The sequence below is a fragment of the Rhodopseudomonas parapalustris genome (assembly GCF_053772255.1).
In genome coordinates this window covers 56,732-144,868 of record NZ_JAMKBZ010000013.1, presented here as the reverse complement: position 1 = coordinate 144,868, position 88,137 = coordinate 56,732, and the positions used below count along the sequence as shown (strand labels likewise).

At 64.7% G+C, this 88,137-nt stretch carries 97 protein-coding genes, 1 tRNA gene and 1 pseudogene (1 of these 99 running past the window's edge); 32 read left to right on the top strand and 67 right to left on the bottom strand.

The features are described 5' to 3' along the window. Positions 1-85: 85 nt before the first annotated feature. Positions 86-1,027: a septal ring lytic transglycosylase RlpA family protein gene (locus tag M9H71_RS13815; protein WP_455405546.1), complete on the bottom strand. Its 942-nt coding sequence runs from the start codon at positions 1,025-1,027 to the stop codon at positions 86-88. A 240-nt stretch (positions 1,028-1,267) separates the two neighbouring features. Here M9H71_RS13815 and M9H71_RS13810 point away from each other — a divergent pair, with 240 nt between their 5' ends. Further along, on the top strand, positions 1,268-2,425 hold the full coding sequence (locus tag M9H71_RS13810) for an AI-2E family transporter (RefSeq protein WP_455405545.1): 1,158 nt from the start codon (positions 1,268-1,270) through the stop codon (positions 2,423-2,425). Here the strand turns inward: M9H71_RS13810 and M9H71_RS13805 are convergent. The 5 genes from M9H71_RS13805 to M9H71_RS13785 form a co-directional block, all read right to left on the bottom strand. Continuing rightward, on the bottom strand, positions 2,409-2,711 hold the full coding sequence (locus M9H71_RS13805; protein ID WP_455405544.1) for an antibiotic biosynthesis monooxygenase family protein: 303 nt from the start codon (positions 2,709-2,711) through the stop codon (positions 2,409-2,411). The genes M9H71_RS13810 and M9H71_RS13805 overlap by 17 nt on opposite strands. Positions 2,712-2,789: 78 nt before the next feature. Continuing rightward, positions 2,790-4,025, bottom strand: coding sequence for a GGDEF domain-containing protein (locus tag M9H71_RS13800; protein WP_455405543.1), 1,236 nt, complete (start codon positions 4,023-4,025; stop codon positions 2,790-2,792). Between the two features lie 290 nt (positions 4,026-4,315). After that, positions 4,316-4,798, bottom strand: coding sequence for a 30S ribosomal protein S9 (gene rpsI, locus M9H71_RS13795; RefSeq protein WP_455405542.1), 483 nt, complete (start codon positions 4,796-4,798; stop codon positions 4,316-4,318). Between the two features lies 1 nt (position 4,799). After that, positions 4,800-5,264, bottom strand: coding sequence for a 50S ribosomal protein L13 (gene rplM, locus M9H71_RS13790; protein WP_110786018.1), 465 nt, complete (start codon positions 5,262-5,264; stop codon positions 4,800-4,802). Between the two features lie 155 nt (positions 5,265-5,419). Then, on the bottom strand, positions 5,420-5,848 hold the full coding sequence (locus M9H71_RS13785; protein WP_455405541.1) for a PaaI family thioesterase: 429 nt from the start codon (positions 5,846-5,848) through the stop codon (positions 5,420-5,422). 90 nt (positions 5,849-5,938) lie between these two features. On the opposite strand from M9H71_RS13785, the gene M9H71_RS13780 reads away from it, so the two are divergent. The 4 genes from M9H71_RS13780 to M9H71_RS13765 all read left to right on the top strand — a co-directional run bounded on the left by M9H71_RS13780 (position 5,939) and on the right by M9H71_RS13765 (position 9,493). Then, positions 5,939-6,766, top strand: coding sequence for an enoyl-CoA hydratase (locus M9H71_RS13780; protein WP_455405540.1), 828 nt, complete (start codon positions 5,939-5,941; stop codon positions 6,764-6,766). Positions 6,767-6,915: 149 nt separating this feature from the next. Continuing rightward, positions 6,916-7,500, top strand: a complete 585-nt coding sequence (locus M9H71_RS13775) for a CoA-binding protein (RefSeq protein WP_455405539.1) — start codon at positions 6,916-6,918, stop codon at positions 7,498-7,500. A 98-nt stretch (positions 7,501-7,598) separates the two neighbouring features. Next, positions 7,599-8,879 (top strand): O-acetylhomoserine aminocarboxypropyltransferase, encoded by a 1,281-nt coding sequence (locus M9H71_RS13770; protein WP_455405538.1) that lies wholly within the window; start codon positions 7,599-7,601, stop codon positions 8,877-8,879. A gap of 38 nt (positions 8,880-8,917) precedes the next feature. Then, positions 8,918-9,493, top strand: a complete 576-nt coding sequence (locus M9H71_RS13765) for a TMEM175 family protein (protein ID WP_455405537.1) — start codon at positions 8,918-8,920, stop codon at positions 9,491-9,493. Positions 9,494-9,626: 133 nt separating this feature from the next. Here M9H71_RS13765 and M9H71_RS13760 read toward each other — a convergent pair whose 3' ends face one another. Together M9H71_RS13760 and M9H71_RS13755 are read right to left on the bottom strand one after the other, a co-directional pair. Beyond that, positions 9,627-10,706, bottom strand: coding sequence for a zinc-binding dehydrogenase (locus tag M9H71_RS13760; protein ID WP_455405536.1), 1,080 nt, complete (start codon positions 10,704-10,706; stop codon positions 9,627-9,629). Next, entirely contained in the window at positions 10,703-11,512 is an 810-nt protein-coding gene (locus M9H71_RS13755; RefSeq protein WP_455405535.1) for an SDR family NAD(P)-dependent oxidoreductase, read from the bottom strand. The genes M9H71_RS13760 and M9H71_RS13755 overlap by 4 nt, the downstream gene beginning before the upstream one ends. An 83-nt stretch (positions 11,513-11,595) precedes the next feature. Here M9H71_RS13755 and M9H71_RS13750 point away from each other — a divergent pair, with 83 nt between their 5' ends. Both M9H71_RS13750 and M9H71_RS13745 read left to right on the top strand, forming a co-directional pair. Beyond that, on the top strand, positions 11,596-13,335 hold the full coding sequence (locus M9H71_RS13750) for a thiamine pyrophosphate-binding protein (protein ID WP_455405534.1): 1,740 nt from the start codon (positions 11,596-11,598) through the stop codon (positions 13,333-13,335). A 97-nt stretch (positions 13,336-13,432) separates the two neighbouring features. Then, positions 13,433-14,014, top strand: coding sequence for a TetR/AcrR family transcriptional regulator (locus M9H71_RS13745; protein WP_455405533.1), 582 nt, complete (start codon positions 13,433-13,435; stop codon positions 14,012-14,014). Between the two features lie 13 nt (positions 14,015-14,027). Here the strand turns inward: M9H71_RS13745 and M9H71_RS13740 are convergent, their stop codons facing one another. Then, positions 14,028-15,131 carry a COX15/CtaA family protein gene (locus M9H71_RS13740; protein WP_455405532.1) on the bottom strand — a complete coding sequence of 368 codons (1,104 nt, stop codon included), beginning with the start codon at positions 15,129-15,131 and terminating at the stop codon, positions 14,028-14,030. Positions 15,132-15,227: 96 nt separating this feature from the next. Here M9H71_RS13740 and M9H71_RS13735 point away from each other — a divergent pair, with 96 nt between their 5' ends. Next, complete coding sequence (locus M9H71_RS13735) at positions 15,228-15,440, top strand: DUF2842 domain-containing protein (RefSeq protein ID WP_110785468.1); 213 nt, start codon at positions 15,228-15,230, stop codon at positions 15,438-15,440. A gap of 79 nt (positions 15,441-15,519) precedes the next feature. On the opposite strand, the gene M9H71_RS13730 is transcribed toward M9H71_RS13735, so the two are convergent. After that, positions 15,520-16,476: a hypothetical protein gene (locus tag M9H71_RS13730; protein ID WP_455405531.1), complete on the bottom strand. Its 957-nt coding sequence runs from the start codon at positions 16,474-16,476 to the stop codon at positions 15,520-15,522. A gap of 322 nt (positions 16,477-16,798) precedes the next feature. On the opposite strand from M9H71_RS13730, the gene M9H71_RS13725 reads away from it, so the two are divergent. After that, positions 16,799-17,281 carry a Dps family protein gene (locus M9H71_RS13725; RefSeq protein ID WP_455405530.1) on the top strand — a complete coding sequence of 161 codons (483 nt, stop codon included), beginning with the start codon at positions 16,799-16,801 and terminating at the stop codon, positions 17,279-17,281. 69 nt (positions 17,282-17,350) lie between these two features. Here the strand turns inward: M9H71_RS13725 and M9H71_RS13720 are convergent, their stop codons facing one another. After that, positions 17,351-18,400: a polysaccharide deacetylase family protein gene (locus tag M9H71_RS13720; RefSeq protein ID WP_455405529.1), complete on the bottom strand. Its 1,050-nt coding sequence runs from the start codon at positions 18,398-18,400 to the stop codon at positions 17,351-17,353. Positions 18,401-18,537: 137 nt separating this feature from the next. On the opposite strand from M9H71_RS13720, the gene M9H71_RS13715 reads away from it, so the two are divergent. Then, a complete protein-coding gene (locus M9H71_RS13715; RefSeq protein WP_455405528.1) occupies positions 18,538-19,722 on the top strand; it encodes a GNAT family N-acetyltransferase in 1,185 nt (394 codons plus the stop codon). Between the two features lie 76 nt (positions 19,723-19,798). Here the strand turns inward: M9H71_RS13715 and M9H71_RS13710 are convergent, their stop codons facing one another. Then, the gene (locus M9H71_RS13710) at positions 19,799-22,180 is read right to left on the bottom strand and encodes a GumC family protein (RefSeq protein ID WP_455405527.1); all 2,382 of its coding nucleotides are present in this window, start codon (positions 22,178-22,180) and stop codon (positions 19,799-19,801) included. A gap of 273 nt (positions 22,181-22,453) precedes the next feature. Here M9H71_RS13710 and M9H71_RS13705 point away from each other — a divergent pair, with 273 nt between their 5' ends. Both M9H71_RS13705 and M9H71_RS13700 read left to right on the top strand, forming a co-directional pair. After that, positions 22,454-23,593: a glycosyltransferase family 4 protein gene (locus tag M9H71_RS13705; protein ID WP_455405526.1), complete on the top strand. Its 1,140-nt coding sequence runs from the start codon at positions 22,454-22,456 to the stop codon at positions 23,591-23,593. A 112-nt stretch (positions 23,594-23,705) separates the two neighbouring features. Next, a complete protein-coding gene (locus M9H71_RS13700) occupies positions 23,706-25,262 on the top strand; it encodes an undecaprenyl-phosphate glucose phosphotransferase (protein WP_455405525.1) in 1,557 nt (518 codons plus the stop codon). Positions 25,263-25,426: 164 nt separating this feature from the next. Here M9H71_RS13700 and M9H71_RS13695 read toward each other — a convergent pair whose 3' ends face one another. Then, complete coding sequence (locus M9H71_RS13695) at positions 25,427-26,212, bottom strand: DUF169 domain-containing protein (RefSeq protein WP_455405524.1); 786 nt, start codon at positions 26,210-26,212, stop codon at positions 25,427-25,429. Between the two features lie 39 nt (positions 26,213-26,251). Then, complete coding sequence (locus tag M9H71_RS13690; protein WP_455405523.1) at positions 26,252-27,220, bottom strand: SDR family NAD(P)-dependent oxidoreductase; 969 nt, start codon at positions 27,218-27,220, stop codon at positions 26,252-26,254. 221 nt (positions 27,221-27,441) lie between these two features. Between M9H71_RS13690 and M9H71_RS13685 the strand changes: the two genes are divergently transcribed. Continuing rightward, complete coding sequence (locus tag M9H71_RS13685; protein WP_455405522.1) at positions 27,442-27,759, top strand: hypothetical protein; 318 nt, start codon at positions 27,442-27,444, stop codon at positions 27,757-27,759. Positions 27,760-27,872: 113 nt separating this feature from the next. Here the strand turns inward: M9H71_RS13685 and M9H71_RS13680 are convergent, their stop codons facing one another. The 8 genes from M9H71_RS13680 to M9H71_RS13645 form a co-directional block, all read right to left on the bottom strand. Beyond that, positions 27,873-28,310, bottom strand: coding sequence for a hypothetical protein (locus M9H71_RS13680; RefSeq protein ID WP_455405521.1), 438 nt, complete (start codon positions 28,308-28,310; stop codon positions 27,873-27,875). A gap of 428 nt (positions 28,311-28,738) precedes the next feature. Continuing rightward, positions 28,739-28,816 (bottom strand) — tRNA-Pro (locus M9H71_RS13675). Positions 28,817-29,163: 347 nt separating this feature from the next. Then, positions 29,164-29,874 (bottom strand): MerR family transcriptional regulator, encoded by a 711-nt coding sequence (locus M9H71_RS13670; RefSeq protein ID WP_455405520.1) that lies wholly within the window; start codon positions 29,872-29,874, stop codon positions 29,164-29,166. A 14-nt stretch (positions 29,875-29,888) separates the two neighbouring features. After that, positions 29,889-30,245 carry an integration host factor subunit alpha gene (locus tag M9H71_RS13665; RefSeq protein WP_455405519.1) on the bottom strand — a complete coding sequence of 119 codons (357 nt, stop codon included), beginning with the start codon at positions 30,243-30,245 and terminating at the stop codon, positions 29,889-29,891. 142 nt (positions 30,246-30,387) lie between these two features. Next, positions 30,388-31,365, bottom strand: coding sequence for a beta-ketoacyl-ACP synthase III (locus tag M9H71_RS13660; protein ID WP_455405518.1), 978 nt, complete (start codon positions 31,363-31,365; stop codon positions 30,388-30,390). Further along, entirely contained in the window at positions 31,362-32,423 is a 1,062-nt protein-coding gene (gene plsX, locus M9H71_RS13655) for a phosphate acyltransferase PlsX (RefSeq protein WP_455405517.1), read from the bottom strand. The genes M9H71_RS13660 and plsX overlap by 4 nt, the downstream gene beginning before the upstream one ends. Positions 32,424-32,664: 241 nt before the next feature. After that, positions 32,665-33,231 carry a YceD family protein gene (locus M9H71_RS13650; protein ID WP_455405516.1) on the bottom strand — a complete coding sequence of 189 codons (567 nt, stop codon included), beginning with the start codon at positions 33,229-33,231 and terminating at the stop codon, positions 32,665-32,667. Positions 33,232-33,248: 17 nt separating this feature from the next. Then, a complete protein-coding gene (locus M9H71_RS13645; protein WP_455405515.1) occupies positions 33,249-33,785 on the bottom strand; it encodes a ubiquinol-cytochrome C chaperone family protein in 537 nt (178 codons plus the stop codon). Between the two features lie 108 nt (positions 33,786-33,893). On the opposite strand from M9H71_RS13645, the gene M9H71_RS13640 reads away from it, so the two are divergent. Then, complete coding sequence (locus M9H71_RS13640; protein WP_455405514.1) at positions 33,894-34,379, top strand: outer membrane protein assembly factor BamE; 486 nt, start codon at positions 33,894-33,896, stop codon at positions 34,377-34,379. Between the two features lie 127 nt (positions 34,380-34,506). Here the strand turns inward: M9H71_RS13640 and M9H71_RS13635 are convergent, their stop codons facing one another. The 11 genes from M9H71_RS13635 to glyA all read right to left on the bottom strand — a co-directional run bounded on the left by M9H71_RS13635 (position 34,507) and on the right by glyA (position 44,917). Continuing rightward, positions 34,507-35,370 (bottom strand): alpha/beta fold hydrolase, encoded by an 864-nt coding sequence (locus M9H71_RS13635; protein ID WP_455405513.1) that lies wholly within the window; start codon positions 35,368-35,370, stop codon positions 34,507-34,509. A gap of 39 nt (positions 35,371-35,409) precedes the next feature. Then, the gene (locus tag M9H71_RS13630) at positions 35,410-35,568 is read right to left on the bottom strand and encodes a hypothetical protein (protein WP_165858132.1); all 159 of its coding nucleotides are present in this window, start codon (positions 35,566-35,568) and stop codon (positions 35,410-35,412) included. Between the two features lie 103 nt (positions 35,569-35,671). Further along, positions 35,672-36,205 (bottom strand): REP-associated tyrosine transposase, encoded by a 534-nt coding sequence (locus M9H71_RS13625; RefSeq protein WP_455405512.1) that lies wholly within the window; start codon positions 36,203-36,205, stop codon positions 35,672-35,674. Positions 36,206-36,422: 217 nt separating this feature from the next. Next, positions 36,423-38,543, bottom strand: a complete 2,121-nt coding sequence (locus tag M9H71_RS13620; protein ID WP_455405511.1) for a sodium-translocating pyrophosphatase — start codon at positions 38,541-38,543, stop codon at positions 36,423-36,425. Between the two features lie 230 nt (positions 38,544-38,773). Further along, positions 38,774-39,745 carry a thiamine-phosphate kinase gene (gene thiL / locus M9H71_RS13615; RefSeq protein WP_455405510.1) on the bottom strand — a complete coding sequence of 324 codons (972 nt, stop codon included), beginning with the start codon at positions 39,743-39,745 and terminating at the stop codon, positions 38,774-38,776. 224 nt (positions 39,746-39,969) lie between these two features. Further along, positions 39,970-40,491 (bottom strand): transcription antitermination factor NusB, encoded by a 522-nt coding sequence (nusB, locus tag M9H71_RS13610; RefSeq protein ID WP_455405509.1) that lies wholly within the window; start codon positions 40,489-40,491, stop codon positions 39,970-39,972. Positions 40,492-40,496: 5 nt separating this feature from the next. Continuing rightward, positions 40,497-40,988 carry a 6,7-dimethyl-8-ribityllumazine synthase gene (ribH, locus tag M9H71_RS13605; protein WP_455405508.1) on the bottom strand — a complete coding sequence of 164 codons (492 nt, stop codon included), beginning with the start codon at positions 40,986-40,988 and terminating at the stop codon, positions 40,497-40,499. A 215-nt stretch (positions 40,989-41,203) separates the two neighbouring features. Continuing rightward, positions 41,204-41,812, bottom strand: a complete 609-nt coding sequence (locus M9H71_RS13600) for a riboflavin synthase (protein ID WP_455405507.1) — start codon at positions 41,810-41,812, stop codon at positions 41,204-41,206. 10 nt (positions 41,813-41,822) lie between these two features. Continuing rightward, the gene (ribD, locus tag M9H71_RS13595) at positions 41,823-42,992 is read right to left on the bottom strand and encodes a bifunctional diaminohydroxyphosphoribosylaminopyrimidine deaminase/5-amino-6-(5-phosphoribosylamino)uracil reductase RibD (RefSeq protein ID WP_455405506.1); all 1,170 of its coding nucleotides are present in this window, start codon (positions 42,990-42,992) and stop codon (positions 41,823-41,825) included. Next, a complete protein-coding gene (gene nrdR / locus M9H71_RS13590) occupies positions 42,989-43,471 on the bottom strand; it encodes a transcriptional regulator NrdR (RefSeq protein WP_455405505.1) in 483 nt (160 codons plus the stop codon). Before nrdR ends, ribD begins: the two co-directional genes overlap by 4 nt. A 147-nt stretch (positions 43,472-43,618) precedes the next feature. Then, positions 43,619-44,917 (bottom strand): serine hydroxymethyltransferase, encoded by a 1,299-nt coding sequence (glyA, locus tag M9H71_RS13585; RefSeq protein WP_455405504.1) that lies wholly within the window; start codon positions 44,915-44,917, stop codon positions 43,619-43,621. Positions 44,918-45,176: 259 nt separating this feature from the next. Between glyA and vapB the strand changes: the two genes are divergently transcribed. From vapB to M9H71_RS13560, 5 genes are all read left to right on the top strand, one after another. Further along, positions 45,177-45,410: a type II toxin-antitoxin system VapB family antitoxin gene (vapB, locus tag M9H71_RS13580; protein ID WP_455405503.1), complete on the top strand. Its 234-nt coding sequence runs from the start codon at positions 45,177-45,179 to the stop codon at positions 45,408-45,410. Continuing rightward, positions 45,410-45,808 (top strand): type II toxin-antitoxin system tRNA(fMet)-specific endonuclease VapC, encoded by a 399-nt coding sequence (gene vapC / locus M9H71_RS13575; protein ID WP_455405502.1) that lies wholly within the window; start codon positions 45,410-45,412, stop codon positions 45,806-45,808. The genes vapB and vapC overlap by 1 nt, the downstream gene beginning before the upstream one ends. Positions 45,809-45,835: 27 nt before the next feature. After that, positions 45,836-45,967, top strand: coding sequence for a type II toxin-antitoxin system VapC family toxin (locus M9H71_RS13570; protein ID WP_455405501.1), 132 nt, complete (start codon positions 45,836-45,838; stop codon positions 45,965-45,967). A 285-nt stretch (positions 45,968-46,252) separates the two neighbouring features. Further along, entirely contained in the window at positions 46,253-46,699 is a 447-nt protein-coding gene (locus M9H71_RS13565; protein ID WP_455405500.1) for a hypothetical protein, read from the top strand. 269 nt (positions 46,700-46,968) lie between these two features. Continuing rightward, positions 46,969-47,334 (top strand): cupin domain-containing protein, encoded by a 366-nt coding sequence (locus tag M9H71_RS13560; RefSeq protein WP_455405499.1) that lies wholly within the window; start codon positions 46,969-46,971, stop codon positions 47,332-47,334. 121 nt (positions 47,335-47,455) lie between these two features. Here the strand turns inward: M9H71_RS13560 and M9H71_RS13555 are convergent, their stop codons facing one another. Then, positions 47,456-47,662 (bottom strand): hypothetical protein, encoded by a 207-nt coding sequence (locus M9H71_RS13555; RefSeq protein ID WP_012496141.1) that lies wholly within the window; start codon positions 47,660-47,662, stop codon positions 47,456-47,458. Between the two features lie 274 nt (positions 47,663-47,936). On the opposite strand from M9H71_RS13555, the gene yghU reads away from it, so the two are divergent. Then, a complete protein-coding gene (yghU, locus tag M9H71_RS13550) occupies positions 47,937-48,815 on the top strand; it encodes a glutathione-dependent disulfide-bond oxidoreductase (RefSeq protein ID WP_455405498.1) in 879 nt (292 codons plus the stop codon). Between the two features lie 194 nt (positions 48,816-49,009). On the opposite strand, the gene M9H71_RS13545 is transcribed toward yghU, so the two are convergent. The 7 genes from M9H71_RS13545 to M9H71_RS13515 all read right to left on the bottom strand — a co-directional run bounded on the left by M9H71_RS13545 (position 49,010) and on the right by M9H71_RS13515 (position 53,681). Continuing rightward, complete coding sequence (locus M9H71_RS13545; RefSeq protein ID WP_455405552.1) at positions 49,010-49,411, bottom strand: group III truncated hemoglobin; 402 nt, start codon at positions 49,409-49,411, stop codon at positions 49,010-49,012. 45 nt (positions 49,412-49,456) lie between these two features. Further along, positions 49,457-50,020, bottom strand: a complete 564-nt coding sequence (locus M9H71_RS13540) for a DUF4142 domain-containing protein (RefSeq protein ID WP_455405497.1) — start codon at positions 50,018-50,020, stop codon at positions 49,457-49,459. 18 nt (positions 50,021-50,038) lie between these two features. Further along, entirely contained in the window at positions 50,039-50,254 is a 216-nt protein-coding gene (locus tag M9H71_RS13535) for a hypothetical protein (RefSeq protein WP_455405496.1), read from the bottom strand. Positions 50,255-50,269: 15 nt separating this feature from the next. After that, entirely contained in the window at positions 50,270-50,497 is a 228-nt protein-coding gene (locus tag M9H71_RS13530) for a hypothetical protein (RefSeq protein WP_455405495.1), read from the bottom strand. Positions 50,498-50,708: 211 nt separating this feature from the next. Further along, positions 50,709-51,224 (bottom strand): transcriptional regulator LdtR, encoded by a 516-nt coding sequence (ldtR, locus tag M9H71_RS13525; protein WP_164601360.1) that lies wholly within the window; start codon positions 51,222-51,224, stop codon positions 50,709-50,711. Between the two features lie 353 nt (positions 51,225-51,577). After that, positions 51,578-53,143 (bottom strand): AMP-binding protein, encoded by a 1,566-nt coding sequence (locus M9H71_RS13520; protein ID WP_455405494.1) that lies wholly within the window; start codon positions 53,141-53,143, stop codon positions 51,578-51,580. A 73-nt stretch (positions 53,144-53,216) separates the two neighbouring features. Beyond that, entirely contained in the window at positions 53,217-53,681 is a 465-nt protein-coding gene (locus tag M9H71_RS13515; RefSeq protein ID WP_455405493.1) for a DUF6163 family protein, read from the bottom strand. A 194-nt stretch (positions 53,682-53,875) separates the two neighbouring features. Between M9H71_RS13515 and hemB the strand changes: the two genes are divergently transcribed. From hemB to M9H71_RS13500, 3 genes are all read left to right on the top strand, one after another. Continuing rightward, positions 53,876-54,928 carry a porphobilinogen synthase gene (hemB, locus tag M9H71_RS13510; protein ID WP_455405492.1) on the top strand — a complete coding sequence of 351 codons (1,053 nt, stop codon included), beginning with the start codon at positions 53,876-53,878 and terminating at the stop codon, positions 54,926-54,928. Positions 54,929-55,095: 167 nt separating this feature from the next. Further along, a complete protein-coding gene (locus M9H71_RS13505; protein ID WP_455405491.1) occupies positions 55,096-55,626 on the top strand; it encodes an RDD family protein in 531 nt (176 codons plus the stop codon). Between the two features lie 68 nt (positions 55,627-55,694). Then, positions 55,695-56,471 (top strand): arginyltransferase, encoded by a 777-nt coding sequence (locus M9H71_RS13500; RefSeq protein WP_455405490.1) that lies wholly within the window; start codon positions 55,695-55,697, stop codon positions 56,469-56,471. Positions 56,472-56,562: 91 nt separating this feature from the next. Here M9H71_RS13500 and M9H71_RS13495 read toward each other — a convergent pair whose 3' ends face one another. From M9H71_RS13495 to M9H71_RS13485, 3 genes are all read right to left on the bottom strand, one after another. Then, entirely contained in the window at positions 56,563-57,327 is a 765-nt protein-coding gene (locus tag M9H71_RS13495; RefSeq protein WP_455405489.1) for an efflux RND transporter periplasmic adaptor subunit, read from the bottom strand. A gap of 134 nt (positions 57,328-57,461) precedes the next feature. After that, positions 57,462-57,677 (bottom strand): DUF1656 domain-containing protein, encoded by a 216-nt coding sequence (locus M9H71_RS13490; RefSeq protein ID WP_455405488.1) that lies wholly within the window; start codon positions 57,675-57,677, stop codon positions 57,462-57,464. Next, the gene (locus tag M9H71_RS13485; RefSeq protein ID WP_455405487.1) at positions 57,667-59,784 is read right to left on the bottom strand and encodes an FUSC family protein; all 2,118 of its coding nucleotides are present in this window, start codon (positions 59,782-59,784) and stop codon (positions 57,667-57,669) included. The genes M9H71_RS13490 and M9H71_RS13485 overlap by 11 nt, the downstream gene beginning before the upstream one ends. Before the next feature lie 77 nt (positions 59,785-59,861). On the opposite strand from M9H71_RS13485, the gene M9H71_RS13480 reads away from it, so the two are divergent. Next, a complete protein-coding gene (locus tag M9H71_RS13480) occupies positions 59,862-60,683 on the top strand; it encodes an AraC family transcriptional regulator (RefSeq protein ID WP_455405551.1) in 822 nt (273 codons plus the stop codon). Positions 60,684-60,740: 57 nt separating this feature from the next. Here the strand turns inward: M9H71_RS13480 and M9H71_RS13475 are convergent, their stop codons facing one another. Next, on the bottom strand, positions 60,741-62,114 hold the full coding sequence (locus M9H71_RS13475) for an Nramp family divalent metal transporter (RefSeq protein WP_455405486.1): 1,374 nt from the start codon (positions 62,112-62,114) through the stop codon (positions 60,741-60,743). A 255-nt stretch (positions 62,115-62,369) separates the two neighbouring features. On the opposite strand from M9H71_RS13475, the gene M9H71_RS13470 reads away from it, so the two are divergent. Continuing rightward, a complete protein-coding gene (locus M9H71_RS13470) occupies positions 62,370-62,567 on the top strand; it encodes a hypothetical protein (RefSeq protein WP_455405550.1) in 198 nt (65 codons plus the stop codon). An 11-nt stretch (positions 62,568-62,578) separates the two neighbouring features. On the opposite strand, the gene M9H71_RS13465 is transcribed toward M9H71_RS13470, so the two are convergent. The 3 genes from M9H71_RS13465 to M9H71_RS13455 form a co-directional block, all read right to left on the bottom strand. Then, positions 62,579-64,009 carry a sodium:proton antiporter gene (locus tag M9H71_RS13465; RefSeq protein WP_455405485.1) on the bottom strand — a complete coding sequence of 477 codons (1,431 nt, stop codon included), beginning with the start codon at positions 64,007-64,009 and terminating at the stop codon, positions 62,579-62,581. 87 nt (positions 64,010-64,096) lie between these two features. Continuing rightward, complete coding sequence (gene parC, locus M9H71_RS13460; protein WP_455405484.1) at positions 64,097-66,358, bottom strand: DNA topoisomerase IV subunit A; 2,262 nt, start codon at positions 66,356-66,358, stop codon at positions 64,097-64,099. Between the two features lie 9 nt (positions 66,359-66,367). Continuing rightward, a complete protein-coding gene (locus M9H71_RS13455) occupies positions 66,368-66,772 on the bottom strand; it encodes a winged helix-turn-helix transcriptional regulator (protein ID WP_455405483.1) in 405 nt (134 codons plus the stop codon). A gap of 191 nt (positions 66,773-66,963) precedes the next feature. Here M9H71_RS13455 and M9H71_RS13450 point away from each other — a divergent pair, with 191 nt between their 5' ends. Continuing rightward, positions 66,964-67,833, top strand: coding sequence for an SDR family oxidoreductase (locus tag M9H71_RS13450; protein ID WP_455405482.1), 870 nt, complete (start codon positions 66,964-66,966; stop codon positions 67,831-67,833). 34 nt (positions 67,834-67,867) lie between these two features. Here M9H71_RS13450 and recO read toward each other — a convergent pair whose 3' ends face one another. The 9 genes from recO to rpoZ all read right to left on the bottom strand — a co-directional run bounded on the left by recO (position 67,868) and on the right by rpoZ (position 76,083). Continuing rightward, on the bottom strand, positions 67,868-68,617 hold the full coding sequence (recO, locus tag M9H71_RS13445; protein WP_455405481.1) for a DNA repair protein RecO: 750 nt from the start codon (positions 68,615-68,617) through the stop codon (positions 67,868-67,870). A gap of 44 nt (positions 68,618-68,661) precedes the next feature. Next, complete coding sequence (locus M9H71_RS13440; protein WP_455405480.1) at positions 68,662-69,063, bottom strand: hypothetical protein; 402 nt, start codon at positions 69,061-69,063, stop codon at positions 68,662-68,664. Further along, entirely contained in the window at positions 69,060-69,983 is a 924-nt protein-coding gene (era, locus tag M9H71_RS13435) for a GTPase Era (protein ID WP_455405479.1), read from the bottom strand. Before era ends, M9H71_RS13440 begins: the two co-directional genes overlap by 4 nt. Then, a complete protein-coding gene (rnc, locus tag M9H71_RS13430) occupies positions 69,976-70,794 on the bottom strand; it encodes a ribonuclease III (RefSeq protein ID WP_455405478.1) in 819 nt (272 codons plus the stop codon). The genes era and rnc overlap by 8 nt, the downstream gene beginning before the upstream one ends. Then, positions 70,791-71,549 (bottom strand): signal peptidase I, encoded by a 759-nt coding sequence (gene lepB / locus M9H71_RS13425; protein WP_455405477.1) that lies wholly within the window; start codon positions 71,547-71,549, stop codon positions 70,791-70,793. The genes rnc and lepB overlap by 4 nt, the downstream gene beginning before the upstream one ends. A gap of 242 nt (positions 71,550-71,791) precedes the next feature. After that, positions 71,792-72,232, bottom strand: a complete 441-nt coding sequence (gene acpS / locus M9H71_RS13420) for a holo-ACP synthase (RefSeq protein ID WP_455405476.1) — start codon at positions 72,230-72,232, stop codon at positions 71,792-71,794. Next, the gene (locus tag M9H71_RS13415) at positions 72,229-72,993 is read right to left on the bottom strand and encodes a pyridoxine 5'-phosphate synthase (protein WP_455405475.1); all 765 of its coding nucleotides are present in this window, start codon (positions 72,991-72,993) and stop codon (positions 72,229-72,231) included. Before M9H71_RS13415 ends, acpS begins: the two co-directional genes overlap by 4 nt. A gap of 147 nt (positions 72,994-73,140) precedes the next feature. Then, positions 73,141-75,423, bottom strand: coding sequence for a RelA/SpoT family protein (locus M9H71_RS13410; RefSeq protein ID WP_455405474.1), 2,283 nt, complete (start codon positions 75,421-75,423; stop codon positions 73,141-73,143). A gap of 267 nt (positions 75,424-75,690) precedes the next feature. Then, the gene (gene rpoZ, locus M9H71_RS13405; protein ID WP_455405473.1) at positions 75,691-76,083 is read right to left on the bottom strand and encodes a DNA-directed RNA polymerase subunit omega; all 393 of its coding nucleotides are present in this window, start codon (positions 76,081-76,083) and stop codon (positions 75,691-75,693) included. A gap of 344 nt (positions 76,084-76,427) precedes the next feature. Between rpoZ and M9H71_RS13400 the strand changes: the two genes are divergently transcribed. Together M9H71_RS13400 and M9H71_RS13395 are read left to right on the top strand one after the other, a co-directional pair. Beyond that, the gene (locus M9H71_RS13400) at positions 76,428-77,069 is read left to right on the top strand and encodes a LabA-like NYN domain-containing protein (RefSeq protein WP_455405472.1); all 642 of its coding nucleotides are present in this window, start codon (positions 76,428-76,430) and stop codon (positions 77,067-77,069) included. 4 nt (positions 77,070-77,073) lie between these two features. Then, complete coding sequence (locus M9H71_RS13395) at positions 77,074-77,748, top strand: uracil-DNA glycosylase (protein WP_455405471.1); 675 nt, start codon at positions 77,074-77,076, stop codon at positions 77,746-77,748. Between the two features lie 104 nt (positions 77,749-77,852). Here the strand turns inward: M9H71_RS13395 and M9H71_RS13390 are convergent, their stop codons facing one another. The 6 genes from M9H71_RS13390 to M9H71_RS13365 form a co-directional block, all read right to left on the bottom strand. Further along, complete coding sequence (locus M9H71_RS13390) at positions 77,853-78,431, bottom strand: peroxiredoxin (protein WP_455405470.1); 579 nt, start codon at positions 78,429-78,431, stop codon at positions 77,853-77,855. Positions 78,432-78,454: 23 nt separating this feature from the next. Beyond that, positions 78,455-78,928 carry an SsrA-binding protein SmpB gene (gene smpB / locus M9H71_RS13385; RefSeq protein WP_164601410.1) on the bottom strand — a complete coding sequence of 158 codons (474 nt, stop codon included), beginning with the start codon at positions 78,926-78,928 and terminating at the stop codon, positions 78,455-78,457. A gap of 34 nt (positions 78,929-78,962) precedes the next feature. Further along, positions 78,963-79,442 carry a large conductance mechanosensitive channel protein MscL gene (mscL, locus tag M9H71_RS13380; protein WP_455405469.1) on the bottom strand — a complete coding sequence of 160 codons (480 nt, stop codon included), beginning with the start codon at positions 79,440-79,442 and terminating at the stop codon, positions 78,963-78,965. A gap of 9 nt (positions 79,443-79,451) precedes the next feature. Beyond that, positions 79,452-80,342: a 4-hydroxy-tetrahydrodipicolinate synthase gene (gene dapA, locus M9H71_RS13375; protein WP_455405468.1), complete on the bottom strand. Its 891-nt coding sequence runs from the start codon at positions 80,340-80,342 to the stop codon at positions 79,452-79,454. A 131-nt stretch (positions 80,343-80,473) separates the two neighbouring features. Beyond that, positions 80,474-80,881 (bottom strand): (R)-mandelonitrile lyase, encoded by a 408-nt coding sequence (locus tag M9H71_RS13370; protein ID WP_455405467.1) that lies wholly within the window; start codon positions 80,879-80,881, stop codon positions 80,474-80,476. Between the two features lie 11 nt (positions 80,882-80,892). Continuing rightward, complete coding sequence (locus tag M9H71_RS13365) at positions 80,893-81,606, bottom strand: ribonuclease activity regulator RraA (protein WP_455405466.1); 714 nt, start codon at positions 81,604-81,606, stop codon at positions 80,893-80,895. A 221-nt stretch (positions 81,607-81,827) separates the two neighbouring features. Between M9H71_RS13365 and pxpB the strand changes: the two genes are divergently transcribed. The 3 genes and pseudogenes from pxpB to M9H71_RS13350 form a co-directional block, all read left to right on the top strand. Continuing rightward, positions 81,828-82,556: a 5-oxoprolinase subunit PxpB gene (pxpB, locus tag M9H71_RS13360; protein WP_455405465.1), complete on the top strand. Its 729-nt coding sequence runs from the start codon at positions 81,828-81,830 to the stop codon at positions 82,554-82,556. Continuing rightward, positions 82,553-83,563, top strand: a complete 1,011-nt coding sequence (locus M9H71_RS13355) for a 5-oxoprolinase subunit C family protein (protein WP_455405464.1) — start codon at positions 82,553-82,555, stop codon at positions 83,561-83,563. Before pxpB ends, M9H71_RS13355 begins: the two co-directional genes overlap by 4 nt. A 27-nt stretch (positions 83,564-83,590) precedes the next feature. After that, positions 83,591-84,349, top strand: a pseudogene (locus M9H71_RS13350) (LamB/YcsF family protein); the annotation flags it as partial. Between the two features lie 20 nt (positions 84,350-84,369). Here the strand turns inward: M9H71_RS13350 and M9H71_RS13345 are convergent. Genes M9H71_RS13345 through M9H71_RS13330 form a run of 4 tightly spaced genes read right to left on the bottom strand, consistent with a single transcriptional unit; the run spans position 84,370 to position 87,885 of the window. Further along, positions 84,370-85,221 (bottom strand): alpha/beta hydrolase, encoded by an 852-nt coding sequence (locus M9H71_RS13345; RefSeq protein WP_455405463.1) that lies wholly within the window; start codon positions 85,219-85,221, stop codon positions 84,370-84,372. A gap of 1 nt (position 85,222) precedes the next feature. Next, positions 85,223-86,041, bottom strand: coding sequence for an ABC transporter ATP-binding protein (locus M9H71_RS13340; RefSeq protein WP_455405462.1), 819 nt, complete (start codon positions 86,039-86,041; stop codon positions 85,223-85,225). After that, the gene (locus M9H71_RS13335) at positions 86,034-86,921 is read right to left on the bottom strand and encodes an ABC transporter permease (RefSeq protein WP_455405461.1); all 888 of its coding nucleotides are present in this window, start codon (positions 86,919-86,921) and stop codon (positions 86,034-86,036) included. Before M9H71_RS13335 ends, M9H71_RS13340 begins: the two co-directional genes overlap by 8 nt. Before the next feature lie 7 nt (positions 86,922-86,928). Continuing rightward, a complete protein-coding gene (locus M9H71_RS13330; RefSeq protein WP_455405460.1) occupies positions 86,929-87,885 on the bottom strand; it encodes an ABC transporter substrate-binding protein in 957 nt (318 codons plus the stop codon). Between the two features lie 103 nt (positions 87,886-87,988). On the opposite strand from M9H71_RS13330, the gene M9H71_RS13325 reads away from it, so the two are divergent. After that, positions 87,989-88,137, top strand: the beginning of a protein-coding gene (locus M9H71_RS13325) for a LysR substrate-binding domain-containing protein (RefSeq protein ID WP_455405459.1). The gene runs 766 nt beyond the window's last position; only the first 149 of its 915 coding nucleotides appear in the window; it begins with the start codon at positions 87,989-87,991; its stop codon lies off the right edge, out of view.

Here is an 88,137-nt window from a genome sequence, read left to right as displayed (position 1 = left end):
AAACTTCACGGACGACTAACTATTGAGAGAGCAGCAGCTCGGCCGGGCCGCTCAGGACTCCCTGCCGATCGGTCGAACTCGGCGGTCAGTAGAGCCCGCGGGCCGACAGCAGGTTGCCGATTTCGTCGTTGCCGCGCGACGGCGCGGTGCTGACCGGCCGGTACTCTGCCCGCGCCTCTCGGGGATCGGCGTCGTAGGACACCGCGCGCGGATTGGGCGCAAGCGTGTGGCGGTTCGATCGGGTGCTGCGCGAAGCCGAAACCTCCGAGGTCGCCGCGACCGAGGCGACGTCCACCGAGGTGTTGCCGAGCGAATACGGGCGCCCTTCCGGCAGAGGAACATCGCCGCGAATCCGGCCACCGCCGGCACCGAAGTCCGGAACGAACGGTTTGGCGGAAGCGATCCGCACGCCGGTCGGCGCCGGTGCGGGTTCGCCCTGACGCAGCGTCGCCATCAACTGGCGGTCGTCGGAGCCTTCGAGCGGGGCTCGGCCGACATACTCGACCCGCACCCGCGCGGTGCCCCTGTGTTTGAATTCAAGAAGTTCGGCGGCTTTGTTCGAAACGTCGATGAGCCGGTTACCGTGATACGGGCCGCGGTCGTTGATGCGCACGATCAGCGAACGGCCGTTGGCCAGGTTGGTCACTCGGGCATAGCTCGGGATCGGCAAGGTCGGATGCGCCGCCGACAGCGACGCCATGTCGAACACCTCACCGTTGGCGGTGAGCCGGCCGTGGAAATCGTTGCCATACCAGGACGCGAGTCCTTCCGCGCGGTAGTGGGGATTCTCTTCCGGAACATAGGTGCGGCCGGCTACCACATAGGGTTTGCCGACCCGGTAGGTGCCTCCGCCCTTCGGCACCGGCTCTCCGAAAGCGACCACCCGCGGGCTCGACGACACGCCGTATTTCGGATCGACCCGGCTGAACGTGCCGTTCTGGGCGCAATTGGCGAGGGCAAGGCAGGCGCTAGCGGCGAAAGCCACCCGCGCGGCGCGGCCCAACGAATCTCGCTCGCGAATCCCCATAAGTCCCCAAATACCATTCTCGCGACATCGGCCCAAGATGGGACCTTCCCCGGTCGCGACTTCGACGCACGCCCACTTCCGCATCGAACCATGACCATATCGCAGAGCGAACAAGGCGAAAATGGGACGAACCAGGCTTTGGCGAAAGTATGGTTACCAAGCTCTGATACCGGATTCGGGCGCTTGCTCTGCCATGGCGATTCGCGAAACACTGAGTGCCGACAGCCGAAAGGACCGCATGTGACCGCCCCCCTTCCCGATCGCGTTCCGTCCCGCACCGACCTTGCCTGGGCGATCGCCCTCGGCGGCATCGCCACCGTATCGTTCGCGGCGCTGCTGTACGGCGCCTGGCAATTCGCCGGCACGCTGTTCCTGATCTTCGCCGGGGTGCTGTTCGGCGTGTTTCTCAACGCCCTCACCGAGCTGACCGGCAAACTGGTAGGCGGTCCGCACGGCCTCCGGTTGGCGCTGGTCTGCGTGGTCCTGAGCGGCCTGTTCTTCGGCATTGCCGTGCTCGGCGGCAACACCATCAGCCAGCAGGCCAAGGCGCTGTCCGGCACGATCAAGACCCAGATCGTCAATGTAAAGGCTCTGCTCGAGCGGAACGGCGTCGACACCAGCTTCCTGGAACTGGGTGGCGGCAACGGCGGCGGCGCGCATTCGGAGACGGCTCCTGTGCAGCCGCGTAACCTGCCGAGCGCAGGCGAGATCGCCTCCGGCGGCGGCGCCATCGTCAGCCAGACGTTGAAGCTGATCCTCGGCACCATCGGGGCTGTCGGCAACTTCTTCATCGTGCTGTTTCTCGGCCTCGCCTTCGCGGCGCAGCCGGAGGTGTACCGCAACGGGCTGGTCAGGATGGTTCCCCGGCGCCACCGGAGCCAGGCCGAGGTCATCGTCAGCGACACCGGCGAGATGCTCAAGCGCTGGCTGCTGGCTCAGCTCATCACCATGATCGCGGTGTTCGCGGTCACCGCAATCGGCCTATCGCTGATCGGGATTCCCGGCGCGTTCATCCTGGGAATCCAGGCCGGCCTGCTCGCCTTCATTCCGACCGTCGGCGCAATTCTCGGCGGGCTGGTCATCGTGCTCGCCGCGATCGGCTCCGGCTGGATCGCCGTCTTCAGCGCCTTCGTGCTGTTCCTCGGCGTCCATGCGCTCGAGAGCTACATCCTGACGCCGCTGATTCAGCGCCAGGCGATCGACATCCCACCGGCGACTCTGTTCGCCACCCAGATCCTGCTCGGCATTGTGTTCGGGCTGTGGGGACTGGCGCTGGCGCTGCCGCTGATGGCGATCGGCCGGGTGGTGATCGACCATCTGCGCGGCGAGGAGCCGGGCGAGACCGCCGCACCGGCCGCCCCCGCGCCGATGACGCTCGCGGTTACGCCTGAGACGTGAGCACCGTTTCAGTGTGCTCGACATCGGGCGGCGCTGCGAAGAAGCCGCCGACGAGACCACGCCATTCGGTGAAGTTCTCCGAACCGCGGAAGTCGACCGTGTGGTTTTCCAGCGTCTGCCACTTCACCATCAGGCGATAGCGCTGCGGCTTCTCGATCGACCGATGGAGTTCGAAGCCGCAAAACCCCTTGGAGCGGCCGAACGCCTCGCGGGCCTTGGCGACCGCGGCTTCGAACTCCGCTTCGCTGCCGGGTTTGACGTCGATCTGTGCGATTTCGGTAATCATGCGTCTGCGCCTCGTCGGTGATGGGACGGGCGTCTTATCGCACCGGGCGGCGCAATTGAAGCGGATCGGAGGTCAGGTTCAGGCGACCGCCTGCCCGACCGAGCCGCCGCGCGCCACCACTTGATGTTCGCGCGTCTGTGCCGCCTTGCGCCGGCTGTCCTCCAGCGACACCGGTTGCTCGGCCGTCGCCACCACCCGGTTCCGGCCGCCGCGCTTGGCCTGATACAGGGCCGTGTCGGCAGCAGCGAGCAGCACATCGAGTTCGATGCCGGCCGGTCCGCCGGCCACGCCGATCGACACCGTGGTCGCTACCGGGGCGTCGTCGACCTCGATGCCGCAGTCCTGGAACGCCTCGCGCACCCGATCGGCCGCGGTCACCGCCTCGTCGATCGAGCACGGCAACAGCGCGGCGAATTCCTCGCCGCCGATCCGCCCCGATAGATCCGAGATCCGCAGCGAGCTAGCGACGATGGCGGCGAACAGCTTCAGCACTTCGTCGCCGGCCGGGTGGCCGAACCGGTCGTTGATCGATTTGAAGTGGTCGATGTCGAAGATCAGCGCCGATACCGGGCGGCCAGCATTGGCCTCGCGGTCGATCATCCGCGCGCAGGCTTCCGAGAAGCCACGCCGGTTGAGCATACCTGTGAGCGGGTCGAGTGAGGCCGCGGTCTTGTGCATGGTCACGGTGCGTTCAGTGACCAGCATGAAGATCACGAACACAGTGCCGATCGCGTACAGCACCAGTTCGACCGCGAACAGCGTCACCCAGGCGTTGCCGACGAATCCGGAATTCGGCGACGGCCACAGATCGGCGAGCACGATCGGAAGCATTAGAACCGTGCCGTGCAGTAACGGCACCACGATGGTCGGCCAGCGCCGCTGCATCGATTTGCGCCGCTCGGCCGAAAGCTGGTTCGCCGTCAGACCGGCGTAGACGGCGACGATCGCCGCCCCGATCGTCATCCGCAGCGCTTCCTGTCCGGCGGGCAGGCTGGCGACCGCTGCCAGCCAGACCAGCGCGCCGAGCAACAGCCCGGGCCAGTTCGGCTTAAAGCCATGGAATACCCGCGCCGCGTTCCACACCATCCCGCAGGCGATGAAGCCGACGCCCGCCATCGCCAGAGTGATGGTCTCGCCGAAGACCGGGCGGAGAACGGTCCAGAGCGCCACGGTGATGGCGCCGAGCAGATAAGCGTTGCCCCACCAGTTCAATGCCGGGATTTTCTCCTGGCGGCCGAAGTAGTGCAGCATGACACCGAGCAGGGCGCAGATGAGCGTTGCGACCAGAAACAGCGTCGAAATGTCGAGCGACATAGTGGGGTACTCGGTGGATGACTTTCCGGTGACGGCATTTCAACACCGCGGGTGCGGAGCTGATCCCCTCATGCTGCCGATTTGACCCTGGGTGAATTGAAATCGCGTTTGCGCAAAAGCTCCGATTTGTTCGATAACTGGTTGGACTTTTCCGACAATTTGCATGCAAAGCGAGCCTCGCCGGTAAGTTGGGCCGGACCGTTGACCGATCCCTCGCCCGCCTTCGAGCGCAACAAAAAAGGGCGCCCCGCAGGACGCCCTTTGTCGATCCCGGTAAGACCGGAAAAAGATCAGCGCTTCGAGAACTGGAAGGAGCGGCGGGCCTTGGCCTTGCCGTACTTCTTACGCTCGACGACGCGGCTGTCGCGGGTCAGGAAGCCACCCTTCTTCAGTACGCTGCGCAGCTCCGGCTCGAAATTGGTGAGAGCCTTGGAGATGCCGTGACGAACCGCACCGGCCTGGCCGGACAGGCCGCCGCCGGCGACGGTGCAGATCACGTCGTACTGGCCGGCACGGGCCGCGGCGACCAGCGGCTGCTGGATCATCATGCGCAGCACCGGACGGGCGAAATAGACTTCGACCTCGCGGGCGTTGACCATGATCTTGCCGGCGCCCGGCTTGATCCAGACGCGGGCGACCGCGTCCTTACGCTTGCCGGTGGCATAGGCGCGACCGAACTTGTCGATCTTCTTGGTGTAGGTCGGCGCGTCGGCGGACGTCACGGTCGTCTTCAGGGCGGCGAGCTGGTCGAGAGACTGCATGGTTTCGGACATCTTATGCGGCCCTCATGTTCTTGCGATTCATCGCACCGATGTCGAGCTTCTCGGGCTGCTGAGCTTCGTGCGGGTGTTCGGCACCGGGATAGACGCGCAGGTTGCCCATCTGGACACGGCCGAGCGGACCGCGCGGGATCATGCGCTCGATCGCCTTCTCGACAACGCGCTCCGGGAAACGGCCTTCGAGGATCGCCTTCGCAGAGCGCTCCTTGATGCCGCCGATGAAGCCGGTGTGATGGTAGTAGACCTTGTTGTCGCGCTTACGACCGGTCAGCACCACCTTCGCGGCGTTGATGATGATGACATTGTCGCCGCAGTCGACGTGCGGGGTATAGGTCGGGAGGTGCTTGCCGCGCAGCCGCATCGCGACCAGCGTGGCGAGCCGGCCGACCACGAGACCAGTGGCGTCGATGATGACCCACTTCTTCGTGACTTCGGCGGGCTTGGCCGAAAACGTCTTCATGAGAATGATCCGTGACAGGGGGAATTCGGTGCATGAAGCACCGGACTGCGGGCGCTTGTAGAGAAGCCCCGCTGCGGCGTCAATCCCTTCCCTGCTGGATTTATTGCGCAATTACAGTGGGTTATAAATATGGTGCAATATTACCTTCAAAAACATCAAGCGGTTGGAATGGAATAGGTCGACGTCACATGGGCGATCGGGTCCGGCGAAGTGCCCGACAGCAGCGTCACCTCCCCGACAGCCAGCCGGCGGCCAAGCTTGAGAAGCTTGGCGACCGCGACGACATCCTGGCCGGGTTGGCCTTTGCGGAGGAAGTTGATGTTGAGGTTGGTGGTGACCGCGAGTGCGACTGGGCCGATGGCCGACAGCAGCACGACGTACATGGCGAAATCCGCCAATGCCATCAGGGTCGGCCCCGACACGGTGCCGCCGGGCCGCAGCATCCGGTCGCTGTAGCGCTGCCGTAATAGAGATGTGCGACCATCGGCGGTCTCGATCGAAATGTCACCGTGGCTGAACGCCTGCGGGAACTCGCGCTGCAGAAATTCTTCGAGTTCGGCTACGCTCATCCTCGCATGTGTCATGTCGTTCCCGCCCCTGCTCTCGCTTCGCCCGGCTTGTTACAATAAGGTGACGCTCGTTCCCAGCGCTTCATTTTGTTCCCGGACGCCGCCATGACCGTGTTGCCCGCCTTCGCTGCGACCCAGCCTTCACCGATTCTGCTGCGCGAAACCGTCGACGGCGGTGTTGCGGTGCTGACGCTGAACCGGCCCGCCGCGCGCAACAGCCTGTCGCTGGAAATGATCGACGATCTGCACGCAGCGCTGGATCTGATCGGGCGCGACGACGGCGTGCGCGTGGTGGTGATCGCAGCCAATGGCCCGGCGTTCTGCGCCGGCCACGACCTCAAGGAGCTGACCGCGCATCGCAACGACGCCGACCGCGGCCGCGCCAGCTTCTCCAGAATTATGACCTCCTGCAGCGCGATGATGCAGGCGATCGTCAAACTGCCCAAGCCGGTGATCGCAGCGGTGCAAGGCGTTGCTACTGCGGCCGGCTGTCAGCTCGTTGCAAGTTGCGATCTCGCTATTGCGTCCGAGCAGGCGACCTTCGCAACGCCCGGCGTCGATATCGGGTTGTTCTGCTCCACCCCGATGGTGGCGCTGTCACGCAACGTGCCGCGCAAACAAGCGATGCACATGCTGCTGACCGGCGAAGCGGTCGGTGCCGACGAAGCACGCCAGATCGGTCTGATCAACCGGGTGGTGCCGCATGGCACCGAGCGCGCCGCTGCGGTGGCGCTGGCCGAGCAGATCGCCGGCAAGTCGTCGCACACCATCAAGGTCGGCAAGGAAGCGTTCTACCGCCAGGCTGAGCTCAACCTCGCCGACGCTTATCATTACACCGCACAAGTGATGGCCGAAAACATGATGTCGGCCGACGCCGAAGAAGGCATCGGTGCGTTCCTCGAGAAGCGCGCACCGGAATGGAAGGATCGTTGATCCGCGCCTTCGACCATGCCCCGTCATTGCGAGCGAAGCGAAGCAATCCAGGGCCAAGCACCGGAAGCTGGATTGCTTCGTCGCGGAGCCTGTGCTCGGACGCCGCGAAGTGGCGATCCGAGTGCTCCTCGCAATGACGGACTTGTAAGATGAACCACGACAGCTACGCCGACGCCTACATCCGCGCGATCCTGAACAGCGTGAAGACGGTTGCGATGGTCGGGGCGTCGCCGCTCAATGTGCGGCCGAGCTACTTCGTGTTCAAATATCTTACCGAACGCGGTTATGACGTCGTTCCGATCAATCCCGGACAGGTCGGCAACAGCCTGCTCGGCAAGCCGTTCGTCGCGTCGCTGAAGGATATCGACCGCCCGATCGACATGGTCGACGTGTTTCGCGGCTCGGCGCATGTGATGCCGGTAGTCGACGAGGTGCTGGCGCTGTCGCCGCTGCCCAAAGTGATCTGGATGCAGATTGGGGTGCGCAACGACGAAGCCGCCGTTAAGGCCGAAGCCGCTGGCATCAAGGTGGTGATGGATCGCTGCCCGAAGATCGAATACGGCCGGTTGTCGTCGGAGATTTCCTGGATGGGGGTGAATTCGCGCACCCTCAGCGCCAAACGCGCACCGATCCCGGTCAAGGGGATGCGACTGTCGCTCGACCGCCAGAGCGTCGCCGGCGGCAATACCGCTGCGTCCGACCGCGCCGTCAAGAACCGCAACGAGCCAACTTAAGGCAGCAGCGGCGGAGCGGTAGTCGGGACACGCTTGACCTGCTCCAGGGTTCCGATCAGATAGCCCAAACCATCAGCCACAGCACGGAGGGATCGACCATGACTGAACGCAACCCTGGATTTGCGACGCTTGCGGTCCATGCCGGTGCCCAGCCCGATCCCACCACCGGCGCGCGCGCGACCCCGATCTATCAGACCACATCGTTCGTCTTTAATGACGCCGACCATGCCGCGTCGCTGTTCGGCCTGCAGGCATTCGGCAACATCTACACCCGCATCACCAACCCGACGACGGCGGTCCTCGAAGAGCGCGTCGCCGCGCTCGAAGGCGGCACCGCCGCGCTCGCCACCGCCTCCGGCCACGCCGCGCAGCTCGTCGCGCTGCAGCAGTTGATGCAGCCCGGTGACGAATTCATCGCCGCGCGAAAACTGTACGGCGGCTCGATCAATCAGTTCACCCACGCCTTCAAGAGCTTCGGCTGGAACGTGGTGTGGGCCGACACCGACGACCTCGCCAGCTTCCAGCGCGCGGTGTCGCCGAAGACCAAGGCGATCTTCATCGAGTCGATCGCCAATCCGGGCGGCAGCATCACCGACATCGAGGCGGTCGCGGAGGTTGCGCGCAACGCCGGCGTGCCGCTGATCGTCGACAATACGCTGGCGACGCCCTATTTGATCCGCCCGATCGAGCACGGCGCCGACATCGTGGTGCATTCGCTGACCAAGTTCCTCGGCGGCCACGGCAACTCGCTCGGCGGCATCATCGTGGATGCCGGCACCTTCGATTGGTCGAAGGACGGCAAGTATCCGATGCTGAGCGAGCCGCGTCCCGAATATCACGGCCTGAAGATCCAGGAGACGTTCGGCAACTTCTCGTTCGCGATCGCCTGCCGCGTGCTCGGCCTGCGCGATCTCGGTCCGGCGTTGTCGCCGTTCAACGCCTTCATGCTGCTGACCGGCATCGAGACGCTGCCGCTGCGCATGCAGAAGCACTGCGAGAACGCCAAGGCGATCGCCGAATTCCTCGCCACCCACAAGGCGGTGGATGAGGTCAACTACTCCGGCCTCGCCTCCAGCAAATACGCCGCCCTCGCCCGCAAATATGCGCCGAAGGGGGCCGGTGCGGTGTTCACCTTCAGCCTCAAGGGTGGTTATCAGGCCGGCGTCGACCTCGTCGCCAATCTGAAGCTGTTCTCGCATCTGGCCAATGTCGGCGACACCCGGTCGCTGATCATCCATCCGGCCTCGACCACCCACAGCCAGCTCGACGACGCCCAGAAGACCGCGGCCGGCGCCGCGCCCAACATGGTGCGGGTGTCGATCGGCATCGAGGACAAGGACGACCTGATCGCCGACCTCGACCACGCGCTCGGCGGCTGAGCAGGAATCACGCGAGCAGCGTCGTCGAGGGGGCGGCGATGAGCAGCGGCCATTTTGAATTGAGGCGGTTGGAAGCTCTCAGCAACACCGTGTTCGGCGTGGCGATGACACTGCTCGCCTATCAGGCGCCGCGTGAGAAATTCATCGGCGCCGATCCGCAATGGCGCGAGATCTGGCACGTCTACGGTGCCTTCGTCTCGACGCTGCTGCTCAGCTTCATCGTCGCCGGGATGTTCTGGTACAGCCACCAGCAGCGGCTGGCCTATGCCAGCCATGCCGGACGCAGCGAAGTGATCGGCAATCTGTTCTTCCTGCTGTCGATTATCCTGCTGCCGGTGACCTGCGGCCTGTACGGCAACAATTACGACTCCCCCAACGTCACCACGCTGTACGCGATCAATCTGTGGCTGATCGCGCTGTTCAACACCGCGCTGTGGGCGTTCGCGGTCGCGCCGCGCGACGACTGGCTGAAGCTGGCAACGCCAGGCTTCTCGCTGGCGCTGTTCACGCTCGCGGTGCTGGTCTGTCTGATCGAGCCGCACTGGCCGAAATACATCTGGCCTCTGGCCTTTCTGTCGCCGGCGATCAGCGCGTGGATCGAGAAGCGGCAGTAGCTGTTCTGCATGACAGCATTCGCAGGCTCGATCGAAAGCCGCCGGGGCCGCCCTAACGGGGCAGCCGCGGCAGCTTGAGGACCTGTTACACAGATCCACCGTTTCGAAATGACCGACTCAGACTCCTCAGGGATTACGCCTGACCCGGATCGACCAGGAGCTTGATGCACGCGTCGGCCTTCGACAGTGTCGAGAAGGCAGCAGCCACGCCCCCGCGTCCCACCGTCCCGGAGATCAGCGGGGAGACGTCGCACTGTCCTTCCGCGATCGCGTGCAGCGTGGCGGCGAATTCGGCGGGGCTGTAGCCGAACACAAACCGCAACGAGAGCTGTTTGTTGATCGCCAGCGATGGCTCGATCGTATCGCTTTCCATGCAGACGCCGACCACAATGATGGTCGCCGTTGGCGGCGATTTCTCGATCAGTTGCTGCAGCATGCCCGGCACGCCGACGCACTCGAACACGACCGCATCGCGAATTGAGCGCCCTTGCAGCGTCGCGGCGCTGAAGCTCGCCAAAGTGGCGGGAACGTCGAGAGCCTCCCAGCGATCGTGAGGCGAATGCTCGCCGGGATAGATCACCACGTCGGCGCCAAGCGCCACGGCAGCGGCGCGGCGGTGCGGTGAGAAATCGCTGGCGATGACCGGACCAATCCCCCGCGCCTTGAGCGCGGCGATGACCGACAGACCGACAGGTCCGCAGCCGATCACCAAGGCCACGCTGCGCGGTGTCAACGGTGCATTGGCAACCGCATGCGCGCCGACCGCCATCGGCTCGGTGAGCGCAGCGCGCGCGTCATCAAGTCCATTCGGCACCTCGAGCAGCAGCGCCTCCTGCAACACCATTCGTTCGGCAAAGCCGCCGGGAAAGCGGTTCGAGTAACCAACGAGCTCACTGCCCGCCGGGCCGAATGCGGCCGGCACTGAAACCACCTTTGTGCCCGGAGGCAGCGTCTTGTTGCAGCCAGGACCGTGATCAATCACTTCGGCGCAGAATTCATGGCCGAACACGACGTCCTGGGAAGGGTCGAGGCTGGGTCGTCCGCCGGCGCGGCGGGTGAGCGCAATCATGTGATCGAGATGATGAAGCGCATGGAGGTCCGATCCGCAGATCCCACACACCAGCGTCTTCACCAGCACCTGGCCCTCGCCCGGTGTGACTTCGGCGATGTCTGTGTCGACCAATTTGCCGTCACGCCTGACCACGGCCTTCATTGAACGGCTCCCGTTAAAGCGCCCATGACCCGGGGCAGATTGGGTTGTCCAGTGTGCGCGGTCAGTCCGCCATCGACCGGCATGGCAATGCCGGTGACGTAGGATGCCGCATCGGAGGCGAGGAAGGCGATGACTTGCGCAATCTCCACTGGACTAGCGAACCGGCCGATCGGCACCCGGTCTTCCCAGTCGGCGCGTAGCCCAGGAATGCCCTGAACTCCGGCGAGGATCGGGGTGTCGACCGGACCAGGACACACCGCATTGACCCGCACGCCATCACGCGCATGATCGATTGCTGCGGTGCGGGTGAAATTGATGACGCCGGCCTTCGCAGCATTGTAGGCCGCGAATCCGAAATCAGCGGCGAGGCCCGAGGCCGAGGCGGTGTTGACGATCGCCCCTGCCCGCTGCGCGACCATCACCGGCAGCGCTGCCTTGCAGCCGAAGAATACCCCATCGAGATTGATGGCGAGGACCTTCTTCCAGTCCTCGACCGGCAGTGCGGCGATCGACGACAGGCTACCAATCCCAGCGTTGTTGACCAGCACATCGATCCGCCCGAAGGCCGCTACCGCACCGTCGATCAGCGCTTTCACCGATGCGAAATCGGATACGTCGGTGGTGATGAACCGTGCGCGTTCGGCCCCGAGTTCAGCCACCAAGGCATCGCCCGCCGTCGCGTCGAGATCGCCGAGCATCAAGCTCGCGCCTTCGGCGTGAAGGAGCTGCGCGGTCGCAGCGCCAATGCCGGAGGCGCCGCCTGTGATCACCGCGACTTTGCCACCAAAGCGCGTGCGCTCATTCATCCTCTTGTCCTCCCCGGTCGATGCTTATAATTATAGCGCACTATAATAACGGCGCGGCAGACGCTGCAACAGGGAGGAAGACGATGGCTGAACACGATCGCCTGGTCGGCGGACAATTGCTGGCGAAGACGTTGAAGACCGCTGGTGTCAGCCAAGCGTTTGCGCTGCACGGCGGACATCTCGAGGCGCTGCTCAAGGGTTGCATCGAGGAAGAGATCGCCCTGATCGACTTCCGTCACGAATCCTCGGCTGGCCATGCCGCCGACGCTTATGCCCGTGCGACCGGCAAGCTGGGGGTGTGCATCGTCACCGCCGGGCCAGGGTTCACCAACGCGCTGTCGGCGATGACCAATGCGCAGCTCGATGGCTCACCGGTGCTGTTTATCGTCGGCGCCCCGCCGCTGCGTGAGGTCGAAACTAATCCGCTCCAGGGCGGGATCGATCAGATCGCGATGGCCCGCCCGGCGGTGAAATGGGCTTTCTCGATTCCGAGCACGGAGCGGATCGCCGATCTGACGGCGATGGCGATCCGCAAGGCTATGACGCTGCCGCGAGGTGCTGTGCTGCTCGAAGTGCCGATCGACGTGCTGCATATGAGCGTCGCTGCTGCGCGCGCCACGCCTCCGGCCGGCGTCGGCGTCAATCCGCGCCCCGCGCCTGCCCCGGCTGAGGTCGCGCGATTAGTTGAACTGCTGCAGGCAGCCAAACGCCCCGTGCTGATCGCCGGCAATGGCGCTGCCAATCACGAAACGGCGGAGGCGGTGCGGGCACTGTGTGCCAGGGTGCCGCTGCCGGTGTTCACCAAGTCGCTGGCGGCCGGCATCCTGCCGCCGGGACACCCCTGTAATGGGGGTGCCGCCGGGAACCTCGCCTTGTTGCCGATGCTGGGGATCGATCGGCCGGATCTGGTCATCCTGCTGGGCGGCAAACTCGGCCTGCTGCTCGGCGGACGTTCAGGCGGCCTGGTGCCGCATGGCGCAACCCTGGTGCAGATCCACGGCGATGCGGCCGAGATGGGCCGGATCCGCGACGTCGATCTGGCCATCCTGGCGGACTGCACCGAGGCGACGCGCGCGCTCGACGCTGCTCTGAAAGACGACCAGTTCAACGAGTTGGAAGGTTGGCGGGCGAAGGCCGTCTCGGCAACCGGGCTGTTTGCCACGATGTTTCCCGATCGCGAGACCACGCAAGGCATCCATCCGTACCACGCGGCTCGGGCGGTGGCCGAAGCCGCTGGCCCGGGCGCGACGTATGTGTTCGATGGCGGGGAATCCGCGTCGTGGGGCGCTGCGGCAGCGGTCGTCGATCGGCCCGGGGCCGTGCTGAGTCACGGCTATCTCGGCTGCCTGGGCATAGGACCGGGATTCGCGATCGGCGCCCAGCTCGCAGCTCCGGACCGCCGGGTGATCCACCTGACCGGCGATGGCGCGTTTGGATTCCACCTGCAGGAACTCGACACCATGGTCCGGCACCGCTTGCCGATCGTCACCGTGGTTCTCAACAATGAAGTCTGGGGAATGTCGATCCACGGCCAGCAAATCATGTTCGGCAGCAACTATCATGTGATCTCGAAACTGGGCGGAACGAACTTTGCCAACATCGCCCAGGCCTTCGGCTGCCATGCCGAGCGTGTGACCCGGTTTCCCGACCTCGCGCCGGCGCTGGAGCGCGCCTTCGCCAGTGGCGGCCCGGCATTTATAGAGGTGATGACGGATGCTGACGTGGTCCATCCCGTCACAGTGGCAATGCTCGGTCAGGTTCAGGAAGGCAGCAACGACGTGTTGATTCCCTATTACGAGAACATCCCAGCAGACCCGGCCTGAGATGACGCTATCGACGAGCACTCTGGAATCGCGGCGGCGCGGGCTGGTAACAGCCGCGCACGCCCTGATCCGCGAATCCGGCGGCGCCGGGTTTTCAATGATTCAGCTCGCCAAGCGTGCGGGCGTCAGCCCAGCGACGCCCTACAATCTGGTCGGGACAAAGGCCGACTTGTTGCGGCTAGTCGTTCGGGACGAGTTCGCCGCGTTCGAAACCCGCCTCGCCACCCGCCTTCCCGGATCGCCGCTCGCCCAGCTCGAGGCGGCGATTGATCTCGTGGTGAAGCACTATTGCGCAGAGCCTGCGTTCTATCGCGGTCTCTACGCCGCGATGCAGGGTGAGCACGCCGCCGAGCTCCGCGGGATGATGCTCGCCGAAGGGCAGCAATTGTGGTGCGCGATGGTGCGCACTGCGGTGGATGCCGGCGAGATCGAGCGCGTCATCGACGATGAAGCCTTCACCGAGGTGCTGCTGCGCGCGATGGCCTCGACCACGGAGGCCTCGCTGGCCGTGAACTGGAGCCGCAAGCGCTTCGCCCAGGAGATGCATTTGGCGACACGTCTGCTGCTGCTGGGCGTCGTCACCAAAACCGCGCGCAGCCGGATTTCCGCTGAATTCGCATCATCGCGCCGGACCAGCGCGCGAAAGCCTGCGCGAACGGGCAGGACCGCCAAGTCGTAGTCGGCCGCCGCGCCTATGCCGATAGGACTGGCTTGGATGGAAGCCGCTCGGCAGCACCGCGATCCAGCGCGGTTTGATGGTCGCTCGTTGCCGTCAGCCGTTCAGCCTGCAGTACCGCCAGCGTCAGCACCACCAGTGCCATTGCCTGATGCGCCAGGGCGAGGTCGATCGGCGCGGCGTACAGCACGGTGAAGATGCCGAGCGCGGCCTGAACCGTCAGTGCCAGGAACAGCAGCACCGCGCCGCGCGCCGCCCCTGCCCGCGTCCGCAGCGCGTCGATCATGTGCAGCGCCGCCAGCGTCCACAGCGCGTAGGCCAGCATGCGGTGATCGAACTGCACGGTGAGATGATTATCGAACAGGTTCTTCCACCATGGGCTCTCGAACCACAGCCGTGCCGCATCCGGGATCAGCGCGCCGTCGATGGTTGGCCAAGTGTTGTAAACCCGCCCCGCGCGCAGGCCGGCGACCAGCGCACCGGCGTAAAGCTGCACAAAGGTCAATCCAAGCAGCACCAGCGCGGTCGCTTTGAGCCGGGCCGGCGCGGCCTGGCGCACCCGGCCCGACATCCGGCGCAGCGTCCAGACGATCGCCGCGTAGATGATCAGCGCCAGCGATAGATGGGTGGCGAGCCGCACTTGCGACACTTCGGTGCGCTGCGTCAGGCCGGACGCCACCATCCACCAGCCTACCGCACCCTGCAGCGCGCCGAGCGCGAAGATGATCCACAGTGCCCGCTTCCACTCAGCCCCAATCGCGCCGCGCCACAGGAACCAGAGGAATGGCAGCAGATAGGCGACCCCGATCACCCGGCCGAGCAGCCGGTGGCTCCACTCCCACCAGAAAATGGTCTTGAACTGATCCAGCGTCATCCCGGCGTTCAGCTCGCGATATTGCGGGATCTTTTTGTAGCCGTCGAAAGCGGCCTGCCATTGCGCCTCGCCGAGCGGCGGCAGCGTGCCGGTGACCGGCTTCCATTCGACGATCGACAGCCCGGATTCGGTCAGCCGCGTCGCGCCGCCGACCAGCACCATCGCCGCAATCAGCGCCGCCACCAGCGTCAGCCAGATCCGCACGGCGCGAACTCGGGACGATGGCGGCACCGCGGCGATGGTCATAAAGCATCCCTTGAACGGATTTTTCCGCACTCTATAGTCCGGCCGTTCTTACGCGCAAGGCGTTGCGAGAACGCATCAACGGCGTGTGAGCGAGGCATGAATATTCGAACCCGTAAATTGATTGGAACCGTCGGCCTGCTGCTGCTGGCGATCGTGTGGTCGCTCACCGCGATGGCGTTCGCGCAGGCGCCGGTGATCGCCGAGTCGAAATGGCTGCAGGCGGTGTACTACGTGGTCGCCGGCCTCGGCTGGGTGCTGCCGGCGATGCCGCTCGTCACCTGGATGTCGCGCCCCGACCCTGCCGAATAGGCTGGCGATACGCCGAAACCAATACGCCGCCACCGGGCTCCCGATGGCGGCGTCGCTTCGTGAAGCGCAGCGCGTGGGCTCAGAACAGATAGTTGAGCCGAAGCATCGCCTGGTGCCGCTCGAAATCGTCGAGATCGAGATGGCGCGGATCGTTGCAGGCTTGGCCAGCGACCTGCGTGCTCCAGGTACCCGACAGGCCGATTGTCTCGGTGAGATGCGTCGAGAAGGTCGGACCGACATACACCGCGTCCCCTGAGAACCGGTCGAGCCCGAGGCCTTCATAGGCCCGCACGTAGCGCGCCTCGACGCCGACGATCAGCATCGAATTGACCTTGTAGGACAGCGCGCCTTGCACGGCGAATTCAGAATCGTGCGACCAAGTGTTCGTGAGATCGCGCGAGGCGCCGCCGGAGTACCAGAGGTTGAACGCGGCGAACAGCTTGCCGCGGATCAGTTCCTTGTCCATCAGCGCAGCGAATTCGGTGCCGTAGATCTGTGCATTGAAGCCGGTCAGTTCGTCGACCCGGTTCCAGCCCGGTGCGGCGTGCAGCGTCAGCCCGAACGGCATCTCGTCGCGGTCGAGCAGCTTGTAGCGGAACTCCATCGAGGCGCCGGCGATGGCGTTGCGACGGTTGTCGATCATGCCGGGCACGCCGCTGATCTGGGTCGAGGCGAAGCTGATGCCGGGCGCGACGCGGAAGTTATCGGTCAGCGTGAATTTGAACTGCGACAGCACACCGACGCCGGTGTAGGAGCCGAACCGTCGCCCGAACCGGCCGACGTTCTCGATCTCGAGTTCGATCTCCCCCTTCTTGCCGATATCCGAGCCCATGCTGAAGCCGAAGATGTGCTCGGTATCGACGTCGTCGTGCGTTGCCTCGACTGGCGCGGAGAGCGCGCGGGCCGTTGCGGCCTGCGATGGTTCCGCGGCGTAAGACAGCCAGCGCGGCAATTCCTCCGCTGCCGCCCTGGGCGCCCCCACGCCCGTGACGGTCAGTGCCCCGATCGTCGCGATCAGCGACGCCTTTAGTCTCATTCCCCGAACGCCGCAGCGACGCGACGCGGTCACACACCCAATCATTAGTAGCCCCCGATGACTTCCATCGGTCTACTAACTGCAATTGAGAACGCCTCGCGGTCAAAGCATTTTGTTTACAGGACCTGTAACTGAGAAACGCCGGAAAATTGATTGATGACAATGATTAGTAGTTGCGTACCGCGTCATAATGTCTGTGATCGCGACGAACACCGTTTCCGGCCGCGCCGGAAGCCGTCGCGGGATCACCGTGATACTGTTCAACGGTACTCATCTACAGCCGCCGGCTTTGACCCGGTGTGCATTTCAACAAGGACTGGACATGACCAAGCCTGCAAAGATCAACATCGGTATTCCCGAGGACAAGCGCGCCAAGATCGCCGACGGCCTGTCGCGGCTGCTCGCCGACTCCTACACGCTGTATCTGATGACGCACAATTTCCATTGGAACGTCACCGGGCCGATGTTCAACACGCTGCATGCGATGTTCATGACGCAGTACACTGAGCAGTGGAACGCACTCGATCAGATCGCGGAGCGGATCCGTGCGCTCGGCTTCCCAGCACCTGGTACCTACAAGGAGTTCGTCAAGCTCGCCTCGATCGCCGAGGTCGAGGGCCAGCCGAAGGCGCTGGAGATGGTGCGGCATCTGGTAACCGCGCAGGAAGCCACCGCGCGCACCGCACGGGAGTTGTTCCCGCTGGTCGAAGACGCCAATGATCAGCCGACCGCCGACCTGCTGACCCAGCGCCTCGACGTCCACGAGAAGACCGCCTGGATGCTGCGCAGCCTGCTGGAAGACTGACCACGAGCCCGGCGTGACACGATCGGCCCGAAGGCTCCGTCTTCGGGCCGCTATGGCGACCTTCCGCTATCAGGCGCTGCGACAGCGTCCAATTTCGTTCGCCGTGCGCGGCATCAGGCCGGACAGGATCACCCGCAGGCCGGCCAGCGAACTCTGCCGGCCGTCCCAGGCGATCCGCGGCAGCGCCAGCGGATCAACCGGGCCGGGTCCGATCACGCCGGGGATCGAGGTCATCGCCCCGGCGAAGCCCGCTTGCTTCACCATGGCAGTATGCGCAGCGCCAAAGCTGCGGCGATCACCGAACGGAAACGCAAAATGGCGCACGTCGCGGCCGAGCGCGGCCTGCAGCACCGCGCGCCCCTTCTCGACCTCCTTGCGAGCGACCATCTCGGGCAGATTGGCGAGCACCGGATAATTCACCGTAGCACTGCCGATGGTGACCTTCGGGTCGGCAGCGAGCCGGCCGAGTTCGTCCCAGTCCATGACGGCGTTGCGTGTCACGGCGGTGAGATCCACCGCATAGCGTCGGCAAAGATCCCCTATCGCGGCGGTCAGCGCCGTCGGCGGCATCGTGCGCAGCCAGCCTGCGAGAAAGCGAAACACTTGTATCTTGGCGGCGATGGTCGCGGTATCGAACCGTCGCTCGTTGTCGTCGATCAGCAGCGCGACCCGATCGGCGCGCGCCATCACCAGTTCGAGCGCCAGCCACCACGCTTCGCCGACGCCGTCGGGAAACGCGGTGGGCAGATACACGGTGAACGGCACGCCGTGCCGCGCCAGGATCGGATAGGCGAAGGTGGCGATGTCGCGCGATCCACCGTCGAAGGTCAGGCAGACGAACCGTCCCGGTGCGCCGCCCGCGGCGATCCGCGCACAGACCTCGTCGATCGAGATCACCGGACAGTTCCAGTGTGCCAGTCCACGCAGCAAGCCGTCGAGAAACTGCGGTGTAACCTCTCGCCCGCGTAACGGCTGAAACCGCTCGCGACGCGCCGGCCGCACCCGGTCGAACCGCAGCACCACGCCGCAGCCGTCGCCGCTTGCTTCCGAAGCACGCGTCAGGCCACTAAGACAAGCCAATCGCAGCCGGGCAGCCGTCCACCAGCCGTTGTTCGACAAGCCTATGTCCTCGCGGCCGCGGTGTGTGGCTACGGTTTCGCTGCGGGTCATTACGCTTTGTTGAGATTTGTTTGTAAAGGTTCGCACTGCTCGAATCGCGCCTTTGCCTGTTCTCAGTGGATCGCCGGACGACGATGATGGCCGTGCTGACCGAAGCCCGGACCGCCGATCACGCGGCTGCGATGCAAAGCCGGATCGCCCGCGTCGAAGTCTTCCGCAATCTTGCGTCCGCCGAACCGGTGTGGCGGTCACTCGAACAATCCGGCGGTTACTTCTCTCCCTATCAGCGGTTCGATTTGCTGAGTGCCTGGCAGAGCCACGTCGGCAGCGCAGAGCGGATCGAGCCGTTCGTCGCGGTTGCCCGCGGCGCCGACGATCGGCCGCTGCTGCTGCTGCCGCTCGGTGTCGAACGCAAATTCGGCGTCGGCGTGGCGAGCTTTCTCGGCGGCAAACACACGACCTTCAACATGCCGTTATGGCGGCGTGATTTCGCGATCACCGCGGATGCACGCGATCTCGACGCACTGCTTGCCGGGCTGCGCGCCGCCGGTGGCGCCGACGTGCTCGCCCTGCTGCAGCAGCCGCTGCGCTGGAACGATGTCGCCAACCCGCTGGCGCAGTTGCCACATCAGCCGTCGGTCAACGACTGCCCGGTGCTGTTCCTTCCGCCAGATGCCGCGCCGAATGACCTCGTCAGCAATTCAATGCGTCGCCGGCTCAAGAGTAAGGAGCGCAAGCTGCAGGAGCTGCCCGGTTATCGCTACGCTCAGGCGCGGAACCAGGCCGACGTCGACCGTCTGCTCGATGCGTTCTTCCGGATCAAACCGGTACGGATGGCGGCGCAGAACCTGCCGAACGTGTTCGCCGATCCCGGCGTCGCTGACTTCATCCGCCAAGCCTGCGCCGCCGAGCTCGACGGCGGCGGCCGCGCGATCGAAATCCACGCGCTCGAATGCGACGACGAGATGATCGCGATCTATGCCGGCGTCGCCGACGGCAGCCGCTATTCGATGATGTTCAACACGTACACGCTGTCGGATGCCGCGCGCCACAGCCCGGGTCTGATCCTGATGCGTCACATCGTGGATCATTACGCAGCGGAAGGCTATCGCTGGATCGATCTCGGCATCGGCTCGGACGACTACAAGAAAGTCTTCTGTAAGGACCTCGAACCGATCTTCGACAGCTTCGTCCCGCTCACGCCACGCGGCCGGCCGGCTGCTGCCGTCCTCTCGGCGATCGGCCGCGGGAAGCGCGCGGTCAAGCACAGCCCTGCCCTGATGCAGTTCGTTCGGCGTCTGCGCGGCGCCATCGCGCGCTGACGCACGTCCCTTTTCATTCGGCAAAGAAATGCGCACGGGACCAGCCCGGGCGCTCTTCACGGATCTGTTCCCGCCGTTACGCCGCCGCCGTGCGCGGGCCGGCTTCGCTCGGGTCGCGCGCCTCGGCGGCGCGGCGCAGCATCGTCACCTCGGAGAATCCGACCGCAACGAGCTGCTCGGCCATCTTCGCACGGGCTTCGCTGGTCATCGTCGGCGCCGGCACCACGGCGGCCTGCGCTTGCGATGTCAGCAGCTCTGCCGGCAGATCGGAGGCGGTGCCGGCGTCGAGCAGCACATGGTCGTACACTCGCATCAGCGCGTCGATCGCCAGCGATAGCCGCGGCGAATGCAGGAGCATTCTGTCGAAGCCCGGTTTGCCGGCGCTGACCAGTTGCAGCGTAGAGGCGCGATCTCGGGTGATGATCTGGCCGAATGCGGCCTCGCCCAGCATCAGTTCGGCGAGCCCGGGTGCCGCCGGATCGATCGAAGCGGCCTTGAGCATCTCCGAGGACTCCGACAGATCGATCAGCACCACCTTGGCGTCTTGCGCCAGGCGACGCGCCAGAACCAAGGCGGTCGTCGTCACCGCATCGGTGTCGCCGGTGCCGAGCACGGTGAGCTTGCGCCCACCCTCGCCGGCTCCGCGCAAGCGCTGTGCGAGCGCGTCGATCTCGCCGGTCGGAGCCGCTGGAGCCGGCGTAGCGTCCAGGGGGGCGGCCGGGGCAACATCCGGAACCGCCGTAGCAGCCTGCATTGCCGGCATTGGCGGCGTCACCGGAGCAACGACCGGCGGCGCGACCAGAGCGGCGGTGGCCACCGGCACCAGCTCTGGCTCGACCATTGCGGGGGCCGCAATCTCGCGGCCGCGCGGCTGGGTCATGCGCAGCAATTCACCGGTGGCGATGCCGCCCGAAGTCAGCAGCAGCGTCGCCAGTGTCGCGATCAGCACGATCGGCGCCTTCTTCGGATAGGCCGGCGTATTGGAGACGATGGCGCGCGAGATGATTCGCCCGTCCGCCGGGCTCTGGTCGATGCTCTCGCGGGTGGTCGCCTCGCGATACTTGGCCAGATAGGTCTCCAGCAGATCGCGCTGCGCCTTGGCCTCGCGCTCCAGCGCGCGAAGCTGCACGTCCTGGCCATTGGTGGCCGAGGCCAGCTTCTTCAACTGATCGAGGCTCGCGGACAGATTCTCGACGCGGCTGCTCGCGATCCGGGCGTCGTTCTCGAACGAACGTGACAGCTTCACTGCTTCGTCGCGGAGTTGCTGGTCGAGATCGGCAAGCTGCGCCTTCAGCTCCTTGATCCGCGGATGGGCGCCGAGCAGCGTCGAGCTCTGCTCGGCGAGCTGGGCGCGCAGCGTCACCCGCTGCTCGGACAGCCGGCGCATCAGTTCAGAGTTCAGCACTTCGGAGGCTTCGATCGGGCCACCGGTCTTCAGCATTTCCTTGATCAGCCGCGCTTTGGCTTCGGCGTCGGACTTCAGGGCGCGGGCATTGGCGAGCTGGGCGTTGATGTCGCCGAGCTGCTGGTTCGACAGCGTGGTGTTGTTGTTGCCGATGAACAGGCTCGACTTGGAGCGGAACGCCTCAACCTTGTCCTCGGCTTCGGAAACCTTCTTGCGCAGCGAGTCGATTTCCCCGGACAACCATTGCACCGCCGCCTTTGCCTGTGCCTGACGGACGTTCTGCTGCAGCACCAGATAGCCGTCAGCGATCGAGTTGGCGACGCGCGCGGCGAGATCGGGATCCTCCGACTGGAATTCAATCACCATCACCCGCGACTTGTCGACCGCATAGGCGGTCAGCCGCTCGTAATACGCGTTGAGCACCCGCTCTTCAGGCGACATCGCGAACGGGTCACGGCCGATGCCGATCAGCGCCAGCAACGACTTGATCGGATTGATGCCCTTCAGCACCGGATCGAACTCGGGCCGTGCCGCGAGCTTGTTCTTCTTGATGATTTCGAGCGCGAGCTCGCGCGACAACAGAAGCTGAACCTGGCTGGTCACCGCTTCAGGATCGAGCGCGTTGCGCTGCTCGTCGCGCTCGCCACTCGGACGCAGGAAGCTGTTCTCCCGGCCGTCGATCAAGATCCGAGCTTCCGATTTGTAGCGCGGCGTAATCAGGTTGACGATCGCCAGCGACACCACCAGCGCCAGCAGCGTCGGTGCGATGATCAGATGCTTCTTGCGGGACAGTGCCTGCCCGATCAGGCGAACGTCGATATCGCCGTCGGTGGGCAGCGGCGCCGCCTGGTTCGACGATGGCACGCGAGTCTGCGACCGCTTGAAGATCGCTTGGCGGATCGCCGGCTTAGGCGCTGGGCTCCGCGTTTCGGAAGCCGGGTCGGAAGACGGCGTTGGGCCGGCGGCTTGCGTATCCGGCGTCGGTACCGGTGCGCGTGCGGCCGTGGTCTTCGCCGTTTTGTCCGTATTCCGGCGCCAGAACGCGATCCGCATTGCACACTCCTAGATGACGCGACCGAGCCTACAGCTCGGCTCCATACTACAATCCATTAAGGTTGCTGCGCGGTTAATCTCGACGAATGCACGCAACTAATTCATGGTATCGAGGAGCCTGCACACACGTTTTGTTAACCACGAAAGTCGTTAAGCTGAATCGGCTTTTCCGGATTGATCCATGTTCCTCCTCTCCGTCTTGAACGCCTCTGCTGCCGCCGGGCGCCCCTGGGGCGGACGGCGCTGCGCGGGGGTACGTGGGGCGGGAATTCGATGACCGTTCCATCGCAGGATCGCCCGTTGCGGATTGTGCATGCGGTGCGGGCTCCGGTCGGCGGCATTATCCGCCACATCCTCGACCTCGCCAACGGTCAGGCCGAACGCGGTCATCACGTCGCCCTGATCACCGACAGCCTGACCGGCGGCGACCGCGCCGCCGCGGCGCTGGCCGAGATCGCGCCACGGATGAAGCTCGGCGTCTACCGGCTTGCGATCCGCCGCGAGCCGACCCCGGCCGACCTGGTGGTGTGGGCGCAGTTTGCCCGCTTGATCGCGAAGCTGATGCCGGATGTGCTGCACGGACACGGTGCAAAGGCGGGCGTGTTCATGCGGATCGTGCCCCGGCCGCCCGGCTCGATCCGGGTCTACACGCCGCACGGCGGTTCGCTGCACTACCCGACCTCGACGTGGAGGGGCCAGCTCTACAGCCGGCTCGAGCGACTCTCGATGAATCGCACCGAACTGTTCCTGTTCGAAAGCGAGTTCGCGCGCGCCGCCTATGAGCGGATGATCGGCAAACCCGACGGCCTGGTGCGCTGCGTGTTCAACGGCGTCACCGCCGGCGAATTCGATCCGATCACGCGCGCCGCCGACTCCACCGACGTTTGCTATGTCGGAGAGTTCCGCCACATCAAAGGCGCTGATCTCTTGGTCGACGCGATCTCCCGGCTGCGTAACCATGGACGACCCGTGACGCTGACGCTCGGAGGCGACGGCGAGGAAACCGAAGCGCTGAAGGCCAAGGTGGCGCGGCTCGATCTCGGTGCCGCCGTGCGCTTCATCGGCCACGTCAAGGCGCGCCAGGGGTTCGCGCAGGGCCACCTGTTGGTGGTGCCGTCGCGGGGCGATTCCATGCCGTATGTGGTGATCGAGGCCGCCGCGGCCGGAATTCCGATGATTGCCGCCAATGTCGGCGGCATCCCGGAGATCTTCGGTCCAGAGCATCGCGACGCTCTGTTCGCGCCGAACGATCCAGACGCGATGGCGGCTGCGATCGCCGCCGCGCTCGACGACCTGCCCGCCGCGCGCGACCGCGCGAAGCTTCTGCGCGAGCGGATCTTCCTGCATTTTTCGCAGAAGGCGATGGTCGAGGGCGTCCTCGCCGGTTATCGCGCGGCGCTGGCGCAACGCTGAGTCTTCAGCCTGGCGCTAACCGTTTCTTGCAATTTTTCCGTTAACTGCCGGACCGGGGGATTTTGCCGGAGGACGGAAACGTCATGCCGGCCAAGGACACGGAATTGAGAACATGGAGCCGATCAGCGCACGTTCGATGATCAGCGCTGCTGCGACGGGAGCCGCGGTGACCACCAACGAAGGCGCGCCGCGCGTCGAGCGACGTAAGCGCCTGTCGCCCGCCGCCCTCGCCGTCACCAACCAGAAGGTCCAACCGGCCTATTCGCCGATCGTGATCGCCGGCTCCGTGCGCCTGGCCGACTTTCTGGTGATCGCAGCGATCGGCATCGCGCTGTACTTCGCCATCGTGGTGCGCCGCGACGGCTTCGCCTGGGAATACATCGCCGCCATTCTCGGCACCACGGTGACCGCAATTCTCACCTTCCAGGCAGCAGATCTCTACGAGGTGCAGCTTTTCCGCGGCACGCTGAAGCAGACGACGCGGCTGCTCTCAGCCTGGTCGTTCGTCTTTCTGCTGTTCATAGGCGCGTCGTTCTTCGCCAAGCTCGGCGGCGAGGTGTCGCGGCTATGGCTGGCGTCGTTTTACTTCACCGGTCTGGCCGCGCTGTTCGCCGAACGGATGGCGGTGCGCGCGCTGGTCAGGCGCTGGGGGCGCGAAGGCCGGCTCGATCGCCGCACCGTGATCGTCGGCGCCGACATCAACGGTACAAAGTTGATCGAGGCGCTCAAGGCCGAACACGCCGACGCGTCCGACATCCACATCCTTGGCGTGTTCGACGACCGAAACGACTCCCGCTCGCAGTCCACCTGCGCCGGCGTCCCGAAGCTCGGCAAGGTCAACGATATCCCCGAATTCGCCCGCCGCACTCGGGTCGATCTGGTGCTGTTCGCGCTGCCGATCTCGGCCGAGACCCGAATCCTCGAGATGCTGAAAAAGCTATGGGTGCTGCCGGTCGACATCCGGCTGTCGGCGCACACCAACAAGCTCAGGTTCCGGCCGCGCGCCTATTCGTATGTCGGCAAGGTTCCAACGCTCGACGTGTTCGAAGCGCCGATCACCGATTGGGATCTGGTGATCAAGCAGGTGTTCGACCGCGTCGTCGGCGGCCTGATGCTGCTGCTCGCAGCGCCGGTGATGGCGCTGGTCGCGCTGGCGATCAAGCTCGACAGCCGGGGGCCGGTGCTGTTCCGGCAGAAGCGGTTCGGCTTCAACAACGAGCGCATCGACGTGCTCAAGTTTCGGTCGATGTATCACGACCAGGCCGACCCCACCGCCTCCAAGGTCGTCACCCGCAACGATCCGCGCGTCACCCGCGTCGGCCGCTTCATTCGCCGCACCAGTCTCGACGAGCTGCCGCAACTGTTCAACGTGGTGTTCAAGGGCAATCTGTCGCTGGTCGGCCCGCGCCCGCATGCGGTGCAGGGCAAGCTGCAGAGCCAGCTGTTCGACGAAGCCGTCGACGGCTACTTCGCCCGCCACCGTGTCAAGCCGGGTATCACCGGCTGGGCCCAGATCAACGGCTGGCGTGGCGAGATCGACAACGAAGAGAAGATCCAGAAGCGCGTCGAGTTCGACCTGTACTACATCGAGAACTGGTCGGTGCTGTTCGACCTCTACATCCTGCTGAGAACTCCGTGGGCGCTGCTCAAGGGCGAGAACGCGTACTAAGCTCGCTTGTTTTACGCACTCTACCGCAGCGTCATTCCGGGACACGCGCAACGCGCGTGAACCCGGGATCTCGCCGTTCGGGGCACCAGCCGGACTTCAATAATCTCGAGATTCCGGGTTCGCGAGCTTTCGCTCGCGCCCCGGAATGACGGGGGCGACGAGAATTACTTATTCGCATACGAAACGCCCATCCCGGCTCGCACGTCAGCCTGGATGCCGTAGGGCGCGATGGGGTAGCGCAGGCCGTTCTTGGCGAGCTGCTTCATGCCGTCGATCGCCTTCGCCAAATGCGCGGGGCTCAGCGCCATCAGCATCTCCTCGTCCGGCACGCCGCCGTAGCGGCGCTCGGCGAAGCATGGCAACGACAGGCTCGGCTCGCCGGTCTTCAGCGCCCTGCCCCATGAATCGGCACAGGCGGTCTCGCCGACCACGCTCCATTCAAACTTCTTGTAACCCGCATATTGCAGACCGTTGATCAGGATGATCATCTGCCCTGGCGTCGCATAGACGAGGCAGATGTCCGGCGGATCGAGCCGGCCGCTCGCCAGCGGCGACACCGCCATCGCCTGATGCTGACCGAACGGCACCACGTCGAGCGCATGCTGACGCGCGCTCGCATCCTCCGGCGTCGCGTGCCACACCCCGACGTAAGAGCGCCCGGCCAGCCATTGCTCGTCCTGCGGTGCGAGGCCGATCACCGCGCGGCACTGCTCGCCGACCAAGTCTGCGGCGGTGATGCCGACCGTCCATCCCAGCCGAGACGCCATCGAGACGATCTGGTCGGTGGTGTGGATTGCGTTCGGCCGCCGGATCTTCGGCACCGCCTCCATCTCGGCGACGGTTTTGAACAGCTTCATCCCGATCACCGTGGTCTTCAGCCGCAGCAGCGCGTTGAGATCGGCAACCAGACCGGCAAGATCGATGCGCTCCGGCGCGACGACGGCATCCATGGCGAACTCCCTTCGGTTTGTTGTTATTGTCAGTTGCGCTCAGCCGAGCCGCCAGCCGACTTCTGCGGCGAAGCTCTGATAGAACTCGGCCTCGTAGGCGCGCTCCGGCGCAGCACGCACGCGGGCGTCGAGCGCATGGGCATCGTCGCCGACCAGGATGCGCCAGTCACCGCGGCGCACACCATCGAGGATGGTGCGCGCGGCCGCGGCTGCACTGGTCGGAGCGTCTTCCAGAAAACTGCGCGCACGCTCCTTCGCCATCGCGCGGATGTCGTCGTCGGAGCTTTGCGACAGATCGGTTCCCGCCGCCTCCAGCCGCTTGCGGGTGCCAGCGACCTCCTCGGCGCTGAGCTCGTCCGTACTATCGCCGGTCTGGATCCGGCGCGAATTGGCGACGATCGAGGTGCCGATGTGGCCCGGCATCACCACCGAGCATCGCACATGCGGCGCATTCAGCCGAAGATCGCCGATCAGCGCCTCGGAAAATCCCTTCACCGCGAATTTCGCCGCACTGTAGGCGGTGTGCGGCACCATTGGGCCGATCGACGCCCAGAAGCCGTTCACGCTCGAGGTATTGATGATGTGGCCCTCGTCGGCCGCGATCAGCATCGGCAGGAAGATGCGGGTGCCGAGATACACGCCGCCCCAGCAAATGTTGAAGGTGCGCTCCCATTGCTCGCGCGAATTGGCGATCATGCTGCCGCCACCGCCGATCCCGGCGTTGTTGAACAGCAGATGGATGCAGCCGGTGGCATGCTGCGCGGTGACCTCGTCGCGAAACCGCTGCATCTGCGCTTCGTCGGAGACATCGACGACGTGGGTCGTGAGCCGCAGCCCTTGCGGCAGGCCGTCCGCCTCGCACAGCCGCCGCGTCTCGTCCATCGCGTCCGCCGAGACGTCGCAGATCGCGACATGACAGCCTTCAGCAACGAGCTGACGGGCGAGTTCGCGGCCCATGCCCGCGCCGCCACCCGTGATCACGGCAGTTCTGCCGGCGAAATCCCTCATGGCCGCGTCGTTCCTTCCCGGTTCTTTTGATGCGCGCCGGTTCGAGCCGGTGCTGCGTCGCCAGCTTAGCGGCGGCCCAGTGGTTGCGCGAGTCCATCGCCGCGCGCCGCCGCCAGCCTGCATTCGTCGTCAGGCGCGTCCCGGACAGCGCCGCACTTTTGCGATTCGGCGAATTGCCTTAGGCTCACAGGCAGATTCAGCCGATCCTGAGGAGTCCGATGATGCTGGCAGCCACCCTTCAGACCGCAGCGTTTCTGTTCCTGCTGCTGGTTGCGCTTCTGGTGTTTTCGGTGTTCGTCGCCTTCACGGCGCCGCCGCTGACCAAGTCACCGAAGCCCGGCTTCACCACGGTGCTGATGTACTTCGCCGCCGAACTCGCCGCGTTGATCGTGGCGATCTGGATCGTGGTGCAGGTGTCGTCGTTCGAATTGCTGCCGGTGCTGATTGCGCTGGCGATCGCAGCGGTGGTGTTCGCCCCCCAGCTCGTCGCCAAGATTCCGCTGCCAGACTCCGTCGCCGGAATGCTCGGGCGCAAGTAATCCCGCTGCGGAGCCTGCCCGCAGCGCGCGGCGGGTCAGGCCAAGCAGAACTCGCCACGATGCTGGAAAACCGCCCTCCGGGGCGGTTTTCGTTTGTGCTGGCCGCCGGAAAGTCAGTGGGCGTGGGCGCGGCGCACCCGGGCGATCGCTCCGGACGTGACCTGCATCGTCACGCCGGCAAGCCACCCGATCAGGATCAGCCAGCTCCACGCCGTATGCAGATTGAGCCGCAGCACCACGGCGCTGACCGCAGCGAACGCCGCCAGCGTCGCCAGAAAGGTGCCGAACGCGCTGAGAAACTCCGCAGCGTCGATCTTGCCGCGATCCGGGTTCGGTTCGTCGGCGCCGTGGAACGGCAGCGGCGGAATGTCGATGCCGAGATAGAACCCGACCGCACCGAGCGCGATCATGCCGAGCAGGAAGCCGATCGTGGTCAGCCCCGCGAAGCTGGTGCCGACGTGGGCGCCGACGAACGTGCCGCACGCTGCGCCGGCCAGCGCCAGCCCGGTGCGTTCGAGGAAATGGGCAGCCTTGCGGACACGAAATCGCATCGTCGAATCCTCGCTCGCCGCGGTGCAACGAGGTTATGACATTTCGATGAGACGCGGAAGGATGCGGTCTGCGGTAACCCACGGCAGTCGCAGATCGGTGAGCGCTCCGCCCCGCGCCTCTGTGATCGTGGCGCGGGAGCCGGATCGCGGGATCAGAAGTTGAACGTCGTCGAGACCACATAAGTGCGTGACGATCGCCCATCGATTGCGATCTGATGGAACGACCCTGCTGAGATCCAACGATGTCCATGCGAGGAGACGATCGCGCCGTGGGCGCATCTGGCGTCAGCCGCTCCGCGGCTTAACGGCAAGGCTCGCCGGACCATACGGCTCGACACGGCATGACCATGTCGATTGGAAAAGTCGAATGTAGGATATGCTTGAGAAACCGATCGGATGCTCGATCAGCGCGCAGCAATCGCTGCGAATGGTCGGAGCGAAAGGATTTGAACCTTCGACCCCTAGTCTCCCAGACTAGTGCGCTAACCGGGCTGCGCCACGCTCCGATGCCGTTTCGGCCATGATGCTGTAGCGGCGATCGGTGCTTCGCGCAAGCTGCGGAGGATCAATTCGGGGACGTGTATGCCGAAGAATGTCGGGTTGGACCGAAGTGGTTCGATCAGCGCACGATCCACGGCACCGCCGACCGTTCTGGCGGTCCGCCGTCCGAACGGCGTCAAGCCCGGCTAGTCCCCCGGGCATCCACGCCTTTGCTGCAGTCGCCTGTCCGCAGATGTTCTCGAACACGCACAATCGTGGATGGCCGCGGCAAGCTGAGCCGTGACTAAACGAACAGCCTCGCATATACTTAAAGGCCATACTTGAGGTGATTTCTTAAGGTCGCTGCCTGCCCTCAGCCGTCCTTCGCCGCGGCGTTGAGCAGTTCGCGACAGGCGATCAGGTCGCTCAAGGCAGCGCGCAGTGGGGCGAGATCGACCGGCGGAGGAGCCGGCGGTGCCGTGGCGGCTGGAAACTCGAGCGGCGGCAGATCGAACCGAGGCGCGCAGCCGGGACCTGCCATCGCGGGAGCCGGGGCCGGCTCGACGGCGAAATCGTCGTCGTGGTCGTCGAAATGTGGATCGTGGCGCGGCTCGGCGACGATCGTCCGGCGCGGCGCAGGTGCCGGCCGGTGGTCGGGCTCCGCCATCGCGGCGTGCAGATCGAGCCCCTCGTCCTCGCCGTCATAGTCGTCGTCATCGGCGTCGATACCGCCGGGGATCGGCTCGAACTCTTCTTCCTCGGCGACCGAGCGGGTGATCGCCGCCTCGACCGCGCCGAAGCTGGCGTGGACCTCGGCATCGGCCAGTCGCTGCACCGATTTGATGCCGTGCTCTTTCAGGATCCGCTGCACGCCACGGATGGTATAGCCCTCGCCGTACAGCAGCCGGCGGATGCCCTTGAGCAGATCGACGTCGTCGGGCCGATAATAGCGCCGTCCGCCGGACCGCTTCATCGGCTTGATCTGATTGAACCGCGTCTCCCAAAACCGCAGCACATGCTGCGGAATGTCGAGCTCGGCTGCGACCTCGCTGATGGTACGGAATGCGTCGGGTGCCTTGTCCAAAGGCCAGCTCCCCGTCAGCCGCCAGAGGCGGTTTGCGCGGTGGTCTCGTCAGATTCTGTGGTCGAAGCCAGTGCGGCGCCGTTGGCGTTGATCCGCTGCTTCAGGATCGCCGACGGCTTGAACACCATCACTCGCCGCGGCGAGATCGGCACCTCGGTGCCGGTCTTCGGGTTACGTCCGATGCGCTGTCCCTTCTGGCGGACCAGAAACGAGCCGAACGAGGACAATTTGACCGTCTCGCCACGCTCCAGGCAGTCGGTGATCTCCTTCAAGACCAGCTCGACGAATGCCGACGATTCGGTGCGCGACAGTCCGACCTTTTGATAGACCGCTTCGCATAGATCGACACGTGTGACTGTTCGTCCGGCCATCGCCTGCCCCACCTCACGGCGAAAGAAAATCTGCGCTGAAATTAAGAGGTTAACAATCGCCGGTCAACAGCGCCGGGTCCTAAAGTGCCTCAAAGTTAGCACCGAACGCCATGGAAATACTGCTAAAATTTTACGCGCACAACTACCAGCGCAACAGCGCGGCGCCCCAGGTGAAGCCACCGCCCATCGCCTCGAGCAGCACGAGGTGGCCCTTCTGGATCCGGCCATCGGTGACCGCGGCGCACAATGCCAGCGGAATCGAGGCCGCCGAGGTGTTGCCGTGGCGATCGACCGTCATCACCACCTTCTCCGGCGCGATGTGCAGCTTCTGGGCTGATGCGTCGATGATGCGCTTGTTGGCCTGATGGGGCACGAACCAGTCGACATTGTCGGCGCTGGTGCCGGAAGCCTTGAACGCGTCGACGATCACGCCGGTGATCATGCCGACCGCGTGCTTGAACACCTCTTTGCCTTCCATCCGCAGATGGCCGACGGTCTGGGTGCTCGACGGTCCGCCGTCGACGTACAGCTTGTGTTTGTGGCGACCGTCTGAACGGAGATGCGTGGTCAGCACGCCGCGGTCGGCGGAGGTGCCCCAGCCTTCCTGCGCTTCGAGCACGATCGCGCCGGCACCGTCGCCGAACAGCACGCAGGTGCCGCGATCGGTCCAATCGAGAATCCGCGAGAAGGTCTCGGCGCCGATCACCAGCGCCCGCTTGGCCGAGCCGGCACGCAGATAATTGTCGGCGGTGGCGACCGCGAACACGAAGCCGGAGCACACCGCCTGCAGGTCGAAGGCGACGCCGTGGGTCATGCCGAGCGCGGCCTGAACCTGCACCGCGGTCGCCGGAAAGGTATGGTCGGGGGTCGAGGTCGCCAGGACGATCAGGTCGATCTGATCGGCGGTGAGGCCGGCATTGTCGAGAGCGGCCTGCGCGGCTCTGGTGGCGAGATGCGAGGTGAATTCGCCGTCAGCGGCGATGTGGCGTTCGCGAATTCCGGTGCGCTGGACGATCCACTCGTCCGAGGTGTCCACAGTCCGGGCCAGCTCTTCGTTGGTGAGAACCCGCTCCGGCAGATAAGCGCCGCAGCCCAGTACGACCGAACGAATCACCGTCACGAGACAGCCTCCTGGGCGCTCGGCGTCGCGACCAACGCGCCGGCATCACGATTGAGCGTTTGATTGATCTTGGTCAGGAGATCGTAGCGGACCATGTCATAGCCAACATCGACTGCTGAGGCAAAGCCCTCGGCGTTGGTTCCACCGTGGCTTTTGACCACGATTCCGTTAAGGCCGAGGAAGACGCCCCCGTTGGACTTGTTGGGGTCCATCTTCTCCTTGAGCGCCTTAAACGCATCGCGCGCGAACAGATAGCCGATCTTCGACCGCCAAGTCCGGGACATCGCCGCGCGCAGATATTCCGCGAGCTGACGCGCGGTGCCCTCCGCGGCCTTCAGCGCGATGTTGCCGGCGAAGCCCTCGGACACGATGACGTCTGCGGCGCCTTTGCCGATGCCGTCGCCTTCGACGAAGCCGATGAAATCGAACCGCGGCGAGTTCATCGCGCGCAAAAGTTCGGCGGCCTCGCGCACCTCGTCGCCGCCTTTGATCTCTTCGACGCCGATGTTGAGCAGGCCCACAGTCGGGCGCTCCAGATCGAACAGCACGCTGGCCATCGCCGCGCCCATGATCGCGAGCGCCTTGAGGTGGTGGGCGTCGCCGCCGATCGACGCGCCGAGATCGAGCACCACCGAATCGCCGCGCATCGTCGGCCAGGTCGCGGCGATCGCCGGGCGATCGATGCCGGGCAGTGTGCGCAGGCAGAACCGGGCCATCGCCATCAACGCGCCGGTATTGCCGGCCGACACGGTGACATCGGCCTCGGCTTTCTTCACCGCGTCGATCGCCTGCCACATTGACGATTTGTAGCGGCCGCGGCGGAGCGCCACGCTCGGCTTGTCGTGCATCGCCACCGCGACGTCGCTGTGGATCACCCGCGACACTTTGCGCAGCGCCGGATACGCGGCGAGTTCTTTCTCGATCAGCTTGCTGTCGCCGTAGAGCAGGAATTGGATGTCCGGATGCCGGCCGAGGGCGATCGCCGCGCCGGCTATCACGACAGAGGGGCCGAAATCGCCACCCATTGCGTCGAGCGCGATTCGAACGTTTTGAGGCATGGGCGTTCCGGAAACCTGATCGCCTGCGACCTGGAAGCGCTTGGTCGCGGACTCAAAAAAAGCCCCGAAGGGGCGGTGAAAAGCGTGCAGCGCTGCACACCGATTGGGCCGGACAATAGCCTTTCTCAGCTCCGATACAACATCTTGATCGGGCAGATTTAAGTCGCATTTCGTAGCGTGCGCGCATGATTTTGTGCTGCGAACGCGCCGCGTCTGCGGTGATCCGCAGGCGTGGCTGCGCTCAGCTCTTCTTCGGCTTGCTCGGCGCCGCGGAGCTTGCGGGCTGCTGGAGCGCCTTCAGCGCAGCAAACGGGTTCAGATCGGGATCGTCGCGATCGACCATCGGCTCGAACACTGCGTCCGGTTTGCGCGGATATGGATCGAGCCCGAGAAACAGCGCGTCGGTGGCGACACGCCCGATATCGATCATGCCGCGCTCGATCGCCTCCGGCGGATCGCCCGGGTCCGGCTCGCCGTCGTCGTCGACTGTGTCGGCAAGCTCGCGAATCTGCTCAGGCGGCACGAAGGTCAGATCGATCTGCTCGTCGATCAGATTGTCGACCGGCTCGAGAGTCACCACGCAGGTTTGGGTGACCTTGGCCCGCACCCGACCTGTGACCTGCACACGGCCATCGGCAAACGGCTTCAGATCAAATGACGCAGTCGCCTCGGCAACGCCGCGCAGGTCGCCGAGTGCGCTGATCGCCTCGCGCTGGGGCTCTGTCGCGGTGATGTCGCGATGCAGGCCGGTCTCCGGAATCTGCATCACCACGATCGGCACGCTCCACGGATTGTCTTCGCTCGCCATCGTCAAACGTCCTCGCCTTACGCCGCCGGCCGCGGAAACGGCAATTCACCGCTGCGCAGCTTGGCCGGCGGCACCGCGTCGAGCGCCGCGATCACCTGCCCGACATAGACCGCCAGCCGGCGTGCATTTTCAATGTCCGCGCCGTCGAGAACGTTCCGATTCAGCGCCAGTTCGAGATCTTCACGGCCCTCGGTCAGGGCCAGATCGTAGGCGGCCGAGCGGCCGTAGAACGCCTCGCCGAACGCCTGCATCCGCTTCGGCACCGACAGATCTCCGACGCCGAGCTCGCGCAAGTTCGCGTCGAGATCGCTGCAGAAATAGTCGAACAGCGCCTGCGCGAACGGTGAAGCGTCCTGAATGCTGCGAATCCGGCGCAGCACCAGCCACAAATGCACCACCAGCATCTCGAATCGGCCGTTGACGGTGTCGGCGACGCCGAATTCCTGATAAAAGGCCGGCAGGCGCGACTGTGCCACGATCGTGCCATAGATCGCTTCAATGGTGCCGTGCGGCGGCGTTCGGGGCGGACGAAGCAGATTGAAAGGCCAAATCATCGCGGGTTCCAGTCCGGGCCCGTGCGGGGCCTTTCGGGATTGCTTTCCGAGTTCCTGCCCGGTACGTCAACGCCCTGCGCGATGCAAGGGGATGGGGCCAGCTCCCGAATGAGTATTTCGATCGACCGACGTGAGCGCGCCAATGCGCCGCGAAGCCGTTTTTCGCTGCCGCGCAGCCTCGGCCTTGCCGTGGCGCTGACGCTGGTCGGCGCCGGCATGGGCGCCTGCACATCGGAGCAGTTCCAGAAGGGCTATATCCTGCCCAATGGTGCGCTGGAGCAGATTCCGATCGGCGCCAGCCAGGATCAGGTGCTCCTGGTGATGGGCACGCCGTCGACGGTGGCGACGCTGGACGGTGAGGTGTTCTACTACATCTCTCAGCGTACCGAGCGTCCGGTGGCATTCATGCCGCAGAAGGTGATCGACCAGCGGGTGATTGCGATCTATTTCGACAAGAACCGCCAGGTCCGCCGCATCGCCAATTACGGCCTGCAGGACGGCAAGATCTTCGACTTCATCAGCCGCACCACGCCGACCTCCGGCCAGGAAATGAGTTATCTGGCGCCACTGTTCCGACTGATCAGCTTCCGCTGAGTCGGAGGCGGATCAACGCGATGGTGTCGATGGGTTGATGGGTTTCGCTGCGCTCAACCCATCCTACCCGAGCCGTCGTAGGATGGGTTGAGCGCAAGCGAAACCCATCGACGAAGCGCCGCGCAGGCTACGCCAGCCCCTTCGCCCTCGCCCATTCCGCGATCGTGGCATTGACCTCGTCGGGCGCGTCCAGCTGCACCCAATGCGAGGCGTTCGGCAGCTTGTGCAGGGTGAAGTCCTCGACGAATTGTGCGTTGCCTTCAGTCAGGGCGATGTCGAGCGCGAGGTCGTCCTCGCCCCAGATCATCAGCGTCGGCACCTTGATCACCGGATTGCTGCCGGCACCGCCGGCCAGCCCGGAGAAATTGGCACGGTAGTAATTCAGCATCGCGGTCGCCGCGCCGGGCTGCAGGATGTTGCGGCGATAGATCTCGAGCTGCTCGGCCGGGATCTTGCGGCTGTGGGTCTCGAACATCTTCACCAGCGGCGCGCCGCCCTTGCGGGCGAGCAACCATTCAGGCAGCCACGGCAATTGGAAGAACGCGACGTACCAGGAGCGGCGACGCTGCGCCCAGCCGCGGGCCAGTTCGCGCGCAAACGCATCCGGATGCGGCGCGTTGAGAATGATCAGCCCGTCGAGATGCACCTTGCCGCGCAGCGCCACCTGCCAGGCGATCACACCGCCCCAATCGTGACCGATCAGGATGCGGCGCTTGCCACCGAGCGTAGCGAACAGCGCCGCAATGTCGTCGGTGAGATGCTCGATCGTGTAGGCGGCCTTGCCGCTCGGCCGGGACGAACCGCCATAACCGCGCAGGTCGGGCGCCACCACCCGCCAACCGAGCGTCGCCAGGAACGGAATCTGCCGATGCCACGACTGCCGCGCTTCCGGAAAGCCGTGCAGCAGCAGCGCGACGGTGTCGCCCTGCCCGGCGCTATCGGCCGCGAAGCTCAGGCCGTTGGCTTCCAGCGTCGTCGTGTCGATCGACATTGCGTCCAGCTCCCGGTCCGCCGCCGCCCGATCCTACACTTACGATTTGTCCTTGTTGATCTTCTTGATCTTGGCATCGGTCGTCTCGATCGAGCTCGCCAATTCGAGGATCGCCTTCGACAACAACTCGATCGCTTCTTTCTGGTCCTGCGACTTGGCCGCGCGCAGCGCGTAGTTCTTGGCGGATGAGAGAGACATAGAGAGCTCCTGTTGTTGTGCCGGCAATAGCTGCTGCATTACGTAGCAGAGGCGCGGCATTTGTAGGATGGGTTGAGCGCAGCGAAACCCATCCTTCGCGTCGCTACCGCTCGCCGTAACTCCCATCCATCTCTCGAACGTCCCCACCCCAATCGCGCGGATAGGCACCGCTGCGAACCATCGCTCTGAACGACGAATACGGCCAGTCGATTGCCCGACTAACATAGCCGTGCTTCACGGGGTTGAAATGGATGTAATCGGCATGAGCGGCAAAATCGCGCTCATCTCTGAGAGTATGTTCCCAGAACCGACGCTGCCACAGTCCGCGCTCCGCCCTGGCGGCGCGACTCGAGGAGATCGCTTCAATCGCGGGCAGCCGCCGGGAAAATGCAGACTTGAGCAAGCGCCACCGTGTCGAATAGTCGGCGTCCCCCTGGGGTAACGTCCAGATTGCATGGAGATGATCGGGTAGCACGACAATCGTGTCGATTGCGAAAGGATGCCGTTGCCGCACATACCGGCATGCGGCCCGGAGCTCCGCGATGTGGTCGATCAACAATGCAGACCGGCGGTCGTGCAAGTTCACCGTGAAAAAGAAGGTGCCGCCGGGCACGAAATTGCGCCGATACGACGTCATCGAAGCCCCCACACACCAAGCCCGTAGGACGGGTTGAGCGTAAGCGAACCCCATCGAAGCAGCAGCCGAAAAATCGTTCGAAGTTGCGAGGCGCTGACGATTGCCTGCGAAAGTGATGGGTTTCGCTACGCTCAACCCATCCTACGACTTTTCCGCAAAGCAAAAGCCCCGCGGCTTTCGCCGCGGGGCTTGGTGTCGGACCAACCTCTCCTGACGCTTAGTGCGCCAGGATCGCCAGCAACAGCAGCGCGACGATGTTGGTGATCTTGATCATCGGGTTCACGGCCGGCCCCGCGGTGTCCTTGTAGGGATCGCCGACGGTGTCGCCGGTCACAGCGGCCTTATGGGCGTCGGAGCCCTTGCCGCCGTGGTGGCCGTCCTCGATGTACTTCTTGGCGTTGTCCCAGGCGCCGCCGCCCGAGGTCATCGAGATCGCGACGAACAGGCCGGTGACGATGACGCCGAGCAGCATCGCGCCGACCGCCGAGAACGCCGCCGACTTGCCGGCCGCTCCGCCGCCCGCGATCGCATAGATCGCGAAGTAGACGAAGATCGGCGACAGCACCGGCAGCAGCGACGGGATGATCATTTCCTTGATCGCCGCCTTGGTCAGAAGATCGACCGCCTTGCCGTAGTCCGGCTTGTCGGTGCCCTTCATGATGCCCGGCTTCTCGCGGAACTGGCGACGCACTTCTTCCACGATCGCGCCGGCGGCGCGGCCGACCGCGGTCATGCCCATCGCGCCGAACAGATACGGCAGCAGGCCGCCGAACAGCAGGCCGACCACGACGTAGGGGTTGGTCAGCGCGAAGTTCGGCTCGACGCCGACGAAGTACGGCGTCTTCTTGGCGACGAAGTAGCTCAGGTCTTCGTTGTAGGCGGCAAACAGCACCAGCGCGCCGAGACCGGCCGAGCCGATCGCGTAGCCCTTGGTGACCGCCTTGGTGGTGTTGCCGACGGCGTCGAGCGCGTCGGTCGACTTGCGCACTTCCTTCGGCAGGCCGGCCATCTCGGCGATGCCGCCGGCGTTGTCGGTGACCGGACCGAAGGCGTCGAGCGCGACGATCATGCCGGCCAGCGCCAGCATGGTGGTGGTGGCGATCGCGATGCCGAACAGGCCGGCAAGGCTGTAGGTAATCAGGATGCCAGCGATGATCACGATCGCGGGCAGCGCGGTCGCTTCCATCGAGATGGCGAGGCCCTGGATCACGTTGGTGCCGTGGCCGGTGACCGAGGCCTGGGCGATCGACTTCACCGGGCGGAAGTCGGTGCCGGTGTAGTATTCGGTGATCCAGATGATCAGGCCGGTGACCGCGAGGCCGACGACGCCGCACAGGAACAGCGACATGCCGGTATAGCTGACGCCCGGCAGCGCGCCGAACCCGACCAGCCAGTAGATCGCGGCGCCGACGCCGATCAGCGACAGCACGCCGGTGGCGATCAGGCCCTTGTACAGCGCGCCCATGATCGACTGCGAGGCACCCAGCTTCACGAAGAAGGTGCCGGCGATCGAGGTCAGGATGCAGATGCCGCCGATGGCGAGCGGCAGCGTCATCACGCTCTGGAGCTGCTCGGGCGTCGCGGTGCCGAAGAAGATCGCGGCGAGCACCATGGTGGCGACAGCGGTCACCGCATAGGTCTCGAACAGGTCGGCCGCCATGCCGGCGCAGTCGCCGACGTTGTCGCCGACGTTGTCGGCGATCGTCGCCGGGTTGCGCGGATCGTCTTCCGGAATGCCGGCTTCGACCTTGCCGACGAGGTCGCCGCCGACGTCCGCCCCCTTGGTGAAGATGCCGCCGCCGAGACGGGCGAAGATCGAGATCAGCGAGGCGCCGAAGCCGAGCGCGACCAGCGCGTCGACCACGGTCCGGCTATTCGCGGCCAGACCCGCGAAGTGGATCAGGTAGATGAAGTAAAGGGTGACGCCGAGCAGCGCGAGACCGGCCACCAGCATGCCGGTGATCGCGCCGGCCTTGAAGGCGAGCTCGAGACCGCCGGCGAGCGAGGTGGTGGCCGCCTGCGCGGTGCGGACGTTGGCGCGCACCGAGACGTTCATGCCGATGAAGCCGGCCGCACCGGACAGGATCGCGCCGATCGCGAAGCCGATCGCCACGAGGATGCCGAGGAAGTAAGCGAGTGCCGCGAAGATCACCACGCCGACGATGGCGATGGTCATGTACTGGCGCTTCAGATAGGCCTGCGCGCCTTCACGCACCGCGCCCGCGATTTCCTGCATCCGCGCGCTGCCCTGGTCGGCGGCGAGCACCGACGAGGTCGCCCAGATGGCGTATACGATCGATAGCGCTCCGCAGAGCACGATCACCCATAGAGCTGTCATACCTGATTGCCTCAGTCCCGAGTTTCACCCCCGTGCCTGCGCTGCGGGAGCGGCGCGGGCGCGCAACAAGATGGCGTGCCCTCTTTTGCGGGGCAGCCTCAAATCGCGGCGGACCTTGCCAAAATCACGGGGGCTCCGCAATCGCTGCGAAGGGACTAAGCTGGGCTTTTCCGGTTATCTTCGGACTATTCCAGCGAGCTTCCTCACGCCGGAATACCAGCGACTAAGCGTCAGAAATGGCTGAAAGACAGCGTCTTCAGCGAGATTTCGCGGGCGTTTCCGTCGAGCCAGCGCGGCGATGAAGTTCCCTGCTCGGCAACGCCGATGACAGTCACCTGCACGTCACTTCGTTGCGCCGCAGCAAGAAACTGATCGAGGTTGTTTTGTGCAACGCCACAAAGCAACTCGTAATCATCACCGCCGCTGAGTAATCGCGCGAGCTTCGACTCATCGGTTCCAGCGATCGCACGCGCAGCGTCCGACAACGGCACTGCAGCAGCGCGGACAATCGCGGTAACGCCGGAGGCGGCGCACATCTTGGCAAGGTCGCCGGCAAGGCCATCGGAGACATCCATCGCCGCGCCGGCGTAATCGCGCACAGCGGCCGCCAGCGCCGAGCGCGGCTGCGGCACCCGGTAGCGATCGATCAGAAACGCATGGTCAGCCTGACTGGCGCAGGTCGCCCGGCCCTGCAGCAGATCGAGCCCGAGCGCGGCGTCGCCGATCGTGCCGGAGACGACAATGGCGTCGCCGGGGCGCAGCGCGTCGCGCGCCACCATCCGGCCAGGCGGCACCCGGCCGAGCGCGGTCACCGAGATCATCATCGGTCCCGGCGTCGACACCGTGTCGCCGCCGAGCAGCGGGCAGCGGAACGTCGCGGCGTCCTCGCCGAGCGCGGCCGCGAACGGTGCGAGGAAACGTTCGTCGGGCTGGCGCAGCGCCAGCGTCAGCAGGAAGCCGGCCGGCTCGGCACCCTTGGCGGCCAAGTCCGACAGGTTCACCCGCAGCGCCTTGCGGGCGATGGCTTCAGGAGGATCGTCGGGGAGATAATGCACGCCCTCGACGATCGCGTCGGTGGTCAGCACCAGATCGCTCTCCGAGGCCCGCAGCACCGCCGCATCATCCACCAGCCCCCGCGCCCCGGGATCGGTGGCCAGCGGCTTGAAGTAGCGTGCGATCAGATCGTCTTCACCGGAGGGCATCGAAGCAAGAACCTCGCCGTCATTGCACCTACGTCACCCAGGCACGGTGCGCTCCCTCTCCCGCTTGCGGGAGAGGGCTGGGGTGAGGGTGCCCCGAGCACTGGCTCTCGGCCTCGAGGAGGCGCCCCCTCACCCGGATCGCATCGCGCGATGCGATCCGACCTCTCCCCGCACGCGGGGCGAGGTTAGTCCGCCCTTGTTGCGGCGTCCCGCACCCAGAGTGCTCAGCGCGTAAACTCGTCCTCGCGGAACCGGCGGGCGATCTGGTCGAGCACGGCATTGACCATGCCGGTCTCGTCCTTCTCGACGAAGGCGTGTGCGACGTCGACATATTCGGAGACGACGACCCGCGCGGGGATATCCTTGCGGTGTTCGAGCTCGTAGGCCCCTGCCCGCATCACCGCGCGCAGAATGGCGTCGATCCGCGCCAGCGGCCAGCCGCGCGACAGGATGTCGTCGATCAGCGGATCGATCTGTTTCTGATCGCGCACCACGCCGGCGACGATGTCGCGGAAGAATGCGGCCTCTGCGGGGAGATATTGCTCGCCCTCGACCTCGTTGCCGATCCAGAAGCTCTCGAATTCGGCGAAGGTCTCGTTGATGCCGGCGCCCCCGATGTCCATCTGGTACAGCGCCTGCACCGCGGCGAGCCGCGCCGCGCCGCGCCGGTTGGCCTTGCGCTCGCCTTTCGGCGTCATCTTTTTAAGATCGGGTTTCTTGAAGGCGGGTTTGTTGATCTCGGCCATCGGCATCACGCCTTCGCCAGCCGGCGTTTGATCCGCAGCATCGCCAGCGCGGCGCGCGCGGCGTCCCCGCCCTTGTTGAGGTCGCCGGGCTTCGCCCGCGCCCAGGCCTGCTCGTCGGTATTGACGGTGATGATGCCGTTGCCGAGCGGGAATTTGCGCGCCACGCTGAGATCCATCAGCCCGCGCGCGGATTCCATCGACACGATCTCGAAATGGATGGTCTCGCCGCGCACCACGCAGCCGAGCGCGATCGCGGCGTCATACGGCTTGCCGGCGGCTTCAGCGGAATCGATCGCGATCGCAACCGCGGCCGGGATCTCCAGCGCGCCCGGCACGGTCAGGACGTCGTGAGTGGCGCCGGCGGCCTTCAGCTCGGCGACCGCGCCTTCCAGCAGCGCGTCCTGGATGTCGTCATAGAACCGCGCCTCGACGATCAGGACGCGCGCGCCCGAAATGTCGGTCTGGTCTTTCAGGGGTGCGCGCCGCGCGTCTGCCATGTGTCGCTTCTTCTTCGGTCGGTTGTCTGCATCTCGCCCAGTACGGACCTCATCCTGAGGAGCGGCCCATTGGCCGCGTCTCGAAGGATGAGCGCCGCGAAGCTCATGGTTCGAGACGGCGCTTCGCGCCTCCTCACCATGAGGGCCTGCGGGTTGTAGGCGGAGGCCGGCGCAAAGCCAAGCCCGCGCATGACGTCCTCATCCGTGTCTGCCGCCTATTTCATCTCGCTGAGGCGCGCGGCGTAGCGCGCCATCAGATCGACCTCGATATTGACCTCGCTCCCGACCTGCCAGCCGCCCAGAATGGTCGCCGACAGCGTGTGCGGGATGATCAGCACCGAGAATTTGGTGTCCTCGACGGTGTTAACCGTCAGCGAGGTGCCGTCGAGCGTCACCGAGCCCTTCGGCGCGATGAACCGGGCAAGCTCGCGGCTGGTCTCCAGCGTGAAGCGGGCCATGTCCGGCAGCTCCTCGCGTGCCACAACCTTCGCGATACCGTCGACATGGCCGGTGACGATGTGGCCGCCGAGCTCGTCGCCGATCTTCAGCGCGCGTTCGAGATTAAGCCTGGTGCCGGCGGTCCAGCCGCTCGCGGTGGTCTTGGCCAGCGTTTCGGCGCCGGCATCGACCTCGTACCAGGTCTTGCCGCCTTCGGTGCCGGAGCCGACCACCGTCATGCAGATGCCGTTGCTGGCGATCGAGGCGCCGTCCGCAATGGTCGACTGGTCGTAGGCGCAGCGGATCCGCAGCCGGTGCAACTGGCCCTGAGCGACCGGCTTGACGGTTTCGATCTCGCCGATGTCGGTGACGATGCCGGTGAACATGGAATGCCTTCTAGTTCGGGTCGAAAATGGTGAGCGTATCCGCACCGAAGCGTTCGGTGCTGCGAACGTGCCAATGCGGGGAATCGGTGATCGCGGTCAGCGCCAGGCCGTCCAGCGCATCGACGCCGTCGGCGCCGATCGTGGTGTCGCTGCGCCACAGCCGGATTTCGTCGGCGAGCCGCCGATTGACGAACGCCGCGGCGACGCGGGCGCCGCCTTCGACCAAAAGGCGCGTCACGCCCTTGTCCGACAGCGCGCGCAGTACCGCTGGCAGATCGAGGCCCGGCACGTCGGCGCAATCAGCGACATGGACGACTTCGGCACCGGCCGCGCCGAGCCGCGCAGCGGTCGCGGCTTCAGCGGTATCGGAGGCCATCAGCCACACCGGCGTGGTTCGTGCCGAATGCACGAGCTTGCTGGCGGCGGGAATCCGCAACGACCGGTCGAGCACCACCCGGATCGGCGATTGCGCCGCCATCCCGGGCAGCCGGCAGGTCAGCGCCGGATCGTCGGCCAGCACGGTGCCGATCCCGACCAGCACCGCGTCGGAACGGGCGCGCAGCAGATGCGTTCGAGCGTTGGCAGCCTCGCCGGTGATCGCGACCGGCTTGTGGCCGGCGGCGGCGATCTTGCCGTCGGCCGAGACCGCCAGCTTCAGCGTGACGTGCGGACGGTGGTCGCGGATGCGATGGAGGTGGCCGGCATGGTCGCGCATAGTCTCCTCGGCGCACAGCCCGGTCTCGACCGCGATGCCGGCGGCGCGCAGCCGGGCGTGCCCCTGGCCGCCGACCAGCGGATTGGGGTCTTCGATCGCCGAAACCACGCGTGCGACGCCGGCCGCGATGATCGCGTCGGCGCAGGGCGGCGAACGGCCGTGATGCGAACACGGCTCCAGCGTCACGTACAGTGTGGCGCCGCGCGCCGCCTCGCCGGCCCGGCGCAGAGCCTCGACCTCGGCATGCGGGCGGCCACCGTCCTGGGTCCAACCGCGGCCGACAATGATACCGTCCTTGACCAGCACTGCACCGACGGCTGGATTCGTCCCGGTCCGCCCCTGCCCACGCCGGCCGAGCGCCAGCGCCAATTGCATGAAGCGGCGGTCGGCCGAGTCGCCGGACTTGGCCGCCTTCTCGGCGGCGAGCTTCTGTCCGATCTGCTCTTCCAGGATACGGAAGATCATTTGTCGACCAGCGCCGCTCTCGCCTCGTCCTCGTGAGACAGTTCGCCGAGCACGGCTTCGAAGTCCTTGGCCTCGCGGAAATTGCGATACACCGAGGCGAACCGGACATAGGCGACGTCGTCGAGCTTGCGCAGGTGATCCATCACGCTCTCGCCGATCGCCTCCGACGAAACCTCGGCCTCGCCGCCGCTTTCCAGCTCGCGCACGATGGTCGACACCATCTGCTCGACCCTCTCCGGATCGACCGGCCGCTTGCGTAAGGAGATCTGCACCGAGCGCACCAGCTTGTCGCGGTCGAACGGCACCCGGCGGCCGTTGCGCTTGATCACGATCAGCTCGCGGAGCTGCACCCGCTCGAAGGTGGTGAAACGGAAATTGCAGGCAATGCACACCCGCCGCCGCCGGATCACCGAGGAATCCTCGGTGGGCCGGCTATCCTTCACCTGGGTATCGAGGCTGTTGCAGTTCGGGCAGCGCATTGCGACGCGTCCTTAGAGCGGTCCGAGGGGGATCGGTCCCTCACCTTTCGTCATGGCCGGGCTTGTCCCGGCCATCCAAGCCTTAGTGCCGTCGCCACGCTCGAAGGCGTGGATGCCCGGGACAAGCCCGGGCATGACGACCTTAGTTTACTGATAAATCGGAAAGCGGTCGGTCAATTCCTTGACCCGCTGCTTCACCGAAGCTTCCACCAGCGGCGCGCTGCCGCCTTCGGATTGCGCAATCGCATTCAGCACTTCGGCGATGAAATTACCAACCTGCTGGAACTCGGCGACGCCGAATCCGCGGGTGGTCGCCGCCGGGGTGCCGAGGCGCAGGCCCGAGGTCACGAACGGCTTCTCCGGGTCGAACGGGATACCGTTCTTGTTGCAGGTGATGCCGGCGCGGACCAGCGCCTTTTCCGACACGTTGCCCTTCAACCCCTTCGGCCGCAGGTCGACCAGCATCAGGTGGTTGTCGGTGCCGCCCGAGACCAGATCGAAGCCGGCGCCGCGCAGCGTTTCCGCAAGCGCTTTGGCGTTTTCGACGACGTTCTTCGTGTAGACCTTGAAGTCCGGCTGCAAAGCTTCCTTTAACGCCACCGCCTTGGCGGCGATCACATGCATCAGCGGGCCGCCCTGCAGACCAGGGAAGATCGCCGAGTTGAACTTCTTGGCCAGCGCCTCGTCATTGGTGAGGATCAGGCCGCCGCGCGGGCCGCGCAGCGACTTGTGAGTCGTCGTGGTGGTGACGTGGGCATGCGGCACCGGCGAAGCATGGACGCCGCCCGCCACCAGGCCGGCGAAGTGCGCCATGTCGACCATGAAATACGCCCCGACGCTGTCGGCGATCTCGCGGAAGCGCTTGAAGTCCCAGGCGCGCGGATAGGCCGAACCGCCGGCGATGATCAGCTTCGGCTTGGCCTCCTCGGCCAGCTTGGCGACCGCATCCATATCGATGATCTGGTCTTCGCGGCGCACGGTGTAGTGCACCGGCTTGAACCACTTGCCGCTCATGTTGACCGGGGCGCCGTGGGTGAGATGGCCACCGGCGGCGAGATCGAGGCCCATGAAGGTATCACCCGGCTGCAGCAGAGCCAGGAACACGGCCTGGTTCATCTGGCTGCCAGAATTCGGCTGGACGTTGGCGAAGTTGGCGCCGAAAAGCTTCTTGGCGCGCTCGATCGCCAGATTCTCGGCGATGTCGACGAATTCGCAGCCGCCGTAATAGCGGTTGCCCGGATAGCCTTCCGCGTACTTGTTGGTCATCACCGAGCCCTGCGCTTCCAGCACCGCGCGGCTGACGATGTTCTCGGAGGCGATCAGCTCGACCTCGTGGCGCTGGCGGCCGAGTTCGCCGCGGATCGCAGCGGCGATCTCGGGATCGGCCTGCTCCAGCGAGGCGGAGAAGAAGCTGTCGGGCGCGGACGCGGGGTTTGCTGTGCTCATGGGAAAAGTCTCCACCGTCGCAGCCGGTTCATCGGGTGCGAGCGGTTACGGGATAGCGGTTCGGAAGCGGCGGCTGGGCCATAGCACATCCGCCCCCGCCGGCCAAGGACGCCGCCACATTTGCGGCCATGCGCCCCAGTCAGACCCAGATATGGTGGATGCGACGGAGTTGCAGGAGGGGCGCTGCGGCCCGGCCATTGCGATTATAGAGCTCAGGCTGTATGTATATCCCAATTGGATATCCTATTGGAGTGTGGCTATGGCGAGTTCGACTGTCTTCACCAGCAACCGCAGCCAAGCCGTCCGCCTGCCCAAGGCTGTCGCCTTCCCGGACGGAGTGCACCAGGTCGACATCCTCAAGATCGGCCGCAGTCGCGTGATCGTGCCGCATGGCCAGCGTTGGGACGACTTTTTCCTGAGCGGTCCGCGCGCCAGCGACGATTTTCTCAGCGAGCGCGAGCAACCGGGGGCCGAGGAGCGTGAGCCGCTGTGATGCTCACCTACATGCTCGACACCAACATCTGCATCTACGTCATCAAGACGCGTCCGCCCTCCTTGCGGGACAAATTCAACGCGCTGGCGGAGCAACTGTGCATCTCGAGCATCACCCTCGGCGAACTGATTTACGGTGCGGAGAAGTCAGCCCGCCGCGTCGAGAACCTCGACACGATTGCTAATTTCACGGCACGCCTCGACGTCCTCCCCTTCGCCGACAAGGCCGCCGCGCATTACGGCCAGCTCCGCGCAGAACTCGAACGCGCCGGCACGCCCTGCGGCGCCTACGACATGCAGATCGGCGGTCACGCCCGCAGCGAGGGACTGATCGTCGTCACCAACAACATGCGCGAGTTTGCGCGAATGCCAGGGGTGAGGACGGAGAATTGGGTGTAAGCCTCGTCGCCGCATGAGCGAAGCGACATGCGGGCGACTTGCTGGCGCCGCACCGGCAAAGCCCGCCACGCTGACTGCTTCGCCTACGCCCTGGCGCTCACCCGCGGCGAACCGCTGCTGTACAAGGGCGAGGATTTTGCGAGGACCGAGATCGGTTAGTTCGCGTCGGGCGGATACGCGCCGCGAGGCGCACCGATTGTCAGCAGCCAGCAATGCGCCAGCGCTCCCCTCCCCCTTGCAGGGAGGGGTCGGGGGTGGGGGCCACGAGTCAAAAGCCTGCCATTCCGGCGGACCTGATCGCCGAATTTAGCGTTTGACGGGACCTCAATAGGAGCGCAGCCGGCTACAACCAACTGCGATGCATCCCGACCAGGACGCACCCGCGCCATTCCGCTCGGATCGTAGATCGCCCATGCTGACCGCAAAAAGGCCTCGAGCCGTCCAATGACGTTGATCGACAAATACGTGCCGGCGTTCAGCTTCAACGAGCGCCACGCCATCCTGGTCGACGCGCCGGCCGAAAAGGTGCTGGCCGCAATTCTCAGCTTCCGGCCGGAGGACGATCCGTTCTTTCGGGCAATGATTGCGCTCCGCGAACTGCCGATGCGCACCGCACGCGCGTTCGGCGGCGACGGGCAAGTCTCGCCCAAGGTTTTCGGAATCGACGACTTCACCCTGCTGGAGCACGACGACCGCGAAGTGGTGTTCGGACTGGTCGGCCAATTCTGGCGTCCCGACTTCGGCCTCGCCCGCATTCCTGACGGCGCTGCTTTCGCCGCGTTTCAGCGCGCCGGCTTCGTCAAGCTCGCGCTCAACTTCGCGACCGATGCGCAAAGCGACGGCCGCATTCGCCTGACGACCGAGACCCGCGCCTTCTGCCCCCGATCGTAGCGCTCGCCTAAAACTGCTGCCGTATTGGTACGCCGTCCGCCCGTTCAGCGGCCTGATCCGCCGCCGCATCCTCGCCGGCCTGAAGCGCCGCAGCGAAGCGGCGTGCGCCGCCGCAAAATCGTAGCTCAGACCCGCGAAGCGACGCGGGCTTGATCGCAGGTCCTCCTCCCGCTTTGTTGTGCAGCAACCGGCCGGAGCGATCGCACATTGCGTCGTGCGCGATGAGACAGCTTCCCGCCACCAATGCCCCAGCAACAAGGAGCCGCCGAATGATCCAGCAAGGCACGATCGCCACCAAGTTCTCGGCGTTCTCCGAGCACTGGCGCCCGAAGGTCATTGCCAGCCTCAACGGCCAGGAGCTGAAGGTCGTCAAGGTCCAGGGCGTGTTTCCGTGGCACCTGCACGAGGATTGCGAGGAGATGTTCCTGGTCTGGAAAGGCCGCTTCCGCGTCGAGTTTCGCGACCACGTCGTCGAGATGGGCCCCGGCGACTACATTGTCGTCCCGCGCGGCGTCGAACACCGCACCGCGGCCGACGACGAAGCCGAAGTGATGATCTTCGAACCCGCCGAAATCCGCAACACCGGCAACGTCGTCGACGACACCTTCACGGCGCCGCAGGGGGTGAACATATGAGGGGGATAATCTGGTGTGGGCGACGAGAAGCGTTCTGGCACATCAGCACGCCTGAATTGCCGAGACTCTGAACTCTTGCAAGTCGATTTCGCAACCCTCCATCCGGGCTGCCGAGCTGCGCTCACAGCGTCTCCTGCTTCGCCCCACATTCCTTGCAGACGTAGGCCACGCGGGTAACGCCCTTCGGGGCCTTGACCTTGTTCGGCGCGCCGCATTTGCCGCAGGTGGTGTTGATCACGGTGTCGCCCTGCTTCACCGTGACGTTGCGGTTTGCCATCGCCTCGCGCATCAGCCGTTCGGCCTCTTCGCGCATCGCCTTCTTGTCCATGTCGTCCATCGTCCGTTGTGTCGTTGCCCCGCGTTGTAGCGCAGCGCGATGACGTCGGCCGCATCAAATCCGCTGTGCCCGGCGAAAATCGGTTGACAGCGGCATTGCGCAACCTCGCCTTCGCGTCGGTGCTCTTCCGGGGCCGCCCGCTGACGCCGCAACCGCCTGCAGGGCATGACCTCGCTGCCTCAGAGCCTCTTGCAATGCGGCCCCGCCTCGCCAATCTCTGTGGTCCCACCCAACGACAATCCGAACCCCAATCCGGAGCCCTTGCATGACCGACGCCCCCTACACGCCGCCCAAAGTCTGGACCTGGGACAAGGAAAACGGCGGCAAGTTCGCGTCGATCAACCGCCCGATTGCCGGCCCCACCCATGACAAGGAGCTGCCGGTCGGCAAGCATCCGCTGCAGCTGTATTCGCTGGCGACGCCGAACGGCCAGAAGGTCACGATCCTGCTGGAAGAGTTGCTGGCGCGCGGCCACACCGGCGCCGAATACGACGCCTGGCTGATCAAGATCGGCGACGGCGACCAGTTTTCGTCGGGCTTTGTGCAGGTCAATCCGAATTCGAAGATTCCGGCCCTGCTCGACCGCTCGGTGAACCCGCCGCAGCGTGTGTTCGAGTCCGGCTCGATCCTTTTGTATCTGGCCGAGAAGTTCAGCGAGTTCATCCCGAAGGATCCGGCCGGCCGCACCGAATGCCTGAACTGGCTGTTCTGGCAGATGGGCTCGGCACCATATCTCGGCGGCGGCTTCGGCCATTTCTATGCGTATGCGCCGGAGAAGTGGGAGTACCCGATCAACCGCTTCGCCATGGAGGTGAAGCGGCAAATGGACGTGCTCGACCGCCGGCTCGCGGAGACTGAGTATCTGGCCGGCGCCGAGTACTCGATCGCCGATATCGCGGTGTGGCCGTGGTACGGCGGCCTCGCCAACGGCGTGCTGTACGGCGACAGCGCCACCTTCCTGGATGTGGCCAGCTACAAGAATGTGCTGCGCTGGACCAAGGCGATCGGCGCCCGTCCCGCAGTCAAGCGCGGCCGTATCGTCAACCGCGTCAGCGGCGATCCGTCGAGCCAGTTGCACGAACGCCACGACGCCGGCGACTTCGAGACCAAGACGCAGGATAAGCTCGAGGCTGCAAAGTCGTAAGCGACGTCACAAAACGGACCACGTCAGCGCCCTCTGCCTCCCGTCATTCCGGGGCTCGCGTAGCGCGAACCCGGAATTCCGAGATTGGTCAGGCGAACGTTTCCACAAGCTCCAGATTCCGGGTTCGCAAACTGCGTTCGCGCCCCGGAATGACGTCGGGGCGGTGCACGCGCTCGCGAACGAATGGTCCCGAACTACACGCTGTGCCTTGGGCCCGCGACCTTGCCTTGCTTGGTCGCGATGCCCATCTCGAAACTGTCGGCGATACGGCGGGCGCGGATAATGAACTCGGTCGCCAGCTCCGGGGCAAACAGCTCGGTCGCGGTCGCTTCGAACAGCTTCAGCCAGCGGTCGAAATGCTCCGGTGCAAGATTGAGCATCAGATGCGGCCGCATCGGCCGCCCTCCATAACGCCCGGTCTTCAGTAGCATCGACGACCAGAAATCGCTGATCTGGGCAATGTGGTGATCCCAATCGTGCACCGCACGGTCGAAGATCGGACCAATCACCTCGTCGCTCCGCGCGCGGCTGTAGAAGGTACGCACCAGATGCGCGATCTGCTCGTCTGTGACGATGTCCGAATGGGCGATGCTCATGGCTTCGATGTAAGCCACGTCGCTGCTGCGCTCAAGTGCGGCCCGTCAACTCGGCGTGCCGGCTTCGAGCGCTTCCAGATCGCGTTCGAACAGCGGCAATTGCTCGGCGGTGAACCGCCTTATCTGGTCGTTGTTGGGGTGCAGCAGATAGCGTCGCATCACGTCGATGGTGCTGCGGAACATGCCGATCTGCTTGCGCCGGAAATCGCTGACGAACCGCTGGCCGACGGCGCCGCGCAGCCCGGCGAGCTCGTTGCTGATCACGGCGTTGGGCCGGTTGGGGAAATCGATCGCCAGAAGTGTGAAGGTGTTGAGCTTGAACACCTCCTGGTCGCGTTCGCGGGCGAGCTGCGCCTGAGCGAACGCAAATTGGCGGAGCGCATCGTCACCGCGCGAATCCGCAAGGCCCGCAACCTGAACCTGAAACATATTGAATTGATGCAGGTAGCGCAGCACGTCAGCACCGTTCGGCGGCCAGCCGAACGCCTGCTTGATGCCGATCCACTCGATCAACGAGTGCTTCTGTGGCGTCTCCGCGGTGGCGACGACGCCTGTCATGATGACGATTGCCGGCAAGACCGCAACGAATCCCGCGATCAGCCGCATCATCATCGTTTCTCTGCCGTGCTACATCCCTGTGTAGCCAGCTTTCACCGGATCATTGCTGCCGTCAAGTTCCCGCAGATACACGAGGCCGCACACCGTGAGCCGGTTGTCGTCGGTCTCGCCGGCTTCGACCAGCTTCCGGATGTAGCGCTCCACCTTCGGCTTGGAATTTTCGGCCGCTTCCTTGCTGGTCAGCAGCCCGTAAGTCTGGATCACGCGGTCGATGGCGCGTTGCATGTCGTCCCCTTGTTGTCAGGCCGCGATCTTCGCGGACTCGAAGCTCGAGATCGCCTTGTTGGCGAGTCGGATCGGATTGGTTTCGCCGCGCTGAAACATCCGGACGATCGATTCCAGCAGCGCGTCGTGCGTCGCATCGGTGTCGGGAATCGAGCCGGTGCGGCGCAGATAGTGTGCCGCGATGTCGTAAGCTTTTCCGATCCGATCCACGTTCATTACCCGAAGCCCTCGCTCGATCAGCATCGTTCTTCTCCAACGGCTTGCCGAGAGTTAAGCGTTTGCGGCGGCAATGGTTCCGTCCGGTTCCGAATTATTGGGCGGCGCAAACAAATCGGCCTCCCTTGTGGGGAGGCCGAAGGACGACAGGTCTGGAGACTGACAGCGCGCGGGCTTGCTTCTTCGAGCAGCGGCTCGGCGGATGGCCGGCCGACGTTGGCGCATATGTTTGGACGGCTTACAGCCGATATAGGATCTGGTCGGTCCAGAACCGCTCGAGGCGGTGCAGCGACTTGTTGAGGGTGGCGAACTCCTCGCTGGAGATGCCGCCGACCTGCTCCACCGTCTTGACGTGCTTCTGATACAGCGCCTCGACGATGTGGCGGACTTCCTGGCCCTGCGGCGTCAGGCGGATCCGCACGGAGCGGCGATCGACACGCGACCGCTGATGATCGAGGAAGCCGAGCTCGACCAGCTTCTTCAGATTGTAGGACACGTTCGAACCGAGGTAGTAACCGCGAGTACGCAGCTCTCCGGCGGTCAATTCCTTGTCGCCGATGTTGTAGAGCAGCAGCGCCTGCACCGAGTTGATGTCGGCGCGGCCGCGACGGTCGAATTCGTCCTTGATCACATCGAGCAGCCGGCGGTGCAGTCGCTCCACCAGAGTGAGAGCTTCGAGGTAGAGCGGCTGGACCGGCGCGTTGGCTGCTGCGGGTGCGGTGGTCTCCGCCACCGTGGCGACTGCTTTGATCATGACACTTCCCCTGTCGTCTTTTTTGATCGACTTATTCGACGAAACTTCTGTCTCGTCTGATAGGTCCACCTTAAGGGGCCGCTTTGAACATCAGCTTAAATAAGACGATAAAGAGATCATGAATTTAAGACAGTGAATCGTGGATTAAGCCTGCAAATCAAGGGCTTTTTGCAACGTTTGATTCACGGATCGGCGCCGATTCAGGGCTTTCCGGCAAGGCCGTGTCGCATTTGAAGACAGCTTCGTTCGAATTTGAAAGATCTGCGTAACAGATCGGCCGCGCGGTGCGCGATCCGGTTAAGGTCTTCACAACCCTATCCGGACCGCGTTTCAATAAAATGCCGTGAGCTCGTTTACGCGACGCCGCGGTTGCGGCCTTCCCAATATGGGGCACGCAGCACCTTGCGATCGATCTTGCCGAGCCCGGTGACCGGGATGGCTTCGACGAAGTCGATCGACTTCGGCGACCACGGCGCGCCGCGCTTGTCTTTGACGTGCGCCTGCAGCTCGGCGGCATCGTTGTTGGCGCCAGGCTTCAACACCACGAAGGCCTTCACCGCTTCGCCCCATTTGTCGTCCGGTACGCCGATCACGGCGGCGGATGCGACCGCATGGTGCGCCATCAGCGCGTCCTCGACTTCGCGCGGATAGATGTTGAAGCCGCCGGAGATGATCATGTCCTTGGTGCGGTCGACGATATAGAGATAGCCGTCGGCGTCCTTCACCGCGACGTCGCCGGTGTGCAGCCAGCCCCCGCGGAACGCTTCCGCCGTCGCTTCGGGCCGCTTCCAATAGCCGTCCATCACCAGCGTGCCGCGCACGCAGATTTCGCCCGGCTCGCCGGGGCCGACTTCACGCATCTCGGAATCGAACAGCTTGACGTCGAGCAGCGGGCTGGGCCGGCCGCACGAACCGAGACGCCCGGGCTTGGTATCGTCGTGATCGACCTTGCGCATCGTGGTGATGCATTGCGGCGCTTCGGTCTGCCCGTAGAGCTGGACGAACACGTTGCCGAAGATCTTGATGCCTTCGCGCAGGCGATCCGGCGACATCGGCGCAGCGCCGTACACGATCATGTCGAGCGACGACAGATCGTAACGCGCCCTCACCTCCGCGGAGTCGATCAGCGCATAGATCAGCGTCGGTACTAGGAACACCGCGGTGATCTTGTCCTCGGCGACCACCCGGCAATACGACTCGACCTCGAAGCCCTGCACAAGTCGCGTGAAGCCGCCCCGCATCATCACCGGATACACGGTGACGCCGGCGGCGTGGCTGATCGGGGTGGCGGCCAGATAGCGGATGTCGGCGGGCCAGTCCCAATCCGAATACAGGATCACGGCCATCGTGGTCAGCGCGCGATGCGGGATCATCACGCCCTTGGAGCGGCCCGTGGTGCCGCCGGTGTAAGCCAGCCACGCGATCTCGGACGTCGCGCTGTCGTCGACCAGCGGGGCCGGCTGAACCGCAGCGAAGCCATCGAGCAGATCGCGGGCGCCGTTCACCGCCCCGAACGACAACAGATGCTTCAGGCCGGGCACGCGGGCGCGGATCGCCTCGCCGCGCGCGGCGAACTTGCCGCTTTCGACGATCAGCGCGTCGATCTCGGCGTCCTCGATGATGAAGGCATGGTCGTCCTCGGCCGCCATCGGATGCAACGGCGTGTAGCGCATTCCCATCACGGTCGCTGCGCAGATCGCCGCCCAGGACTCCGCGCGGTTCGACGACAGGATCGACAGCGCGCTACCTTTGGCAAGGCCGCAGTCGCGAAACAGCGTGATGAAGCGGCCGATCGCCTCGCCGAGCTCGCGATAGCTCCAGCGGATGCTGCCGTCGGCGATCGCCGGCCGGTCGCCGTAGCGGGCGATCGCGTTGATGATCAAGCTGCCGCCGGTGCCGCCGGAATGAAGCTGGTCCATGGTTTCCCCCTTTTGTTGTGATTTTCGTTGCCGTGGCGCCGCCCCCCTGATTGCGGCGGCGGTTGTCGATGGCCTATGGCGGCCGTTCGCGCGCCGCCATCCAGGCGAGCCCGAGATAGGCGGCAAGCAATAGAGCCTCGCCGAGTACGACGAGAAGGCTGCCGCCATAGATCGACGGGAACATCAGTTCGATCACCGCCATCGACACCACGGTCGTCAGCCACACCACGGCGCCCCACGGCGTCGCCAGCCACAGTCCGACGGCGGCGACCAGCTCGATCACGGCGAAATAGACGGTGGCAGTCTGCCAGGCCATGGTCTGGACTTCGAACCCGTCGTCTTCACCGCCGACGAAGCCGGTGATCTGCGCCCAATGGTAGAGTCCCTTGACGACCGACAGCACCGCCATCACCCGCAGAAACAGCACCAAGCGGCGCGTCCAGTCGTTCTCGTGGTTGTCGGGCCGCTCCGGCGAAATCGCCGCGACCGAAATCGCCTGATCTCGTGGCGGCTGTTCGCGTGATGGAAGTTCGGACATGCGGCTCGGCTACCGGATCGGTGGTGGTGCGGTGCGGTCTGAGTGCGAGTCTTGGCCCGCTCGGCCAGCAAAATCAATCGGCTGTGATCGCGGCGGAACCTTTTGATTGCGCCAAATCAACAGTGCGGTGACGCGGGGGTGCCAAAATGCTACTTTCCATGAACACAGCAGAGCCTGCAGGGAGAGTTGGCACCATGGCGATCAAGTTCGGCCGTCCCATCGAGATTCGTGACCCCTCGACTCGGCCCGCCGCTCCCCCGCTCGATCTCACCATCCGTCCGCGCCGCAATCGCAAGACCGAATGGGCCCGCCGCCTGGTGCGCGAGAATGTCCTCACCACCGACGATCTGATCTGGCCGATGTTCGTGGTCGACGGCACCAACCAGCGGGTTCAGGTCGCCTCGATGCCGGGCGTCGAACGACTCAGCGTCGACCAGATCGTTCGCGACGCCGAACGCGCCGCCAAGCTCGACATCCCGTGCATCGCGCTGTTCCCGTTCACCGAGCCGTCGCTGCGCGACGAGCACGGCACCGAAGCCGCCAACCCGGAAAACCTGATCTGCAAGACCGTCCGCGCCATCAAGAAGGAATTCCCGCAGATCGGCGTGCTGTGCGACGTCGCGCTCGACCCCTACACCAGCCACGGCCATGACGGCCTGATCGAGGACGGCCGCATCCTCAACGACGAGACCGTTGCCGTGCTGGTGCAGCAGTCGCTGGTGCAAGCCGAGGCCGGCTGCGACGTGATCGCGCCCTCGGACATGATGGACGGCCGCATCGGCGCGATCCGCGAAGCGCTGGATGCCGCTGGCCATCTCGACGTGCAGATCATGGCTTATGCGGCGAAGTACGCGTCCGCCTTCTACGGCCCGTTCCGCGACGCGATCGGCTCTGCCAAGGCGCTGACCGGCGACAAGCGCACCTATCAGATGGACCCGGCCAACACCGACGAGGCAATCCGCGAGGTCGAGCTCGATCTCGCCGAGGGCGCCGACATGGTGATGGTCAAGCCCGGCATGCCGTATCTCGACATCGTCCGCCGCGTGAAGGAGACCTTTGGGGTCCCGACCTTCGCCTATCAGGTGTCGGGCGAGTACGCGATGATCGCCGCTGCCGCCAACAATGGCTGGCTCGACGGCGACCGCGCGATGATGGAGAGCCTGCTCGCCTTCAAGCGCGCCGGCGCCAACGGCGTGCTGACCTATTTCGCCCCGCAGGCAGCCGAGAAGCTGAGGCAGCAGGGCTGAGGCTCCGGCCTTCTCCAGCGCCCCGCCCTCGCTGATTCGCTGGGCTGGCTGGGGCGGAGCGGTGAACAGTTTGTAATGTCGCGGCAGCCTTGCAAGGCGTGCGAACCGTCGCCATGTCGAACCGGACGATCGCTCCGGTTCGGGGGCGTGCAACGGGGAGCAGGCTGATGGCTGACTATGGCGGGAGTGGCGGCTGGCACGGCAGCGAAGTTCGGCCGGCGGCGTTCGATCCCTGGCTCAATCCGGAAGTGTTTCAGGGCGTGCTGACCAAGCGCGTGTTCGCGTTCCTGATCGATCTCGTGGTGCTGACCGTGCCGATCGTGGTGGTCACAGTATTCATCGCGATGTTCGGTCTGGTCACGCTCGGCATCGGCTGGACGCTGTTCTGGCTGGTGTCGCCGCTGTCGGTGATCTGGGCGCTGGTGTATTACGGCGCCTCGCTCGGCGGCCCACACTCGGCGACGATCGGCATGCGGACCATGGGCCTGGAGCTGACCACCTGGACCGGCGAGCCCGGCTACTTCGTGCTCGGCGCGGCGCACGCCTTCCTGTTCTGGCTGTCGCTGTCGATGCTGACACCGCTGGTGCTGTTGGTCGGCCTGTTCAATGGCCGTCGGCGCCTGCTGCACGACATCGTGCTCGGAACTGTGATTATCAACAGCACCGTGCCCGCCGCGCAGCCGGCGCGCTCCTACTAAGGGCGAAAGCGATTGACCGGCGGCGGACGTAAGGCGATGCTGGGCACGTTGGAGGCCGACGACCCGACGTGACCCAGCACTCGCGCGATACCCCGCAATTCTATCTCACGGCGCCCTCGCCCTGCCCGTATCTGCCGGGCCGGCACGAGCGAAAGGTGTTCACCCACCTGGTCGGCAACAAGGCCGGTGAGCTCAACGACCTGCTCACCCACGGCGGTTTCCGTCGCAGCCAGTCGATCGCCTACCGTCCGGCCTGCGATCAGTGCCGAGCCTGCGTCTCGGTGCGGGTCATCGCCAACGAGTTCAAGCCGTCCCGCAACCAGCGCAAGCTGATGGCCCGCAACGACGACATCGTCGGCGAGCAGCGCAATCCGGTTCCGACTTCGGAGCAGTATTCGGTGTTTCGCGCCTATCTGGACCAACGCCATCGCCATGGCGGAATGGCCGACATGACGGTGCTCGACTATGCGATGATGGTCGAGGACAGTCATGTCCAGACCCGGATGATCGAGTATCGCAAGCGCACTCCCGACACCGGCATCAGCGGCCGCGGCGGCGAGCTGATTGCTGCGGCGCTGACCGACGTGCTCGTCGACGGGCTGTCGATGGTGTATTCGTTCTACGAGCCGAACGAGCAGCACCGCTCGCTCGGCACCTTCATGATCCTCGATCACATCGCCCGCGCCCGGCGGCTCGGCCTGCCTTACGTGTATCTCGGCTATTGGATCGAAGGCTCCAAGAAGATGGACTACAAGGGCCGCTATCTCCCCCAACAGCGGCTGGCGCCGAGCGGCTGGCTGCGCGTCGACGCATCGGGCGAAATGCAGTCCGAGCCACAGGATTAGCCGCGGCCTCCCGGTCGCGGGCGTCCAGTATCTTGGTCCGTCTCCGCTCCATCACGGCGAGCCAACAAGACCGCGAAGCGGGAGCCCACATTCAAGACCTCTGCCCCGCATTCGCTTCGACTTCTGCAGGAATAATTTCGACCGTTGCTGTCATGCCCGCCGCCAGCTCGACGCCGGAAGGCACGCGATCGAGATGGATGCGGACCGGTATGCGCTGGGCTAGTCGCACCCAGGAGAACGTTGCCGCCACATTCGGCAACCCGAAACGACCCGGTGTTTCGTTGCTGTTCTCGATGCCCCGACCAATGCTCTCGACATGGCCAGCCACCGGCTGATCGAAGCCCATCAGCTTGACCCGCGCCGGAGCCCCCACACGGATTTGCTGGAGCTTCGTCTCTTCGAAATAGCCGGTGATCCAGAAACTCGCTCCGTCGAGGATCGCAACATTGGTGGTGCCGGCCGTCGCATAATCGCCGGGTCGCAGCTTCAGATTGGTGACATAGCCATCGACGGGGGAGCGAATGACCGAGCGTGCAAGATTGAGTTTGGCCAGCTCGCGTGTCGCTATCGCCGCCTGATAGGCCGCAGTCGCCATGGCCGCTGCGCCGCTCGATTGCTGGAGCGCTTCCTGTGAGACCACGTCGTTGAGTTTGAGTTGCTGCTTACGCTGGGCAGTGGCTTGCCGCACCAGCATATCCTGATACTTCGCTTCGACGTCAGCCTCTGCCAGCGCTACGGCCAGCCGAAGCCGCTCCGGGTCGATCTCGTAAAGGACGTCACCCCGCTTCACATACTGATTATCGACTATCGGCACGGTGCGGATCGTCCCCGAGACTTCCGGCGCGATCTGGACCACATCAACGCTGACTCTCCCGTCGCGAGTCCAGGGCGTTCGCTCGTAATGGCTCCAAGCTTGGAGGGCGACGAATCCGGAAACAATGAAGATGCAGAGTGTCAGAGAATAGTGCCCGAGCAACGATACAAGCGGTTTCACAACGGCAGTCCGATCAGTGGCAGGTGCTGCATGAGCAGACCGCAAACGATGACAAAGATGGCAACTTCGGCGAGCGGCCGATAGGCGAACAGGCGAGAGATTCCGATCTCGGTGCAAACGCGCATCGTCGCGATCGTGACGATCAATGCGACGAACGCAATCACCACGAGGCCGGGGATTAAGACGCCTCCGATATTCAGATCAGCGATCATGAGGTAGAGCTCCCTTCTCTGCTGCTCCACTCGCGCCGAGGGCGAAACGCAGGTCGATCAGCAGATCGACTACCCGCAACCGACTTTTCTGTGAGCAGTGCTCCATCTTCGCCGTCAGCCGCTCAATGCGCTGATCGAAATCGATGAGGACGGCTGGCGTTGTCGGTCTCCTGCCACGAAAGTGCGCGGCAATCTCGGTCAGAATACCTTCTATTGCAGCGCGGGCCTCGCCTTTGACCAGCGGGATCATCTTGCGAAGCTGACCGGCGACGTGGCCGATACGAAGCAGGCGGAGCGTATCGTCAAGGACGTCTGGATGGGCTTTCCCGGCCGCTCGCAGCCTCGGCAGCAGCAGCGCCGTCCGGTCGATCATCAGACTTGTCCAACGCGCCTCGTTCGGTGCGCCGCCCAGCGCGCGGCGGCCGACATCGCGCCGGCTGAGGTGAAGCAATCGTTTGATCGCAACGTCGACCGGTACGGTTTGGAAGATCGACATGCTGACCGCTCCAAATCCGACCGCAACGAAAAGCGCGATCGTCATATTGAGGGAGGCAGCGAAATCACCGGTGTAGCTGGTGCCCAACCCTGAAAGGATCGGAATGGTCAGAGTAATGCCCATCGCCATGAAGGCGGTCGGCACACGCGCTTGGAGCGAGCCAGCGAACAGGAACGCCGGAGCAAGGACCGCGACAAGCACCGCGAAGTTCGTCACATGAGGAAGGACGACGAAGCTGTAGACGAGGCTGATCAGCACACCGAATACCGAGCCAACGATATATTTGACGACAAACGGCACAGGCGTGTCGACGTTTCCGAACAAGGTGCAGCATACGCCGAGAATCGAAACCGCCGTTCCGCCGTCCGGCCACGCCGACCATATCCAGAACGCGCAGCCGCCGAGGATGCCGACCATCGCGCCGAGCGCTGCGCGCGCCGCCATCCATGGATCACGGTGATAGACGTACCCCTTTGCTAGCTCGGGGCCGTGAAGCGCCGCTGCTTTTCGTACCCGGTTGGTCATGTTCCGACCGAGCCTGCCGCAGTCGTGCAGCAAGCCAATCATTTCCGCCAGATGGCCGGCAAGGTTGTCACCCACCCTGTCGGCAGGCATCGTTGCGTCGGTGCCTAAACTCTTCTGAATCGACCGTGCACGCCCGATCAGTCGGGCAGCCTCCGCATGGCGACCAGCCGGCTCATCGACTGCGATCCAGCCCTCCACATCAGAGGCCAGTGTGGTGAGTTCATCAAGCTTCGCTGCGCGCGCGATGTCGAGAGAACGTACTCGCTCCTCGATGTCGGCCGTGAGCGGGAGAAGCCGAGCCAGACGGTCATGGATGAGCAGCAGTGTCTCGCGGCGGGGTCTGGCCGATGCTGAATCGTATGGAAGATGTGTCGCCAGCCCCTGAAGCATCAGAAGGTCTGCAGCAAGCTGTTCGCGCCGTTGGCGGTTCTGTTTCGACGATCCTGTCAGCGCGGCACCCGCAAGCCGGCGAGCGTCCTGCAGCATGGCCGACAGCTTGCCAGTGAACTGCCCAGTCATCGGCTTCGGCCAAATATATCGATGGATCAGAACTGCGCAGAGAATGCCGATGCAGATCTCCTGGACGCGCAAGGATGCGATGTCGAAGACTGCGCTAGGTTCAAGCACGCTCGGAAAGCCGATCAGGCTCGTCGTGTAGCCTGCAAGTACAAACGCATAAGATCGCGGCGTGCGATCAAGCAGCGAGAGAAACAGGCAACGGCCGATCCAGCCGGCAAGGATCAGGCAGCACACGACCGGATCGTTCACGAAATTCGGAACGATTGCGACGGTCGCAATTGCCCCGACGAACGTGCCAGCGAAGCGATACACGCCGCGGCTAAGTGAGGCTCCCGCAGATGTCTGGGAGACGATGTAGACCGTCACGATGGCCCAAAACGGCTTGGGCAACCCAATCCGCAAAGAAACATAATAGGCCAGCATCGCTGCGGCGAAGCTCTTGGCAGAAAACAGGATCGCGTCGGCATCTTCCTTGGTGGCCGGCCTGCGGAGGAAGTTCGTTAGCGTCTGACGCACTGCTGGGTAGGTCTCGGTCAAACGGGTGCGTCCCAACTGGATGTTGCTCATAACGCCAGTTGTGACCGATTTGCATAAGCGAATAAATTCGGTATTACGACATGAAATCCCTCAAAACGGCCATTCGCATGCCCATGGAATCTGTCGTTTCGGTTTTCGACCCGGACCTGACGCGTCTCCCCGCAGTCGCCCACAGGCTCCACTTCTCGGACCATGAGTCGGAAGTGCCGTTGCATGTGCATCGGAAAGGGCAGCTGATCCTCACCCTGCACGGAGCCGTCACCTGCACGGCTGGCAACGAAATCTGGATTGTGCCGCCCAATTGCGGAGTATGGATTCCTGGCGGCGTGCCTCACAGCGCGCGCGCAACTGCCAATGCCCAGCTCAACTACCTGTTCGTCGAGCCGGAAGCGGCGAACCTGCCCGACTCAAGTTGCACGCTTTCGATTTCTCCGCTGATACGAGAAATGGTCGAGCGTCTGGCAGATGAGCGCGCGGACTATCACGGAGACAGCCATGCGGCGCGAATGGCGCGCGTGCTGCTGGACGAACTCGCGGAGATGCCGCGAGAGCGGTTCAACCTGCCAATTTCAAACCATCCCAAGATCCGAGCCATCGCCGACGCTCTGACAGCCGAGCCGTCCGACCGCAGGACCTTGAGCGATTGGGCAAAGCGGGTCGCCATGAGCGAAAGATCGCTGGCGCGGCTGCTGATCCGCGAGACAGGACTGACGTTCGGGCGTTGGCGACAGCAACTTCACCTCGTCGTCGCCCTTCGGGAACTTGCGAGCGGCGAAGCGGTGCAGAATGTTGCGGCCGGACTTGGCTACGAGTCCGTCAACGCTTTCATCACAATGTTCAAGAAGGCGCTGGGAAGCACTCCCGCTCAGTACTTCGCGCAGCGCCAAGCCTTCACAAAAGCGGGGTCGAACGAGCAGAGCCGCATTTGACCGGCGCCAGTCCTCGTCGACCAGCAGACCCCGGCGCTGGGATTCTGTGTCTTTGCACTACCCGCCTGTCGCGTAGTCGAACACCAGCTTGATATTCAGCACGATGATGATCGCCGCGATCACCGAGGCGCTCGCGGTGAGCCAGCGCGGCGCGACGAACTCGCCCATCTTGGCCCGGCTTGCGGTGAACATCACCAGTGGCACGACGGCAAAGGGTAGCTGCAGGCTGAGCACCACCTGACTGAGAATCAGAAGCTGCCCGGTCCCCTTCTCGCCGGCGATGATCGTGACGACGACCGCCGGAACGATCGCGATCAGCCGCGTCACCATTCGCCGCAGCCACGGCTTGATTCTGATCTGGATGAAGCCTTCCATCACGATCTGGCCGGCGAGCGTCGCGGTGATCGTCGAGTTCAGGCCGCACGCGAGCAGCGCGATGCCGAACAGCGTCGGCGCCAACGTCGAGCCGAGCAGCGGGGCGAGGAAGGCGTGTGCCTGGTCGAGCTCGGCGACATCCGTCTGGCCGGCATGGTGGAAGGTCGCCGCCGCCAGGATCAGGATCGAGGCGTTGATGGTCAGCGCGAAGGTCAGCGCAATCGTCGAGTCGAAGGTGGCGAGCTTGATCGCCTCGTGCTTCTCGGCTGGGCTATGGCCGAAGCCGCGCGTCTGCACCAGGCCGGAGTGCAGATAGAGATTGTGCGGCATCACCGTGGCGCCGAGGATACCGAGCGCCAGATACAGCATGCCGGGCTCGGTCAGCACGCGCGTGGTCGGCGCGAAGCCACGGATGACCGCCCCCCAATCCGGGTCGGCCATCGCGATCTGGATCGCGAAGCACGCCGCGATCACGCCGAGCAGCGCCACCACGAAGGCTTCGATCCAACGGAAGCCGAACGCCTGCAGCGCCAGCACCAGGAACACGTCCGCCGCGGTGATCAGCACGCCGATCTCCAGCGGAATCCCGAACAGCAGGTTGAGCCCGATCGCGGTGCCGATGACCTCTGCGAGGTCGGTCGCGGTGATGGCGATCTCGGCCGAAAGCCACAGCGGCCACGATACCCAGCGCGGATAGGCGTCGCGGCAGGCCTGGGCGAGATCTCTGCCCGCACCGACCCCGAGCCGCGTGCACAGCGATTGCAGCACCACAGCCATGATGTTGGAGACCAGCGCGACCGTCAGCAGCGCGTAGCCGTATTTCGAGCCGCCGGCGAGCGAGGTGGCCCAGTTGCCGGGGTCCATGTAGCCGACAGCGACCAGATAGCCCGGCCCCAGAAACGCGATCAGCTTGCGCCAAAACGGCCCCTTGGCCCGGACCGGGACAGAGCCGAACATGCCGGCAAGCGACGGCTCGCCCGGCGACAGACGCCACCCCGTGGTTTGCTCCGGTGTCGGCGCTGGATCTGAAGTCATCTGCGGCGTTTTTGCATCCATCGCATCACATTGCAGGCCCGCGACGCTTCTTGCAAGTCATTTGCAATAGCAAGAAGGTAGCCAAGCACTGATCGATAACGATTTTTGCGGTCAAGGAGCCTCCAGCCAGCCGAGTCGCGGGCGCTGATGGAGACTGCCACAAAAGACGCCAGTGGTCATTGATCGCGCTTCGTTTGGTACGCCGTGTTGCAGTCCAGCCCCTGCGCGGCACCATTTCCCACTTGCGTTCGCCGGCAAATGGCGCAAAACGCCGCCATGCCAAACCAAGCGCCAGAACGAATGTCATTCGACGGCCTGCTGCGGTGGGCGACCACCCCGCCGCAGGCTTATGTCGTGTACCTGATCTGTGTCGTGCTGGTCGGAGGCGTGTCGTTCTACGTCGGCACCTTCAAGCCGAAGCACATACCGGGGATGGCCCCTACCCCGGCAGCCACTGCACCGCAAAGCAAATAGCCTGTCCTGCGTCAGTGAAGCTGAAGGTTCGGCACGATCGGCAGGAACGTCAGCAGCAGGAACAGCGGGATCAGCACCAGGCCGGCCCGCAGCGCGTAGCCGAAGAACCCCGGCATCTTGATGCCGCGCTCGGTGGCAATCGCATAGACCATGAAGTTCGGTGCGTTGCCGACATAGGTCAGCGCGCCCATGTAGACTGAGCCCATCGAAATCGCCGCGAGCGTCCCGGCGAGCGGACCCATCAGCTCGGCGGGCCGGCCGCCGGCCAGCTCGAAGAACACCAAGTACGTCGGTGCATTGTCGAGCACCGCTGACAACAGCCCAGTGAACCAGAAGTACGGCACCTCGCGCGGCGTGCCGTTGCTCGCTGTCACCGCTTCCAGCAGCGGCGCGAACAGGCCGCTCTTGCCGGCATGCAGCATCGCCAGCACCGGAATGATCGCGACGAAGATCCCGGCGAACAGCTTCGCAACCTCGCGGATCGGCTCCCAGGTGAAGCCGTTGGCGGCACGGTGCTCGTCTGCGGTCCACCACAACGACAGCAGCGCCAGCACCACCAGCATCCCATCCCGCACCAGATTCTGCAGCGCGACCTTGGTGCCGTAGACGTCGAACTCGACGCCCGGCCGCCACTGCGCGCACGCCAGAATGGTGGCGATGATGCCGGCGATCAGCAGGAAATTGATGCCGCCGCGGAATCCGATCGGGGTCTCGGAGGTCTTCGCCGGCGCATCGTGGCGCGCGTACCAGAGATCGAACAGGTAGAACATCACCAGCAGCACGCCGGCGACGATCAGGGTCTGCTGCCACAGATGCTGCACCGGCCAGAAGAAGTCGATGCCGCGCAGGAAGCCGACGAACAGCGGCGGATCGCCGAGGGGCGACAGCGCACCGCCGATATTGGCGACGAGGATGATGAAAAACACCACGACGTGAACGTTGTGCTGCCGGCCGGCATTGGCCCGGATCAGTGGCCGGATCAGGATCATCGCGGCGCCGGTGGTGCCGATCAGGCTGGCGCAGGCGGTGCCGACCGCGAGCATGCCGGTGTTGATCAATGGCGTCGCTCGGATCGTGCCGGTGACCAGGATGCCGCCCGACACCGTGAACAATGCGAACAGCAACACGATGAAGCTGAGATACTCGGCGAGCAGCGCGTGGATCAGCGACGCGAGCGCCGCCTCCCAGCCGTACACGATGGCGATCGGCGCCAACGCCAGCACGGCCCATAATGCGGCGATCTTGCCGTAGTGAGCGTGCCAGACTTTTGGAAACAGGAGCGGCCCGAGGGCGATCGAAAGCAGAATGCCGGTGAACGGCACGCCCCACACCCAACTGAGCGCCGCACCATCGAGCTCCGCCGCCTGCGCTGGGCCGGGCAGCATCACGATGAGCAACAGCGGGAGCAACAGGCGAAATCGGCGGGAGCAGCGTACGATCATCGCATCCACTTCAAGGCGATTGCAGAGCGAGACGCAAAGCTAAATGGAACGGCCTGCCTGCGACATAACGCGCAGGCAGGCGCGGCCTCATGCGATGCCGCGTCCGAACTTGTTCGACTTCGGGAAACCCTTGGGCGGCAGCCGGCCGGCATCGGCGCGATTGCCCCGCCATTCGGCGAGCTCCTTCATCGTCGCACTGAACTCGCGGCCGGCGGAATCGCGCCAGCCGAGCCCCTGCTTCGACGAGAAGGTGGCGATGTCGGACAGGCCGCCATCCTTGTACTTCTGCAACCGCACGCCGCGACCACGGGTCATCTCCGGCACCTGATCGAGCGGGAAGATCACCATCTTGCGGTTGTCGCCGATCACCGCCACGCTGTCGTCGCCCTCGCTGACGACCGTGAGCGCCCGCGCTTCGTTGGGGATATCGATGTTGAGGATCTGCTTGCCCTTGCGGGTCGAGCCGACGCACTCGTCCTCGTTGACCACGAAGCCCTGACCGTCGTGGCTGGCGATCAGGAATTTGCGGCCGCCGGTGTGCACGAACACGGTGACGATCGCGGCGTCCTGCTCCATGTCGATGAACATGCGGATCGGTTCGCCGTGGCCGCGGCCGCCGGGCAGTTTGGCGACGTCGAGCGCGTAGAACCTGCCATTGGTGGCGAGCAGCAGCAGCTTCGAGGTGGTCTCGGCGAAGAACGACTGGCCGAGCTTGTCGTCCTGCTTGAAGTTCAGCCCAGACAGATCCTCGACGTGGCCCTTCAGCGTGCGCACCCAACCCTTGTCGGAGATCACCACCGTGACCGGCTCGCGCTCGACGAAAGCCTCTTCGATCGCCGCGAGATCATGCTCGGGCGCATCGGCGAACGTGGTGCGGCGCTTGCCGAGCGGCGTCTTCGGCCCGAACATTTCGCGGACCTTGCGGACCTGCTCGCCGACCTTGGCCCATTGCTCGGTCTCGGACTTCAGAACCGCGTTGATGCCCTTCAGCTCGGCGCGCAGGTTCTTGTCCTCGGTGCGGATCTCGAATTCCTCAAGCTTGCGCAAAGAGCGCAGCCGCATGTTCAGGATGGCCTCGGCCTGAATCTCGGTGAGATTGAAGGTCTTCATCAGCACCGGCTTGGGCTCGTCCTCGGTGCGGATGATCCTGATCACCTCGTCGATGTTCAGGTACGCGATCAGATAGCCGCCGAGCACTTCGAGCCGGTGCTCGATCTGCGTCTTGCGATAATTCGAGCGCCGCAGCAGCACGTCGCGCAGATGATCGAGCCATTCGCGCAAGCACTCGGCGAGGCCGAGCACCTTGGGAATCCTGCCCTTCACCAGCACGTTGAGATTGAGCGGGATCCGGCTCTCCAGCTCGGTCAGCCGGAACAGCGACTCCATCATCAATGTAGGATCGACGCTGCGCGACTTCGGCTCGATGACGATGCGGACGTCCTCGGCCGACTCGTCGCGAATATCGCCGACCAGCGGCAGCTTCTTCTCGTTCAGAAGCTCGGCGATCTTCTCGATCAGCCGCGACTTCTGCACCAGCCACGGAATCTCGGTGACGACCACGCTCCAGGTGCCGCGGGCGCCCTCTTCCTGGGCCCACTTGGCGCGGGTGCGGAACGCGCCGCGGCCCGTGGTGTAGGCCTCGGCGATGCTCTCCTTGGAGTCGATGATGATGCCGCCGGTCGGAAAGTCCGGCCCCTTGACGAAGCGCAGCAGCGCTTTCGACTTGGCGTCGGGCTTCTCGATCAGATGCAGTGCGGCGTCGCACAGTTCGGCGGCGTTGTGCGGCGGGATCGCGGTCGCCATGCCCACGGCGATGCCCTGGGCGCCGTTGGCGAGCAGGTTCGGGAAGCCGCCGGGCAGTACCACGGGCTCCTTGGCCTGGCCGTCGTAGTTCGGCCGGAACGCGACGCCGTCCTCGTCGATGCCATCGAGCAGCAGCCGCGCGACGTCGGTCATGCGCGCTTCGGTGTAGCGATAGGCCGCTGGATTATCGCCGTCGATGTTGCCGAAATTGCCCTGGCCGTCGACCAGCGGATAGCGCGACGAGAAGCCCTGCGCGAGGCGCACCAGCGCGTCGTAGATCGACTGGTCGCCGTGCGGATGGAAAGAACCCATCACGTCGCCGACAATCTTGGCGGACTTCTTGAACGGCGTGCCGGGGTCGAGCCGCAGCAGCCGCATACCGTAAAGGATGCGGCGATGCACAGGCTTCAGGCCGTCGCGTGCGTCCGGCAGCGCGCGATGCATGATGGTCGACAGCGCGTAAGCGAGATAGCGCTCTTCCAGCGCCTCGCGAAGCTGGACCTCGTGAATCTCGGCCGGCTCTGGCGGAATCAATCGTTTTCCCATGGCGTGGGGTTATCCCCGGACCGGGAGCGGAGCAAGCGCCGGCGGGCGTTCTACCCTTGCGGTTTCGCCTGGAACCGGCGCCGAGCCGCCTTCTACTGCCGTGTCGAACCGGAGCCGAGCCCGCACAATCTCGGGAAAGTGCTGCTCGGCCCAGCCGACCATCGCCGTGAGCGGTCCGAGCACGGACTCGCCGGTGGCGGACAGGCGGTATTCGACGCTGGGCGGCTTGGTCGGAAATACCTGGCGCGCGACCAGCCCGTCGCGCTCCAAGTCGCGCAGCGTCTGGGTCAGCATCCGCTTCGAAATGTCTGGAACATCCCGCAACAGCGCGTTGAATCGCATTGGCTTTTCGGCCAGCGCAATCAGCAGCAGCGTGCTCCATTTGCTTCCCAGATGGTCGAGCACGTTGCGCACCGGGCAGCTCGAGGCATCGAACCCCTGTTCCCGCCAGGCAGCGTAGCGGTCGGTCAGGGTCGCGCGATACGTTGCGACCGACAGGTTCTCTCCAGGTGACCTTGTCACAAAAAACTGCCTCCTTACGGGCCGTCGATAAGGTCTCCATTATAGACCTACTCTCAAATCATAACCAACCTGGGAACTCTCCGATGTCCTCTTCACGTTTTCTCGTCACCGGTGCCAGCGGCCAGCTCGGCCGCCTCGTGCTCGACGGTCTCCTCAAGTCGGTGTCACCCGCCCAGATTGGGGTGCTGGTCCGCAGCGATAAGGCGGCGGCCGAGTTCGCCGCCCGCGGTCTCCATGTTCACATCGGCGACTACGGCCGGCCCGAGACCCTGGCTGCTGCCTTCGCCGGAGTCGACCGAGCGCTGCTGATCTCGTCGAGCGAAATCGGCCAACGCGCCACACAGCACCGCAACGCGATTGAAGCGGCGCGGGCCGCCGGGGTGTCGCTGCTCGCTTATACCAGCCTGCTCCACGCCGACCGCTCGCCGCTCGGCCTCGCCAAGGAACACCTTCAGACCGAAATCGCGCTGCGGGAGCTGGGCGTACCGCACGTCGTGTTGCGCAACGGATGGTACAGCGAGAACTACACGGCTTCGATTCCGGCCGCACTGGCGCACGGCGCCTTGCTCGGCAGCGCCGGCGACGGGCGGATCGCCTCCGCTGCGCGGGCCGATTACGCCGACGCCGCAGTCCGTATGCTCACGGCGGAAGAGCCGCAAGCCGGCCGCATCTACGAACTCGCCGGTGATGAATCATACTCGCTGGCAGAGTTCGCCGCCGAGCTGTCTCGGCAGTCCGGCAAGGCGGTCGCATATCGCGACTTGCCGCAGGCGGAGTACCAGGCTGCGCTGATCGCAGCCGGCCTGCCCGAACCGTTCGCCGCGCTGTTGGCGGACTCCGACGCCGGCGCCGCCAAAGGCGCGCTGTTCGACGACAGCCACGCCTTGAGCCAGCTGATCGGCCGCCCGACCACGCCGATCGCAACGACTATCGCGGCGGCACTGAAAGCCTGATTGGCGGTCGAGGAACGCGCCCGCCGATGGCCGGCTACGTCTCAGCCGGCCGCAGCGCGCGCGTCACCGCATTGATGAACCCCGCGCGGGCATCGGAATGCCCCTGCCCGCGCGGCTCCAGCACGTTACGTAGCAGGAAGCGGCCAGTCAGCTCGAAGCCGTCGAACAGATCTTGCCCGGACCAGCCATTGCCGCTCTCGGCCTCGTCGTCGCGCAGGAACGGCGGCAGTCGCAACAGCCGGTCGCGCCACGGCTCGCCGGCGCTGCGTGAGACCGCGCTGCCCGACTTTGGCGAGACGTAAATCAGCTCGGTGGTGGCGCCTGTCGCGGCGCAGGCGGACAGATCGAGCCCAAATCCGAGCTCGGCCAAAATGGCGAGCTCGAACCGGATCAGATGCGCCGCCGCAATCCCGAGATCGTCGAAATCGTCCAGGGTCAGTATCAGCCGCTGGTAGATCTCCTCGTGCGGATCGCGCTCCGGCAGCAGCCGGGCCAGCGACGCCAGATGGGTGACGCCGTACACCGCATACGACGACGCCAGCAGCGTCGCGGCGCGCATCTTGGTGGCTTCCAACTGATAGTAGCCGAGATGCTCGTCGAGCCGCGCCCGCCACGACGCCAATACGCTGTTGCCGGGCTGCAGCAGCGGCCGCATCCGCGCCGAGGCCGCGCCGCGGACCATGCCGAGATGTCGACCATGGCCGCGAGTCAGCAATTCGACGATGGCGCCGGCCTCGCCGTGCCTTCGCACTCCGAGAATGATGCCCTCGTCGCTCCATTCCATCGGACGAGCCTATCGGATCTTCGGCAGTCGCACCCACCCGGAGTTCAGGCGTTGAACCAGCCGCGGGCGTCGCCGGTGTAGGATAGATACAGCCCGACCGCGGTCAGGATGCAGGACGCGATATCGATCCACAGTCCGGCTTCGATGCCGCTGTCGCCGATGATCTGTGCCAGCGACACCACCGAGAACACCAGCGAGGCGGTCAGCACCGCCCGCGCCCAGTTCTTGCGGGCATGGGCTGCAAGCCAGACCAGGTAGGTCAGCAGCACAATCAAGCCGGCCGCCATGGTGTTGGCGGCGGCGACGACGCCGGCCGCCATGCTCGGCTCGATCACGGTGCGGTCCTGAAACGCCACGGAGATGCAATCGAGCATCAGCGAGGTCAGCAGCAGCACCTCGAACCAATAGACGTTTCGCGGCAGGCTGGTGGTCGGGCTGGTGGTCATTCCTTGGGAAACTCCAGGCCCATTTCGCGGTAACGATCCGGATCGTTGCCCCAGTCTTCGCGCACCTTGACGAACAGGAACAGGTGGACCGGCTGCTCCAGGATCTCGCCGATCTCCTTGCGCGCCTCGGCGCCGATCGCCTTGATCGTCGCGCCGCCTTTGCCGAGCACGATTTTGCGCTGGCTCTCGCGCTCGACGAAGATCGTCTGCTCGATCTTCACCGAGCCGTCCTTGCGCTCGGTCCAGGTGTCGGTCTCCACCGTGGACTGATACGGCAGTTCCTGATGCAGTTTCCGGAAGATCTTCTCGCGGGTGATCTCGGCCGCGAGGTGGCGCAGCGGCGCATCAGACATCTGGTCTTCGGGATAGTGAAACGGGCCCGGCGGCACTTGCGCGGCAAGTGCCTTGCGCAGATCGTCGACGCCGTCCCCGGTCAGCGCCGAGACCATGAAGGTCTGGTCGAACGCCAGCCGCTGATTGGCAGCCTGCGCGAGCGCCAGAAGCTTCTCGCGGACGATCAAATCGATCTTGTTGAGCACCAACAGTTTCGGCCGATCGACATTGGCAAGATTGGCCAGGATGTCCTCGGCCTGCTCGTTGATGCCGGCCCTCGCGTCGAGCAGCACGCAGACGATGTCGGCATCGTGCGCGCCGCTCCATGCGGTCTTGACCATCGCGCGGTCGAGCCGCCGCTTCGGTGCGAAGATGCCGGGCGTATCGACCAGGATAATCTGCGCGGAGTCTTCGATCACGATGCCGCGGATCAGCGCGCGCGTGGTCTGCACCTTGCGCGACACGATCGTCACTTTCGAACCGACCAGCGCGTTGACCAGCGTGGATTTGCCGACGTTCGGCGCGCCGATCAGCGCAACGAAACCGCAGCGGGTCGCGGCAGGCGCCGCTTCTTCATGTTCAACCATCATTGCTGCCTGTGCCGACACCTTCGCGGGTCAGCATCGCCGACGCCGCGACCTTTTCGGCCGCGCGCTTGCTGCCGCCGACGCCCTCTGCCGGCTCCAGACCCGGAAGCACGACGGCGACGCGGAATTGAGGATCGTGATGCGGCCCGGTGCGCTCGACCTCGCGATACACCGGTGTCGGCAGACCGCGAGCCTGCGCCCACTCCTGCAACACGGTTTTGGGGTCGCGGAGCGATCGCGCGGGCTTGCGCATCCGTTCGGTCCAGTTGCGCCGGACGAAGTCGGATGCCGCGTCGTAGCCGCCGTCGAGATAGATCGCGCCGATCACCGCCTCGCAGATGTCGCCCAGCACCGACCGGCGCAGTTTCGCGCCGACGCCCGCCCCCACGGTGCCGAGCTTGATGCCTTCGATCAGGTCGAGACCGCGTGCTACGTCGGCGCAGGATTCCTTACGCACCAGATCGGCCAGCCGCTTCGACAACTCGCCCTCGTCCGCGTCGGGAAACGCGCGGTACAGCATGTCCGAGACGATCAGGCCAAGCACATGGTCGCCGAGAAACTCGAGCCGCTGATAACTGTCGGTGCGGCGTGCGGATTTCAGCGCCGACACATGGGTGAGCGCGGTGGTCAGCAGCGCCGGGTCGGCGAAACTGTAGCCGAGCCGCTGCTCGATCGCCGCCGCCGTCGCCTTGGACTTGGCCTTGCTGGCGCGGCGCTTCTTCGCAGCGGACGTCTCCGCCGCTGGAGCTTGCTGCGGCTGAGGATCGCTGGCCGTCGACGCTGGGTCGACGTTGGTCACGTCATCGATCATCGCACGATGGTGAAGATGCGGCCCCAACGAACCGCAGTCGGCCAGCGCCAGATCTGCCAAGCGTGTTCGCCTTCGCCGATCGAGAAAAAGATCATCTGCGCGCGGCCGATCAGGTTCTCGTAAGGAACGTAGCCGACCGCCGAGAGCACGCGGCTGTCGGTGGAGTTGTCGCGATTATCGCCCATCATGAAGAAGTGGCCGGGCGGCACGGTGTAGACGTTGGTGTTGTCGTAGAAGCCGTTGTCGACGCAATCCAGCGTCTCGTAGGACACGCCGTTCGGCAGCGTTTCCTTCCAGCGCTTGACGCGCGCGGTCGCCTCCGAGCCGCACGGATCTTCACCGACGTAGTCCGACAGCCGCTCCCGGTCGACCGGCTTGTCGTTGATGTAGAGGAGCCCTTCCCGCATCTGGATGCGATCGCCCGGCAGGCCGATGACGCGCTTGATGTAGTCGGTGGTGTCGTCCTTCGGGAGCCGGAACACCACCACGTCACCACGGTTCGGCTGCGAGCCGAAAATTCGGCCGGAGAACAGCGGCGGCGACAGGGGGATCGAATAATGGCTGTAGCCGTAGGAGTATTTCGAGACGAACAGATAATCGCCGACCAGCAGAGTCGCTTTCATCGATCCGGAGGGAATGTTGAAAGGCTGGAACAGGAAGGTGCGGATTACCAGCGCAATGATGAGGGCGTGAATGACGACGCGGATGGTTTCGCCGACGCCGCTCTCAGATTTCGTTCCGGATGTCACGCTCATCGCTTTCCCGATTCCCGTCGCGGGGAAGCCGCGCGGTGGACGATTGGACTGGTGTGGAGCGTACCCTGGCGGAGGGCGAGACGTGGGCCGCGGCGGCGGACACCGCCACGACCGGCGCTCGTTCGCCGAAGATCCGACCCCTCTGGGGATTCCGCGCGGTTGTAGACTGTTGTCGCGACCGGTGCAATCAAACGTCGCGGCTTCGCGGGCTAATGCTATGACGAATCAGCCGCTTTTCGGGCTCAGGAAGGCGTCCCCCCAAGCCCTTCGACGACCGCCGGAACCGCCGAGATCACCACGAAAGCCTGGGCGAGCGGCCATTCGTCGGTGATCGACAGATCGATCCGCGCCACCATCCCCTCAGGCGTCAGCGCGTCGAGCCGGGCCTTGGCGCCTCCGGTCAGCATCATGGTCGGCCGGCCGCCGGGCAGATTGACCACCCCCATGTCGCGCCACCACACCCCTTGCCGGATTCCGGTGCCGAGCGCCTTGGAGCACGCTTCTTTCGCGGCAAAGCGCTTGGCGTAGGTCGCGGCGACCAGTTCGGCCTTTTTGGCGCGCCGCTCGGCCTTCGCCCGTTCGGCTTCGGTGAACACCCGATCGAGGAAGCGCTCGCCGTGGCGCTCCATCACCTTGGCAATCCGGGTGATGTCGATCAGATCGGAGCCGATGCCGATAATCATGCGGCGGCCGCCTTGGCGCGGCCCCGCTCCATCGCGGCCCGCATCGCCCGCACGGTCTCGCCGAGGCCGACGAACAGCGCCTCGCCGATCATGTAGAAGCCGATGTTGAGTTCGACGATCTCCGGCAGCGCCGAAATGGTTTCGGCGGTGGCATAATCGAGGCCGTGGCCGGCGTGAACCTCGAGCCCGGCCGAACGCGCCAGCGCGGCGCCCTTGATGACGCGCTGCCATTCGGCCGACGCTTTTGCAGTGTCGCCGTCATTGATCGCGTCGCACCAGGCGCCGGTGTGGATTTCGATCGCCGGAGCCTTCAACTTCGCGGCCATTTCGATCTGCGCCGGATCAGCGGCGATGAAGAGCGAAGCGCGGATGCCGGCGTCGTTGAAACGCGCGATTGCGGGGCCGAGCGAAGCCTGCTGCCCCACCACGTCGAGACCGCCCTCGGTCGTGAGCTCTTCGCGCCGCTCCGGCACCAGACACACCGCATGCGGCTTCACACCAAGCGCGATCCGAACCATTTCGTCGGTCGCGGCCATTTCAAAGTTGAGCGGCTTGGAGATCTCCGCCTTCAGCAGCTGCATGTCGGCGTCGCGGATGTGGCGGCGATCCTCGCGCAAATGCGCAGTGATGCCGTCGGCGCCGGCCTCGATCGCCGCGAACGCGGCGCGCAACGGATCAGGATGGCGGCCGCCGCGCGCGTTTCGCAGCGTGGCGATGTGATCGATGTTGACGCCGAGACGCAGCGGAGGAGCTTTGGACATTACCGTGAACCGAAAGACCTGGTGTGGACATCACTCGTCATTGCAAGGAGCGAAGCGACGACCATCAAGTTCAGTGATCGTTGTGCTGGATTGGTTCGCTTCGTTCGCAATGACAAACATACTAACTGACTCGTCTGACCTCTGGCCTCAGCCGTTGACCCGCTCGACGTGAGCGACGACGTCCTTGGCGCGCAACTGGGCGATGATGGCGCTGAGGTGCTTCAGGTCATAGACCTCGAGATCGATGGTGAGCTCGGTGAAATCCGGCGAGCGCCGGCTCATGTTGATGTTGTCGATGTTGCCGTCGTGCTCGGCGATGACACCAGCGATCTGCGCGAGGCTGCCGGGCTCGTTGACGTTCTGCACGAACAGCCGCGCCGGGAAGCGCTGCGGCGTGCTGTCATCGATGTCCCACTTCACGTCGAGCCAACGCTCCGGCTCTTCCTCGAACTCCGTCAAGGCCGGCGACTGGATCGGATAGATCGTAATGCCCTCGCCCGGCGTGACGATACCGACGATGCGGTCCCCCGGCACCGCGCCGCCATTCGGCGCGAACTTCACCGGCAGGCCGGAATGCAGACCGCCGATCGGAATCACAGGGCTGACCTTGCCCGTTTCGATCGGTTTGCCGACGGCCTTATCGGGCGCATCTTTTTTGCCGCCGAACCGGGCGATACGCTCTTCCTTGTAGTCCGGATACATCGCCCGGGCGACATCGGACGCTTTCATTTCGCCGCGGCCGACCGAAGCCATGACGTCCTCGACCGAAGCGCGAGCCAGCCGCGGCAGCGCGCCTTTTAGCTTGTCGTCGGCGTAGTCGATCTTGGCGCGGGCGAACAGGCGCTCGACGATGCGGCGGCCGAGGCCGGCGTATTGATCGCGCATCGCCACGCGGGTCGCACGGCGGATCGCGGCTCTCGCCTTGCCGGTGCGCGCCAGCGATTCCCACGCCGCCGGCGGTGCCGACTGCACCGGCGAGGTCAGCACTTCGACCTCGTCGCCGTTCTGCAATTCCGACGACAGCGGCGCGAACTTGCCGTTGATCTTGCAGCCCACGGCGCTGTTGCCGACGTCGGTATGCACCGCATAGGCGAAGTCGACCACATTGGCTTTGCGCGGCAGCGCGATCAGCTTGCCCTTCGGGGTGAAGCAGAACACCTGATCGTGGAACAGTTCGAGCTTGGTGTGCTCGAGGAACTCCTCGGGGTTCGAACTCTCCGACAGCATCTCGATGGTGTGGCGGAGCCAGGCGAACGCGTTGGACTCGCGGTTCAGCAGCTCGGTCGGCGAGCCGGCACCGTCCTTGTAGAACGCATGCGCGGCAATGCCGTATTCGGCGATCTGATTCATCTCGCGGGTGCGGAACTGGAGCTCGACGCGCTGCTGGCCGGGGCCGATCACCGTGGTGTGCAACGAGCGATAATCGTTCTGCTTCGGCGTCGAGATGTAGTCCTTGAACCGGCCCGGCACCATCGGCCAGGTCGTGTGCACGACGCCGAGCGCACGATAGCAAGCTTCGACGTTATCCAGCACGACGCGAAAGCCGTAGATGTCGGAAAGCTGTTCGAAGCCTACCGACTTCCGCTCCATCTTGGTCCAGATCGAAAACGGCCGCTTGCGCCGCCCGGTGACCTCCGCAGTAATCCCGTGGCGGGCGAGATTGGCAGAAAGCTGGCTTTCGATCTCGCCGATCAGATTCCGGTTACGCTCGGCGAGCGCATCCAGCCGCTGCATCACGACCGTAAAGGCTTCCGGATCGAGGCTGCGGAACGACAGATCCTCGAGCTCCTCGCGCATCTCCTGCATGCCCATGCGGCCTGCGAGCGGCGCGTAGATGTCGAGCGTCTCCTCGGCGATACGCTGGCGTGCCGCAGGCGGCACGAACTCCAGGGTCCGCATGTTGTGCAATCGGTCAGCCAGCTTGATCAGCAGCACGCGGACGTCGTCGGCGATCGCCAGCAGCAGCTTGCGCAGGTTTTCCGCCTGCTTGGCCTCGCGCGACACCAGCTCGAGCCGCTTCAGCTTGGTCAGGCCCTCGACCAGCGCACCGATCTCCGGACCGAACATGGTGTCGATCTCGGTCCGGGTCGCCTCGGTATCCTCGATGGTGTCGTGCAACAGCGCCGCGACGATGGTGGCATCGTCGAGCTTGAGGTTGGTCAGAATCGCCGCGACCTCGAGGGGATGGGAGAAATACGGATCGCCCGAGGCGCGCGTCTGCTCGCCGTGCGCCATCATGGCGTAGACATAGGCCCGATTGAGCAGATCTTCGTCTGTGTTCGGGTTGTAAGACCTGACCCGCTCAACCAGATCATACTGCCGCATCATCCGGGCGCGCGACCGGGGCTTGGCGGCGGCAGCCGGCTCGGCAACAACGGCCGCGCCGCCGGCCTGCTCCATCTGCTTCGAACTCTGGCGTCCTGACGCCATTTCACAAACCTCTATTGCACCGCGGCAAGACTGGAGCTTACCGCGGCCGTCGCTTTGCCGTTGTCTGACGGGTTTAGGACTTGTGCCACGAAAGGAACCCGAACAGCCAGAAAAAACCGCGATTTCGGCAGAGTTTAGGTCAATGCAGCAATGCGGCATGACAACGCTGCCAGCCGGTCCGAGAGATCGTCCCATAACAAAACGGCCCGGAGAGGATCCGGGCCGTTTGACTTCGTATCACGGAAATTTGTCGGGGCAAAAGACCCCTTATTCGTCTTCTTCGGGCTGCTCTTCGGGGGGCGCCAAGCCCTCCAGGCCCTTCAGCAGCTCTTCCTCGGTCATCCGTTCCATGGCGACCTCGGTATCGTCGGCATCGACGCTGGCACCCGCGGAACCGATCAGCGGAACGGTATCCTGCTCCGGCTCATCGACCTCGACGAACTTCTGCAGCGAATGCACCAGCTCTTCTTTGAGATCTTCCGGCGAGATCGTCTCATCGGCAATTTCGCGAAGCGAAACAACCGGATTCTTGTCGTTGTCGCGATCGATCGTGAGCGGCGAGCCGGACGAAATCATGCGGGCGCGATGGGCGGCCAACAGAACCAGGTCGAACCGGTTGTCGACCTTGTCGATGCAATCTTCCACGGTGACGCGCGCCATGGCCAGTCGCTCCGTTAATAGGATCAAAATCGGGGTTAGACCGCTACCTATAGGGCGTAGCCAGCTTTCGCAAGCAGCAATTTGTCATTTGGACGAACGCAGCCACTCTGATAATGCACCGAACCATCCGTGAGGGCCGATCGTCGCCCTGCTCGGACGAACACGAGTCCGACAACAAATGGCTTCTTTTCAGAAAGAAAAGTATAGAATACCGGCCGATGCTTCGTGCGGTTGAAGTGATGCCGGTTGCCCAGCGCGACGGCTATTCGTGCAAAAAATAACTTAAGCTGCGCAGCTCTTTCCGTTGCGCCAAGAAGCTGACAACAGACACATGAGAGATCTTGATGTCCACTTCCTCCAGTAACAAGATTGCGCTGTTCATCGACGGTGCCAACCTTTACGCAACCGCAAAGACCCTCGGCTTCGACATCGACTACAAGCGGCTGCTGAAGGAATTTCAAAGCCGCGGCAATTTGATCCGCGCCTTTTACTACACCGCGATCATCGAGGATCAGGAATACTCGTCGATCCGCCCGCTGATCGACTGGCTGGATTACAACGGCTACACCGTCGTCACCAAGGCGACCAAAGAGTTCATCGACGCCTCCGGCCGCCGCAAGGTCAAGGGCAACATGGACATTGAACTCGCGGTCGATGCCATGGAACTGGCCGAACACATCGACCAGATGGTGCTGTTCTCGGGCGACGGCGACTTCCGCTCGCTGGTGGAAGCGGTCCAGCGTCGCGGCGTCCGCGTCACTGTGATCTCGACGATCTCCAGCCAGCCGCCGATGATCGCCGACGAACTACGCCGGCAGGCCGATATCTTCACCGACCTGGTCGAGCTGCAATCGAAGATCGGCCGCGACCCGGCCGATCGTCCGCCGCCGCGGGAACCGCGCGAGCCCCGCCATCATGCACCGCAGTTCCTGCAGCGTTCCGCCGCCTTGGCGACGCGAGCCGGGGCCGACGACTTCGAAGACTGATCCCATGGCGACGACGACGCGGGGCGCGTTGCCCCGCGTCCCGACCTCCCTCACCGACCCAGGCCGCGACTGCCCGCTCTGCCCGCGTCTCGCCGAATTCCGCGGCGAAGCCCGTGCGCGAGAACCGGGATGGTTCAACGCGCCCGTGCCGTCGTTCGGCGGCGCCGACGCGTCGTTGCTGATCGTCGGCCTCGCGCCCGGCCTGCAAGGCGCAAACCGCACCGGACGGCCGTTCACGGGCGATTACGCGGGCGACCTGCTCTACAGCACCCTCATCGCCTACGGATTCGCCAGCGGCCATTACCAAGCGCGGCCCGACGACGGCCTGCAACTGATCGATTGCCGGATCAGCAACGCGGTGCGCTGCGTACCGCCCCAGAACAAACCGCTGCCGCTCGAAATCAACACTTGCCGCCGTTTTCTGATCGCGACGATCGAGGCGATGCCGAAGCTGCGCGCCGTGGTGCTGCTCGGACGGATCGCTCACGACTCGGTGTTGAAGGCGCTCGGCCTCCGTGCCGCGCAGGCCCCGTTCGGCCATGGCGCCGTTCACGAGAGCGGCAGCTTGCGCCTCTACGACAGCTACCACTGCTCGCGCTACAACACGAACACAGGCGTGTTGACGCCGCAGATGTTCCACAACGTGTTCTCACGGGTGCGGGCGGATCTGGACGCGTAGTTAGAACGGCCAGGACTTCGTCACTGCGCGCGAAGCGCTCCTGGACCCTATGTGACGCGCAGGTCGTCGCCATGCTGCACGCAATGACGGGGATGGATCTGCGCTCAGCGTCGATTCGCCTTCAGCCATTCCAGCACATCACCGGCGTTCCGATCCGGCGGGAATACCGGATAGAAGACGTGGCTGATACGACCGTCATCGATGACCAGCGCCATTCGCTTGATCAACGTCATCCCTGCGATCGGCATCGTCGGCAGGTTCATAGCGCGGGTCAGTTCGAGAGCCTCATCTGAGAGCACCGCGAAAGGCAGGTGCAGCCGGCTCGCCATCTCTGCCTGATACGCGGTGGACTGCGTCGACAAACCGAACACATGATCGGCTCCAGCGGCCTTCAGTTCGGCAAACAGGTCTCGAAACGCACACGTCTGCGGCGTGCAGCCGCGCGCGCCAGGGATCATGTCCCAGTCGTCGACCGGCGCGATCTTGCCGGGCTCTCCGGTCCGCGGATAGGCGAACACCACGGTGCGTCCCGTCAGCGCGGCCAGAGTGACACGGCCGCCATCGGTGGCCGGCAGCACCGCTGGAGGAAGCGCTGAGCCGGGCAGATGTGCGGCTCCGCCGTCGTCCGCCGGCGCCGGAATCGCGCTCCAATCGACATCCATGATGTTGGGCTGGTTCGCCATCCGATCCTCCGGTCGACTGCCGCTCAGCCGCGCGCGCGCAGCAGACGGCCCTTCTCGCGATTCCAGTCGCGCTTCTTTTCCGTCTCACGCTTGTCGTGCAGCTTCTTGCCCTTGGCGAGCGCGAGCTGCAGCTTGGCCCGACCGCGCTCGTTGAAATACAGCTTGAGCGGAATCAGCGTCATGCCTTCGCGCTCGACGGCACCGATCAGCTTGTTGATCTGCTTGCGGTGGAGCAGCAGTTTGCGCGGTCGCTTTGGCTCGTGATTGAAGCGGTTGGCCTGCAGATATTCCGGAATATTGGCGTTGATCAGCCAGATCTCGCTGCCGCGCGCGTCCGCATACGACTCTGCGATCGTGGTCTTGCCGTTGCGGATCGACTTGACCTCGGTGCCGGTCAACGCGATGCCGGCCTCGATGGTGTCGTCGATCGCGTAGTTGAAGCGCGCCTTGCGATTCTCCGCCACGACCTTGATCGGGCGTTCGTTCTTGTCGGCCATGTCGGCGGCTCCTGTGACGCGACGCCGTTGTGGTCTAAGCCGACGGGCCGGCGCCCTTCTTCAACAAATCCCTGATCTCGGTCAGAAGCTCTTCCTGCCGGGTCGGGGTCGGCGGCGGCGGTTTGGCTTCCTCCGCCTTCTGCTTCAGCCTGTTCAGCGAGCGGATCACCGCGAACAGCACCGCCGCGATGATCAGGAAGTTCAGCGTCACCGTGAGGAAGTTGCCCCAGGCGAGCACCGCGCCCTGCTTCTTGGCCTCGGCCAGGGTATTGGCCGTGATGGTTTTCGACAGCGGCGTGAAATAGTTCGAGAAATCCAATCCGCCGGTCAACGCACCGATGATCGGCATGATCACATCGCCGACCAGCGATGTGACGATGCCGCCGAACGCTGCACCGATGATGACGCCGACCGCGAGGTCGACGACGTTGCCCTTCATCGCGAAATCGCGAAACTCCTTCAGGAGCCTCGAGCCTTTCTGCTCGAGGTTACGGACGGACTCGATGCTGCTCATGCGCCCCTGTCAGTTGATCACCCCCGCGTGCACCATCGCAGCACGGATCGCTTTGCCGGTCGGTTCAGTCACCGTCATCAGCGGCAGCCGGACTTCCTCCTGAATGCGCCCGAGCAGGGTCAGTCCGTGCTTGGCGCCGGCCACGCCCGGCTCCTTGAACACCGCGTCGTGGAGCGGCACCAGACGGTCCTGAATCTTGAGCGCGCCGGGATAGTCGCCAGCGAACACCGCTCCCATCAGGTCCGAGCACAGCTTCGGCGCGATGTTCGACACCACCGAGATGCAGCCGTGGCCGCCCGCCGCCATATAGGCCAGCGCGGTCATGTCCTCGCCTGAAAGCTGGATGAAATCCGGGCCCATCGCATGGCGCTGCTGCGACACCCGGCCGAGATTGGCGGTCGCGTCCTTCACCCCGACGATGTTGTCCAGCTCGTACAGTCGGCTCATGGTATCGATCGACATGTCGACGACCGAGCGCGGCGGAATGTTGTAGATGATGATCGGAATCCCGATCGCATCGTTCACCGCCTTGAAGTGCTGGTACATGCCTTCCTGAGTCGGCTTGTTGTAATACGGCGTCACCACCAGGACGGCATCGGCACCGGCTTTCTCGGCGTGGCGGGCGAGTTCGACGGCTTCGCGAGTCGAGTTCGAACCGGCGCCAGCGATCACCGGCACGCGGCCTTTCGCTTCCTCGATGCACCAATCGACCACCTTGTGGTGTTCTTCGTGGCTCAAGGTCGGGCTCTCGCCGGTGGTTCCGACCGGCACCAGTCCGTGGGTGCCCTGCTCGATCTGCCAGTTCACCAGGTTGCGGAACGCCTGCTCGTCGAGCGCGCCATTTTTGAACGGCGTGACCAAGGCGGTGTACGACCCCCGAAATTTCGTCTTGGCTGCCATCATGTTCTCCTCAACGCCCGCCACCTTGCAACGAAGCGCCCTTCATATCGAGTCCCTTCCGGACGGGAAAGGGTCCCATCGGCTGAGAAACCGGCGGTTTTGAGATTTCGGATTGCTCGGGGCCGTCCGCGTCAGGCAGTGGGCGCGACGGCGTATTCCGCGTCCGTGACCAGCTCCATCCAGGTCGCAAAACTGCCGTCGAGCGCTTCCTGCATCGCAATATGGGTCATGCCATTGCTCGGCGACGCGCCGTGCCAGTGCTTCTCGCCCGGCGGAATCCAAACCACGTCACCGGCTCGGATCTCCCGCACCGGACCGCCTTCGGTCTGAATCCGTCCCACACCGGTCACGACATACAACGTCTGCCCGAGCGGATGGGTGTGCCAGGCGGTCCGTGCCCCGGGCTCGAACGCCACCCGGGTTGCGGCCAGCCGCGCTGGCGCCGGTGCGGCAACGATCGGGTCCTGCCACACGGTCCCAGTGAAATAGTCCTTCGGCGCCCGCTGGGTGGGGCGCGAGCCGGCCGCGAAGATATCCATCGACAGGCTCCTTACGCTTTATCGGCCTTCTGCTTGAACGCAGCGTACCGCGCTTTGGTTTCGGCGTTCATCGGATACAGCCCGGGCAGCACGGCACCGTTGTTCACCTCCTCGACGATCCAGCCCTCCATCCGCTCCTGCTCCGGCCCCTCGGCAAGCACATGGTCGAGCAGCGCCTGCGGGATCAACACGGCGCCGTCCTGGTCGGCGACGATGATGTCCTTCGGGAACACCGCGACGCCGCCGCAACCGATCGGCTGGTCCCAGCCGACGAAGGTCAGACCGGCCACCGACGGCGGCGCAGCCGCGCCGTCGCACCACACCGGCAGGCCGGTGCCGAGCACGCCCTCGAGGTCACGGACCACGCCGTCGGTGATCAGCGCAGTGATCCCGCGTTTGACCATCCGCGCGCACAGGATGTCACCGAAGATGCCGGCGTCCTTGATGCCCATGGCGTCGACCACGGCGATGCAGCCTTCCGGCATCGCCTCGATTGCCGCACGAGTCGAGATCGGCGAGGCCCAGGACTCGGGCGTTGCCAGATCCTCGCGCGCCGGCACGAAGCGCAGCGTGAACGCCTCACCGACCAACCGCGTCGCACCGGGGCGCAGCGGCCGCGCGCCGCGGATCCAGACGTTGCGGAGCCCCTTCTTCAGCAGCACCGTGGTGATGGTCGCGGTCGAAACGCGCGACAGGATGTCGATGGCTTCCGGGGTCAGTGACATGAAGAGAGAGCTCCAGTGAGTGTGGGCGCATCTTGCGGGCCGCGCCTGCCGCGTCAAGACGCAACCCTGCGATCAGCAGGATGGCTTGGCGCATGGCGATCATTGCATTTTATCACCCCCGAGGGCGCCGGTTTATCGACGCTCACGCTCGTTTCGAAGTGATTTTCACCCGCGCCGAAAACGCGCTATCGCTGCCTGGAGCTTTGTGAGATCGTCGTTACATGACCACCCTACCTCCCAGGATGCTGCCGAGTGGTGATACCGCGATCACCGTCGAGTTCGGCCGCGATATCAGCGACGAGTCCAACCGGCGCGTGCTCGCGCTCGACCGCAAGCTGACGCAGACGCCGATTTCCGGCATCGTCGAGACCGTCCCAACCTATCGTTCACTGCTGGTGCACTACGATCCCGAAACCATCGGCTTCGCAGCGCTGTCCGAACACCTCGCGACGCTCGCACAGTCGGCCGACGACAGCGAGAATGCCGCCAAGAGACATTGGCGGATTCCGGTGTGCTACGGCGGCGAACACGGCATCGATCTGGAAGATGCCGCGCAGACTTTGAACATGACTCCCGATGCGCTGGTCGCCCGCCACGCCGCGGGCAACTACCGTGTCGCGATGATCGGCTTCACGCCCGGTTGGTCGTATCTCTCCGGCCTCGATCCAGCGCTGGCGATGCCACGGCGGCAAGCGCCACGGCTGCACACGCCGGCCGGCACGATCTCGGTGGGCGGCATCCAGACCGGGATCCAGTGTTTGCCCGGACCGAGCGGTTGGCACCTGCTCGGCCGCACACCGGTGCGGACCTATCAGTTGCATCGCGAGCCGATCTTTCTGCTCGAACCGGGCGATACGATCAGCTTCGCGAGGATCGACGAGAGAGAATTTGCCGAGCGAGACGACGCCGCGTCCCGGGGACACGTCGTCGCGGAATTGTTGAGCGCATGACGATACTGGTGATCGACAGCATAGGCCCGGCCACCTCCGTGCAGGATGCAGGGCGGCATGGTGCGCAGCGCTACGGTTTGACGCCGAGCGGCGCAATGGACCGGCTCTCGCTCGCAGCATCCAATGTGCTGGTCGGCAACGATCCGTTCGCGGCAGCGATCGAAGTCGGGCCACTGGGCGCGAAACTCAGCGTCCGCGACGGCGCGGTGCGGCTGGCGCTGACGGGAGCCGAACGGCCTGCAGCGCTGGATGGAGCGCCGCTCGCATTCAACGAATCATTCGTCCTCAGCGAAGGCCAGGTCCTCACGCTCGGCGTGGCGCGCGGCGGCGTGTTCAGCTATCTGGCCATCGAAGGCGGCGTCAGCGGCGAGCCGATGTTCGGCAGCCTCGCAGTCAACGCGCGCGCAGGGCTCGGCAGCCCTTATCCACGAACGCTGCAGGCCGGCGACACCATCGCGGTCAAATCGGCGACGCCGGCGGTCGAACGCCGCCTCGATCTGCCCGAGCAGCTCGATGCGCCGATCCGCGTCGTCCTCGGTCCGCAGGACGATGAGTTCGGCAGTGCGGTGGAAACCTTCCTTTCCGGCGAATGGACCATCTCGGCGACCAGCGACCGGATGGGTTATCGGCTCGAGGGGCCGCAGATCCCGCATCTGCACGGCCACAACATCGTCTCCGACGGCACCGTCGATGGCAGCATTCAGGTGCCCGGCTCTGGCCAGCCGATCGTGCTGATGCCCGATCGCGGCACCAGCGGCGGCTATCCGAAGATCGCCACCGTGATCTCAGCCGATCTCGGCCGGTTAGCGCAGCGGCAACCCGGGCGCCCCTTCCGCTTTCAGGCGGTAAGCGTCGAAGACGCACAAGCTGCTTATCGCGCGATGGCCAAGCTGATCCGCTCCCTGCCCGACCTGCTGCGCGAGGCGCAGCATGCCGCCATCGACCTCGACGCGCTGCTCTCCGCCAACGTCGCCGGCACCGCGATCGACGCGCTGACGGCGGAGTAATCGAATCAGACTACGGGACTAAGCGAGATGAAGATCGATCTGAACTGCGACCTCGGCGAAGGCTTTGGCGTCTGGCAGATGGGTGACGATGCGGCGATGATGCAGATCGCCACCAGCGTCAACATCGCCTGCGGCTTTCACGCCGGCGATCCGGATATCATGCACGCGACCGTCAAACTGGCGAAGCAGAACGGCGTCGCGATCGGCGCGCATCCGGGCTTCCGCGACCTGCACGGCTTCGGCCGCCGGCCGGTGCCGGGGATCACTTCGGCCGAGATCGAAAACCTCGTCGCCTATCAGATCGGTGCGCTGCAGGCGGTCGCGGCGCTGGCCGGCCACAAGGTGACCCACGTCAAGGCACACGGCGCGCTGTCCAACGTCGCCTGCGAAGACGACATGACCGCGCGCGCCATCGCGTCGGCGATCAAGGCCGTCGATCGGTCACTGGTGTTCGTCGTGCTGGCAAACTCCAAACTCATGCTGGCGGGCGAAGCCGCCGGCCTGCCGCTGGCGCACGAAGTGTTCGCCGATCGGGCCTACGAGGACGACGGCAATCTGGTGTCGCGCAAGAAGCCCGGCGCGGTGCTGCACGACCCCGATGAAATTGCCGAACGCGTGCTGCGAATGGCGCAGGACGGCGCCGTCGTCTCGGTCACCGGCAAGGTGATCAAGATGCGGACCGACACGGTGTGCATCCATGGCGATACCAAAGGCGCGGTCGAGATCGCGCGCGGCGTCCGCCGCAAGCTGGAAGCCAGCGGCATCGCCGTCGCGCCCTTTGCGGGACCTGACGCCTGCGGCCGGCGCTACGCCCCGGCCAGCGCCAACAACTCCGCCGTCAGTGCGCCATCGCCGCTCCATTCATCCAGAATAGAGAAGTGGTGATGCCGCGGCAGGATTCTCAGAGTGATGGGCAATCCTGCCCGCGCGGCGACGTTGGAATAATCCAGCGACTGCCGCTGCAATTCCGGCAATTCGTCGCCGCCGACCACCAGCGACTGTGGCGCCGTGCCAAGACGGGTGCGCCGGATCGGGCTCAAGATCTCGATCTCCTGCCGGTCGAGGCCTAGCGCCTCGTCGAGATAGCAGAGCGCAATCGGCTCGAGATCGAAGATGCCGCTGATGCACACCGCGCCTCGGACTGCGGAATGCGCACTGGCCACCGACGCCAGATGCCCGCCCGCGGACCAGCCGCTGACCACCAGCCTGCGCCGGTCGAAGCCGAAGCGCTCGGTGTCGGCAGCGAGCACGTCGAGCGCCAGATCGACCTCGGCGACGATGTTCGACAGCCGCGCCGCGGGCGCCAGCGTGTAGCCGACCACGGCGACATCGATGCCGTGCGCGTTGGCGCCATCGGCAACGAAGGAGAACATCTCCTTCGAATTGCGCTGCCAATAGCCGCCGTGCAGAAACACGAGCAGCGGTGCGCCCGTTTCGCCCGAGGCAAAATAGTCGAGCGAAGTTCGCTCGCGATCCGCATACGGGATATCGAGCCGCACCCCTGGACCGGCGCGGCGGACGGCGCTGCGCTCGCGCCAGCGCTCCAGCCATTGCGGGCTGTCGACCACTGCCGCGCTGTTGTTGTAGGCGGCATCGAGCGCCGCGCGATCCATCCCGCGATAGATCGTTCGCGAGGCATCAGGGGCTGACAGGTCCACTTCAGGAATCCGCCGTCGCTGCAACCTTGCGGCCTGCGCCGACATGGCTGGTCAGTTGCTGCGTGATGCTGCGCCGAAGCCTGTTGAACTCGACCGACGCCACGTCGCGCGGCCGCGGCAGCTCGATCTCGACGTCTTGATCGATCCGGCCCGGTGACGAACTCATCACCACGACGCGATCGGCGAGCAGGACAGCTTCCTCCACCGAATGGGTGACGAAGATCACCGTCAGTTTGGTGGTGCGCCAGATCTCGATCAGTTCTTCCTGCAGCGCTGCGCGAGTCAGCGCATCGAGCGCGCCGAACGGTTCGTCCATCAACAGGATGTCGGCGTCGTTGGCGAGAACCCGCGCGATTGCCACCCGCTGCTTCATGCCGCCGGAGAGCTGGTGCGGATAACGGTCGGCAAACGCGGTCAGGCCGACCATCGCCATGAATCTGTCGGTCAGCTTCTCCACTTCCTGCGACGCGACGCGGCGATTGCTTGGGCCGAACCCGATGTTCTGCCGCACAGTCAGCCAGGGAAACAGCGCGTAGTCCTGAAACACCATGCCGCGGTCGGGGCCAGGTCCCCTCACCTCGCAGCCGTAGACCGCAACCGAACCCTGTGTCGCCTCCTCGAACCCGGCGATGATCCGCAGCAACGTCGACTTGCCGCAGCCGGACGCGCCGAGCAGGCAGATGAACTCGCCCTTGCGCACGGTCAGATCGACGCTGCGCAGCGCTTCGACCGGGCCGTTCGAGGCCTGATAGACTTTGTTGAGACCGCTCACCTCGAGGATGACCGGCGGCGCATCGCGATTGGTCGTTGCATCAAGCATGGTGCTGCGGACTCCAACGCAGGAAGTAGTTGCTGAGCATCACCAGGATTCGATCGGACAGGAAACCAGTGATACCGATGATGATCATTCCGGTGATGACGAGGTCGGTGCGCGACAGCGTGCGTCCGTCCATGATCACCGCGCCGAGCCCTTCGGGCACGCCGGTCATCTCGCCGACGACGATCAAGATCCAGGCGAACGACGCGCCGAGCCGGAGGCCGTTGAAGATGCTCGGCAGTGCCGCCGGCAGCACCACCGCTCGAAACAGTTGCGGCCCGCTGCAGCCGAGCATGCCGGCCGCCTCGAACAACCTCGCATCGACCGACTTCACGCCGAACACGGTGTTGAGCAGGATCGGATAGAACGCGCCGAGGAACACCAGAAACACCGCCGATTTCGGTCCCAGCCCGAAGAAGATCATCGACAGCGGCAGCCAGGCCGTCACCGGGATCGGCCGCAGCAGCGACAGCATCGGATCGAGCATCGCCCGCAGCAGCGGAATCCGGCCGAGCATCAGGCCGAGCGGGATTCCGAGCAGCGCAGCAAGGAAGAACCCGCCATAGACCCGCTGCACGGACTTCCAGAAGTGGATCGGGAGGCTGCCGCTGTAGGCGTCGTCGTAGATCCCGCCGAACGCGAAATCCCACATCATCACCGCCACACCGAATGGCGACGGGATCAGACGTGTTCCGGTCCAGCGGACCATCAGGTCCCATAGAACCAGCAGGCTGACCGGCACCACCAGCGCGAGCGCGATCGTGCGCAGACGCGGCCAGAGTCCGTTCGCGCGATGGGCGCTGCCGCGCGCGAGCGCGGCAGCAGGCTTCTTGGCGGGCGGTGCAGTCACGGCCGGGCCGGCAACGGTGCTCTCGTAGCTCATCGGCCCCTCACGATCCGGAGATGGCCTTGACGAAGCTCGGATCGATGAACGACTTGTAGTCGGGCAACTGCCGGATCTGCTTCTTTTCCAGCATCTGCGTGCCGTAGTAGTTCGCCTGCTTCAGAAACTTGTCGTCGATATTCCAGGTCAGCTCGACATTGGGAGCGGCCTTCTCGATCGACAGCTTCTGCTGCCCGAGTTTCTGCATCGCCATCTCGACGAAGGCATCGCGATTGCTCATCGCGTATTCGCTCGCCTTGCGATGCACCTTGAGCAAAGTGCGGACCAGCTCCGGGTCCTTCTCGATCAGTTCGCGGCGGGTGGTCAGCACCATGTTCAGCGAGCCGGTCGGGGTGGAGTACGGATATTCGACGATCTTGCCGACGCCGCTGGCGAGGCTGATGCCGGCCGCCGGCTCGGCGCCGACATAGGCGTCGATGTCGCCGCGGGCGAGCGCCGGCGCCATGTCGCTGAACGACACGCGGACCGATTGGATGTCCTTGACGGTCATGCCTTCGGCGGCGAGCCGATCGAGGATCACCACTTCCTGGGTCGATCCCGGCCAGATCGCCACCCGCTTGCCCTTCAGGTCCTTGATGCTGTTGATGCCGGAGTCCTTGCCGGCCACCACCGCCATGCCACGGTTGCAAGCCGCGCCGATCACCACGACGGGCTCGCCGTTGGCGCCACCCAGCGTTGCGGCCGCAAGGCCGAAGATGCCGAAATCGACCGAGCCGGTAACCACGGCGTTCTTGCCGTCGGTCGGGCTCTCGAACGGAACCACCACGAACTTGTATCCGGCCGGCGCGAACTTCTCGTAGAAATACGGGGTGATGCCGTGAATGAGCTTCAGCGTCCCGACCTTGATGACGCGCTCCTCCGCAGACGCGGTCAGCGCGGTCGAAACGAGCGCGGTCGCGGCGATCGCGAGGCGGATGAAGTGTCGTCTGGTGGTTCTGTGCATGGCTTCCTCGCTGATGATCCCGGCGAGATCCACTGTAGTTGCGACGCAATAACTTGCGAAATTTATTGTTTATATCGATTTTATAAGCGCGCTAAATAGAACCATGCTCGCACCGCTCGACCTCCGCCTCCTGCAAACCTTCATCGTCCTGGTTCAGACCGGCAGTTTCTCCGAGACGTCACGCCGGCTGGGCCGAACCCAACCTGCCGTCAGCCTGCAGCTCAACCGCCTCGAGGAGGCGACCGGCGCCCC

Coding starts and splice junctions, on each gene's coding strand:
- M9H71_RS13530 (WP_455405495.1), bottom strand. CDS start 50,497: ATGCTGATCGAGCGAGGGCTTCGGGTAATGAACGTGGATCGGATCGGA.
- vapB (WP_455405503.1), top strand. CDS start 45,177: ATGGCGAGTTCGACTGTCTTCACCAGCAACCGCAGCCAAGCCGTCCGC.
- M9H71_RS13785 (WP_455405541.1), bottom strand. CDS start 5,848: ATGACACATGCGAGGATGAGCGTAGCCGAACTCGAAGAATTTCTGCAG.
- M9H71_RS13570 (WP_455405501.1), top strand. CDS start 45,836: ATGCGGGCGACTTGCTGGCGCCGCACCGGCAAAGCCCGCCACGCTGAC.
- M9H71_RS13685 (WP_455405522.1), top strand. CDS start 27,442: ATGCTGGCAGCCACCCTTCAGACCGCAGCGTTTCTGTTCCTGCTGCTG.
- M9H71_RS13395 (WP_455405471.1), top strand. CDS start 77,074: ATGGCGACGACGACGCGGGGCGCGTTGCCCCGCGTCCCGACCTCCCTC.
- M9H71_RS13485 (WP_455405487.1), bottom strand. CDS start 59,784: ATGAGCAACATCCAGTTGGGACGCACCCGTTTGACCGAGACCTACCCA.
- M9H71_RS13765 (WP_455405537.1), top strand. CDS start 8,918: ATGAGCAGCGGCCATTTTGAATTGAGGCGGTTGGAAGCTCTCAGCAAC.
- M9H71_RS13715 (WP_455405528.1), top strand. CDS start 18,538: ATGGCCGTGCTGACCGAAGCCCGGACCGCCGATCACGCGGCTGCGATG.
- M9H71_RS13725 (WP_455405530.1), top strand. CDS start 16,799: ATGACCAAGCCTGCAAAGATCAACATCGGTATTCCCGAGGACAAGCGC.
- M9H71_RS13735 (WP_110785468.1), top strand. CDS start 15,228: ATGAATATTCGAACCCGTAAATTGATTGGAACCGTCGGCCTGCTGCTG.
- M9H71_RS13330 (WP_455405460.1), bottom strand. CDS start 87,885: ATGCACAGAACCACCAGACGACACTTCATCCGCCTCGCGATCGCCGCG.
- M9H71_RS13780 (WP_455405540.1), top strand. CDS start 5,939: ATGACCGTGTTGCCCGCCTTCGCTGCGACCCAGCCTTCACCGATTCTG.
- M9H71_RS13630 (WP_165858132.1), bottom strand. CDS start 35,568: ATGTCTCTCTCATCCGCCAAGAACTACGCGCTGCGCGCGGCCAAGTCG.
- M9H71_RS13760 (WP_455405536.1), bottom strand. CDS start 10,706: ATGAAGGCCGTGGTCAGGCGTGACGGCAAATTGGTCGACACAGACATC.
- M9H71_RS13480 (WP_455405551.1), top strand. CDS start 59,862: ATGCCCATGGAATCTGTCGTTTCGGTTTTCGACCCGGACCTGACGCGT.
- M9H71_RS13805 (WP_455405544.1), bottom strand. CDS start 2,711: ATGATTACCGAAATCGCACAGATCGACGTCAAACCCGGCAGCGAAGCG.
- M9H71_RS13370 (WP_455405467.1), bottom strand. CDS start 80,881: ATGGATATCTTCGCGGCCGGCTCGCGCCCCACCCAGCGGGCGCCGAAG.
- M9H71_RS13335 (WP_455405461.1), bottom strand. CDS start 86,921: ATGAGCTACGAGAGCACCGTTGCCGGCCCGGCCGTGACTGCACCGCCC.
- M9H71_RS13800 (WP_455405543.1), bottom strand. CDS start 4,025: ATGTCGCTCGACATTTCGACGCTGTTTCTGGTCGCAACGCTCATCTGC.
- era (WP_455405479.1), bottom strand. CDS start 69,983: ATGGTTGAACATGAAGAAGCGGCGCCTGCCGCGACCCGCTGCGGTTTC.
- M9H71_RS13640 (WP_455405514.1), top strand. CDS start 33,894: ATGAGTATTTCGATCGACCGACGTGAGCGCGCCAATGCGCCGCGAAGC.
- M9H71_RS13705 (WP_455405526.1), top strand. CDS start 22,454: ATGACCGTTCCATCGCAGGATCGCCCGTTGCGGATTGTGCATGCGGTG.
- M9H71_RS13750 (WP_455405534.1), top strand. CDS start 11,596: ATGGCTGAACACGATCGCCTGGTCGGCGGACAATTGCTGGCGAAGACG.
- rnc (WP_455405478.1), bottom strand. CDS start 70,794: ATGATCGATGACGTGACCAACGTCGACCCAGCGTCGACGGCCAGCGAT.
- rplM (WP_110786018.1), bottom strand. CDS start 5,264: ATGAAGACGTTTTCGGCCAAGCCCGCCGAAGTCACGAAGAAGTGGGTC.
- M9H71_RS13555 (WP_012496141.1), bottom strand. CDS start 47,662: ATGGACAAGAAGGCGATGCGCGAAGAGGCCGAACGGCTGATGCGCGAG.
- M9H71_RS13645 (WP_455405515.1), bottom strand. CDS start 33,785: ATGATTTGGCCTTTCAATCTGCTTCGTCCGCCCCGAACGCCGCCGCAC.
- M9H71_RS13745 (WP_455405533.1), top strand. CDS start 13,433: ATGATTCAGCTCGCCAAGCGTGCGGGCGTCAGCCCAGCGACGCCCTAC.
- M9H71_RS13740 (WP_455405532.1), bottom strand. CDS start 15,131: ATGACCATCGCCGCGGTGCCGCCATCGTCCCGAGTTCGCGCCGTGCGG.
- M9H71_RS13665 (WP_455405519.1), bottom strand. CDS start 30,245: ATGGCCGGACGAACAGTCACACGTGTCGATCTATGCGAAGCGGTCTAT.
- M9H71_RS13475 (WP_455405486.1), bottom strand. CDS start 62,114: ATGGATGCAAAAACGCCGCAGATGACTTCAGATCCAGCGCCGACACCG.
- M9H71_RS13340 (WP_455405462.1), bottom strand. CDS start 86,041: ATGCTTGATGCAACGACCAATCGCGATGCGCCGCCGGTCATCCTCGAG.
- M9H71_RS13815 (WP_455405546.1), bottom strand. CDS start 1,027: ATGGGGATTCGCGAGCGAGATTCGTTGGGCCGCGCCGCGCGGGTGGCT.
- M9H71_RS13540 (WP_455405497.1), bottom strand. CDS start 50,020: ATGATGCGGCTGATCGCGGGATTCGTTGCGGTCTTGCCGGCAATCGTC.
- smpB (WP_164601410.1), bottom strand. CDS start 78,928: ATGGCCGACAAGAACGAACGCCCGATCAAGGTCGTGGCGGAGAATCGC.
- M9H71_RS13620 (WP_455405511.1), bottom strand. CDS start 38,543: ATGACAGCTCTATGGGTGATCGTGCTCTGCGGAGCGCTATCGATCGTA.
- M9H71_RS13415 (WP_455405475.1), bottom strand. CDS start 72,993: ATGTCCAAAGCTCCTCCGCTGCGTCTCGGCGTCAACATCGATCACATC.
- glyA (WP_455405504.1), bottom strand. CDS start 44,917: ATGAGCACAGCAAACCCCGCGTCCGCGCCCGACAGCTTCTTCTCCGCC.
- dapA (WP_455405468.1), bottom strand. CDS start 80,342: ATGGCAGCCAAGACGAAATTTCGGGGGTCGTACACCGCCTTGGTCACG.
- M9H71_RS13700 (WP_455405525.1), top strand. CDS start 23,706: ATGGAGCCGATCAGCGCACGTTCGATGATCAGCGCTGCTGCGACGGGA.
- M9H71_RS13545 (WP_455405552.1), bottom strand. CDS start 49,411: ATGAGCATCGCCCATTCGGACATCGTCACAGACGAGCAGATCGCGCAT.
- nusB (WP_455405509.1), bottom strand. CDS start 40,491: ATGGCCGAGATCAACAAACCCGCCTTCAAGAAACCCGATCTTAAAAAG.
- ribH (WP_455405508.1), bottom strand. CDS start 40,988: ATGGCAGACGCGCGGCGCGCACCCCTGAAAGACCAGACCGACATTTCG.
- M9H71_RS13465 (WP_455405485.1), bottom strand. CDS start 64,009: ATGATCGTACGCTGCTCCCGCCGATTTCGCCTGTTGCTCCCGCTGTTG.
- M9H71_RS13470 (WP_455405550.1), top strand. CDS start 62,370: ATGCCAAACCAAGCGCCAGAACGAATGTCATTCGACGGCCTGCTGCGG.
- pxpB (WP_455405465.1), top strand. CDS start 81,828: ATGACCACCCTACCTCCCAGGATGCTGCCGAGTGGTGATACCGCGATC.
- M9H71_RS13490 (WP_455405488.1), bottom strand. CDS start 57,677: ATGATCGCTGATCTGAATATCGGAGGCGTCTTAATCCCCGGCCTCGTG.
- plsX (WP_455405517.1), bottom strand. CDS start 32,423: ATGCCTCAAAACGTTCGAATCGCGCTCGACGCAATGGGTGGCGATTTC.
- M9H71_RS13520 (WP_455405494.1), bottom strand. CDS start 53,143: ATGGACCAGCTTCATTCCGGCGGCACCGGCGGCAGCTTGATCATCAAC.
- M9H71_RS13440 (WP_455405480.1), bottom strand. CDS start 69,063: ATGACCACCAGCCCGACCACCAGCCTGCCGCGAAACGTCTATTGGTTC.
- acpS (WP_455405476.1), bottom strand. CDS start 72,232: ATGATTATCGGCATCGGCTCCGATCTGATCGACATCACCCGGATTGCC.
- mscL (WP_455405469.1), bottom strand. CDS start 79,442: ATGAGCAGCATCGAGTCCGTCCGTAACCTCGAGCAGAAAGGCTCGAGG.
- M9H71_RS13390 (WP_455405470.1), bottom strand. CDS start 78,431: ATGGCGAACCAGCCCAACATCATGGATGTCGATTGGAGCGCGATTCCG.
- recO (WP_455405481.1), bottom strand. CDS start 68,617: ATGGAATGGAGCGACGAGGGCATCATTCTCGGAGTGCGAAGGCACGGC.
- M9H71_RS13400 (WP_455405472.1), top strand. CDS start 76,428: ATGTCCACTTCCTCCAGTAACAAGATTGCGCTGTTCATCGACGGTGCC.
- hemB (WP_455405492.1), top strand. CDS start 53,876: ATGGCGATCAAGTTCGGCCGTCCCATCGAGATTCGTGACCCCTCGACT.
- M9H71_RS13535 (WP_455405496.1), bottom strand. CDS start 50,254: ATGCAACGCGCCATCGACCGCGTGATCCAGACTTACGGGCTGCTGACC.
- M9H71_RS13650 (WP_455405516.1), bottom strand. CDS start 33,231: ATGGCGAGCGAAGACAATCCGTGGAGCGTGCCGATCGTGGTGATGCAG.
- M9H71_RS13710 (WP_455405527.1), bottom strand. CDS start 22,180: ATGCGGATCGCGTTCTGGCGCCGGAATACGGACAAAACGGCGAAGACC.
- lepB (WP_455405477.1), bottom strand. CDS start 71,549: ATGAGCGTGACATCCGGAACGAAATCTGAGAGCGGCGTCGGCGAAACC.
- M9H71_RS13770 (WP_455405538.1), top strand. CDS start 7,599: ATGACTGAACGCAACCCTGGATTTGCGACGCTTGCGGTCCATGCCGGT.
- M9H71_RS13690 (WP_455405523.1), bottom strand. CDS start 27,220: ATGAGGGATTTCGCCGGCAGAACTGCCGTGATCACGGGTGGCGGCGCG.
- M9H71_RS13365 (WP_455405466.1), bottom strand. CDS start 81,606: ATGTCACTGACCCCGGAAGCCATCGACATCCTGTCGCGCGTTTCGACC.
- vapC (WP_455405502.1), top strand. CDS start 45,410: ATGCTCACCTACATGCTCGACACCAACATCTGCATCTACGTCATCAAG.
- ldtR (WP_164601360.1), bottom strand. CDS start 51,224: ATGATCAAAGCAGTCGCCACGGTGGCGGAGACCACCGCACCCGCAGCA.
- rpoZ (WP_455405473.1), bottom strand. CDS start 76,083: ATGGCGCGCGTCACCGTGGAAGATTGCATCGACAAGGTCGACAACCGG.
- rpsI (WP_455405542.1), bottom strand. CDS start 4,798: ATGTCCGAAACCATGCAGTCTCTCGACCAGCTCGCCGCCCTGAAGACG.
- yghU (WP_455405498.1), top strand. CDS start 47,937: ATGACCGACGCCCCCTACACGCCGCCCAAAGTCTGGACCTGGGACAAG.
- M9H71_RS13775 (WP_455405539.1), top strand. CDS start 6,916: ATGAACCACGACAGCTACGCCGACGCCTACATCCGCGCGATCCTGAAC.
- M9H71_RS13625 (WP_455405512.1), bottom strand. CDS start 36,205: ATGACGTCGTATCGGCGCAATTTCGTGCCCGGCGGCACCTTCTTTTTC.
- M9H71_RS13600 (WP_455405507.1), bottom strand. CDS start 41,812: ATGTTCACCGGCATCGTCACCGACATCGGCGAGATCGAAACCGTCAAG.
- M9H71_RS13515 (WP_455405493.1), bottom strand. CDS start 53,681: ATGTCCGAACTTCCATCACGCGAACAGCCGCCACGAGATCAGGCGATT.
- M9H71_RS13355 (WP_455405464.1), top strand. CDS start 82,553: ATGACGATACTGGTGATCGACAGCATAGGCCCGGCCACCTCCGTGCAG.
- M9H71_RS13450 (WP_455405482.1), top strand. CDS start 66,964: ATGTCCTCTTCACGTTTTCTCGTCACCGGTGCCAGCGGCCAGCTCGGC.
- M9H71_RS13410 (WP_455405474.1), bottom strand. CDS start 75,423: ATGGCGTCAGGACGCCAGAGTTCGAAGCAGATGGAGCAGGCCGGCGGC.
- M9H71_RS13505 (WP_455405491.1), top strand. CDS start 55,096: ATGGCTGACTATGGCGGGAGTGGCGGCTGGCACGGCAGCGAAGTTCGG.
- M9H71_RS13560 (WP_455405499.1), top strand. CDS start 46,969: ATGATCCAGCAAGGCACGATCGCCACCAAGTTCTCGGCGTTCTCCGAG.
- M9H71_RS13680 (WP_455405521.1), bottom strand. CDS start 28,310: ATGCGATTTCGTGTCCGCAAGGCTGCCCATTTCCTCGAACGCACCGGG.
- M9H71_RS13695 (WP_455405524.1), bottom strand. CDS start 26,212: ATGGATGCCGTCGTCGCGCCGGAGCGCATCGATCTTGCCGGTCTGGTT.
- M9H71_RS13565 (WP_455405500.1), top strand. CDS start 46,253: ATGACGTTGATCGACAAATACGTGCCGGCGTTCAGCTTCAACGAGCGC.
- nrdR (WP_455405505.1), bottom strand. CDS start 43,471: ATGCGCTGCCCGAACTGCAACAGCCTCGATACCCAGGTGAAGGATAGC.
- parC (WP_455405484.1), bottom strand. CDS start 66,358: ATGGGAAAACGATTGATTCCGCCAGAGCCGGCCGAGATTCACGAGGTC.
- M9H71_RS13635 (WP_455405513.1), bottom strand. CDS start 35,370: ATGTCGATCGACACGACGACGCTGGAAGCCAACGGCCTGAGCTTCGCG.
- M9H71_RS13755 (WP_455405535.1), bottom strand. CDS start 11,512: ATGAATGAGCGCACGCGCTTTGGTGGCAAAGTCGCGGTGATCACAGGC.
- thiL (WP_455405510.1), bottom strand. CDS start 39,745: ATGCCCTCCGGTGAAGACGATCTGATCGCACGCTACTTCAAGCCGCTG.
- M9H71_RS13730 (WP_455405531.1), bottom strand. CDS start 16,476: ATGAGACTAAAGGCGTCGCTGATCGCGACGATCGGGGCACTGACCGTC.
- ribD (WP_455405506.1), bottom strand. CDS start 42,992: ATGATCTTCCGTATCCTGGAAGAGCAGATCGGACAGAAGCTCGCCGCC.